This is a genomic window from Streptococcus sp. SCPM-O-B-15294 (M123) (assembly GCF_058200455.1).
Genome location: NZ_JBYQGU010000001.1, coordinates 230,686 through 346,028, shown reverse-complemented (window position 1 = coordinate 346,028; position 115,343 = coordinate 230,686). Strand labels below are relative to the sequence as shown.

Here is a 115,343-nt window from a genome sequence, read left to right as displayed (position 1 = left end):
CCAGCCTAGACCCTTGGGCGTAATAGCCAATTGATTCAACTGTCCATGGGTTGCAATCAAGAAGGTCCCCCCAATTGCTAACAGCATGGAAGCAATCTCTGAGACAGTAGGCCCTACGCGATCCTTGATGCAGGTATAGGCTAAAACACCAACTGGGCAAACGTATTGAAGCACTGTTGCAGTTCCAGCATTGGTTTCTGCAATAGCGATCAGATAGGTCAACTGAGTCAATAGCAAGCCCAAAAATGCGAAGAGAATCAAAGAGATATAAGAGCTTTTATCCTTAAAAAAGGCAACAAACTTCTCCTTATCGGACAGATAAGCAAAGAGAAGGAGGACGGCACCTGCAATCAGCAGGCGAATATTGGTCAAGATAATGGCCGAAAAACCATGTGCCATCAAATATTGCCCACTGACTCCAGAAAGCCCCCAGGCAATTCCAGCAATCACGGTCATCACGGTTCCTTTGAAAGATGTAGACATGTTGCCTCCCAAAACGAATTAATACAGTACTCGACTTCTTCTCTATTCTATCACAAAAACCAGCCCAAAAGGGCTGATTTTTATTGGATTTATAAACTATTTTAAACCCTAGATGAAGAAGAAACTACTCTTCTTTTCTTCCTTTTTTCATCATGCCAAATCCAAGACCTGTCAAGAGGGAGAGGCCAGCAAGGCTAGCAAGTCCAGACGATTGTTCTCCTGTAGCAGGCAACTCGTCTGTTTTCTCTGATGATGGTTTTTCTTTGACGATGAAATCTTTGATCGGTTGTTCTAGGTCCTGATGAGATAAGGCATCAACTTGAGGGGTCAGGTCTTGCTCTGTTAGGAGATATTCTGGTTTTTCCAAGACTGCAGGAGCTACAAAAGCACCTTGAACCGGAAGTCGCAGAACGGTAGCCGTTAATGCATCTAGTCGAAGTCCTGTTTCTGTCCAAGAGATTCCTTTCGGATCAGTTAGATTGCTAATACCTGCGCGTTCACCATCCACTAGAACATCCGCCTTTCTAAAGCGTTCGAAGTCCGTTCCTAATGCAAAGTCACGCGCCTTGGTATCCGCATTGACTAACACCAAGTATACTTCTCCATTACTTGCTGTGATTTGGTAGCCAATCACCTGATCCTCTTCTTCAACTCCATTCTCACCTGGAATCGTCAAGAGCTTGACGCGGTTCTTCACTTCTTCCATGTTATCCATGCGGAAGGCGTCTGTTGACTTACGAAGGGCAATCAATCCTTTGGTGAAGGCGCGAGAGCGCGTATTCTCTGGATAGAGGGCTTCATTGGTTGCTTTTTCCCAATCAAAGTGGTTGATGGCATCGCTTGAGTCATAAGAATCGTGGATGAAGTAAGGGTAGTCAAATGGTTTTCCATTTTCATCTACCAATAAATGAGATTTGTTTGGAACCTTGTCTTCGGTAACAGGCGTGCGGTAAGCTGGATCCTTGAATTGCTTGGTTCGACCATATTCCTGACCAGAATGAAGGAACGGTGTTCCTTGAGCTGTCAGAACGAGCAGGTTTCCGAGACGCAAGCGACGATGAATCTCTGCATTATTGGCTGGGATACTAGGGTCCTTCTTGATAGACTGAGATATAATATCAAAGAGGGTCAAGTTATCATGGGCCGCAATGTATTGGATGACATCACCTGGGCTATCTGCCTCAAAGTTGGTTGGTTGCGCGATGAGATTCTTAAAGATGGTCGCAATCTTCCGTTTTCCATTGGTGATAAAGGCTGGTTGTCCCTCATTTGGATAGCCAGATTTTAGATTGTTTCGAACATCATCTGAGAATACGGCAACGGTGTCTGTTTTCTTCATCCAGGATTGGTCTGCTGGTTGTACTGGACTGTTTTCATCACCTGCATAGGTCACCCAGCCTTCACCCAACATGATGAGATTTGGATTTAGAGCACGAGCTGCCTTGTAGGCTTCTTCGATAGAGGCTGCATCATGGTCTCCCATCATGTCAAATCGGAAACCATCCACCTTATATGTATCCACTAAATACTTGATCGAATCGACCAAGACCCGTTTGGACATGTAGTGGGTTGTTCCCAAGCGTCCACCACCAAAGCTTGTTCGAGGCGTACCGTCCGCATCCATGAAATGATAGTAATTCGGCTCGATATCCTCAAAGATGTCCACGTTAGCTGTGTGGTTATAGACAACGTCTAGTACCACTCCCATTCCACGTTTGTGGATTTCATTGACCAAATTCTTGAATTCTTCAATTCGTTTTTGAGGATTGCTTGGATCTGTTGAATACATCCCTGACAAGGCGAAGTAGTTCTGTGGATCATAGCCCCAGTTGTAGTTGCTATTGCTTGAGGCATACTCTAACAAGCGCTCGCTGTTTTTCAATTCATTAACGTGATAATAAGACAGAACTGGCAAGAGTTGAACGTGCGTTACACCAAGGTCTTTGAGATAATCTAATTTTTCAACAAAGGAAGCAAAGGTCCCAAATTGGCTCTTAAGCTCTGATGCCAAAGCCGGATCAGAAGTGAAGTCGCGGACATGGGCTTCATAGATGATAGCATCTTCTCGCTTCTTAAAGTTTGGAATGGACGCATAGGTTAAGTCGCTCGGACCTAATCTACTTGGATCCACAAAGGCTGCTTTTGCTACCTTATGAACCGCATCTGTCTTGGACAATTCACTATTCCAAGCTGCCAACGATTTGGCATACGGATCAAGGACCGTGAAGGTTTTTCCTTGGCGTTCGATTTCATACTGGTAGAAATAGCCCGTATAATCTTGGATATCCAGTCCTGAATCAGCAGAAAGGGTCTGCTTCCAAGTGCCTCGCTCCCCTTTTTCTAGAGCCACACGGCCAACTAGTTTTTCAGAATCGTTCTTGTCATAGATGACAACGGATACCTTGTCCGCACTTGGTGACCAGAGGGTGAGATCAACCTTCTTCCCTCCTTCATGAAGATGAGCTCCGAGAGTTCCATCATAGCTATAGGCTTCATCCTTGAGGCGCCAGTTCATTTTAGTTGTAAAGCGGTCATTGTCGTATTGAACCGTATAGGATTGATCAACCTGAGAGAAATCCCCTGTATAGGTCACTTTCTTTCCAGCTTCATCTAAAAGCAGGTCCGAGATGGTAACTGGATTACCCTGAGCATCCGTGATCTTGGTCCGCTTGAGCAATTCTTCTTTCTGTGCCCCTGCCAAGGTCGAGAAGCTGGCTTCAATCTTTTCCTTACCGACATGTTGGGCACCCGTCATACGGATATCGTTGACATAGTATGGGTTGGTGTAAACAGTCGGATCATCGTCCCGTAAGAAAATCTGGCTGTGGTTCTTCAAGTCAGCAAATTTATAATCTTCTTGTCGAATTTTCACATCGTCTCCAGACTTACTCTCATCCAATAATAAGAAACCAAATTCTTTTGCAGCTTCCTTTAGGGGGATATCAATGTAACGACCGTATTTCCCTGTCGCTGTAAAATCTGTCCCATCCGGCCAGGCAGCACTGCTCGGATTCTCTACATCTCCCCAATACCAGAGAGATTTTTTGTCATAATTTCCATCTGTCCGATAATAATTGACTCTGACCATTCCCTCTGCTTGAGGCTGATAAGAATAGACTTTAAATTTGTCATCTAACCAGGCTTCATTCATTTTTGGAGAGAGTAATTCAATGGACTTGTCCCCTGTGATATTGTCCCCTTTAACATTGTTGATGAGGAAGCTAATCTTCTTAGCCTGATCATTTTTAAGCTTGACATCTAGATAATAGCCGTAGTCATCTGTCTTTGCATCCTTAAAGGATTGAGCACCCGTCGGCCAGTTTTCCGAAGGTTTTTCAACATCATCCCAGGTCCAGAGCCCCTGAGTTTCCTTGTTTTCTTCTGGTAGCTTTTTCACATGAATCCGGATGGTCTGATCAGCAATCGGCTCCTCTGCCTTCTCAGACTGAGGAGAAGCAACCTCTTCAGTGAGGGCGCTTACATTTTCAGGCGCAGTGACACTTTCTTCCGCCACTTTTGGAGTTTCACTTGTCTCAGTGTTCGCAGCTGGCTTCACATCTGATGAAGAAGTGCTTGCTTCATTTGACGGGGTTGCCACCACTTCTGAAGCTGTTGCGGGGGGATTGACCACCTCATCCGCACTGACTGGACCAGCAAAGGCTGTTAAGAGGGCCAAACTCGTCGCAATCGCCACCGAACCAACGCCATTTTTCAATCGACGAATCGCATAGACGACTTGTTTATCGCCTGTTACAGAAGAATTCTGTTTCATATTTGTCTCCTTAAAATGATTAGTGTTCAACCAGTATAGCATGTAAAAATTATTTATGCAAGCGTTTTCTCAATTTATACTATCTTTTTATATTGTCCTCCCTATTTTTAAAAAAACCAGCCCAAATGGACTGGTTTTATTCTGTAAGGATGTAGTACATTATGGCTCAACCAAAATCTTGATTTGCGATTTATCTTGCGTTAATTCGATAAAGCCATCTTGAACAATGTTTTCCAATTTGATTTTCTTGGTAACCAATTTTTCAGCAGAGAAATAGCCTTGTTCCATCAATTCCAATACTTTAGGGAAGATGTGGCGATAAGCGATAATCCCTTTGAGGGTCTTTTCTTGAATGGCGAATTCGTTTGGATTGATGCTGGCTTCGCGTTCCCAAATGGATACGACCATACACTCACCTGCCTTATGGACAGCTGCCAAAGCTTGTCCAAGAACAACAGGAACCCCTGTTACTTCATAAGACACATCCGCTCCCCCATCCGTCAAACGATGGATGGCTTCTACGACTGTTTCACCTTCTTCTGGACGAACCACAATGGCACCTAGCTCTTCTGCTTTGGCTTGACGTTCAGGGGACAATTCAACCGCATAGATTTTTGAAGCACCAGCTGCACGAAGGGCTTCCACGATTAAGAGACCGATAGGCCCCAAACCAAAGATAACAGCTGTATCTCCTGCCTTGATAGCAGATTGACGAACTGCATAAACGGCTACAGCAGCAGGTTCTGTAAGCGCTGCTTGCTCATAGCTCAAGCTATCTGGAATCACATGGACCAAATCTCCATCTAGGACACAGTATTTAGCAAACCCACCATCTGCCGCAAGACCGACGAAGTTCAAATTTGGATCAAGGTTATAATCACCAATTAAGTTGTGTTTTGCTAAAATTGGCTCGATCGTCACACGATCACCGACTTTAACACGAGTCACATCGCTTCCAACTTCAACAATTTCTCCAGCAAACTCGTGACCGAGGGTAACGGGTGCTTTTTGACCAGAATAGACATGCTCTTCTGTTGGAATGAAGATTGGTCCATCCAAGTATTCATGCAAGTCTGTCCCACAGATTCCCGTGAATTTGACCGCAACCTTTACTTGATGAGGTTGTACTTTAGGGACTTCTACTTCTTCGATACGAACGTCCTTCTTGCCATGCTAGCGAGCAGCTTTCATTGTTTCCATATGATTCTCCTATTTTTCCATGAATTGCAATTCCCTTTCAGGAAACCCGACAAGCATATTGTAAACCCTTTCACAAACTTTGTCAAGAAGAAACAGACGGTTAATATCTTAATTATCGGTCCGAGATGACTCTAATTTCCAACCGACAATCCAGCCCAGAACAAGAAGATAATTTTCAAAAGCTCCAATAGCATTTACTGGCAAATGATAGTTGAGATAAGCAAATAAATGATTGGTCCCAATCCCAAGCCCACCAATGATCAAGGCCAATAAAACCGTACGAAGATAAAACCAATCATATTTGAGATTGACAGCAATCAGGATCACAAGGACCGCCACATTCCAAATCCCAATCTCCCGTTGCCAACCGACAGAAATACCATATCCCGAATGACTTCCCATATAAGTTGGAAAGAAGAGCTGAAAGATAATCGCTCCAGACATGGCGATGATAACCAGGACAAATAAGACTCTTAAAAATTTGTTCATGTAACTCCTCCTAATGCCAGTTGATATGTAATGATCTTTCCTATTCTAACACAATTTTATGGATAGTAAAAACCAACCTTTCGGCTGGTCTTTCTCTATTACTCTTCTTTCAACTTCGCTAATTCTTGGGCAAGTAACTTGAGGGCTACCTGTGGGTTGGCTTGACCTTTGGTTGCTTTCATGAGGAAACCTGTGAAGGCCTTGTCCGCATTCCGCTTCCCTGACTTGAAGTCAGCTACGGCTGCTTCATTGTCTGCAAAGACTTGGTGGATGATTGGGATCAAGACTTCAGGGTCTGAAATTTGTACCAATCCAGCTTTTTCGACGTATTCACGCGCACCACCACCGTTTTTCGCCAAGTGAACAAAGACTTTCTTGGCAATCTTAGAAGAAATGGTTCCATCTTCGATGATGGCAATCATTTCGACCAAATTTTCCGGTGTCAATTGGATTTCTTCCAGCGTTTTGCCTTCTGCGTTCAAGAATTGTGCGACTTCACCTTGGAGCCAGTTAGACACTTGTTTGGCATCGCCACCAAGGGCTACAGCTGCTTCAAAGAAGTCAGAAGTGACTTTCGTCGCTGTCAATTGGTTGGCATCATAGTCAGACAAGCCAAGCTCTGCCACATAGCGAGCACGACGGTCTTTTGGAAACTCTGGCAACTCTGTACGCATTTCCTCGATCCACTCATCTGAGATTTCAAACAAGGGAAGGTCTGGTTCTGGGAAGTAACGGTAATCCGCTGCTCCTTCTTTGACCCGCATAAGAATCGTGCTCTTATTGGCTTCATCGTAACGGCGTGTTTCTTGACGAATAATCCCACCTGAACGCAAGATTTTCGCTTGACGCTCCACTTCGTATTCAAGACCTTTACGGACGTTTGAGAAGGAGTTCAAGTTTTTCAACTCAGTCTTGGTACCAAATTCCTCTTGACCGTACGGGCGAAGGGAAATGTTGGCATCTACACGCATCGATCCTTCTTCCATCTTGACGTCAGAAATACCAGTGTACTGGATGACTTCTTTCAAAGCTGTCAAATAGGCGTAGGCTTCTTCAGGAGAACGCATATCTGCTTCAGATACGATTTCGATCAATGGAACCCCTTGACGGTTGAGGTCTACATAAGAGAAACCGTCTGTTCCGTGGGTGTTCTTACCGGCATCTTCCTCCAAGTGGGCACGTTCAATCCCGATTTTCTTAGTTGAGCCGTCTTCCAATTGCACTTCAATCCATCCGTTGTATCCGATTGGCTCGTCAAATTGCGAAATTTGGTAGGCCTTTGGATTATCAGGGTAGAAATAGTTCTTACGGTCAAAGTGCATGTGCTGATGAATATCCATATTCAGCGCCAAAGCAGCCTTGATACCAGCGTCTACAACACCCTTGTTCAAGACAGGAAGCACCCCTGGGAAAGACCAGTCAATCACATTAGTGTTAGCATTTTGCTCGTTCCCAAAGTGAGCAGAGGTTGGTGAGAAAATTTTTGAGTTTGTATTCAATTCAACGTGGACTTCAAGTCCGATGACTGTTTCAAAGTTCATTAATTGTCACCTCCGAAAATAAGGGGTTGTTGCTTGTGGTAATCCGTCGTTGCTTCAAAGGCAGCTGCAGCTTGGTAGATGGTTTCTTCAGAATACTTGGGACCAATCAACTGCAAACCAACTGGAAGACCTTGCGCAAAACCTGCAGGAATCGAAATCCCTGGAAGACCTGCCAAATTGACTGGAATAGTCAAGAGGTCAGCCAAGTACATGGCAACCGGGTCGTGGTTGAGCGAATCCAAATCAAAGGCCACGCTTGGAGCTGTTGGCCCAAGGATAAGGTCATAATCTGCAAAGACTTTTTCGAAGTCTTGGATAATGAGGGTACGAACTTGGCCAGCTTTCTTATAGTAGGCATCGTAGTAACCAGATGACAAACTAAAGGTACCCAGCATGATCCGACGTTTAACCTCATCACCAAAGCCTTGGCTACGAGTATTCACGTAGATGTCATCTAAGTTCTTGGCATCTTCCGCACGGAAACCATAGCGAATCCCGTCGAAACGTTGCAAGTTTGAAGAAGCTTCAGATGAAGCGATGATGTAGTAAACGGCAACCCCGTATTTAGAGTGTGGAAGGCTAACTTCTTCGACAGTTGCTCCCAATTTTTCAAAGTGTTTGGCTGCATTAAGGATGGTTTCTTTGACTTCTGGATCGATCCCTTCACCAAGGTACTCCTTAGGAAGGGCAATCTTCATGCCTTTAATGTCTTGACCAATCTTAGAAGTAAAGTCTGCTACACGAACAGGTGCAGAAGTTGAATCCTTGGCATCTTCGCTGGCAATGACATTAAGCAATTGGGCATTTTCCTTAACCGTTGGTGAGAAAGTACCAATTTGGTCAAGTGAGCTACCAAAGGCAATGAGACCAAAACGTGAAACTGTTCCATAAGTAGGTTTGAGACCGACGATTCCGTTGAAGGCGGCCGGTTGACGGATGGAACCACCTGTATCTGAACCAAGAGACAAACGGACTTGCCCTGAAGCTACAGCTGCAGCAGAACCACTTGACGAACCACCAGGCACCTTGCTGTGATCCCAAGCATTCTTGGTTGGTCCATAATATGAAGTTTCACCAGATCCACCCATGGCAAATTCATCCATGTTGGTCTTCCCGATGACAATCATATCTTTTGCTTTGGCATTGGCAACAGCTGTCGCATCAAAGATGGGCTCGTAGTTATAGAGCATTTTTGATGCTGCAGTGGTCAAGATGCCATCTGTTGAGATATTGTCTTTAACTGCGAGCGGAATCCCTGACAGAAGGTTATCTGCATCGATTCCTTTTTCATCAATGGCCTTAGCTTGCGCAAGAGCAGCTTCTTCGGCCACCGTTACAAAGGCATTGACTGCTTCTTCACGCTCCTTGATATCATCAAGCGTCGCTTGTGTCAATTCAGTTGCCGAAATTTCCTTAGAGACAAGGAGGTCGTGCAACTCTTCAATGGTTTTATGGTTGAATGACATTAGGCATCTCCTCCATCTTCTAGGATAGCTGGTACCTTGATGTAGTAGTTATCTTTTTCAGGTACATTTTTAAACAAGCGGTCACGGTCCGTCCCTTTTTCAGCAACATCCGGACGCAATACGGTCTTACGATCCGCCATGGTTGTTGTTGGGGCAACACCGGTTGTGTCCACTTCTTCCAACAATTCCACCATGTCGACAATTTTCGATAAGGTTGTCGCAAACTCAGCTGTCTCTTCTGGAGAGAATTTCAATTTTGAAAGATTGGCAACGTGGGTTACCTCTTCTTGCGTAATTTTCATCTTGCTTCCTTTCGTGAAATGATGATTTTTCAATACCCTCTATTTTACCATATTTTTAGTATTTATGCGGTAGTTTGGCAAGAAAATAGAGTCCGAGGAAGGCTAGGCATTAGGCCATTCTCCTCGAACTCTAATCTTACAATTCTTCTAATTGTTCATTCACCACTTTTGCTCCCAAAACATGTTTGAAATGATTTAAAGCAAACTGGTGATTTTCAGGAGTGAGCGACGCCACTGCAGGCGCGACCACTTCGATCCGATAGCCCAGATTATAGGCATCTACTGCTGTATGGAGGACACAAATGTCCGTTAAGACTCCCGTCAAAATAACCGTATCTACGCCACGTTCCCGGAGGCGAATATCCAAATCAGTTCCTGAAAAAGCAGAATAATGACGCTTGTCCATCCAAAAGACGCGTAGATCCGCTTTGTGCTCCCGATAAAAATCAGCTAAGGGACCATACAAATCCCGTCCACTAGTCCCAATGATATTATGAGGTGGGAAGAGCTTGCTTTCTGGATGAAAGGGGTCGTCTACATCATGAGCATCAATCGCAAAAAAGACATAGGCCCCTTGGTCAAAGGCTAGCTGGGTCACCTGGGCAATGCTCTCGGAAATAGCTTGTGCAGGAGCTCCTGCCGTTAGCTTACCTTCATCCGCTACAAAATCAACGGTGTAGTCAATCGAAATTAACGCTTTAGTCATTAGTAGTCTCTTTTCTTAATTTCTTCAAAAATATCTGGGATCAAGACTTTGAGGTAGGTTCCCTTCATCCCAAGAGAACGGCTTTCAATAATACCGGCTGACTCCAATTTCCGCAGCGCATTGACAATCACAGAGCGGGTAATACCAATCCGATCCGCAATCACAGAAGCGGTCAACTGCCCTTCATTTCCCTTCAATTCACCGAGGATGGCAGATACCGCCCGCAATTCTGAATAAGACAAAGTATTCACAGCCATATTGACCGCTGTCCGGCGACGAATGTTTTTCTCGTCTTCCTCTCGTTGGAAGTTCAACATTTGAATCCCAACTACGGTACTGGCAATCTCAACCAAGATCAAATCATCATCGTCAAACTCTTTGTCATTGCGCCAGATAATCAAAGATCCCAAACGAATCCCAGATACATGGATAGGGGCAATGGTCGTCAAGCCTTCTGGAAAATCAGATTTGGTCTCTACTGGAAAGACTGTCAAATCATGTTCGATAGGAAGGTTGGCTTCTGTTTCATAGACTAAACTAGCTGCTTTAGCATAATCTTCAGGTAATTTTTTATTTTCAAAGAAGGCTTCTACCCGGTCATTGTTGGTTTTGTAGCGCATAAAATAACCAAGAAGAGTTCCCTTGCTATTAATAATACAAGCATTACAATGAATGATATCAGCCAGTTGACGGGCAATTGCATTATAAGGCATTTCATCTTGCAACTGTTCTTCAGAACGTTTCAAGATAGATGTAATTTTTCTCGTTTTTTCTAATAATTTAGCCATAATAAACCTCGCATATAGTCAGCTAAAGTATATCATATAAGTGAGGGAATTTCAATCAAATTATCTGAAAATTATTTATTTTTTCTACAATTCTATTCAATTCAGAAAAATTAGTCTTATGTAACAAAATATTCGCTGGATTCATTCAAAAAAAGAAACCGCCTATTAGCGATTTCTCTTACACTTATCGTTTGTATTGTTTTAAGAAACGAGTCATCTTCTCTTGAATTTGAGCCAATTCTTCTACTCGAGGAAGGTAAACAATCCGAAAATGATCCGGCTCTTTCCAGTTGAATCCACGTCCGTGAACCAAGAGAACCTTTTCTTGTTTTAAGAAATTCAAGACAAACTGCTCATCATCATCTACCCGGTACATTTCACGATCAATCTTAGGGAAGATATAAAGACCAGCTTTTGGTTTGACAGCTGAAAGCCCTGGGATATCGTTGATGGCCTTGTAGATAAAGTTCCGTTGCTCGTAGATTCGACCACCTGGGAGCAAGAGTTCGTCCACTGACTGGTAGCCTCCCAAAGAAGTCTGAACCACTTGTTGGGCCAAGACGTTTGAACACAGACGCATATTGGAGAGCATATTGAGCCCTTCGATATAGCCCTTCACATGGTGTTTTGGTCCAGACAAGACCATCCAACCCACACGGAAGCCCGCGATGCGGTGTGATTTGGACAAACCGTTCATGCTGACACAGAACAAATCTGGCGCGAGACTAGCAATGGCTGTGTGTTTGGCACCATCCATGACCAAGCGATCATAAATTTCATCTGCAAAGATAATCAAGCCATGTTGACGAGCAATTTCGACAATTTCCAAAAGAATCTCATCTGGATAGAGAGCTCCGGTCGGGTTATTTGGGTTAATCACGACGATAGCCTTGGTGTTTGAAGTGATTTTCGACTTGATATCATCAATATCAGGATACCACTCAGCCTCTTCATCACAAACATAGTGTACTGCATTTCCACCTGCTAGGCTGACCGCTGCTGTCCAAAGAGGATAGTCTGGCATTGGCACAAGTACTTCATCTCCATTATCCAGCAAGCCTTGCATGGACATCACAATCAACTCACTGACACCATTTCCGATATAGATATCATCAATCTCAACATTCGGAATCTTTTTCAATTGGCTATACTGCATAATGGCCTTACGGGCAGAAAAAATTCCTTTTGAATCCGAATACCCTTCACTATCCCGAGCATTCATAATCAAATCATGAATGACTTCGTCGGGAGCCGTGAACCCAAATTCAGCCGGATTTCCTGTATTTAAGCGAAGGATTTTCTCCCCGTTTGCCCGCATGCGCATCGCTTCTTCTAAGACTGGACCACGAATATCGTAAGCAACGTGCTCTAGCTTGACGGACTTATTGTATTCTTTCATGATTTTTTCCTCACTTTATCAAACTGCTTCCATTATACCACTAGTTAATCTGGAGTACAACTGAGCAACCTCTTTCATTCTCAATGAAATCCTATAGATATCTGATTTGACCTTTACTTTCTATGGTAAAAGGTTTAAAATATAATTATAGGTAACATAAATGGGTTCTTCCATTTCTTTTCACGTTTTCAAGCAGTAAAGGAGGACGGAACATGTCTCAAAAATACGAAAACATCATGGTTGCAGTTGATGGATCTCGCGAAGCTGAACTTGCTTTTGAGAAAGGGGTCAATGTTGCGTTGCGAAACGGATCTAAACTTACCCTTGCTCATGTCGTTGATACACGTGCCTTACAAAGTGTCTCTAGTTTTGATGCTGAGGTGTATGAAGGATTCCAAACAGAAGCTAATGAACTATTAGAAGGGTATATCAAGCGTGCTAAAGAAGCCGGTGTCCAAAACATTGCTTCGGTGATTGAAATGGGGAATCCAAAAGTCCTCTTAGCGACTGATATCCCAGAAGAAGAGGGAGTTGACCTCATCATGGTTGGGGCAACTGGTCTCAATGCTTTTGAACGTTTACTAGTCGGGTCTTCATCTGAATACATCCTCCGCCATGCCAAAGTCGATTTGTTAGTGGTTCGTGAGACAGAAAAGACCTTATAAACTTTATAAAAACCAAAAGGTGTGAAGGAAAACGAATTTCCTCACACCTTTTTATTTTCTTCAGATTCTGCTGTTTTTTCAGAGCAGTGTTTTTGATAAGCTTTGATTTGCCGTTCTAGCTCTTTTTGAATGTCTGGCTCAGGGGCATACTTTTCTTCCCAGTCGTCCGGTTTTAAAATTTTATGCGTGACTTCATCAAAGTGAGCCTGACCATCTGGGAAAATCTTCCCCATGTTTGCGCGGTGTACAATCTCAAAGACTTCTTCAGGATCGACCCCCATTAGAACAAAACTACCATAAGTCAGATACAAGGTATCAATCAAGGCATCGACCTGCCCCACCATGGAGATCTCAGCTGGATGCTTGCTACGAACCTTATTGGCTGCCTCATCTAGGGCTTGATGCAAGCTTTCGATTGAACGATCGAAGGTTGCTTCATCCTTGCTCGCTGCTCGAATAAATTCAACCAATTCTTCCTGCTTAAACATAGTTCGGTAAAGAGCCTCTTGATTATCCCAGGCCTTTGGTTCTTCCTGAGTTTGACCATCCATGAGTTGATGGAAGGCTTTGACCTTATTAAAGTGATCGTCGCGACTGACAAAAAGAGGCTGATCTGTAATAATTCCAAAATGTTCCAGCGCTTTTTGAATTCCGTCTTTGGTATTACTGGTCGTTGTGTGCTGAGCCACTTCTTTGACCCTGCTGGTTCCATTGCCCATCGCAATCGACAAGCCAACACCCGAGAGCATCTCTAAGTCATTATCCGAATCTCCAAAGGCCATCACCTGGTCCATTGAAAAGCCAAACTCCTCTCCTACAATCCGAATCCCTTCCATTTTTGAGTTATCTGGATTGATGACGTCCGCCGCGAAGGGGCTGGAACGCGTAAATTTTAATTCAGGAAAAGCTTGCTCAACTTTTTGAGTGTCTTTAGGACTAGCTAATAAGAGAACCTGATAAACCGGTCCTTGGGCAATTTGTTGCAGTTGCTTTTGGTCTTGAGGGACAACCTTGCTAACCACCTTGTTGAAGCCCTGACTAACTGCCTTTGAAAAGCCTTTTGGTACAAACCGTGCAGACCATAGAGAAATCGGACTCAGACCAAAACTCATAATGCGAGAGCCTTCAACTCCATCTTCTGTTCCTAAGGCGATTTCGATGCGATGTTTTTTTGCGTAGTCAATCAAGTCATGCAGATTCTTCTTATCAATTGGAGAAGCAGATAAGATCTTGTCCTTGGTAAAAATATACTGACCATTATAGGTGACCGCAAAATCAAAGTCATAGCGCTCGATAAAAGGACGGACAAAGAAGGGTCCTCGCCCTGTTGCCAAACCAACAAAAATTCCTTGTTCCTTTAAGGCGCGAATGGCTTTTTCAGTTGACTTCAAGACCATTCGACTATCATTGACCAAGGTTCCGTCAATGTCAAAAAAGACCGCTTTTATTTCCATGATGACTGCTTTCTTTCCGTTTTATGATACAATAAATTATAACACACATTCGAAGGAGACACACATGATTAAGAAAATTTTGGCCCTTCATACAGGAGGGACCATCTCCATGCAGGCGGATGCCTCTGGGGCTGTCGTGACCAATTCATCCAACCCCATGAACCATATTGATCTGTCACTGGCAGGGGTTGAGCTTACTTCAGAAGATTTTTTAAATTTACCCAGCCCTCATGTAACTCCTCAGCACATGTTGCAACTCTATCATAAGATTCAGAAAGAGGCTTCCCAGTATGATGGGATTGTCATTACCCATGGTACCGATACTCTTGAAGAAACAGCCTACTTCTTAGATACCATGGACTTGCCAACTATTTCGGTAGTCCTGACAGGAGCCATGAGAAGCTCCAATGAATTAGGAAGCGACGGCGTTTATAACTATCTGACTGCCATCCGAGTTGCAGCAGATCCCAAATCACAAGACAAGGGTGTCTTGGTCGTGATGAATGATGAAGTCCATGCAGCCAAGTATGTGACCAAAACACATACCACCAATGTCAGCACCTTCCAGACCCCCACACATGGCCCTCTAGGCTTGGTCATGAAAAAAGAAGTTCTTTTCTTCAAAACAGCTGAACCCCGTGTGCGTTTTGATTTGCGAGAAATCAAGGGAGTTGTCCCCATCATTTCAGCCTATGCGGGCATGAAAACAGAACTCCTTGACCTACTAGATGTCCAACAAATGGATGGTTTGATCATTGAAGCCTTTGGAGCTGGAAATCTTCCTAAGGAAGTAGCTGAGAAACTCTTTGAATTTCAAGAGGCTGGCCTTCCTATTGCCTTGGTGTCCCGTTGCTTCAATGGAATTGCAGAACCTGTCTATGCTTACGATGGGGGCGGAGTCAAACTTCACGAGCATGGCATCTTCTTTGTAAAAGAGCTCAATGCAGTCAAAGCCCGGTTGAAACTATTGATTGCTCTCAATGCTGGATTAAAAGGTGATGAATTAAGAGACTATATGAAAGGGTAGAATAAGGATAGAAGGTGTGATGCTAGATACGTCCGCCTTTTAGATTTAAAAATAGCTTTGATGGACTGAGATAATGATTGACAAGATGAATTTCAACATGGTTCGCATAGCTAGGACCTCTTTTCTATTTTTTACGATTATAGGTCCACAAACTTAAAATAAGATAAAAAGAGAGTGGGACAGAAATCGGTAATTCGTTAGAATTCGATTTCGTCGTCCCACCTCCGCACAGTTGAGTAGGACTGTAAAAGCTGATGAAATCAGCGTAGTAGAGTCCACTCAACCACTGCGTCTTGATCGACAATCCAAAAATAATTGAGAGGCTAGGACTTTTGTCCCAGTCTCTTTCTTATTCTTTCTTAGTCCAGGTGTTCTTTCTGTTCCAAATGTAGAGACAGACAGTGCCAATCTGGATGCTCTCGCCAATTAGGAGTCGTGACCACCTGAACAGCTACCTTTCGTGCTTCCTCTAAGATTGGATAATCTTCAATGAGGTTGGCCACTTGAAATTCTGGTATACCTGATTGACGCGTTCCAAAGATTTCCCCAGAGCCTCGTAGCTTGAGGTCTTCTTCTGCCAAGACAAACCCATTAGTGGTTTCGGTCATGATTTTCATCCGACGCTTACCAGATTCTGTTTTGGGATTGGCAACTAATACTGCGTAAGACTGCTTATCACCACGCCCTACCCGACCTCTCAACTGGTGCAATTGGCTCAAACCAAAGCGGTCTGCATCCATGATAATCATGACGGTAGCATTGGGAACATTGACGCCGACCTCGATTACAGTTGTAGAAACTAGTAAGTCAATTTCTCCCTGCTTAAAGGCCTGCATAATGGCCTCTTTTTCTTCCCCCTTCATCTTACCATGAAGGAGAGCAATACGGGCTCGGTCTCCGAAGTATGCAATCAATTCTTCCTCTAGAGCAATAGCATTTTTGAGGTCCAAGGCTTCAGATTCTTCAATCAAGGGAGAAATGACGTAGGCTTGGGAGCCTTTTTGAATTTCTTTGACCAGCCAATCCAAGACTAAATTTAACTGTTGATGCTTGACCCAGCGGGTGATAATCTCTTTTCGACCTGCTGGCATTTGGTCGATAATCGAAACATCCATATCCCCAAAAGCAGTGATTGCCAGGGTCCGGGGGATTGGGGTCGCTGTCATCATCAAGACATCCGGATTTTGGCCCTTTTCACGCAGTATCCGTCTTTGGGCTACACCGAAACGGTGCTGCTCATCAATAATGACCAAGCCAAGATCATGAAAATGAACCCCCTCCTGAATCAAGGCATGGGTTCCCACAATAAGGTCCACTTGCCCTGTCTGAATCAATTCCAAACGGTCTCGTCTCTCCGCAGCTTTTAGACTGCCTGTTAAAAGAAGGATTCTAAGACTAGGAAAGAGAGAGGTCAAACTTTGTAAATGTTGCTCAGCTAGGATTTCAGTTGGGACCATCAAGGCTGCTTGCTTGCCAGCTGTTACAGCAGCATACATGGACAGTCCAGCAACGACGGTCTTCCCGCTTCCGACATCTCCTTGCAAGAGACGATTCATGTGGTGAGGAGAACGCATATCTGCTAGAATTTCGTTCAGACTTCGCTCCTGGGCTTCTGTCAACGTAAATGGAAGTTTAGCTTGAAGAGCTTTTAACTTCTTCTCATCCCAATCCAGCACAATTCCCTGTCCGACGGAACGATTTTCTTCCTTCAAGACCTGCAGTTGCAATTGGAAAAAGAGCAGTTCTTCAAATTTTACGCGTCTCAGGGCCTGCTTGTATTCTTCAAGATCCTTAGGAAAATGCATGGCCCTGACTGCTTGTCTGCGAGAAAGCAAGTGGTACTTGTCCATTAAGATTTGGGGGAGATTTTCTTCCAATAGCTGATCTAAGCCAGCTTCAAAAGCCGTTTTGATGACCTTTACTAGAGCAGACTGGCTCACCCCCTGAGACAAGCGGTAGACCGGTTGCAAGTCATCTTCGACTTGGGCTAACAGCTTCATCCCTGTCAAGGCTCCTTTGGCCTTATCCCACTTACCAAAGACAGCCACCGTTTGCCCTAGTTCAATCTTGTCCGCCAGATAGGGCTGGTTAAAGAAACTCACCGCTAGGACCAGCTCTCCTTGTTTAATGGTAAAGCGAAGACGGTTACGCTTGTAACCATAATACTGGACACTGGCTGGAGTGGCAACAATTCCAGAAACAACTGCTTTTTCTCCATCTTCCAGGTCCAGAACATTTTTTGATTTAAAATCTTCATACCGAAATGGGAAGTAGAGCAAGAGATCCTCAACCGTTTCGATTCCCAATTTCTTGTATTTCTCTGCTGATTTCGGTCCAATTCCTGGCAGGACAGAAAGTGGTTGGTGTAAGTTCATTCTTTCCTCCTAGATAAGAAAGGAGGCTGGGACCTTCGTCATCAACCTCTTTCATCTCGAACTTTTTATAAAAGGAAGCTGGGAAAAGACAAACAACTTACTTCCCACTGTCTTCCTTTGTTGGACGATAAACTCTTGGTACGCGATCGCTCAAGACACAAACAACCTCATAGTTGATAGTACCACGATAGACTGCTACATCTGTTGTCGTTATAGCTAGATCACCATCCCTTCCGATCAATACCACCTTAGTCCCAATCGGGTAGGCCTTCGGTAGGCGAATGGTGATCTGGTCCATGGATACGCGACCAACAATCGGGCAGAATTGCCCATCGACAAGGACATGAAAACCTTGCATATCTCTGGTCCAGCCATCTGCATAGCCAATCGGAATGGTTCCAATCCACTCTTCCTCACTAGTCTGATAGGTCGCTCCATAGCCAACAGTCTGACCCACTTCTAGTGGTTTGATATGGACCAATTCTGTTTCCAGACTCAAAGCAGGACGGATGCTATAGGGAAGCTCTAACTCTCTTCCACTTGGATTGAGACCATACATGACATCGCCTAGTCGGACAGCATTAAAAATGGTATCAGAATGCCATAAAGTTGTTGCTGAATTGCTGGCATGAACGATTTTAGGAGTATAGGGCAAGAGCTCCAATAAGTTCTTAAATCGTTGCAATTGGCCTTGGAAATGCCGGTCATCTTTCTCATCAGCTGTTGCAAAATGAGTAAAGATCCCTTCCACTTCTGCTCCATGGTCTCTTAATAGGATCATGGCTTCCTGCAAGTCTTCTGCCGAACGAAAACCAATTCGTCCCATTCCTGAATCCACTTTAATATGAACCTTCAACCCAGTCAAATCAGACTTTTCAGCCAACAATGCTTTCAACCACTCGAGACTAGCCACTGTATAACGAATTTCCTCTTTGATGGCGATCGCAACGTGTTCGACTGGTGCAACTCCCAAAATTAAAATCGGTTTTTCATCTGCTACTTGGCGAACTTCCAAGGCTTCATCTAAGTTGGAGACACAAAAAGCATCTACTAGTGGCAATAAGCGTTCTACCACTGGCACAACCCCATGGCCGTATGCATTTGCCTTGACAACTGCAAAGGTCAAGGTCTCTTTCGGAATATGGGCTTGTATTTGTTGAACATTATAGGCAATAGCCTCTACATCCACATATGCTCGCGTTGGTCTATGTATACTAGCTTTCATTTCTTTCCTCCAAAATGACACTGGTCGAAACTAAATCGCCTGAGTGACTAATCGATACCCAAATCTTTCCACTAAAAGGAGCTTTTGAAAAATAGGGAGCCCCTTTTTGATTGGTTAGAATTTCCAGATCCTGAAATCCTACTGGACCAATTCCTGTTCCCCAAGCCTTGGAAAAAGCTTCTTTGGCAGACCATCGACCTGCCAGGTATTCCATTTTCCTTTTCCCAGATAATTGGTCGAACCGTTCTCGTTCCGTCTCTGTCAACACCTTGGAAGCAAATCTCGGATGTCTCTGGTAGGCTTGTTCAATGGATTGGATCGATTCGATATCTATCCCATGTCCAACAATCATATCTTTTCCTCTTTAATGATTTTCTATCAGCAACTCTATTTAAGAAGGAAAGGGCTGAGAATATTTTCTCCAGCCCTCTCCTCTTATTCAGCTACATACTGATAAATTTCTCGTACTAAGCTTTCTGTCTTTTCCCAACCCAAGCATGGGTCTGTGATCGATTGACCAAATACTTCTGGTTGATCTTGACGACCGTCCTCTAGATAAGATTCAATCATAAATCCACGGACGACATCATGGATAATTGGATTCCAGCTACGATTTGTAAGGGTTTCTCTGACAATGCGAATCTGCTCAGCAAATTTTTTCCCAGAATTATCATGATTGGTATCAACCAGGATAAATGGATGTTGCAAGCCCAAGGCTTGGTAGCGATGCGCAGCTTCTAGCAAATCTTCATAGTGGTAGTTTGGAATGTTTTTCCCATTCGCGTCTAAGGCTCCACGCAGAATAGCATGCCCGAATGGATTTCCACTTGTCTCCACAGAACGACCATTATAGAAGAAATGGTGCCCATGTTGTGCAGCATAAATTGCATTAAACATGACCGACAGATTTCCAGACGTTGGATTTTTCAATCCAGTTGGGACTGAGATGCCACTCGCCACAAATCTATGGCCTTGATCTTCTACAGAACGTGCCCCAATGGCAACATAAGAAAGGAGATCTTCAACAAATGGGTAGGTCTCTGGATACAACAGTTCATCTGCTGTTGTCAAACCAGTTTCGGTAATCACTCGATGATGTAGGCGACGAACAGCCTTTAAACCAGCTACAAAGCTAGGTTCTGAAGCGGTATCTGGCTGATGCATCAAGCCTTTGTAGCCATCTCCATTGGTCCGAGGTTTGGCAGTATAGACCCGCATCACAATGAAGACCCGATCTTTAACTTCTTCTTGAAGGGTTGCAAGGCGACGAGCATATTCCATCACTGCTTCCTCATTATCTGATGAACATGGTCCCATCACAAGCAAAATCCGCTTATCTTCCCCTTTCAAAATAGAGGCTAATTCACGGTCACGCGCTTCTTTGCGAGCCAGATGTTCACCTTCTAAGCGATAAAGAGAGGTTACTGCTGTTTCATCAATGATTGGGCTAGTAGCTGTAAAAGACATAGGCCGATCCTTTCATACGATTAGAGTTTTTTACCGTGGCAGTTTTTAAATTTCTTACCAGATCCACATGGACAGATGTCATTGCGTTTGATTTGACTCAAGTCAAGATTTTCTGGTAAATCAGTTTTTTGAGCGGCAATATTACGAGTCGCTGTCGTTGAAATACTGTGTTCTGTACGTGGACGCTCTTGTTCGTGGATTTGAGCTTTCATCATCAAACGAGTCACATCAAACTCGATAGAGCCAATCATATCGTTGAACATACGGAATCCTTCTGATTGGTATTCAACCACAGGATTGTTTTGTGCATAACCACGGAGACCGACAGCATTACGCAATTGATCCAAGGCATCGATGTGATCAGTCCATTTGCTATCCACAACGCGAAGAATCAAGACTTTTTGGAATTCTCTGACTGCTTCTTCATCACGTAATTTCGCTACTTGGTTTTCATAAACCTCTTCAGCGCGTTTGTACAAGTAATCAATCACATCTTTATCAGATTTACCTTCAATATCGCTCTCTGAAATCGTATCTTCAGGGACCAAATTGTATTTGGCAAAGTTCAAGATAGCTTCGATTCGTTCTTCCTTGCTTGAATGGCTTGCTCCTTCAACGATCCGTTTAATCGTCCGCTTGATCATAGCCTTGATTTCTGGCGCCAAATCACGATCTGCTGTAATGACATCATAGCGTTGAGAGTAGATAATCTCGCGTTGTTCCCGCATAACATCATCATACTGAAGGACTTGCTTACGAGTGTCATAGTTGTTCCCTTCCACTCGTTTTTGAGCTGCTTCGACTTGGCGTGTAAACATGTTAGATCTGATGACAGATTCTTCTTCGCTTAATTTGAAGCGGTCCAGCAAGGCTTTGATACGCTCTGAACCGAAACGACGCATCAACTCATCTTCAAGAGAAAGGTAGAATTGAGATTCACCTGGGTCCCCTTGACGTCCAGAACGTCCACGCAACTGGTTATCAATACGACGGCTTTCATGACGCTCGGTACCAATCACACAAAGTCCACCGAGTTCACGAACCCCTTCACCGAGCTTGATATCGGTACCACGTCCGGCCATGTTGGTCGCGATGGTAACGGCACCACGTTGACCAGCGTTCATGATGATTTGCGCTTCTTTGTAGTGGTTTTTCGCATTCAAGACTTCGTGAGGAACGCCCGCTTCAACCAAGAGGCGAGATAGGTAGTCACTGGTTTCAACAGCAACGGTACCCACCAAGACTGGTTGGCCTTTTTCATAGCGAGCTTTTACATCTTCTACTACAGCTTTAAACTTAGATTTCAAGCTTGGGTAGAGAAGGTCTGGATGGTCGATACGAGCAATCGGACGGTTGGTTGGAATTGGAATAACGCGAATGTTGTAGATTTCACGGAATTCTTCTTCTTCTGTTTTACCAGTACCTGTCATCCCTGAAAGTTTCTTGTACATCCGGAACAAGTTTTGGTAAGTAATAGAAGCTGATGTTTTGGTTTCTTCTTGGACTGGTACACCTTCTTTAGCTTCAATCGCTTGGTGCAAGCCGTCTGAATAACGACGACCTTCCATGGTACGACCTGTAAATTGGTCGACGATCAAGATTTCTTGATCCTCACTGACTACATAGTCGATATCCAAAATCATGATGTAGTTTGCACGGAGGGCATTGTCAATGTAGTGCGTCAAAGCAACATTTTCAATGTCATACAAGTTTTCAAGCTTAAAGTAGCTTTCAGCCTTATCAATCCCAGAATCTGACAAACCAATGGTTTTTGAAGGGACATCAATAATGTAGTCTTCTTCCTCCAAAGATTTCACAAAGGCATCCGCCATGTGATAAAGTTGGCTAGTTTCTGTAGAAGTCTGACCTGAGACAATCAATGGCGTACGGGCTTCATCGATTAAGATAGAGTCTACCTCATCGACCAAGGCGTAGTTCAAAGGACGTTGTACCATGTTTTCGGCACGAACAACCATGTTATCACGCAAGTAGTCAAAACCAATTTCCGCGTTGGTTGAATAGGTGATATCACAAGCATAAGCTTCTTGTTTTTCAGACGGTGATTTTGCAGCTAGGTTGATCCCAACTGAAAGACCTAGCCATGAGTACAATTCTCCCATCTCTGTCGCGTCACGTTCTGTCAGGTATTCGTTGACAGTGACAACGTGAACCCCTTTACCAGATAGGGCATTCAAATACACCGGCATGGTCGCAGTCAAGGTTTTCCCTTCCCCTGTACGCATTTCTGGAACGTCACCATGGTGAAGAACAATCCCACCCATGACCTGTACTTTATAAGGGAACAAGCCCAAGACACGCTTGGCACCTTCACGAACTACCGCAAAAGCTTCATACAGAAGGTCATCCAATGATTCGCCATCTTGGTAGCGTTGCTTGAACTCTTCTGTTTTCGCTTTCAGTTCATCATCTGACAAGGCAGCCATTTGATCTTCGTATGAGAAGACCTTGTCTGCCATCTTTTCCAATCGTCTTAATTCACCTTTATCATTTTCGATAATTGTTTTTAATAAATTAGCCATTAGTTTCCTTACTTTTCAAATTTCTTAAATTTTAAACGTTCTTTTTATTATAGCATTTTTTAAACATTTTTTCAAGATAAAGGCTGTATCTTACAAGACTTTCGAGTGGTTTTTTCGTGTGAGAAAATCCAAAAAGATGCCTGCTCAAGCAGACATCTGAAAGTGAAGACAAACTGTTCATTGATACAAATCTAATAAATTCTATAAAAATTATACTCGTTAGAATTATTCAATCATCTACTAAAACTTTGTTTTTAATCCGAATCACCTCTATAGTAGACATCTCTTCTTTATGCGATAGTTATTCAGACAAATGGTAAGAATAGCTTGCCACAACCACTTCTTCATGCCAACGAAGTGCATACTTCAATTTCAAACTCATTTGGTTGTGGAGAATATTTTGCCAATGTTTTTTAGGGATAAATTGAGGAACTAAGACTGTGACGGTGTTTCCTTTTTCCTTGGCCTCCTCAGCTACTTTTGAGACAAATTCAACTGTTGGTTGGATAATATCCCGGTAACTTGTCATAACATTTTCAAAGCGAATATGAGGGAAATAATGCTTAAATTCTTCTGCTACCTCAGCATCTTTGACCTTGGTTTCTTCCGTTGACACGTGCATCGCTACAACATCGTTTCCTAGGCTATTTGCATAACTCATAGCTCCCACGCTTACCTGAGTGACATTCCCAACAAGGACAATGACAGTATTGCCCGCGTAATTTGTCTTTTCGATCTTCCTTCCCAAACGCAATTGAGCCGCAACTTTATCATAGTGATTGCGAATACTTAAGAACATCCAAAGTAAAAGACCGATTATAGGGAAGAAAGGCCAGATCTCACTCAGACGGAACAACAAGAGGATCAAGACAATCCCATAACAGATAGCAGCCCCGAGGATATTAGCCAGCGAATACTTGAGAAATCCTTTTTGATATTGGCGTTTCCAATGAATGACCATCCCTGTTTGAGAAAGGGCAAAAGGAATGAAGACCCCAATGGTATAAAGCGGAATCAAGCTTTCTGTTTGTCCATCAAAGATCAAGAGTAAGACGATGGCACCAATCGCCAAGGTCAAAATCCCATTGGAATAGCCCAGACGATCTCCTTTTTCCATATACATGTGTGGCATGTATTTGTTTTTAGCCATGTTAAAGGCCAACATTGGAAAGGCTGAGAAACCAGTATTCGCAGCTACTGCCAGGATCAAAGCTGTTGATAATTGAAAGACGTAAAAGAAGGCTTGACCGACTGGGGAATTCCCTAAGATGGCTTGGGCCATTTGGGCTAGAGTTGTTACCCCTTTTGCCGGAACAACACCCACCCAGTAATTAAGGAAGGTAATCCCTGCAAACATGATCCCCAAAATCAAAGCCATAATGGTCAAAGTAGAGGCAGCATTCTTTGCTTTTGGTTTCTTAAAGAAGGGAACCGAATTGGAGATGGCTTCAACACCTGTTAGGGAAGCCGATCCACTCGTAAAGGCCCGCAACAAGAGAATAATGCTAACCCCTGAAATAGTTTGGCCAACATGCGCAGTCGCGTTATAGGCCAAATGCCCTGTCAAAATTTGGATCACGCCATAGCCGATTAAGGCAATGGTACTGACGATGAACAGGTAGACCGGAATCATCAAGGATGTGGCCGATTCGCGCAGTCCCCGAAGGTTCATCAGCATCAAAAGCAAGACCAACAAAATGGAAATGTGAAGATTATAAGGATGAAGAGAGGGAATCGCTGACGTGATGGCATCTGCACCGGAAGAAACAGATACCGCTACTGTCAGCATATAGTCAACCAAGAGACTTCCACCAGCAATCAAACCCGCTTTGGGAGACAGGTTCTCCGAAGTCACCATATAGGCTCCTCCCCCTTGAGGGTAGGCATGAATGACCTGACGATAAGAAATCGTTAAACTGGCTAGGAGAACCAAGACCACAATCCCAATTGGAATGGACCACCAAATGGCTCCTGCTGATACGGTCATCAAGACCAGGATAACTTGCTCTGGACCATAGGCAATAGAAGAAAGTGCGTCACTAGAGAGCATAGCCAAGGCCTGCATTTTCCCTAGCAATCCTCCTTCACCTTCTGCACCAGATTTCAACGGACGGCCAATAAACCATTTTTTCAATGTTGAAAACATAAAAAACTCCTTGAAAAAAGATCATGAGGCCGGGAATTCCCTGCCTCTTTTCATAAAACAGGGGTTATTCTACTCCTTTTTTTCAAGACTGTCAACTTAAATTATGAAATTTTCATAAAGTTTTCATCGTCTTCATTCATTCGAGCTCTCTTAGATCGGTCCGCTTCTTTCAAATTGATCCAAGCAAAAAACGAGGCTGGGACAAAAATCCTAGCCTCTCAATTATTTTTGGATTGTCGAGCAAGACGCAGTGGTTGAGTGGGCTCTACTACGCTGATTTCATCAGCTTTTACAGCCCTACTCAACTGTGCGGAGGTGGGACGACGAAATCGAATTCTAACGAATTACCGATTTCTGTCCCACTCTCTCTTTTTTATTTTGCTTGATTTTCGACATAAAAGGCAATGACATCCGAAGTGTACTGGGCTGTGCCAGCTCCAAACTTGTCGATGTTTTCCTTGAATTCTGGATTATAGACATAGCCTTTGCCGATATGGCCAAAAACCTCTATAGAGCAGTCAAATCCATACGTTCGAATCGCGTCTAAAAGTTTGGCGGCTTCTTCTTGGTTTTCCGATGCTGTTACTGGCAAACCAGCCTGGAGGTTTTTCGCCAAGGCTTGAAAGACTTGATTAAAGGCTCTTGTCGCCTCCTCTTCTCGACCTTTTTGGCGTTCAAGCGCTTGATCCATGACTTCTTGACCGTACTTCTCTACCGCCTCTTGCTGGTATTTTTTAGTATCTTGGTAGCTAAATCCAGTAAATTTTTCCTCAATGGTCATTTTTCTTTCTCCTTTTTGTTCCTGAATGGTTTTTTGCAAGGTGGAAATCAAGGTATCCAGGCGTTGCCTTTCTTGAGTCAAATAGTCCAACTGTTTGGTCAAATGGGGCAATAAGTTAGATTTTTCCTCGGCTAAGAGTTCTGCTATTTGGTCTAAGGAAAACCCTAGATACTTATAGTAGAGAATCACCTGTAATCGTTCTAAATCTTCTTGACTATATACCCGATAGCCATTTTCAGATTTGACAGGAACGAGAAGTCCTATCTTGTCATAGTGGTGCAAGGTCTTGACAGAGACACCTGACAGCTCTGCAGCTTCTTTGATATGGTACATGATTTCCTCCTTACAAAGATAGTATAATCCCTCCCCTTAGGTCAGAGTCAAGACTTAACATAAAAATAGTTTTCAGATAAAAAAGGCTTGAGTTGTTCCACAGCTTTTAACTCAAACCCTTTCTTTTTTATGGATGACTTACGATCAATTCTATACCTTGCCCTTCCAAAGTCCAGGATTCAACATCGCTCGGTAAGATAAAGTGACTTCCTTTTTGAATAGGATAATCCTTTCCAGCTACCGTCAATTTCCCTTCTCCGGCTAAGACGCTCAATAAGCTGTAATCATGGGTCTTTTCAAATCGAACTTCCCCATTGACTACCCATTTATGAACACCAAAGAAGTCATTGGCCACTAACAAAGTAGACGACAAGTGATCCACTTTTTCCTCAACTGGTCGGCTATTCGCTGGAGCCCCTAGGTTCAGCACATCAATGGACTGTTCAATGTGCAACTCACGTAAATTTCCTTGATCATCTTTGCGATCAAAGTCGTAAACTCGATAGGTCGTGTCGCTTGATTGCTGGGTTTCCAAGATTAAGATACCTGAACCGATGGCATGCATGGTTCCACTTGGCACATAGAAGAAATCTCCCGCTTTCACAGGAACCCGCGCTAACAGATCATCCCATTCTTTGGCTTCAATCATTTGACGCAATTCTTCCTTAGACTGAGCGTGGTGACCATAGATAATCTCTGCCCCTTCATCAGCGGCAATAATGTACCAGCATTCAGTTTTCCCAAGTTCTCCTTCATGCTCCATTCCATAGGCATCATCTGGGTGAACCTGAACACTGAGCCAGTCATTAGCATCTAGAATCTTTGTCAACAAAGGAAAGACCGGTTCTGGTCGATTCCCAAACAATTCGCGATGCTCTGCATATAGTTGGTCTAAGCCCATTCCAGCATAAGGTCCATTCTTAACAACAGAAACACCATGTGGATGGGCCGAAATAGCCCAGTATTCACCAACATGATCGCTCGGGATTTCATAGCCAAACTCATCTCGTAATCTAGTTCCACCCCAAATTTTTTCCTGCATAACTGATTGTAAAAATAGCGGTTGTGACATACCTGCCTCCATATATCCTTGTATTCAATACCTTATTATACCAAATTCCACTTGTTTTTGAAAGCCCTGCCAAGCTCTTTAGCCTCTTTTTAATTTTTTGCACGTTTTTCGCATTTTTACCGGCTTTCCGCTATAATAGGAATATGAACCTCAAAGAATCCATTATCGAATTGGCTCACTCCATTGGTATTTCAAAAATTGGCTTTACCACTGCGGATGATTTTTCCTATTTAGAAAAATCCCTCCGCCTAGCTGTGGAAGAAGGCCGAAATTCTGGTTTTGAGCACAAAAATATTGAAGAACGAATCCAACCACGCTTAAGTTTAGCTTCTGCTAAAACGATTATTTCCATTGCCGTTGCCTATCCCCACAAGTTAAAACAACAACCTCAGAAGACGGCCTATAAACGCGGAAAATTCACCCCCAATAGCTGGGGCCTTGATTATCACTATGTCTTGCAGGATAAATTAGACCGCCTAGCACGAGGGATTGAAGAATTAACCGCCAACTTCGAATACAAGGGCATGGTGGATACCGGTGCCTTAGTGGATACCGCGGTTGCTCAACGAGCAGGGGTTGGCTTTATCGGAAAGAACGGCCTCGTCATCTCAAAAGAATACGGTTCTTATATGTTTTTAGGGGAGCTTATCACCAACCTAGAGATTGAACCCGATCAAGCCGTTGACTATGGTTGCGGAGATTGTAACCGCTGTGTAGAAGCCTGCCCGACTTCTTGTTTAATCGGAGATGGCTCTATGAATGCCCGACGTTGCCTATCCTTTCAGACCCAAGACAAGGGGATGATGGATCTGGAATTCCGTAAAAAGATTAAAACGGTCATCTACGGTTGTGATATCTGTCAAATCTGCTGTCCCTACAACCGTGGTCTGGACAATCCGCTAGCCACTGATATCGATCCTGAACTAGCTCATCCGGAATTAATCCCCTTTATTGAGTTATCCAATGGACAATTCAAGGAAAAATTTGGAATGGTCGCTGGTAGTTGGCGGGGAAAGAATATTCTCCAGCGTAATGCTATCATTGCTTTGGCCAATGCTAATGACCGGTCTGCTATTCCTAAACTGTTAGAAATCATCGAAACCTCGCAAAACCAGATTCATATTGCAACAGCCATTTGGTCACTGGGAGAGCTGATTCGAGAAGTCACACCTGACTTGGTTGATTTGTTAACTTCCCTCAAAAACCCAAGTCCAGCTATTATAGAAGAACGCGAACGCTTCTTCCAAAAATTCCAACACCAAATCTCACATAATTAAAAACTGCCTAACTGAGTTAGGCAGTTTCAGATTGAAGACAAAGTAATTTTAAAAACTTTCCTTAGGTGAGTACGGACGTCATGGAACTTCTAGGAAGTTCCATGACTTAGTTTTGGATCTAAGGGTTCCAAAACTCCCGAGTGCCTGAAACAACTCTGTTTCAGGCACTTTTCTCAGGACGGAAAGTTTTTTTCAAATTCTTTAATGAATAAAAATAAAAGTCATTTTTTTAAAAATCATCTAGCTGTTTTATGTAAAACAATAGTTTTTCTACATTCAAAAACTTCTTCCATCCAACCTCTATCAGAAAATTCCTAATAGAGAAAAACTGACGATCCCCCATAGGAGTGCAACGACAAATCCGACTACGACATCACGGACAAAATGGAGTCCTGCCAGAACACGAACTCCTGCCAATAGAAGAGCCAGGAGGAGGCCAAAGCTAGATAAAAGAGGATTCACTCCCCAGGCTACTGTCGAAATGATGGCCGCCGAAAAGACATGCCGACTTGGCATGGAACTCCCCTTGCCTTCTCTCTCTAAAAGAGGGGGAAACGCGCCAATCTCATAGGGACGGGGCCAATTGATTGCTTTTCGAATGACACTCAGTAACATAAAGCCAGATGCCGGAACCAACAAATAGGCAAGAACAACCCAAATCTCGGAAGCTTTCAGATAAGCTGCCCAAAGAACATAAACATAAAGGAGTGGCATCAGCAGGGTGACGAGGCGGTTGACCCACTTTAATAAAGAAAGATAATAGGAATGGGAGACTAAAAATGGTCTAACCCGTTCATAGAACAAATATTCTTTTTTCATCAATAATTTCTCTTCGATCGATTCCTTAACAAGCAGCAACTAGACCTAGATCAAAATCCCTTCCAGGTGATCTAGCTCATGCTGGCAAATCTGGGCCGCAAAACCTTCTAAGCTTATGAGCTGAGGCTTCCAATTCATGTCGCGATAGGAGACCTGAATCTTTTCAAAGCGGCTCGTTTTTCGGCTCCCTGCCAAAGAAAGGCACCCCTCTTCTGTCTCATAAACTCCTTCTTTCTTGACTAGAACAGGGTTAAAGAGAACCAAAGGCATCAAACCAAATTGGATAATGATCACTCGCTTGCGTACACCAATCATATTAGCCGCCATGCCAACACAGGAATCCTGGTGAGCTCGTAAGGTATCTTGTAAGTCTTGCGCCAGATACAAATCCTCTTTTGTCGCTTCTTCAGATACTTGACTCAAAAAGAAGGGATCCTTCATAATGGCTTTTTCCATCATTTCTCCTCTCTTGCTTAAAAAAGAGAAGGTCATTCATCCATCTTCCCGACGAAGAACTCCCTCCCCTAGCATTTCATGCTTTTTGTTGTTTCAGCCTTACCTGATTAGTCTTTTTTGCTGACTTGTTTTGCTAAGACAAAGTTACCCAAGGTTGCTGAACCATTTCCAGCTACCGCAGGAGTCACGATGTAGTCACGAACATCTGGAACTGGTAAGTAGCCGTTCAATAATACTGTGAATTTTTCACGAACGCGATCCAACATGTGCTGTTGTGCCATCACTCCTCCACCAAATACAATCACATCTGGGCGGAAGGTTACAGTCGCATTAACAGCAGCTTGAGCAATATAGTAGGCTTGGATATCCCATACAGAGCTATTGAGCTCGATATTTTCCCCACGAATACCAGTACGAGCTTCCAGGCTTGGACCAGCCGCAAGACCTTCTAAACAGTCTCTGTGGAATGGACACACACCGTTAAATTCTTTTTCAACATCCATTGGGTGTTTGTCAACATAGTAATGGCCCATCTCAGGATGTCCTACTCCACCAATGAATTCACCACGCTGGATGACACCTGCACCAATTCCTGTACCGATTGTGTAGTAGACTAAGTTTTCAATCCGTGCACCCGCATTATTACGAGCGACAACTTCACCATATGCTGAGCTATTTACGTCCGTTGTAAAGTAAATCGGTACATTTAATGCACGACGGAAAGCACCTACTACATCAACATTCGCCCAATGGGGTTTGGGAGTTGTTGTAATAAAACCATATGTTTTTGAATTTTTATCAATGTCAATCGGTCCAAATGAGCCAATCGCTAAACCAGCAAGAGTTTCAAATTTAGAGAAAAATTCAATACATTTATCAAGGGTTTCAATAGGAGTTGTTGTTGGAAACTGTGTCTTTTCAATGACGTTATTATTTTCGTCACCTACAGCACAAACAAACTTTGTTCCACCAGCTTCAAGACTTCCATATAATTTAGTCATATCAATCCTCTTCTTCAATTCTCTTTTTTTCTATTATATCATAAAGGAAAACGGTTCACTTCTATTCCTTAAAGAAAAAACTACTCTTATTTATGTTTCAACATTAGGTGAGCAACTTTTTCATTCCAAACCTCATCTCCAAACAAAATTCAAGGACTGGAGGATACCCTAACCAGTCCTTGAGCAATCATATTTTAGATTATGCTTTTACTTCAATAATCGCATCGCCTTTAGCAACTGCACCAGTAGCTACTGGAGTTACTGAAGCATAGTCAGCTGTGTTTGTGACGATGACCATTGTTGTATCATCAAGACCAGCTGCTGCAATTTTAGCAGAATCAAATGTTCCAAGAACATCTCCAGCTTTGACCTTGTCACCTTGAGCAACTTTTTTCTCAAAACCGTCACCATTCATTGAAACAGTGTCGATCCCAACGTGGATCAAGATTTCAGCACCATTCGCTGTCTTCAAACCGAAGGCATGTCCAGTTGCAAAAGCAATCGTTACTTCAGCATCTGCAGGAGCATAAACGACACCTTCAGATGGCTTCACTGCAATCCCTTGACCCATAGCACCGCTTGAGAATACAGGGTCATTCACATTTTCTAAAGCAACAGCTTGCCCAACGATTGGAGAGATGATGGTTTCATCTTGAAGAGATGCTGGAACAGTTCCAGTTGTTTCTTCTTCAATAATTGCACCAGCTTCTTCGTCCTCTGCACGAACTGATGAAGCTTCATCTTCATAACCAAACATATATGTCAAACCGAAACTTAGTGCAGTTGTAAATACAACCATAAATACATATTTCAATAATTGACCATTTAGATAGAGAAGTGTTCCTGGAATAATTGTAATACCAAATCCTGTACCAGCAAGGTTTAACATAGATGCAATCCAACCACCTACAGCACCTGCTCCCAAAGCAATAACGAATGGTTTCACATAACGCAAGTTCACACCAAAGATTGCTGGCTCAGTAATACCTAATAAGGCAGAAATAGTTGCAGGAAATGCTAAAGCTTTCACTTTTTGAGATTTTGATTTCACTGCCACAGCTAAAGTCGCACCAGCTTGTGCAGTCATAGCAGCTGTAATAATTGCATTAAATGGATCTTTTTTATCCGAAGTAATTAATTGCGATTCAAGAAGATTAAAAATATGATGGACACCAGTAACAACAATCAACTGATGAACCCCACCGATAAGAAGACCTGCAAGACCGAATGGTAAATTTAAAATAAACTTAGTTGCATTCAGTACATGTTCCTCGATGCTGTGGAAGAATGGTCCAATAATAAACAAGGCGAGGAATGACATGATTGTTAATGTAAATAATGGAACCAATAACAAATCTAAGACATCTGGAATTTTCTTATGGAGCCATTTTTCAAGTTTCGCACCAATTAGACCAACGAAGAAAGCGGGAAGAACTGAGTTCTGGAATCCAACTACATGATGGAAGATACCAAAGAACGTTGCTGCTTTAGAAGGATCTTCCGCTACAACCCACGCATTTGGAAGTGTCGGACTAACCATCATCAAACCAATTACAATCCCAAGAACAGGATTTCCACCAAATACTCGGAATGCAGACCATGAAATCAAGGCTGGGAAGAAGGCAAACGCAGTATCGGTTAAAATTGTTGAATAGGTATAGAAATCTGTAGATTTAAATGCGTCTGCTGTAGTACCAAACAAAGCCAACACTTGGTCTTGAGCAATAGCACCACGAATTCCCATAAACAAACCAGTTGCAACGATTGCTGGTAAAATTGGGACAAAAACATCCCCGAAGGTACGAATAGCTCGTTGGAACCAATTTCCTTGTTTAGCGGCTTCAGCTTTCATTTCATCTTTTGATGAAGTTGGCAAGCCTAGAGCTACTACTTCATCGTAGATCTTGTTTACAGTACCAGTACCAAAGATGATTTGGTATTGACCTGAGTTAAAGAAAGCTCCCTGTACTTTTTCAATGTTCTCAACAACATCTTTGTTGATTTTTGCTTCATCTTTGACCATCACGCGAAGACGAGTCGCACAGTGAGCAACACTGCTAACGTTCTCAACTCCACCGATTGCATCGATGACTTTTTTTGCAATTTCTGTATTTGACATTTGCAAAAATCTCCTTATTTTTTATTGTTTTGAAAACGGTTCACCCGTCTCTACGCATTTAATTGTACCACGTATTAAGAATATGTCAACCGTTTTGCAGAAAGTTTTTGGTATTTATTTGCAATTTTTGATGGTTTGAAAATAGTACTTTTGATTTTCATTCAGCCAAACGCCTGTCTAATGTAGAATATGGACTTTATCAGGTTTTTAAATTTTCAAAAACTTTCATTCTTTCATTTGTTTTCATAAATCAAATCTAGCCTCCACCTCGATATTTTATGATAAACGTTTGACATTTTTTCTCAATTCTTTGGCCAAAGTCTTGCTTTTTTTTATAGAAATCGGTACTATGGAAGTAAGAAAAATTTTGGAGGAGTCAAATGGAATGGACAACAGAACTTCGGTACAAACGGTATGAAGACTGGACCGAAGAAGAAAAGAAACAAATAAAAGAAAACATGGCTAATTCTCCTTGGCATACTCATTACCATGTCGAACCCAAAACCGGCCTTTTAAATGACCCGAATGGTTTCTCCTATTTTAATGGTAAATGGATTCTCTTTTACCAGAATTTTCCCTTTGGAGCCGCTCACGGATTGAAGTCTTGGGTACAACTGGAAAGTGATGATTTAGTTCATTTTAAAGAAACTGGTCTTAAGGTTTTACCAGACACACCTTTGGATAGCCATGGAGCCTATTCTGGTTCAGCTATGCAATTCGATGACAAACTATTTTTATTCTATACAGGAAATGTACGAGACGAGAACTGGATCCGTCATCCCTACCAAATCGGGGCCCTCTTAGACCAGGATGGAAACCTCGAAAAAATCGACCAAATTCTCATTAATCAACCAGAGGATGCTACCGATCATTTCCGCGACCCACAAATTTTTAAATTCAAAGATCAATACTATGCCATAGTCGGTGGTCAAGACCTTGAGAAAAAAGGATTCGTTCGCCTTTACAAAGCGGTGAATAACGATTATACCAACTGGGTTGAAGTAGGCAATCTTGATTTCAACAATGATTGTACAGCTTATATGATGGAGTGTCCAAACTTGGTCTTCGTCGGAGAGCAACCTGTCCTTCTGTATTGCCCTCAAGGTTTGGACAAAGCAGTCCTCGACTACGATAATATCTACCCAAATATGTATAAGATTGGGGCTTCCTTTGATCCTGAACAAGCTCGTCTCGTTGACGTATCTGAATTACACAACTTGGACTACGGCTTCGAAGCCTATGCAACTCAAGGCTTCAACACTCCTGATGGAAGAGCCTTAACGGTTAGCTGGTTAGGTCTACCAGATGTCGCATACCCATCCGATCGCTATGACCACCAAGGAGCCTTCTCTTTAGTCAAAGAGTTAACTATTCAGAACGGTAAACTTTATCAATATCCGGTCGAAGCAGTAAAAGAGCTCCGCTCCACTTCTTACGAGTTTACAAACAAGGAAAAAACCAATAATTGCTACGAGTTAGAATTAGCCTTTGAAGCCAATAGCAAAAGTGAGATTGTTCTCCTAGCCGATAAAGAAGGCAAAGGACTTTCTATTACTTTTGATATTGCAAATGGTCAAGTCATTGTCGACCGTAGCCAAGCTGGCGAACAATATGCCCAAAAATTTGGGACTACTCGTACTTGCCCGATAGAAAACCAAGCGACAACTGCTACAATTTTCATCGATAACTCGATTTTTGAAATCTTTATCAACAAAGGAGAAAAGGTATTCTCTGGTCGCGTCTTCCCGCATGCTGATCAAACTGGTATCTTGATCAAATCCGGAACACCTACTGGAACATACTACGAACTAGACTATGGTCGCAAAGCTCACTGATGTCGCCAAATTAGCTGGCGTCAGCCCCACGACAGTTTCACGAGTCATTAACAAAAAGGGCTATTTATCTGAAAAAACTGTCTCAAAAGTTAAAGAGGCCATGAGAGAATTGGGCTACAAGCCCAATACGATTGCTCGGAGCCTACAAGGAAAATCAGCCAAGTTAATCGGCTTAATCTTCCCCAAAATCAGCCATGTCTTCTATGCAGAATTAATCGATAAACTGGAAGAAGAACTGTTTAAACATGGGTACAAAACTATTATTTGTAATAGCGAGCATGATTCGGAAAAAGAACGTGAATACATCGAAATGCTAGAAGCCAATCAAGTAGATGGGATTATTTCTGGTAGTCATAATCTAGGAATTGAAGACTATAACCGGGTCACAGCTCCTATTATCGCCTTTGACCGGAACCTCTCCCCTGAGATTCCGGTCGTCTCGTCGGATAACTACGCTGGGGGCGTTCTCGCTGCGGAAACCCTTGCCAAGACAGGGGCAAAAAAGATTATCATGCTCACAGGGAATGATAACTCCAATTCCCCTACTGGCCTCCGGCATGCTGGCTTTGCTTCCGTCCTACCAGAAGCACAAATTATCAATGTTTCCAGTGATTATTCACCCATTCGCAAAGAAATGGAAATCAAGTCCATCTTGACCCAGCAAAAACCGGATGCCATCTTTGCGTCTGACGATCTAACGGCTATTTTGGTGATGAAAATCGCTGACGAACTCGGCATTGCCATTCCAGAAGACCTGAAGATCATTGGCTATGACGGGACCTACTTTATCGAAAATTATTTCCCCCGTCTCACCACCATCAAGCAACCCTTACAGGAAATTGCTCGCCTGACGGTCGACCTTCTTCTTCAAAAAATCGAAGGAAAAGACGTAAAAACAACAGGCTATTTTCTCCCAGTGAGTGTTTTACCTGGCAAAAGTGTTTAAAAGAGAGTGGGACAGAAATCGGTAATTCGTTAGAATTCGATTTCGTCGTCCCACCTCCGCACAGTTGAGTAGGGCTGTAAAAGCTGATAAAATCAGCGCAGTAGAGCCCACTCAACCACTGCGTCTTGTTCGACAATCCAAAGTCAATTGAGAGGCCGGACTTTTGTACCAGTCTTTTTCCTTATCATGATCAAGCGAAGCTCTATACTCAAAAAGAAACCACCCGTGAAGGTGGTTTCTTTTCTATCTTATTCTGCTTCCGTTACGAATTGGCTTAAGACACCATTCACAAACCGAGCAGATTTTTCATCTGAAAATGTTTTAGCTAATTCAATTGCTTCATTCACTGCAACCAGCTGAGGGGTATCAAAGGAAGTGATTTCGAACACACCCAAACGAAGAATGTTTTTCTCCACTAGAGTCAAGCGTTCGACGGTCCATCCAGTTTTCAAGTGTTTGGCAATCTGTTGATCCAATTCATCCTTTGATTGACGAACACCAGATACCAAATTGAGTAGAAAAGCTGGAATTTCCACTTCCTGGTCTGTTTCCTCTTTGTCATGAGTAAAAGCAAATCGACACGCTTCTACAACATCCCCTTCATACTCTAAACTCATTAGAGCTTGAAAGGCACGCTCCCGTAGATCACGACGTGATTCAAATAAAATATCAGTCATTGAGGAAATCCTCATTAAACAAATCTTTCAAATCAGGTTTCGCTGCTTTTTCAGTCACGATTCCAACCACATGGATATTGACATCATCCAAGGTCACATCTGCCATATTGTAGACAGCTGTTTTTACTGCTTTTTGGATCGCAACCGCTACTTTAGGGACTGCTACACCATACTCTAGATAGAGGTAAATATCAACAGAGATTTGACCATCTTCTTGTGTACGAAGGTAAACCCCACGTCCAAGAGCACGTTTTGAAAGGCTATCCGATACACTCTTGTTTTCAAGAGAATGAACACCATCTACTTTTGCAGTCGCAATCGCAATAATTTTTTCTAGCACACGAGGTGCAATGACGATTTCGCCGTATTGTTCAGTTGCCATAGAAGTTCCTTTCTATCAGACCTATTTTAGAGCTGATTAGGCACGAGAAACGTAAGTTCCTTCAGCTGTATTGATAATCAATTTTTGTCCTGCTTCGATGAAGTCTGGAACGTTTACCACAAGACCTGTTTCCATTGTAGCTGGTTTACCAGAACCTGTCACTGTAGCACCTTTAATAGATGGTTGAGTTTCAGCAACTGTCAATTCAACAGTTGTAGGAACAGTCACCCCAATCACTTCGCTTCCGTAGAATTGGATTTTCACTTCTGAGTTTTCAAGGATGTAAAGCAATTCGTTCTCAACATTGACAACAGGAATTTCATATTGGTCATATGTTTCAGTATTCATGAAGTAAGCTGTATCATCCATTTTATACAAGTATTGAGCTGGTACAGTTTCAATAATAGCTTGCTCAAATTTTTCTTCTGGACGGTAGCTTGTATCAAAAGTTGAACCAGTACGAACATCACGCAATTTCATACGCATGATGGTGTTTCCTTTACCTGGTTTGTGGTGGCTAGCTTCCAAAACGCGGATCAATTTTCCATCAGCTGTTTCAAAGGTCATACCAGCTTTCAACTTACTTGCTTCAATCATGTTTTCATACCTCTTTTTAAAAATATATTACTCTTTATTTTATCACAAATGCTCAGATTTCTCAAATCTGTCTCTGCAAATTTCCTTAGATCACAATCAATTCTTTCGGTGCCAAGGTCAAGACTTCACAGCCAGTTTCCGTAATCAAGAGATCATCTTCAATCCGGACACCAGATAGGCCTTCAATGTAGATCCCTGGCTCATCTGTCAAGACCATGCCGGCCTTGATAACTTCTTTGGAAGTTTGACTGAAATAAGGCTCTTCATGGATGTCCAAGCCAATTCCGTGGCCAATTCCATGAGTAAAGTACTGGCCGTATCCTGCAGCTTCAATAATATCTCGAGGAATTTTATCAAACTCACGGAAACCGAGTCCATCCTTAGCTTCAGCAATGAGAGCTTGGTTGGCTTTCAAGACCGTTTCGTAGATTTCTCTTTCCTTATCGCTGACATGACCTGCATAAATGGTCCGGGTCATATCACTGACGTAATGGTTGTAAAGACAGCCAAAGTCCAAGGTCAAGGCATCCCCAGCAGAGATGATGCGATCACTTGGAGTCGCATGGGGCATAGCAGAGCGCTCTCCCGCAGCGGAGATGATATCAAAGGATACACCTGACGCTCCCAATTCCCGCATTCTGAAATCGAGGAAGGTCGCCGCTTCTAATTCTGTTGTTTGGCCAACCTTGATAAACTCTAGCACATCTAGGAAGGCTTGATCTGAAATACTGCAGGCCTTGCGGATGGTTGCTACTTCTGTCTCATCTTTAATCAAACGAAACTCCATTACAAAATCAGACAAGGCTCTTAGAGCGACTCCTGAGAAAGCGGTCGCTAGACGGGTATGGTAGGCAACTGTGATCTCATCCTCAAAGCCAAGTTCTTGGATCGCTGCGTCTTTGACAATTTTTGCTGCTTCTTCCAATTCATTGCGGGTTTCCACAATCTCAACAAAGGGGAAGCAAGTCGCATGGGCATGAATGGTGTAGCGAGAATCTGTAAAGAGGACCACGCGCTCTTCTGTCACCAAGACAGTCCCATTTGATCCCCAGAAACCTGTCAAATAGTAGACATTTTTCAAGTTGTTAATGAGGACAGCTTTTAGATCCTGTCCCTTCATTTTAGTTCGTAGATTTGTAATTCGTTGGTTCATTGTAATTTCCCTTTCAAATACTGTCCTGTAAAGCTAGCTGGGTTGCTGGCTACTTCTTCTGGTGTTCCTGTCGCAATAATGGTACCACCACCGACTCCACCTTCTGGTCCTAAGTCGATGATATGGTCCGCTGTCTTAATGACATCCAAGTTGTGCTCAATAACCAAAACAGTATTGCCATCATCCACAAAGCGTTCCAAAACCTTGAGCAGACGGGAGATATCCTCTGTATGAAGACCTGTTGTCGGCTCATCCAAGATATAGAAGGACTTGCCAGTTGAGCGCTTATGAAGCTCTGAAGCTAGCTTCATCCGCTGGGCTTCTCCACCAGAAAGTGTCGTTGCCGGCTGTCCCAGGGTCACATAGCCCAAGCCGACGTCCTTGATGGTCTGTAATTTGCGATTAATCTTTGGAATATGTTTAAAGAAATCCACCGCGTCATTGACGGTCATGTCCAAAATCTGGGAGATGTTCTTTTCTTTATAGTGAACTTCTAGGGTTTCACTGTTGTAGCGTCGCCCATGGCAGACTTCACACGGTACATAGACATCCGGTAGGAAATGCATCTCAATCTTGATGATCCCATCTCCCGAACAAGCCTCACACCGACCTCCTTTAACGTTGAAACTAAAGCGGCCTTTTTTGTAGCCTCTAATCTTGGCTTCATTGGTTTGGGCAAAAAGATCGCGAATGTCGTCAAATACACCTGTATAGGTAGCCGGATTGGAGCGTGGAGTGCGGCCAATCGGACTTTGATCAATATCAATCAGTCGATCAATGTGCTCAACTCCTGAAATAGTCTTGTATTTCCCTGGTTTCTCTGAATTACGATTCAATTTTTGCGCCAGCGTTTTTTTCAAAATACTGTTGACCAAGGTGGACTTCCCTGAGCCAGAAACGCCTGTTACAGCAATGAACTTGCCCAGCGGGAAGCGTGCTGTCACATCTTTTAAGTTATTTTCAGCAGCCCCTGTCAATTCGATAAAGCGACCGTTGCCTACCCGCCGTTCCGTTGGTACAGGAATAGCACGTTTTCCAGAGAGGTACTGACCAGTGATGGATTTGCTATTGCGTGCTACCTGCTTAGGTGTTCCAGCCGCAACAATCTCGCCTCCAAAGATACCGGCTCCTGGACCGACGTCGATCAGATAATCAGCCTCTCTCATGGTATCCTCATCGTGTTCGACCACGATCAAGGTATTGCCCAAATCACGCATCTTCTTGAGACTGGCAATCAAGCGGTCATTGTCCCGCTGATGAAGACCGATCGAAGGCTCATCCAGAATATAGAGGACACCTGAGAGGTTTGATCCAATCTGAGTAGCCAAGCGAATCCGTTGACTCTCTCCCCCAGATAAAGTCCCGGCCGAGCGAGACAGGGTCAGATAGCTCAAGCCAACATTATTCAAGAAGGTCAAACGATCCTTGACTTCTTTGAGAATCGGTCGAGCAATGGTCTCCTCATTCTTGGTTAATTTGAGATCAGCTACCACCTTAAGATGGTCCTCAATGGACAAGTCAGAGATTTGCCCAATATGTAGCCCCTTCTCTCCTCCTACTCGGACAGACAAGGCCTGGTCATTCAAGCGATAACCATGGCAGGTGACACAAGTCAATTCATTCATGTAGGACAACATCTGATTGCGAGTAAAGTCGCTAGACGTTTCGTGGTAACGGCGATTAATATTGGTAACGACCCCTTCAAAAGGAATGTCAATATCGCGAACCCCACCAAATTCATTCTCATAATGGAAATGGAATTCCTTGCCCTCAGAACCATAGAAAACCAAGTGTCGCTCTTTTGGAGACAAGTCTTCAAATGGCTTGCCCATATCAATCCCAAACTGGATCATGGCCTGCTCCAACATCTGAGGATAGTAGTTAGAAGAAATCGGATTCCAGGGTGCAAGTGCTCCTTCACGGAGAGTCTTACTAGCATCTGGAACAACCAAATCCAAGTCCACCTCTAGCTTGATCCCTAGTCCATCACAATCTGGACAAGAGCCAAAGGGGGCATTAAATGAAAAGAGACGAGGTTCCAACTCAGGGACGGTAAAGCCACAAACCGGGCAAGCATAATGCTCTGAAAAGAGCAGTTCATTTTCGTCCATGGTATCGATGACCACGTAGCCATCTGCGATCCGAAGGGCTGCTTCGACTGAATCAAAGAGACGGGACCGAATGCCATCTTTGATGACAATCCGGTCTACGACAACCTCAATTGTGTGCTGTTGGCTTTTGGATAATTCTGGAACCTCTGTCACATCAAAGATCTCGCCATCCACACGCACCCGGACATAGCCGTCTTTTTGCACCTTTTCGATGATATTCTTATGCTGGCCTTTTTTCTTACGAACAATAGGCGCTAAGATTTGCAGGCGTTGGCGCTCTGGTAATTCCAAAACTTGGTCAACAATTTGCTCAACTGAAGAAGCAGTAATCGCTCCATGCCCATTGATACAGTAGGGAGTCCCCACACGAGCATAGAGAAGACGTAAGTAATCGTTGATTTCAGTTGTCGTTCCAACCGTTGACCGCGGATTTTTGCTGGTTGTTTTTTGGTCAATGGAAATGGCTGGACTTAGGCCATCAATCGAGTCCACATCGGGTTTTTCCATATTTCCTAAAAACTGACGAGCATAGGCTGACAGGCTCTCTACATAACGTCTTTGTCCTTCCGCATAGAGAGTGTCAAAGGCTAAGCTCGATTTCCCAGAACCTGATAGACCAGTGACCACGACCAGCTTATCTCGAGGGATTTCAACATCAATATTTTTTAAATTATGAGCACGCGCTCCATGAATGACAATTTTATCGAGCATTTCTTCCACTTTTCATCATTTTATTTATCCTTCATTATATCAAATTTTTCAGCATTCTTTTATCCAAAAGCGTGCTTTTTCTGTTATAATGTTAAGGTGTAAAAAAACAAGGGGAGGCACCATGAAACAGGTCTTTTTATCAACAACGACTGAATTTAAAGAAATAGAGACACTGGAACCCGGTAGCTGGATCAACCTTGTCAACCCTTCCCAAAGTGAGTCGATGGAAATCGCCTCTGCTTTTAACATCGATATTGCCGACTTACGGGCACCGCTCGATGCGGAAGAAATGTCTCGTATGACCATCGAAGATGAGTATACCTTGATCATCGTAGACGTTCCCATCAAGGAAGAGCGGAACAATCAGACCTACTATGTCACCATCCCTTTGGGAATCATCCTAACAGAAGAGGCCATCATCACCACTTGCTTGGAAGAATTGCCTCTCCTAGACACCTTTATCAATCGTCGCTTGCGGAATTTCTATACTTTCATGCGGTCGCGCTTCATCTTTCAGATCCTTTATCGAAATGCAGAGCTCTACTTGACCGCGCTTCGTACTTTAGATCGCAAGAGTGAACAGATTGAAAGTCAACTGCACAAGTCGACTCGAAACGAAGAACTGATTGAACTGATGGAATTAGAAAAGACCATCGTCTACTTCAAGGCCTCTCTGAAAACCAATGAGCGCGTGATCAAGAAATTGACCAGTGCCACTAGTAACATCAAGAAATACCTGGAAGACGAGGATCTCTTGGAAGATACCTTGATCGAGACCCAACAGGCCATTGAGATGGCGGATATTTATGGAAACATCCTCCACTCTATGACCGATACCTTCGCATCGATCATCTCCAACAACCAGAACAATATCATGAAAACTTTGGCCATGGTGACCATCGTCATGTCCATCCCAACCATGATCTTCTCAGCCTATGGCATGAACTTTAAAAACAATGATCTCCCCCTCAACGGAGAACCTAATGCTTTCTGGCTCATTATCTTTATTGCCTTTGCCATGACCGGATCGCTCGTTGTCTACCTCATCCATAAAAAATGGTTCTAACACCTACTAATAACACTAAGGAGTATTTATGTCTCAATTTGATTTGACCCAATTAAGTAAAAAAAATCAAGAATTCGTTCGCATCGCTAAACACCAATTGATTGAAAACGGCAAAACAGAAGAAGAGGCTAGTAGCCTGATTGAAGAAATTCTTCCAGCTATCTTTGAAAACCAACCAAAAGGAGTAACGGCGCGAACTCTCTTTGGAGCGCCAACTGTTTGGGCCAATGCTTTTAGTGATCAGGAACGCTACGAAAAAGAGCATCCAAAAGAGAATGATGCTCCTCATCTCATGATTACAGATTCTTTCCTTCTCGTCTTTGGTCTCTTTGCTGCCATTTCAGCCTTCATGAACCTTTTTGCACCTCAGGGAACTACTTATGGACTCCTCACTTTGACTCTTGGTAGCTTGGCTGGTGGGGTTGTGCTCTATTTGATGTATTACTACTTCTACCAATACTACGAAGTTTCTAAACGTGGAATGAAACGGCCTGCTTTAACCAAGTCACTTCCTATCCTAATGTTAGCCATGATCCTTTGGGTTGTGATTCTCATGGTCACTGCTTTGCTCCCACAATTCCTCAATCCGCGTGTACCAAACTGGTTCATGCTCTTACTCGGTGGTGGTGCTCTTCTCCTCCGCTACTATTTGAAGAAAAAATACAATATCAAGAGCGCCAATACAGCACCCCAACGACGCTAAAAAGAAACGGATGAAGTTTTCATCCGTTTTTGTTTTACTGTATTTCCCTGTTCAACCTTTTTGAAAAATAGAGGACTAAGTCATCATTATTTTCACAAGAACTGTAAGGGGCCAAGGGCTGATCCCTAAACCAAACTCCAGATCCATCTGGGATATAGCCCCGTTTGACATACAGTCTTTGAGCTGGGCCATAACCCGAGTGTAAACCAACCCCTAAAGTAACAATCTCTGATAGTAGCCGGACTCTTTTTTCTGCCTCCTCTAAGAGTTGATTCCCAATCCCTCGATTTCTAAATGGTTAAAAAACATTAAAATCAGATAGTTCAGGATAGACTCCCACGAAAGGGCCGTGCTTGGCAGCAGGCAATATAGTGATATAGCCTGCCACAAATCCATCTGACTCAGCTACTAATACGTCCCTCTCTCTATTCTCCTGCTCTTGAAAATAGCTAGTCAAGATATCCTCTCTACCTGGCCACCCTTGGTGGATAAAGGCTTGAGAGATGTGCTCAATATCTGCCTTTATCATCCTCCTGATGATTACACCTTCCTTCATGTTGCGCTCCTTGATACCTTTCTCCCCTCATTATAGCATGATTAGAGCTAGGGAAAGGTCAAAGAGGGCCACTGGACCTCAACTCGCTACCCAATTTCCTGGCTCGTGAAAAAAAGACCCGTAAGGGTCTTTTCTTTAATCTTCGTTTACGAAAGGCATCAAAGCCATTACGCGAGCGCGTTTGATAGCTGTTGTTACTTTACGTTGGTTCTTCGCTGAAGTTCCAGTTACACGACGAGGAAGGATTTTCCCACGTTCTGAAACGAAACGGCTAAGAAGCTCAGTATCTTTGTAATCAACATATTCAATTTTGTTTGCTGCGATGTAATCAACTTTTTTACGGCGTTTGAATCCGCCACGACGTTGTTGAGCCATGTTTATTTCTCCTTTATAGTTTTAATTCGTTAAACCCATTCTTAGAATGGTAGATCGTCATCCGAGATGTCCATTGGATTAGCTCCGAATGGATTGTCATCACGTCCAAAGTTTGGTGTTGCGTTTGATGGTTCAGATCCTCCAAAGCTTGGAGCTGCATTTCCTGCAAATCCTCCAGCTGAAGCATAACCACCACCTGCTTGTCCTTCACGATTCGCGCGGCTTTCCAACAATTGGAAGCTGTCCGCTACGACTTCAGTGACATAAACACGTTGACCTTGCTGATTCTCATAATTACGAGTCTGGATACGACCTGTAATCCCAACTAAGGCACCCTTTTTAGCCCAATTTGCTAAATTTTCAGCTTGTTGACGCCAAATCACACAGTTGATAAAGTCCGCATCTCGTTCACCATTTTGGTTTTTAAAATTACGGTTAACCGCGAGTGAGAATGTCGCAACAGCCTGATTTTGAGGGGTATAACGAAGTTCAGCATCTCGAGTCATACGACCTACAAGTACAACATTGTTAATCATTAGTCACCTTCTTTATTCGTTAGGGCTTACGCGTCAACTTTTACGATCATGTGACGAAGAATGTCACCGTTGATTTTTGAAAGACGGTCGAACTCGTTAAGAGCTGCATCGTCGTTCGCTTCAACGTTTACGATGTGGTAAAGTCCTTCACGGAAATCTTGGATTTCGTATGCAAGACGACGTTTTTCCCAATCTTTTGATTCAACAACAGTTGCACCGTTGTCAGTCAAGATAGAGTCAAAGCGTGCTACCAAAGCGTTTTTAGCTTCTTCTTCAATGTTTGGACGAATAATATAAAGAATTTCGTATTTAGCCATTGATATGTTCCTCCTTTTGGTCTAATGACCCCAAGTCTTTGCAAGGGGTAAGTGAGGTTTGCTCACAAGAAACTATTATACCAGACTTCGAGATAGAAGGCAAGTATTATCTATATGATTTAAAAAATAACAAGAAGATCAAATATTGGTTTTCTGTTTTAAGATACAACGTCGAAGATTTCGATAATAATATACGATGAACAAGGCCGTCATGGCTTCCATCAAATAAAATGATACTCCTGCATCCACACCATAGTTTAGTATTAATAGTGTTTCTTTTAAGTAAAATACAATTACCAGATTAACGATTGATAAGACAAAAGGAAATAGATTGGACGCAAAGGTTCTTTCTATTGTTAGAAAATATCTTCTGCTTAGTATCACAAAAAACAAGGTTCCTAAAATAAGATCAGAAAAGACGCGAAGCATTAACTGATGGTTTATTAATTCATTCATTTTCGAGACATCGTTTATGAGAATTCCATTCGGAAAAGATCCATATCGATCATCTAAGGTCATAAACGGAACCCAGTAAAGCAAAATTAAATAAATAATAAGTAAAAACCATTCCCAGCTTTTCCAGATGGCAAACTTATTTTGATTTTTTTCTTGCACAATTAATAACGCTCCTCTATTATTTCTCCATTTTTCAATATAAGACCATTAAAATTACCATTTATTCGGTATAAACCATCTGGTAAGGGGGTCTTTTCATTGAGCATAATTAGCTCTTCTTTCATTTTCTCAATATCCAAAGAAGGATTCTCTTTTTCTGGAAATGAAATATCCACGTATAGAAGGTTCTCTTTTATTGCCTCCTCTACCTTAAGGGCTCCTGCTCCTCCAAAAGCGGTTTGCCCTTTTTGGATATTATTTTTCATTTCTGTTCCTAACCATACAAAAACCTTTGTAGGATATAATCGCGAATCAAAAATAAGTTTTAACTTTACTTTCGCCTGCTTAAATGTAGGATCCTTCTCGAAAGCTATTTGGTATTTTTTCTCAATAGGTTTGAAATCTTTTTGACTTTCTAATGCTTGATACACAATCGGTCCATAATTCTTTTCTATATTCTCCTCCGTAAAAATAGAAAAATCAGCAAATATCGATACAGTATCTTTTCTTCCCAGATACCATTCATCACCAGGTACAAAAGGAAAAAGTAGTTCGCTAGGTTGATGTTCCCTTACAATTGGGATTTGATATTGTCTTCCATTAACTGTTTCTGAGTAAATATAGTTAACTTTCACTCTATAGAAATTCCAATTAGCTGAAAAGGGATTGATTCCAGTCACTTTTAGCTTACCTTTAAAGTCCCTTGCTTGGAGATAGGCATTTGCTCGACTTTCAATATTTTTTATCCCTACATAACAAAAAATACCAAATACGAGTATAAACACAGCAAGCTTTTGAAGCACTTGGTATCTTTTACAATACAAAAGAGCCTTTTTTAGATGATCTTTTTGATGATTTAATCTTTCCACTATTAAAACTCCTCTTTGCTAAGATTATCAAAAACCTTCATAGCTAAAGCAGATGCTCCCTGTAAATAACGACCATCACTCATTTCAAAATGTTTATGGACTGACTCCTCATTAGTCCTTTTATTTTCCTGTTCTTTAATTATACGATAAACAAACATGCAGACAAAAAGGGTTAGCACGACTGTAATCGCTACAAGAGCATGAATATGCCACATTTGCCATTTCCAATGTTTTTTTAATTTCACTCTTTTTCTCCTAAAAACTATTTATTAACATTATACAATAATTAATTTTCCCAAAAAAGTCCTTTTAAACTTTCAATTATCACTAGATTTAGTATGTTCTCTCTCCCTTTCCTTAAAGAAAACTGATATCAGTTAGCTTTAAGAAAGGGCCGTTATACTAACTTCATCACAAACAAGAAACGAGGAACGGTTATGAATTATTTAGTCATCCCCGCTTATCAACCCGATCAAAAACTTCTCAAACTGGTTAAAAAACTGAGAGAAAAATGTGACTTCTCCATTATCGTTGTGGACGATGGTAGTTCTGAGGACTGCCAAGCGATTTTTGAAAAGTTAGACGGGCTAGCTACAGTCCTTCACCACGAAACCAACCTTGGAAAAGGAGGGGCTCTCAAAACAGCCTACACTTACATTCAAGAGCAAGGGCAATACGGAACAGTCATCACTGCCGATGCCGATGGCCAACATAAGGTTTGGGATATCTTCCGCGTAGCCACTCAATCACAAGAAAATCCCAACCAATTGGTTCTAGGGGCACGCGCCTTTTCAGGCAAGCTTCCTTTGCGTTCTGCTTTTGGAAATAAATTGACCCGCTTCTTGTTCAAGCAACAAACAGGGGTCGCTGTGACAGATACGCAGACTGGCCTTCGAGCCTTTACGACGAACATGATCCCCTTTATGTTAGATATCGAGGGTCAACGGTATGAGTACGAAATGAATGTGCTTCTTGCAGCTAGCAAGGCCTTCCCCATCTTGGAAGTCCCGATTGAAACAGTTTATATCAATGACAATGAAGGGTCCCACTTCCGTCCTATTCGCGACGGTCTCATGATCTACAAGGACATGTTCAAGTTTGCCCTCTCTTCCCTGAGTAGCTTTATCGTTGACTATCTAGTCTACGCCTTCTTCCTTTTCGTGATGATGGCTGTGCCCATTAGTCTTCGCATCCTCCTTGCAAACGGGATCGCTCGTGTGGCCAGCTCCATCTTTAACTACTCGACCAACAAACGTCTAGTCTTTAAGAACAAAGACAGCGTGGCTCGAACCGGAAGTGGTTACTTGGGACTTGCGATTGGACTCTTTATTCTCGATACCCTCTTGATTCGACTCTTCTATACAAGCTTTGGTCTCCATTTGCTCCTCAGCAAAGTGATCGTCGGACTCTTGCTCTTCGTCGTCTCATGGTTGATTCAGAAAAAAATCATTTTCAAGGAAAGGACTGCACCTACTCATGAAATTCTTTAAAAAATCTTATACCTATGCTGCTTGTTTCGGCATCCTGCTTACAAGCTCCTTCAGCTATTCTATGCTCAAAACCTTTGTCTTATCGGATGCTATCCAAACAGTCAAAGCTACGACCACTGATACCAAGGCGGCTGAGGAGGCAGCGGCCTCTGCTACTACAACAGATACCAGTTACTCCGATGACAATATCCAGGTGAGCCTGACAGAAAAAACAGTTGAAAACACTCAAGTTTACATTGCAGATATTACGGTTAGCTCTTCTGACTATCTAAAAACTGTTTTTGCTCAAAATACCTATGGAACAAACGTGACGGCTAAAACTTCCGTCACTGCAGCTGAGAACAATGCCATTCTAGCCGTCAATGGAGACTACTATGGAGCTAATAGCACCGGCTATGTCATCCGAAATGGAGTGGTCTACCGTGATACGGTTCGTGAAGACTCTAGCAATGGCGACCTGGCGATTTATAAAGATGGTTCCTTCAAGGTTATCTACGAAGATGAAATCTCTGCGAATCAGTTGGTCAAAGACGGGGTTGTTAATCTCCTTGCCTTCGGACCTTCCTTGGTTGAAGATGGAGAAATTACAGTCGATACGAACTCAGAGGTGGGACAATCCATGGCGTCTAATCCACGTACTGCCATTGGGATCATCGATGAAAACCACTACATCATTGTCGTCTCGGACGGCCGGACTTCAGAGAGTGAAGGCCTGTCTCTCTACCAATTAGCGGAAGTGATGAAATCGTATGGCGTCAAAACAGCCTACAACCTGGATGGTGGTGGATCTTCTACACTTTACTTCAATGGCCAAGTTATTAACAAACCAACTACAAATGGTACTATCTCAGAAAGGGCGGTGAGTGACATTGTCTACATCGGTTACTAATCCTATCAAACAACGGTTGAAAAAGACCATCCTCTGGTACAGTCTGATTTCAGCTTTCTTCTTCGTCGGAAGTCGCATCTACGAACACTTTAGTTTTGGCGAAACCTCTGCCTTCATGCACTACCTCTTCTTGATTCCTTTGATTGGTGGCGCCTTGCTAGTGGCTCTGCAACTAGTGGTAAAAGGCCTCTCTCGAATCACTCTTAATCTTTGGAACTCAGCTGTTGCCACGGCAACTGCTGGAGCCCTCTACCGAGGTATTGTTAACCTCTCTGGTCGTTCAACAACTCTCGATCAACCCTACTATTATGTTGCAGGGATCTTCCTAGCCCTTGCCCTCATCAGCATCTTCTTTGTCCGCAGTGTCTGGGTGGAGAAAGTAGCTTAAGATCAAAAACGTCCGTTTCTTTATAGAACGGACGTTTTAGTTTGAAGTCAAAGTCTTCTGAGAAACTTTCCTTAGGTGAGAACGGACGTCAGCGAACTTCTTCAAAGTTCCATGACTTAGTTTTGAACCTAAGGTTTCAAAACTCCCGAGTGAGGCTGGGACAAAAGTCCTAGCCTCTCAATTATTTTTGGATTGTCGAGCATGACGCAGTGGTTGAGTGGTCTCTACTACGCTGATTTCATCAGCTTTTACAGCCCTACTCAACTGTGCGGAGGTGGGACGACGAAATCGAATTCTAACGAATTACCGATTTATGTCCCACTCTCACTTTTCTCACGGCGGAAAGTCCCTGTAAGGAGTAAATGATATCTATTGCAGAATCATTTAATTTTTATGCAAAAACAGTTTGTTTACTTGCTATCCCCAGTTAGCCTTCTCGTTTTTTGCTAACTACAAATCCTGCTAAAGCTAGTGAGGTCATGCCAAAGAGGCTAAGGACTGTTGAAGCCAAGGCTTCTTGTCCTGTTTTTGGAAGGCTAGTTGTTGGCATTGAAGTAGCCACCTCTGCTTGGCCACCGGTATGATAGTGAACAGCGACTGGTTTACTTTCAGATAATGCTGGTTTGACAGGCGTCACTGGAGTTTCCGGTATCTCTAGCGTCGGATTTTCTGGTTGAATCCATGGCGCCACAATCGCTCCACCGTACTCTTCTGGGCTAGCTTTGACCAATGAAAGAAGGTGGAAATTGATTTGATTGCTCACTTCATAAAGGAAATCATTTTCCGATGCACGATAACCTGCTGGGAGATCTACATGGACACGATAGGAGCCGTTCATCAGCATGGTCTCAAAGCGCTGCAAATCATAGATACTTTGTGGGAGAAGACGACTGATACCATCATTCCCCACCACTTTTACGACTGTTCCTGTCGGAACCGGCTGATCAAATCCAATAGTGAGTTTGTTTTCATCTAAATAATGGAAGGCAAAGGTCACTTTTGGATGTGGATTTTCGGCTGAAACCGTCACCTTCTTCACTATCTCTGTTCCCCAATCATAATGGTAATCAGACAAGGTGATTTTCACTGTATAAGTGCCAAAAGGTAAGTCTGGGAAGGTGCCAGCATTGTAGGAAGCATTGAACTCTCCTTCCACTACACGACCTTGGTCATCCACTACCTGGTAACGTACAACGGATGGATAATACGAAATGACTTCGCCACTGCTATCTGTGAAGACCACCTCCAAAGTGCCCTTTTCAGCCTTTGGTTTTTCAGTCTCTGTCTCTCCTGGTTGTTCATCTGAACCGGCTTCATTCGTTGGAGTCGTTGCCTCTACTTTCTTTCCTTCAATGTCCATCTCAGTGGTATTGTAGACCTTATCCCAGATGGTATAGCGAACAGTAGAAGGGTCCACCCCTTCCGGAAGCAGATAGCTACCGTCCTCTTGGGGTTCCAAGGCCACTGTTTCCCCATCTTTGACGTAGGACAGATAAGTCCCTGCTAAGCCACTACCAGTTTCAATCACTTTACCTGGTCGGAAAATCCGTGTTGCTGGATCGTACTGAGCACTTCCAGACTCGATGCTTGGAGCCGTATTGTCAATCTTAACCTTGAAGTTAAGCTCTTGTTGCTTAGCCCCTGAAGCAGTCGGACGGTAGGTAATCACAAATTGGTATTCCCCATCTGGTAATTGCTTGCCGTCTTTGTCCAAACCTTCCCAAGAGATTTCATAAAACTCTTCGCTACGATTCCCAATCCGGTAACTCCAGTCTGTCTTACGATGCACTTCGTTTCCGACCTCGTAAATCGGGTTAGTACGAGCTGTGTCCTCCTTCTTGTAAACTGATAGGTGGACATTTTCAACATTGCGAAGCATGACGGCTTTGACCTTAATGCTATCAAAGCTGGAATCATTGTTTGGAGAGAAGTAGAGTTGGTCCCCGTCAAAGCGATCCCCATCCTGACCAAGAGTTTTGGCTACGGATTCTCCATTTTCATAGACATAACTGATCAAAGATGTAAAGTGATTGTCTGGATGACGCTCTGGCGTTTCTGGGACCTTTTCATCTGGATAATCGGTCTTGTCCTTGTAGTAGTAAAACGGCTTGTCGCTACCTGTGTATTCGTAGATTGGCTTTTCAATGCCCCGCAGATTTTGGTAATCTCCATGGAAGCCAACATAAGGGAGGCTGACCAGATGTTTTTGGGTGCCGGCATCTTTAACCAGTACATAACCTTCTAAGAAATAACCATTTGGCATTTGCTTGCCGAGCTCTTCCTTGTACTTGCCCGCATCAACCGTTACATGGATGGTCCGCTGACCATTGGCTGGAACAGTGATGGTTTCCTTGCCATCTATGGTTTCTAATAGCCGAGGATGAAGGGTGAATTTACCATCTTGAACTTGGTCTGTCTGAAGGGTCGTTTCATAACGAAGAGACTTCTCTTGATTGGAAAGATTGTGGATGGTCACGTCAAACTCAAAAGTATCTGTGACATTGCCTAGTGTCAGACTACTTTTAGCATCTTTGGCTGTTACATAGAGATCTCCTAGAGCTGCAGCTGTGACATCCATGACCCCTGCTCCTTGCTGACGAACAGAGGAATAGGCATGTGTTTCCTCATCTACATGAGGGATTGCTGTACTCATAGTCATCTGTTTGACAAGAACTTGTAACTGTTCTGGACTGAGATGAGGGAAGCGCTCCTTCAGGGCTTGTTTCACCAGCGCAGTGGCACCCGCTGCATGAGGAGAGGCCATACTGGTCCCCCTATCCATATAGTACTCTCCATTATTAACAGATGAGTAGATCATCCCTCCTGGAAGAGTGACATCCGGTTTGAGGTCGCCATCAGCTGACAGCCCCCAAGAGGAGAAGTCGGATAATTGATTGGCTGCGTCGTACGGAGCCCGTTTGAATTTGTTGGCAATATGGAGCTGGTAGTCCTTGGCATGTTGAGCTAAGACACTTCCAGCATCGTGGCCAATAACCCCAACTGGGAATCGTTCCCCCAGTCCTTCTAAGTCAAAGCCTACAGGATTATTGCCCTGCTCCTTAGTCTGGTAGAATATCACCCCTGTAGCACCTGCTCTTTTCAGCTCTTTGACCTTATCCACATCCGAAACTTCCCCACCTCGCTCCGTAAGGACTAAGTGCCCATTGATACTATCAGCTTGGTAGTGGTCGATTCCTCCCTTTTCCACATGGAGATAGCTTTGAGGGATGGTTGTCCGAAAAGCGTCACGTTCTACAAAGGAGTGCATCGGAATCTTGCCATCAGGAAAGTCCACGGAACCTTTTAAGGCTTCTACGGTCAGGCTTGCTTCTGTCGACTCATGCTTGGTGAGACTATTAATAGACGCGACTGAGATGACATTTGGGTTGACGGATGGGGTTCCTGTCATCCCATAATCCGGTGTGCTTGCAAGAGGTTTGCTGTGCCAGAAGCCATTGGTCGCCATATTGGTAGAGGCAACTGTAATGCTCACTCCCGCCTTTCTCGCTGCCTCAAAAGCCTGGCGCGTGATTTCTCCCACATCATAAATCGAGCCTGATGCGGTTCCCAAACTCATGTTGATAGAATCCGCCCCTAATTTGACGGCATCTTCCACTGCCTTGGTATAGATGAAATTTTGCACCTGACCGCCCTTGGTGTCTGAGAAAACACGCAAAAACATAAGCTGGGCTTCGGGAGCGACACCTCGGATAATCTCACCATTTGGAGATGGTTGGGAGGCATTTCCCACAGCGGTTCCAGCTACGTGGGCACCGTGAGAGATTGGATCATCTTCTTTAACATTGTCATCCATATCACTATAGTTGTGAACGTAGACGACTTTATTGTTGTACCATTTACCGTAAGTGATGCCGGCCTTCTTCTTAGCCTCTTCAATTTCCGCTTCACTCTTGTACTTGGCCTTGCTGATATCTGTTAGACGGAAAATATCGTGGGCAGGGTCGACCCCCGAATCGATGACCGCTACAACCTGACCTTGACCCTTAATCCCCTTATCCCAGAGTGGCTGTAAATTGATCAGACTATTTTCTTCACTGACCTTGGTCGTAGTTGAAGTCGGTGATGTAGGAGCAGGTTGTGTTTCTTCCACTCTAGTCCGACTTAGTGGAGCATAATCTAGGGCATCTACACGCGCTAGTCCCCGAATCTTTTTAGCATCTCCATAAGTCGTCTCTAGAGCCAGTCCATTAAAGAGCAAGTTAACGTCATACAATTTTTTGAACTGAATGGATTGTCTTTCGAGCTCTTTTAAAAATTGTTCGTGGTCTTGGTTGGTTTGTTCGATACGCGCTTCTTTTGAGACTGGTGATGATTCTCCAACCCCATCAGAAACTTTTTCTTTCAGACGAACTAGGACCTCGACTGGACTTGAATCCTCTAGAGTTTCTTTCGTTCCTTCCTTGGGAGTGTCCTTCGTAGCAAGCTCAGGATTAGCTGTTGGACTTGCCATAACAGAAGCTGACAAGGTCTTCTCTTCTTTTGGTTTCTCATTTGAAGAATCGCTAGTAGCTGAAGAGGTAATTTGTGGTTGCTTGGTTTGGTCCTTACCATCAGGCTTGGCTTGCTCTTGTGAAGAAGACTCCTCCTTAACTGCATCAGTTGCATGAGCTCCGTCCGAGCCATCGCCCTGTCCGACTGTCGAATTCACCTCCTGACTTTCTTCCTTGACTACAAGAGCGGGTACATCTGCCTGCCCTTCCTGCTCCTGGGCTGAAACAGTCACCCCACAAAAAAAGCATCCGACAAGTACTGATACTAAGCCGACTGCATATTTTCGTAAAGAAAAACGTTGTTGTCTGTCTCTTCCCATAACCAGACCTCCTTTGTATTTTGTAAACGGTTTCCGCACCTATATTTTAGTCCTTATCTTATGCAAAGTCAATGCAATCTAGCAAAATCTAAAAAAATATACTATTTTATTAATTTTTACAGATTTCTCTATCATTATCGAAGAATCTTTTCTTGCCAAGGCGAATTCTTTAACTAAAGTTCCCTTCTTTAAAAAGGTACAAAAAAAGAAATCAGAATAACTTCTGATTTCTTTTGGAATAAACTTATTTATTTACGTTTTCCCATTTCCAGTTGTGTACTTCTGGAATATCATCACCATGTTCACGGATGTAAGCGTTGTGGAAGGCAATTGTTTCGTCCATTTGAGCTGCGAATTCAGCTGCTTCTGCTCCAAGAGCTGCATTGGCTGCATCTTGTGCCAAGTGGAAGCGATCCAATTCAGACATCACACGCATATCGAATGGTGTTGTGATATCTCCGTTTTCACGGTAACCATGTACACGAAGGTTATGGTTGTGACGGTTAAAGAAGATGTCACGGATCATACCTTCGTAACCGTGGAAGGCAAAGATCACTGGTTTATCAGTTGTGAAGACTTTGTCGAACTCTTCATCTGAAAGTCCACGCGGATCAACTGATGGGTGACGTAATTTCAAGATATCTACCACATTGACAAAGCGAATCTTCAATTCTGGGAAGGCCTTGTGCAAGATTGTGATGGCTGCAAGAGCTTCTAAGTTTGGCTCAGTACCTGCAGCTGCAATGACAAGATCTGGCTCTTCATCTGCTGAAACAGTTGATGCCCAATCAATCGCCTTGTATCCTTCACGAACCAATTCTTCTGCTTCATCAGCTGAGTAGAATTGAGGACGTGGGTGTTTTGAAGTAACGATCAAGTTTACCTTGTCTTCTGCCTTGAAGGCTTTATCCATCACTGCAAGCAAGCTATTGGTATCTGCTGGCAAATATTCACGGATGTATTCAGGAGTTTTTTCAGCCAAGTGAGTCAAGATACCTGGATCTTGGTGAGTGTAGCCATTGTGGTCTTGTTGGAAAACAGTTGAAGTCGCAATCAAGTTCAAGGCAGGGTAGTTTTTACGCCATGTCGTGTGAGTCTTAGATTTACGCAACCATTTGAAGTGTTGAGTAATCATAGAGTCTACGACACGAAGGAATGATTCGTAAGAAGCAAAGAATCCATGACGACCTGTCAAGACATATCCTTCCAGCATTCCTTCTGCTTGGTGCTCTGACAATTGAGAGTCAATGACACGTCCAGCAGGGCTCAAAGCTTCATCGTAGTCTGGTTTCGTACGTCCTAACCATTGACGGCTTGTCCGAGTGAAGACTTCTTGAAGACGGTTTGATTTGGTTTCATCTGGTCCAAAGATACGGAAGTTATCTGGGTTCGCATCCACAAGATCTGCTGCATACTTACCAAACTCAATCATATCTTGCGCCATGATGGCACCTGGTGTTTCAATCTTGAAGGCATGTTTCTTCCAATCAGCAGTGTCCATTGGTTTAATGACACCTGCGTTTGTGATTGGGTTCATAGCCATACGACGGTCACCTTTTGGTGCAATTTCAGCAATCTCAGGAAGTAATTTACCAGTTTCGTCGAACAATTCAGCTGGACGATATGATTCCAACCAAGAAAGAAGAGCATCCACATGCTCCATATGGTGAGCATCTACTGGGATTGGCACTTGGTGAGCACGGAATCCACCCTCGATTGGTGTACCTTCCCAAGCTTTTGGTCCAGTCCAACCTTTAGGAATACGAGCAATCAAGACAGGATATACTGGTTGAGTTGCTTCTTCTGCAGAACCTTTACGAGCTTCTGCTTGGACTTTCTTGATTTCTTCAATCGCTTCGTCCAATTTTTCTGCAAACAAAGCGTGAGCTGCTTCGTGGTCGTCAGAAATAGCTGTTACGTCTGCAAAAATTGGTTTCCAACCAAGACCTTCAAAGAAGAGGCCCAATTCTTCGTCTGTTTTGCGTTCGAAGATCGTTGGGTTGTGGATCTTCCCACCATTGAGGTAGAAGATTGGAAGAACAGCACCGTCGTTAACTGGGTTCAAGAAGGTATTGGCCAACCAACCAGCCATCAATGGACCAGTTTCCCCTTCACCATCACCGATTACGGTTGCAACAATCACATCTGGATTATCCAAAACAGCTCCAGCTGCGTGAGAAAGAGCATAACCAAGTTCTCCACCTTCGTGGATAGATCCTGGTGTTTCAGGCGCCGCGTGAGAGGCAATCCCTCCTGGGAATGAGAAGATTTTACATAGGTGTTTAAATCCTTCTTCATTTTGTGGGATATTTGGATTCAATTCTGTGTAAGAACCATCTAAGTAAGAGTTGGACACCATAACTTGTCCACCATGACCTGGTCCTTCAATGTAGAACATATCCAAGTCGTATTTGTTGATGGCACGGTTCAAGTGAGCATAGATAAAGTTTTGTCCTGGTACAGTTCCCCAGTGTCCGATTGGGTGAGCCTTCAAGTCGTTTTCAACCACTTCACGTTTCAATAATGGGTTGTCTTTCAAGTACATTTGAGCAGCCGAAATGTAGTTGGCTGCACGCCACCACGCATCCACTTTATCCAAGTAAGCTTTGCTGTTAAAATCAACAGTCATATTGTCTCCTCTCAAATTCTAGCTATGATTCTGATGAATTAGAATCCAGTGCAAGTATTTAGGTTATAAACATCCTGTTTCATTCATATGAAGACAGAACGAACGCGAACCAAATTTTAATTCAATTCTTTTCTATTCTATCAATAATTTAGCTTTTTGTATATAGAAAAAATTAAAAAAAATATAGTTTTTTATAAAAAGTTGCAAATCTCTTCTAAAATCAAAGCATTTTTCAATCATTTTACAAACAGCTTTCTGCTTAGACCACTTAAAAAGCCTTTGAAATCAGCTATCTATAAATCCCCTTGTCACATAAAATCTTTCATGATATACTTTAGATGTCAAACTAAAGGAGATCATTATGATGACGGAAAAACGCAATAAAGGATTTGTGTCAGGTCTAGTGCTTGCCCTTGTCTTTCTTGCATTCGCAGGATTAGTATTTTCATTATGGATGGGCCGCCAGAACCCTTCTACTAGCTTTGCGAAGGCAGAAAAGTCTGGGGACCCTGTAACGATGAAGGTCTATGATATTACACGAGAACCTGTCGGAACTGTGGACAACGGCCACGTCCTCTATATCGTCCAGTACGATAACCAAAACGATGGTAGGTTTGCAGGGATCGAAGCCAAAAAAGACGATGCGACGATTAAAGAGGTCATTGATAAGGCAAAAAATGGGGAACTGCAGACCGATCCTTATCAACTAAAGGGAACGCAATTAGCCCCTTTGGCAAAGGATAGCAAAAATACGTCTCGTAACGGTCGCCTTGTCGGTTATAGTGACTACATCCATTCCCTTCTCGACCCGACTTCTGTCGTGTCACTTAATATGACGACCAGCTATTACTTAAGCCTCACAGAGTACAACAAAGACTCCTTATTCCTCTTAATTGGTTCAGCTGCTCTTGCTGGACTTTCTATCATAATGGTCGTAGCCAGCTTCTCCGTTCGGAAACGGACCATTGCTTCCTATCAGGAACTCCACCAAAACTATCCCGAACTCCAAGGAGATCTGTCTCGCCTGTCTGATGAAGCCAGCTACTACAATCAAGACTTAAAAGTTATCTTGTACAAGAATCATTTGATCACTTATTTTAAAGGAACGCAAACGATTGATTTACGAGAGGTTCAACAACTATACTTACATGTCACTCGAGTTCGTCAATCAGGGATTGCTCGCTCGATCTTTCAATTGTGCTACATCCGCAAGGACAAACCAAAGAAACAGCACCGCCTAGCCATTAAAAATAAGAAGAACGCTGAAGAACAACTTTACACTCTTTTTGCACAGGTGTCTGAGAGATTCCCAGATGTCAAGGTTGGAATTTAAAGCTTTCCAACTCCCTTTGGAAATACTTTTCTCAGCACTAAAATCCCCTCATCAGAATCAATTGATGAGGGGATTTTTTCTATTTAGGTCACATTTGAAACGCGAAGATCAAATCACTTTTTTACCATTTTTATAGACATCTGTCACTAGGTTGGTCGCAAAGAAATAGAAGAGATAATCTAGATTTGGTGCATCGTAAATCGTGATATCGGCCTGTTTTCCAGTATCAAAAGATCCAATAGTTTTGGCACGATCGACTGAATAAGCTGCATTAATAGTTACCGCATTGAGAATCTCAACTGGCGTCAAACGCATCATGAAGCAACCCAGGTGCATGGCAAACTGGAGATTGGCTGTCGGACAGGATCCTGGATTGCTGTCCGTTGTTAGGGTAATGGCCATGCCAGCATCCAACATCTTACGAGCTGGTGCATAGGTATCTTCCATGAGGCTGAAGGTTGTAGCTGGCAAAAGATTTCCGATAACTTTTGCTGCGGCTAGTTTTTGAATACCTTCATCGGTAATCACCATCAGGTGTTCTGCGCTAGTAGATTCCAATTCAGCTGCAACATCCACACCACCGATAGACTCGATTTCATCCGCATGGATCCGCAGTTTGAAGCCCATTTCCTTGGCTTTTGACAGAAGATAGCGGGACTCATCTGCTGTAAAGACACCCTTTTCACAGAAGATATCACAGAATTCAGCTAACTTTTCTTCCTTCACTTTTGGAAGCATTTGCTCAATGATGAGATCTAAGTACTCTTTTGAACGGCCCTTGTACTCCGTCGGGATCGCATGGGCTGCCATAAAGGTCGAAACCAGATCAATTTCATGGTCACGGTCCAAGGCTGCTACTACATCTAATTGGCGTTTTTCAGTTTCCCAATCCAAACCATAGCCACTCTTAGCCTCAACGGTGGTCACTCCATGACGCAACATATAGTCCAACAATCGTTTGGACTTGTTATAGAGATTGTCAAAAGATGCTTCACGTGTTGCCCGAACAGTGCTCAGAATTCCACCGCCTTGAGCGAGGATGTCTAAGTAAGAAACACCCGCTAACTTTTTCGCAAATTCATGTTCACGACTGCCTCCATAGACCAAGTGAGTGTGGCAGTCGATCAAACCAGGAGTTGCAACTTTTCCTTCACAAGATTTTACTTCCGTATGGTCATCGACCAGTTCTGGATCTGGTTGACCTGTCCCAACTGCGAGGATTTTTCCATCCTTAATAGCGATATAAGCATCGGAAAGGATTTGCGCTTCTGCCATCTCTTTTCCATAGAGAGGATGGCCTAAATCATTTGGACAAAACAACTGGTTAAAGTGGGTTAAGATTACATCAGCAGACATATGAAAACATTCCTTTCTATTTCCATTGTTATTCATTTTACAATTCTAAAGAAAAAGCGTCAAAAAAAAGTCAAAAAGTTTCTCCCTCATTTTTTTTTGCTTTATTAAAAATTAAATTTATTTTTGACTCTTTATTGACGTTTCTTGGATACAATAAAGAAAATATAAATTCATAGTCTACACATAAGGAGGTTCCTACTATGTCATTTATAGACGATAAAGAAATTGCAGCTGCTATGTCTGTCAAACTTGACTTTGATGTCCTTCCTGAAAAGGCAACTTTTCAAGAAGGCATCCGTCGTGCACCTGATAGAGGCTTCCGCTTAACGCAAGCTCAGACTGAGATTGCTCTTAAAAATGCTCTGCGTTACATCCCTAAAAAATTCCACCAAGAGTTGATCCCAGAATTTCTGGAAGAACTAAAAACTCGCGGTCGGATCTATGGCTATCGCTTCCGTCCAAAAGATCGCATCTATGGAAAACCAATTGATGAGTACAAAGGAAAATGCACCGCTGCTAAGGCTATGCAGGTCATGATTGACAACAACTTGAGCTTTGAAATTGCCCTTTATCCTTATGAATTGGTCACTTACGGAGAAACAGGTTCTGTCTGTGCCAACTGGATGCAGTACAACTTGATCAAGAAATACTTAGAAGTCATGACAGAGGACCAAACCTTGGTGGTTGAATCTGGGCACCCTCTCGGCCTCTTCAAGTCTAAACCAGAAGCTCCTCGTGTCATCATTACCAACGGTCTCTTGATCGGTGAGTATGACAACATGCGTGACTGGGAAATTGCTGAAGAGATGGGCGTTACCAACTACGGTCAGATGACGGCTGGTGGCTGGATGTACATCGGTCCTCAAGGGATCGTTCACGGTACCTTCAACACTCTTCTTAATGCTGGACGTCTTAAACTCGGTGTGCCTGATGATGGCGACTTAACTGGTAAACTCTTCATTTCATCTGGTCTCGGTGGTATGAGTGGAGCTCAAGGGAAAGCAGCTGAAATTGCAAAAGCTGTTGCCATCGTTGCAGAAGTGGACCGCTCTCGGATTGAAACCCGTCACTCTCAAGGCTGGATTAGTCAAGTAACCGACAGTGCCGAAGAAGCTGTGAAATTGGCTCAAGCAGCACTGGAAGCTGGTGAATCAACTTCTATTGCCTACCATGGTAATATCGTAGACTTGCTCGAATATGTCAACGAACACCAAGTCCACGTTCACCTCTTGTCTGACCAAACCTCTTGCCACAACGTCTATGATGGTGGCTATTGCCCAGTTGGGATCAGCTTTGAAGAACGGACACGTTTGTTGGCAGAAGACAAAGAAACCTTCCATCGCTTGGTCGATGAAACCTTGGCTCGTCACTTTGCAGTGATTAAAGCTTTGACGGCTAAAGGTACCTACTTCTTCGACTACGGTAATGCCTTCATGAAATCTGTTTACGACTCTGGCATCAAGGAAATTTCTAAGAATGGATTGGATGACAAAGACGGCTTCATTTGGCCATCTTATGTAGAAGATATCATGGGACCTATGCTCTTTGACTATGGTTATGGTCCATTCCGTTGGGTCTGCCTCAGCGGTAAACATGAAGACTTGATCGCAACTGACCATGCAGCCATGGAAGCGATCGATCCAACTCGTCGCTACCAAGACCGCGACAACTACAACTGGATTCGCGATGCTGAAAAGAACCAATTAGTCGTTGGTACGCAAGCTCGTATCCTCTATCAAGATTGTATGGGACGTGTCAATATCGCTTTGAAATTTAATGAACTTATTCGCCAAGGCAAGATCGGACCGGTCATGATTGGACGTGACCACCATGACGTATCTGGTACAGATGCTCCATTCCGTGAAACATCCAATATCAAAGATGGTTCAAACGTTACTTGCGATATGGCGGTTCAATGTTACGCCGGTAACGCCGCTCGCGGTATGAGTCTCGTGGCTCTCCACAATGGTGGTGGTACTGGTATCGGTAAGGCCATCAACGGAGGATTTGGTCTCGTTCTAGACGGTAGCCACCGGATCGATGAAATCATCAAATCCGCGATTGCATGGGATACCATGGGTGGGGTTGCTCGTCGGAACTGGGCAAGAAATAACCATGCGATTGAAACAGCAATCGAATACAACCGTCTCCATGCAGGAACAGACCACATCACCATTCCTTATCTTGCAGACGAAGATTTGGTTAAAGATGCGGTTCAAAAATTGTTTTAACATCAAAAAATAAAAACTGAGAAAGGGGAGGAAATACAAAGACTCCTCCTCCCCAACTTCTCCTATAAAAAGAGGTAATCATATGGCAAAAATTGTTGAGTGTATTCCAAACTTCTCTGAAGGACGCAATCAAGCTGTGATCGACGGATTAGCAGCTACAGCAAAAAGTATTCCAGGTGTTACACTGCTGGACTACTCGTCTGACGCCAGTCACAACCGTAGCGTCTTTACACTCGTTGGGGATGAAGAAAGCATTCAAGAAGTGGCTTTCCAATTGGTAAAATACGCATCTGAAAACATCGATATGACCAAACACGAAGGCGAACATCCTCGGATGGGGGCAACAGACGTTTGTCCATTCGTTCCAGTCAAAGATATCACAACAGAAGAATGTGTCGAAATCGCTAATAAAGTAGCGGAACGCATCAATCGTGAATTGGGTATTCCAATCTTCCTTTATGAAGATGCTGCAACTCGCCCAGAACGGAAAAACTTGGCTAAAGTGCGTAAAGGACAATTTGAAGGAATGCCAGAAAAATTGTTGGAAGAGGACTGGAAGCCAGACTACGGTGAACGCAAGATTCACCCAACTGCAGGGGTTACAGCTGTTGGTGTCCGTATGCCACTCGTTGCCTTCAATATCAACCTTGACACAGATGATCTAGAAATTGCCAACAACATTTCTAAAGTCATTCGTGGATCTAGCGGAGGATACAAATACTGTAAAGCAATCGGTGTCATGCTAGAAGATCGCAACATCGCCCAAGTCTCTATCAACATGGTCAACTTGGAAAAATTCCCATTGTATCGCGTCGTTGAAACCGTTCGTTTCGAAGCACAACGCTACGGGGTTCGCATCACTGGAACAGAACTCATTGGTCTGGCTCCTGCTAAGGCTCTGATTGACTCTGCTGAATACTACTTGCAATTAGAGGACTTTGACTACAGCAAACAAGTCTTGGAAAATCACTTGTTGGGTTAGAAAGGGAGTTCTATGAAACTAGTTGACTTAAGTATTACAGAGTTTGCCAAGGTTCTTGGTTCAGATGCCCCAGCTCCAGGTGGCGGTTCTGCTGCTGCCCTATCTGCTGCAAACGGGATTTCCCTTACAAAAATGGTCTGTGAACTGACCATTGGTAAGAAAAAATACGCTGAATTTGAAGACCACATCAAAGGGGTTCACGAAAAAAGTGCTCACCTACAAGACCAATTACTAGAAGCCATTGACAAAGATACAGAAGCTTTCAACGTTGTATCAGCAGTCTTTGATCTTCCAAAAGAAACCGAAGAAGAGAAAGCCGCTCGTCGCGAAGCCATGCAAAAAGCTTTGAAACATGCGACAGTATCTCCTTTCTCTATGATGGAGCTCATCGTTGAGGCGCTTGAAACAACAAAAGAAGCTGTTGGTAAGTCCAACACCAATGCGGCGAGTGACTTAGGTGTGGCTGCTCTCAACCTTAAAGCTGGACTTCAGGGGGCTTGGCTCAATGTCCTGATCAACATTTCAGGAATCAAGGACCAAGACTTCGTTCAAGAATACCACGGTAAAGGACTCGAACTCCTCCAAACAGGTTCTGACCTTGCAGATAACATTTACCAAAGCATTTTAGAAAGCCTATCATAAACCTATCAATCAACTTTATAACTTCAATACTTACAAAGAAAGAAGGGATTCTATGGTTTTATCGGATATTGAAATTGCCAATTCTGTCCAAATGAAGCCCATCACGGAAATCGCTGCTGAACTTGGATTGACTGAAGACGACATTTCGCTCTACGGAAAATACAAGGCAAAAATCGATAGCAATCAACTGGAACAACTAAAGGACAAGGAAGATGGGAAGCTGATCCTCGTGACAGCTATCTCTCCCACTCCTGCCGGAGAAGGAAAGACAACCACCTCTGTTGGACTAGTGGATGCCCTCTCAGCTATTGGTGAGAAAGCAGTCATTGCCCTCCGCGAACCTTCACTCGGCCCTGTCTTTGGGATCAAGGGTGGAGCTGCCGGTGGCGGGTACGCTCAAGTGGTTCCAATGGAAGATATTAACCTTCACTTTACCGGAGACTTCCATGCCATTGGGATTGCCAACAACTTGCTTGCAGCCTTGATTGACAACCACATCCATCATGGCAATGAGTTGGGCATCGATTCTCGTCGCATCACCTGGAAACGGGTGGTCGACATGAACGACCGTCAACTCCGCCATATTGTCGACGGCCTTCAAGGAAAGACAAACGGGGTTCCTCGTGAAGATGGCTTTGACATCACGGTGGCGTCTGAAATCATGGCTATTCTCTGTCTCTCAGAAAATATCCTTGACCTCAAAGAACGCCTCGATCGCATCATTATCGGATACAACTACCAAGGACAACCAGTGACAGCCAAAGACCTAAAAGCTGGTGGTGCTATGGCAGCCGTCCTTAAAGATGCCATCCATCCGAACTTGGTCCAAACCTTGGAGCATACTCCTGCCATCATCCACGGTGGCCCATTTGCCAATATTGCTCATGGCTGTAACAGTGTGCTAGCTACTAAACTAGCCCTCAAATATGCAGACTATGTCGTGACAGAAGCCGGTTTCGGAGCAGACCTAGGTGCTGAAAAATTCATCGATATCAAGTGCCGTATGGCCGGACTCAAACCTGCTGCCGTTGTCCTCGTAGCAACCATTCGCGCTCTCAAGATGCATGGTGGTGTTGCAAAGGCAGACCTGGCTACTGAAAATGTCCAAGCCGTTATCGATGGTCTGCCAAACCTAGACAAACACTTGGCCAACATCCAAAAAGTCTACGGCCTACCAGTGGTTGTTGCCATCAACAAATTCCCACTGGATACAGAGGCAGAGCTAGAAGCTGTCTATGAATCTTGTAAGAAACGCAATGTAGATGTGGTCATCTCAGATGTCTGGGCACATGGTGGAGCTGGCGGCCGTGACTTGGCTGAAAAAGTCATTCAACTGGCTCAAGAAGAAAACCACTTCTCTTATGTCTATGACGAAGAAGACAGCATTGAAACAAAATTGACCAAGATCGTTACAAAAGTCTATGGTGGAAAGGGTATTAGCTTAACACCAGCTGCCAAACGCGAACTCAAAGAATTGGAAGCACTTGGTTTCTCCAACTACCCAATCTGTATGGCCAAAACACAATATTCCTTCTCCGATGATGCCAAGAAGATTGGAGCACCGACAGATTTCACTGTAAAAATCAGTAACCTTAAGGTAGCAGCCGGAGCTGGCTTTATCGTAGCTCTCACCGGAACGATCATGACCATGCCTGGCCTACCTAAAGTTCCTGCCAGTGAAAAGATTGATATCGACGCCCAAGGCAATATCACTGGTCTCTTTTAAGAAAGAGGACGTCCTATGGTGACTATCCTTCATCTTACCCCCGCAGATTATCAGATTTCTACTTGGTCTGGTGGCCAAACCACCCAACTCTTCCTGTCCCCAAAAGAAGGAAGTTATCCAGATCGGACCTTCGACTTTCGCCTCTCCACCGCAACGGTAGAGGTTGAAACAAGTGACTTTTCCGATCTCACTGGCTACCACCGAATCTTGATGCCTCTGACTTCATCGATTACACTCACCCATCAACATCAAGAAGTGGTTTTGAAGCCATTTCAAAGCTACTTCTTTGACGGGGGAGATCCCGTATCTAGCCAAGGGACCTGTCAAGATTTTAATCTAATCTATAAACCTTCCTATCAGGGGCATATGAGTGCTATATCCCCAAAAGAAAGTGTCACGAGTCAGAGTCGCTATCAATGGATCTATGCTCTCTGTCCACTAACACTTGAATGGAAAAAGGGACAATCCTACTCCCTCCAAACTCACGAGCTCCTGTTTATCGAACAAGCATCTCCTCTTCAAGAGATGACAATCACGTTTTCACCCCATCAGTCTGGGGAGCAACCGATTGCTATCTGGACTGCGCTAAAATAATGTTTAAAAGGAGAGACATTATGAACGGAGCACATAAACAGTCGATTGAGGAACAAGAAAAAGCGAAATTCAGCTTTAGCGGTGCCACTCTATACGGTATCAATGCCGTAATCGGATCTGGTATCTTCCTCTTACCTCAAAAAATTTATGCCGGTTTAGGACCAGCTTCTCTAGCTGTCATGTTCGGGGTAGCTGTTCTCGTCATGCTACTATCAGCCTGTCTGGCTGAAACGGCTGGCTACTTCGACAAAAACGGTGGAGCTATGCAATACTCAAAAGCAGCTTTCGGAGACTTCGTCGGCTTTAACGTCGGAATTCTCGGTTGGGCCGTTACCGTTATTGCTTGGGCTGCCATGTTGGCCGGTTTTGCCAAAATCTTCATCATTACTTTCCCAGCATTCGAAGGCTATAACCTACCGATTAGTATCGTTATGTTGGTTCTCTTAAGTCTGATGAACATTGCCGGTCTGAAAACATCTAAGATGTTCACTCTGACAGCTACTGTTGCAAAATTAATCCCTATTGTCCTCTTCTCGCTCTTTGCCATCTTCTTCATTTCTGGTGGCGTGAGCAAGGGCAACTTCACACCTTTCCTCCAATTGGAAAGCGGATCAAATCTCTTTAGTGCTGTTTCGAGTACTGCCGTCTACATCTTCTACGGATTTATCGGATTCGAAACCATGTCCATCGTTGCAGGGGAAATGCGTAACCCTGAAAAGAACGTTCCCCGTGCTATCTTGGGATCTATCAGTATCGTATCTGTCCTCTACATGTTAATCATTGCTGGAACAATCGCCATGCTTGGTGGTCATATCATGCAAACAAATGCACCAGTACAAGACGCATTTGTTGAAATGATTGGCCCTATCGGAGCTCCTCTCGTTTCTTACGGTGCCCTCATTTCAATCGCCGGTCTAAACATTGGTGAATCCATCATGGTTCCTCGTTTCGGTGCAGCCCTAGCAGACGAAAAACTCTTGCCAGCCGGTCTTGGAAAAACAAACTCTAAGAATGCTCCAGTCGTAGCCATTATCATTTCCGGTGCCTTTGCATTCTTACTCTTGTTATCTGGATCTTTCGAATCATTAGCAACCTTCAGTGTTGTCTTCCGTTTCTTCCAATATATTCCAACTGCTTTGGCAGCCATCAAACTTAGAAAAATGTACCCAGATAAAAAGGTTACCTTCCGAGTACCATTTGGTCCTGTTATCCCAGTTCTAGCTGTTGTGATCAGTATCTTGATGATTGCAGGGGACAACATGATGAACTTTGTTTGGGGGGCTATCGGTCTAGTAATTGCTAGTGGTCTTTACTATGTCTTCCACGGTGACAAACTACCTAAAAAACAAAGTAATCCTCACTAATTCTATTTACACACTAGATGGGAACTTTAGCGGGAGTAAAGCATTCCTTTGCTCCCTAGCCCATCTAAGAATCCACGAATATCAAACCTGAGCTCTTTTCTCTAAGACTTCTTTCAATCTTCCTAAGAGCAATAGACAATGGGCTCACGTTTGGTATTCAAACTGAAGTAAACACATCTACTTCTACAGAACAATTCATAATCGGAGGTTTTATATGACTCAATTGATTCATTTAGATGGTAACAGCTTAACACTCGAAGAAGTCATCGCCGTTGCTCGGCACGGTGCCCAATGTGAGTTAGATGAAGCGGCAAAAGAAGCTGTCATTGCATCTCGTAAAATTGTTGATGATATCGTCCGTGAAAAACGTGTTGTCTATGGTGTGACCACTGGATTTGGCTCCCTCTGTAATGTCAGCATTTCTCCAGAAGATACTGTCCAACTGCAAGAAAACTTGATCCGTACTCACGCATCTGGTTTTGGTGATCCACTTCCAGAAGATGCTGTTCGTGCCATCATGCTCATCCGGATCAACTCTCTCTTGAAAGGTTATTCTGGCATTCGTCTGTCAACCGTTGAAAAACTGTTAGAATTGCTTAACAAAGGAGTGACTCCTTATATCCCTGAAAAAGGCTCTCTTGGAGCTTCTGGAGACTTAGCACCACTTGCCCATATGGTTTTACCAATGCTAGGTCTTGGACATGCCTACTACAAAGGTCAACTCTTGAGTGGTCAAGAAGCCCTCGACCAAGCTGGTATTGAAAAGATCCAATTGGCTGCTAAAGAAGGGCTTGCCTTGATTAATGGTACGACTGTCCTAACCGGTATCGGTGCTCTTGCAACCTATGATGGTATCCAATTGCTCAAACTGTCTGACATTGCCGGTGCTCTTTCAATGGAAGTCCACAATGGTATTACAAGCCCATTTGAAGAAGACCTTCATACCATCCGTCCTCAAAGTGGACAATTGGCAACTGCTCGCAATATCCGTAATCTCCTTGAAGGAAGCAAGAACACAACGGTAGCAACCCAACAACGGGTACAAGACCCTTATACACTCCGTTGTATCCCTCAAATCCATGGAGCCAGCAAGGACTCTATTGCTTATGTGAAAACAAAAGTTGAAATCGAAATCAACTCTGTAACAGATAACCCAATCATCACCAAGGAAGGACACGTCATCTCCGGAGGAAACTTCCACGGTGAACCAATGGCTCAACCATTCGATTTCTTAGGTATCGCCCTTTCTGAAATCGGTAACGTATCTGAACGTCGGGTGGAACGCTTGGTCAACAGCCAACTCAGTAAATTGCCATCCTTCTTAGTTAAACACCCTGGCCTCAACTCAGGCTTCATGATCACGCAGTATGCTTGTGCCTCCCTTGCATCTGAAAACAAAATCTTGTCTCACCCAGCCAGCGTAGACTCAATCCCATCTTGTGAAAACCAAGAAGACTTCGTCAGCATGGGAACTACTGCCGCTCGTAAAGCAGCTGAAATCCTCAAGAATTCACGTCGCATCGTTGCGACTGAAATTATGGCAGCCTGCCAAGCTTTGGATCTCAAACCAGAAAATCATGAACTTGGTAAAGGTACAAAACCAGCCTATGACATGATTCGCAGCAAGGTGGCCTTCATTGAATTTGACAAGGACATCGAAATCTTCGAAGAACTCAATAAAGCATCTGCCGTTGTCGAAAGTGAAGAATTCTTAGCAACCATCGAAAAAGCAGTTGACTTAAGCATTCAATACTGATACAGTAAGGATACAGCAGAAAAAGGCTGAGAAAATTTCTCAGCCTTTCCCTTTCTAGCCAAATACAAACAAACGGAGGCATGTAACGTGCTTAGAGATTATTACCCAATGACTTACAGTTATTACCAAGGCAGTATTGAGGACAATCCCTATACAGCCAAATGGGGAATGCTGACGAAGTTTTTGGATTTGAATGATGAAACCTTGACTCCTTTTGAAGAAGTCACCTTTGGAATCCTTGGTTTTAAAAGCGATAAAGGAGTCTATATCAATAACGGTCGCGTCGGTGCTGTCGAAAGCCCTAATGCTATTCGCACCCAGCTCGCCAAACTTCCTTGGCACTGGGGCACCAACGTCACAGTTTTTGATGTCGGAAATATCGATGGCCCCAATCGTTCTCTTGAAGATTTGCAAGAGAGCCTCTCTCTAACTGTCAAACGGATGTTGGAGCTAAATATTCAACCAATCGTCCTCGGTGGAGGGCACGAAACGGCTTATGGTCACTACCTGGGCCTCAAATCCTCCTTGCAACCAGATGAACAATTGGCTGTCATCAACCTAGATGCTCACTTTGACCTGCGTCCTTACGACCAAACCGGTCCCAACTCTGGAACAGGATTTCGCCAAATGGCAGACCACGCAAAAGAAGAGAGCAAAGATTTCCCTTACTTGATCTTGGGCATCCAGGAACACAGCAACAACTTGTTCCTATTCAACTATGTGGCAAAAACACCAAGCATTGATTTCTTAACAGGACAAGATCTCTTCCGGATGAGCCACCAGGCCATTCTTGATCGGATTGATCAATTCTTAGAAAAACAGACAGCGATCTACCTCTCCATCGATATGGACTGCTTTGCCGTTGGTTCTGCCCCTGGCGTCAGTGCCATCCAGTCACTTGGTGTGGATCCAAAACTAGCCCTGATGCTACTCCAACACATTGCAGCTAGCGGCAAACTGATTGGATTTGATATTGTGGAGGTTTCCCCTCCTCATGATATTGACAACCATACTTCCAACCTTGCTGCAACCTTTATCTTTTACTTGACCCAAATCTTGTCTCAACAAAAATAAGATTCAAAACCTCTCTAACATACAAAAGGCTTATCAACATCCAGCCCTTGGGTGTTGATAAGCCTTTTTTTATTCTTCCTTCGTGACATTTGATGAGCTATACTAGATGACTTTTAATCTCTTGAGGAAGAGACGGTCTCTATACGGAGTCAGGTGTTGCTCTGCCAGTTTCTTGTAGTAATTCTTATCTTCTTTCAAGAAAGCACTCAAAGCAGGAACCAGTTGCTCTCCTTGCTCCTTCTGGGCCGCCAAGAAGGCCAAGAGATAATACACCATCCCCTTGTCTCGTGCATTCGTCGTTTGCTTCATGGCTCCTTCTTTACGAGATAGGTAAGTTGCCACCTTCTCTTGCTCTCCGAAATGACAGGCAATTAAGGATTGATAAAATCCGAGCAGTTCTTCCTTCCAAGGGAAGCGAACACTGGACAAAACCTTTTGAGCCCTGTCAAAATAGAATCGGGCTTGGACCAAATCCCCCTTCCAATAGTAGGCAATCCCAAGATCGATTTCAAACACCACTCGGACTGAATCAACAGATTGATCTCCCACCAAGCGTAGGACCTCTTCCAAATGGGTGACAGCTACTTGAAAATGCCCTCTCACTTGCTCTATTTCAGCCAGGTAGGCTAAAGATGCTGCAATTTGAATGGCATACTTGGCCTGCATGCTATTGGTCAGACTAAAGCAATCAATGGAGCGATAGAGGTGGCGGGTCGCCTGCTCCTCATCCCCTACCATCAAATGGTACAACCCCTTCAAGCGTAACTGAATCGCAATCGCTTCATGGTTGTTGGCCTGAATCGCATCTTCTAAAGCCAAATCTGTGTAATAGGCCATTTCAGAAATATTTTCTGTTTGAATGCAATAATAAATGATTTGCCGGTACCCTTCTAAAAGGAAGTCGAGCCGTTTGAGTTCCCGCGCATAGGAGATGACCTTTTGAATATCATGAATCCCCTTTTGGTACTCACCACTTCGAATGAAGTATCGCCCCTCTAGATACAAGTAGCGCAGTTGCAAATACTTGTAGTCTCTATCTTTTTGGTGTCGCGAAAAAAGCTGTTCCAGTTCTCGACGAAGACGAGAGAGTTCCCCAAAAATGTCCAAATGGCTATTTTCACCATCTGATACTACTCCCTCTTCTCCCTTGGAGTATATTGGGAATAGTTCATGTTCCAACTGGAGGATTTCTTCTAAGTAGGTCAGCTCAAAGGATAGGGAACGCAAGTGATTTTGGGACTGCTTGTATTGGTAAGCTATTTCCTTATAGAAGAGCAGGTCTGTCGAATCTTCTAAGGTTTCTTCCAGTTTTTGCGCGATTTGTTGATGGAAGAGACGCCGTCTGGCTGGTGACAGGAGTTGGTAGAAGTACATGGCTACCAATTGCTTGCAAAATTGGACCAAGAGATCCTCCCCTTCCTCCACTATTGAGATGATTCCTCTTTGAGCTAAAGGATCTAATAATGCAGTTAAAACTGAAAGATCTGTAGCTGTCAAATCGGCCAAGATAGACATGGATATCGGCTTATGAAAACAAGACAAATAATGAAGAAGGGACTCCTCTTCACTGCTCAAGTCACCCAGCTCTTGAGACAGATAGGCTTGAATGATATCAGGTAAGGGCTCTAAACTTTCCTTCTCTTTCCACTCTTCTATATAGCTGGACAACAAGAAGGGACTACCTTCACTCCACTCCATCATTTGCTCGATCAGGGCTGGTTCTATCTGCCCCAGTTGCCCTTGCAAGAGTAATCGACTTTCACTCGGATCAAAATTGGTCAACTCTAGCTGGGACAACCGTCTCTCGACTTTTAAACTCCCAAAGAAGGTGACCAAGAATTCCGGCAAAGGCCCCTCAGCTGTAACAATCAGTTGCCATCTTTCCCCGCTACTTTTCTCCTCCAATTGCTTTACTTTATTGAATGAGGCCGCATCCATCCACTGAGCATTTTCAAGCAGAATCAGGAGAGGTTTTTCTTGGCTGAGTCTTTGAAGGTGCTTCCGGACAGCAGGGAGATTGTCCGCTTTTCCTAGAGGAGGAGCTTCCAAGCCCCCACTCACTTTCTCTAGGGAAGCTTTGAGGTCGTCCCAGTTCCCTCCTTCTTCTTGGCGACTGCCGACTTTGCCTTCCAGCTTGACAAAGCTAAAACTACGATTGGACAGCAAGACCAATTGACGCAATAAACGTTTTTTGCCTGTTCCAGATTGCCCCATGACCAAGAGAGGGCCAACCGCTTCCCCCTTCTCTACTAAGGAGAGGTACTCTTCCAGTTGGGACAGTTCTTGTTTGCGACCAAAGAAAGGGAGTTCTCGGACATTCACACGATTGCTCTGTTTACGGGTGCGTTTAGCTTCCAAAACAGAATGATACAGTTCTTCTATCACTCGACTGGGACGAACATTCAGCTCACGATCCAATAAATCAACCAGCTTGTAATAGGTCTCAAAAAATTTCCCCAGCTGGTGATGGACTCTATAATACTCCATCAAGAGCTGGTAGTTCTTTTCTTCAAATTCATCCAGCTCTACTAAATGGTGGAGTAAGGACTCTATACCAGGATCCCCCAGCCCCTCCTTGTCAATCTTTTGATAACAGCTTTCAATATAGAGTTGCTTATAAGCGCTCCGTTTGCGCGAAGCCCACTGGTCAAAGTCCTCATCATCCTTGACATAGAAGCCTTCTAGAAAATCTCCCTGATAAAGATGTAAATTGCTTATCGGATCCCTTTCAAAAAGCTGGACATCCAAAGAAAGATTCAACTCAGGATTAAGGGCCAGGCTACTCCTACTTGGAGAAACAATGACATCTCCTTCAAAGATTTTATTGGCTTGGTAAACAGTATTCCGTAGATTTTTCCGAGCGACTTGGTTTTCCTTATCCCCCCAGAGAATACCCGCAATTTCATCACGGTTAACCTCACCCGATACAGCTAAGTAATAAAATAAAGCCTCCATCTTCGAGAAGGAGAAACGGATGTCTTTCTGTTGGAAAACAACCTTAGGGGGTCCAAATAACTTCAACGTGAGTTCTCTCTTCATTGCAAGCGCCTCCAAAATCTTCATATTAATACTATAAAAAAAAAGTTGCCATTTAGCAAGCGATTGGTCCAAGTAAAAAAGAGACTGAGAAAATTTTTTCTCAATCTCTACAATTCCTGCTTAGACTGTTGATTAAATCACTTCCAAGTTTGGTTGGTGTTCAAATAACGCTTTTGTTGCATGGTGGACATGATAGGCTACATCTTCATTGTTCATGGTGTAGAGATGGACACCGGCAACATCTTGTGTGACCAAATCAACGATTTGATCCACCGCATAGGCTAAACCAGCCGCACGAAGGGATTTTGGATCATGTTCATACTTATCCAGAATGGCTTTGAATTTCCGTGGGATATGAACATTTTCACAAGTCTTCAACAAGCGAAGGGCCTGGTTTCTGTTAAGAATTGGCATCACCCCTGCATGAATGGGAACATCAATTCCCGCCAAGGTACACTTATCTTGAAAATCGTAGAAACGCTCATTGTCAAAGAAAAGCTGAGTCACTAGGCTCGAACATCCAGCATCCACTTTCTTTTTCAGATTTTGAATATCTGAAATTTGGTTTGGCGAATCTGGGTGACCTTCTGGGTAACAAGCACCGATTACATCAAAGTGAGGAGCTTCTGTTTTAATAAATTCAATCAAGTCCGTTGCATAACGAAAGTCTTTTAAAGGCTCAATACCAGGAATAATATCACCACGAAGGGCCAAGATCCGATGAACCCCTACTTGATCTAATTCATGAAGGGTATCTGCTACTTTTTCCTTGCTTAGATAGATGGCAGGTAAGTGGGCAATGGTCGGAATAGACAATTCATTCTGAATATGATTGGCTAAAGCAACCGTCGTCTCTTTGATATTGTATTTATTATTGCTAGCTGTCACACTGATAAAGTGTGGAGCTAATTCCTGCATATTTTCCAAGGCACGTAAGAGCTTGGCATTGCCTACTTCAGGATTTGGAGGGAAAACCTCAAAGGAGAGCGACGGTGTTTGCTTAGTCATCAAATGTATTCCTTTCTTGATTGAGCAATTCTTTTTTTGCTATCGAGCAAGCTTAGGAATTTCTACTTGCTTTATAGCGCTTTACGAGCAGCTTTTGCCGCTTCTACAAGACGGATCAAGCTTTCTTTTGTTTCTTTAATTCCACGTGTTTTCAAACCACAGTCAGGGTTGATCCAAACTTTTCTGCTTGGTACTTTCGCAAGGATTGCTTCGATTGTGTGGTCGATTTCGCCTTCGTTAGGCACACGAGGTGAGTGGATATCGTAAACCCCAGGTCCAACTTCTGTTTGGAAGTTTTTCGCTTTGAGTTCGTCCAAGATTTCAAGGTTTGAACGGCTCGCTTCAAATGAGATAACGTCTGCATCCATGTTGTCGATAGCTGGGATGATATCTGTAAATTCTGAGTAACACATGTGCGTGTGGATTTGTGTGTCTGGTGCTACTGTTGAGTGTACCAAACGGAAGGCTGGAATCGCCCAGTCAAGGTAGTCTTCGTACCAGTCGCTACGACGGAGTGGCAATTTCTCACGAAGAGCAGCCTCGTCGATTTGGATGATCTTCACGCCTGCAGCTTCAAGGTCAAGAACTTCATCCTTGATAGCAAGAGCGATTTGAAGAGTAGAATCCTTGATAGAGATGTCTTCGCGTGGGAATGACCAGTTAAGGATGGTAACAGGTCCAGTCAACATACCTTTTACAGGTTTGTCCGTACGGCTTTGTGCGTAGCTAGACCATTTGACAGTGATTGGGTTGAGACGAGTCACATCCCCCCAGATGATTGGTGGTTTCACCCCACGCATACCGTATGATTGTACCCAACCATTCTTAGAGAAGAGGTAACCTGACAAGTTTTGACCGAAGTACTCAACCATGTCATTCCGCTCGAATTCACCGTGTACAAGCACGTCAAATCCAACTTCTTCTTGCCATTTGATCCATTCGTCGATGGTTTCAGCAAGGAAGGCATCGTATTCTTCTTGTGACAATTCACCCTTACGGAAGGCCAAACGTTTCGCACGAACTTCTTTCGTTTGAGGGAAGGATCCGATGGTTGTTGTTGGAAGGGCTGGAAGTTTGAAGGCATCTTCTTGGATAGCTTCACGTTCTGCAAAGACTGGCAAACGAGTGTAGTCTGCTTCTGTCAATCCAGCAATACGTGCACGAAGTTCCGCATTTGCTCCGACACGTTCAGTCGCAAAGAGTTCTTTGTTGGCTGCAAGAGCTTCTTCACCTTGACCATTGCGGATAGCATCCAAGTCACGAAGTTCTTCCAATTTTTCAACAGCAAAGGCAAAGTGATTCAAGATAGCTGGTTCAAAGTCTTCATTAGCTGTTGTAAATGGCACATGAAGCAGTGAGCAAGAAGTTGTCAAAACAATGTTTTCAGCTGGTACTTGTTTCAAGATTTCCAAGCTTGCTTCGTAGTTGTTGCGCCAGATGTTCTTACCATTGACAATACCTGCATAAAGAGTCTTGTCAGCTGGGAAGCCACCTTTAACGAGTTCAAGAGTTTTCTTCCCTTCAACAAAGTCCAAACCAATCGCATCTACTGGCAATTTCACAAGGTCAGTGTAAACGTCACGAACATCACCGAAGTAAGTTTGGATCAAGACCTCAAGACCTTTTTTGTCAGCCAAGAGTTTGTTGTAGAGGTTCAAGAAGAGAGCTTTTTCTTCAGCTGACAAATCTTTAACAAGAGCAGCTTCGTCCAATTGAATACGAGTTGCACCAAGCTCAGCCAATTTAGCAAAAACATCTTGGTAAGCAGCTACTAAGCTATCCACGAAGTCTTCTGCTTTTACGCCTTCTTCAAAGTCTGATAATTGAAGGAAAGTGAATGGTCCAACCACAACTGGACGAGTATCAAGACCCAATTCTTTGGCTTCTTGGTACTCATCAAAAATCTTGTGACCAGCCAATTTGACTTCTGTTGTTTTTTCAAATTTTGGAACGATGTAGTGGTAGTTGGTGTTAAACCATTTCTTCATTGGAAGAGCACGCACATCCCCTTTTTCTCCTTGGTAACCACGCGCCAAAGCGAAGTAGCGTTCAAGATCAGACAAGTCCAAGTTTTGAACCGATGCAGGAACCACATTGAAGAGGAAAGCAGCATCGAGGAAGTTGTCATAATGAGAAAAGTCATTTGATGGGATTTCAGTGATCCCTTTTTCTTTGACAATGTTCCAGTGTTTGGCACGCAATTCTTTTGCAGCGTCCAACAAATCTTCAGCTGTAATTTCGTTTCTAAAATATTTCTCAGTTGTAAATTTTAGTTCGCGGAATTCACCCAAACGAGGGAATCCGATAATTGTAGTTGACATGTTTTGTCCTCCAAAAATTCAAGTTGAGTCTATCTTATCAGAAGAAGCCCCTTCTGTATAATTGCTTTTCAATGGTTTATGATATAGCCAGAAGCTATAACCTTATAGATCAAGGGTTTCCGCCTCTTGTCATTGACCAGAACTAATAGTCCTTATAAAAAATAACTATAAGGCTTCTACCAGACAGACTGAGACCCCTCCCATAGGACAGTCCTCGTTCCCTCTAAAACAAAAAAGAAGCTATCCGCTTCTTTTTTTGTAGGAACTTATGCTCAAGTTAGTTGCACACAAAAAGCATCCCAAGGTTCCAATACTTTTGTTTGTTTGACCTGCTCTACATTGGTATTGCTAATGAGGACCTCCTGATAGTCTTGCTCCAGTTCAAAGCTCTGGACTTGACTAGACAAATTGACCACAATCAAATAGCGTTGATTCCCATCTACTCGTTGGTAGGCAAAGACCTGATCCGTTGTATCCACTAGCTCAAAGTCTGCCGAGATCAACCAGTCTTGCTCCTTACGGAGGGCAACTAATTGTTGGTAGGTATAAAAAATGGATGAGGGATCAGCCAAAGCTGCTTCTACATTGATTTCCTGATAGTTTGGATTGACAGCTAGCCATGGGCGACCGGTTGTAAAACCAGCCTGTGGCAGCTTGGACCACTGCATAGGGGTTCGAGCATTGTCCCGGCCAATATGTCGGATCTGGTCCATAATGGTGTCTAGCTCCACTCCCTTTTCTAGGCTTTCCTTGGCGTAGTTAATAGATTCAATATCTTCGATTTCGTCCAGGCTCTTAAAAGGATAGTTGGTCATGCCAATCTCTTCCCCCTGGTAGATATAAGGTGTCCCTCTCATCAAATGAAGAAGAATGGCTAGGGCCTTAGCGGACTTCACCCGGTAGACTTGGTCATCTCCCCAGGCAGAGACAATCCGAGGAAGGTCATGATTGTTCCAAAAGAGGGAGTTCCAGCCTTCATCCATGCCCAGTTCCGTCTGCCACTTGTAAAAGATTTCTTTCAACTTAGGAACATTGAGCTTCTTCGCATAGTGCCATTTGGGCTGACCCTCTTGGAAGAGAAGCCCAATGTGTTCAAATTGAAAGACCATCGATAATTCTTCATTGTCAGGACCAGAGTATTGCTTAGCAATCTCAGGTGTCGCTCCCCAGGTCTCCCCGACCGTTAACAAATCCTTATCCCCGAAAGTCGCTCGATTCATTTCTTTCAGATAAGGGTGGAGCATGGGACCATTGGCTACGATCTTCTGATCAGGAATTTTTCCAATCATGTCGATGACATCCATCCGAAAACCACCGATCCCCTTGTCGATCCAAAAGTTCATCATGTCATAAATCTTCTGCCGAAGGGTCTCATTTTCCCAATTCAGGTCTGGTTGCTTCTTACTAAAGAAGTGCAAATAATACTGCTGGGAAGCTGGATCAAATTCCCAAGCTGAACCACTGAAGGTAGATACAAGATCATTGGGTTGGTCCCGCCAAATATAGTAATCCCGCTCTGGACTGTTTGGATTTTCCTTGGCCTCGATGAACCAAGCATGTTCATCAGATGTATGGTTGACCACCAAATCCATGATCATCTTAATACCGCGCTTTTGCCCCTCCGCAATCAATGTTTCCATATCTTCCATGGTGCCAAAGATGGAAGCAATATCCTCATAATCAGATATATCGTAGCCATTATCATCCATAGGGCTTTGGTAGACAGGAGACAGCCAAATGGCCGTAATACCTAACTTTTCCAAATAATCCAGCTTACTGATGATCCCCTTGAGGTCACCGATTCCATCTCCATTGCTATCTAAAAAACTCTTGGGATAGATTTGATAAATCACGGCATCATGCCACCATTTTTTCTTCATGCGATTCTCCTTTTTGGTTTCACTTGTAATCCCTTACATCATAACCAAACTGGAAAAGAATTGCAACCCTCAGCTGACCTATCTGTCTCCCTTAAAATAAAAAAAGAAGTCTCTCTAGAGAACTTCCTTTTCAAGCCTTCTATTCTTCTTTTCTTTTTGCCAAGAGTGATAAGAGAGCATGGCCAATCCAAAGAGATGACTTCCCAACAAGGCCGTCACAAAAATCAACTTGCCCCTGTCTGGATAAGAAAGCGGGACATTGCTAAAGCCATAGCGAGCCCATTCGATAAAGATCGGATGCGAAAAATAAAGCGCCATGCTCATCTGCTTTAAGTACTGCAAATCATAGCTTTTCAAAAAGGACGATCACAGACAAGCATTAACCAAATAGACCGTCACAAAGGGAAGGAGCAAGTAAAAGTTCTTATCGATTCCTTCATGTTGAAAAATGATGAGGCCTTCTAAACAGAACAGTCCAAAGGCAAGGGCCACTTTTTGCCAACGGTGAACCTTAAAGGTTTGTGCATAAAAATGATCATACAGATAGTAACCCATATAGATAAAAACAGGCGTGTAAAAGAGACCATTTCGCGCTGTAAAAAATAAATTGCTGTAGAGCTGGTAACCCTTAAGAAGACTCGTAGTGTCCAGATAAGCCGAATAGGTCTCGATCAAGCCCCAGCAGTAAAGAAGAAAAGTGATCACCCCCGTCCAAACCATGCCTAGGCGTTTGACCAATTGATTGACCAAAAACAAGCCCAGCAAAAAGGCTGGGATATACCAGAGTTGGTAGCACATTCCCAGATAGAGAAGAGCAATCAGAACGCCTGCTGGAAAGAGATAGACAGGGAGATGGAGACTAGAAAAAAAGACCCAGGCATAGGGAAGATAGACACAACTCCAAAATAAATAGGTTTTTACGATTTTGACTAGATAGGCCTTTATATTCCTTGCATCTCTTAGTGATGGCTTGAGGAAAAAGCTGGCACAGACGATAAAAAATGGCACCGCTAGCCGTCCAAGGATACTCTTGAGACCAAAATGCACCGGCTCATAGGAAGTTAAGCGACCACTATGCACCAAAATCACTGCAATCGCAAAGAGGTATTGAAAAAGACTAATACTGGAAGTGTTATAGAGGGAATTCTTTTTCATGGTCCTACTCCTTCGCCAAATGCAGATTCTATGGTTATTTTAGCATGAAAGAGAGGACCAAGCAAGGAATCCTTGCCTCCTTATCTACCTTTTTTCCTCTATTTTTGATATACTCAAAGCATGCATAAACAAACAATTATTGATTTTAAAGAGCTTGGATTGCGACACATTTTCACCAAGCCCCTAAAGGAATTAAAAACAAGAGACCTCGGCCAAGTAGAGACTCTTCTGAGAGAGGTGGAAGCCTATCAGGAGGCTGGTTTTTATGCCGTAGGCTATGTCAGCTATGAAGCCGCTCCTGCTTTTGAGAAAAAATTAGCCGTTCACCCAGCACTTCTCATGGGAGAGTATCTCCTCTATTTCACCATCCACGAGAAAGTCGAGACCCTTCCTTTCCCAGAGGACTATGAAGCAGTGGATCTTCCAGCTAATTGGCAGGAAGAGGTAGAGGCGCCTGCTTATCAAAAAGCCATCGAGACCATCCATCACCATATCCGCCAAGGGGATACCTACCAGGTCAACTACACCGTCCAGCTTTCTCAAGAGCTAAAAGCTGACCCTTTGGCCATCTACAATCGCTTGGTGGTAGAACAGAGGGCCCATTACAATGCCTTCATCCAGCACGATGATGTGGCCATCCTCTCTATTAGTCCTGAGCTCTTTTTTGAACAAGATGACAGGCTACTGACCACGCGCCCTATGAAGGGGACGACTCGTCGTGGGCTTACCAACCAAGCCGACCTCAAGGAAGCCGCTTGGCTAGAAGCCGATCCCAAAAATCGAGCAGAAAACATGATGATTGTGGATCTCCTCCGCAATGACATGAACCGGATTTCGGAAATTGGAAGTGAGCAGGTGACCCATCTCTGCCAGGTTGAGCAATACTCTACTGTTTGGCAGATGACGTCGACCATTGAAAGTCGCTTACGCCCCGAAGTCGACCTTGTCCAAACCTTCCAGGCCCTCTTTCCTTGCGGTTCCATCACAGGGGCACCGAAGATTTCCACTATGGAAATTATTCAACAGACAGAGGTTGCTCCTCGTGGCGTCTACTGTGGAACAATCGGTATCCTTCTTCCAAAAGGCAAACAAATTTTTAATGTGGCCATTCGAACCCTTCAAATGCAAGGGCATCAAGCCATCTATGGCGTAGGTGGAGGCATCACTTGGGACAGCAAATGGGAAAGTGAATACCAGGAGACCAAGCAAAAGTCTGCTGTCCTCTACCGACAAGAGCCTCGTTTTGACCTCTTGACAACTGGTCGTATCCACCAAGGAGAACTGACCTTCCTGGAGCAACACCTGACCCGTTTGAGAGAGGCCAGCCGCTACTTTGCCTATCCTTATGATGAGCCAAAACTCCTGAAAGAACTTCAAGAAGAGCTTGCTCGTTTGGATTCCAACCTTGACTATCGTTGTCGGATTGCCTTGCAAAAAAACGGGTCCTTCCAGCTGGCTATCACCGAGCTGAAGGACTTGCCAGCTAGCTATCTACAGGCTCAACTAAGAAAACAAACTGCTCCATTAGACCGACCTTTTACCTATTTCAAAACGAGTCAGAGAGACCATCTCAGCCAGTCAGATCACGAGCAGATCTACTATTTAGAAGACGGGACCTTGCTAGAGACAACCATCGGAAATCTCATCCTAGAAATTGACGGCCAGCGCTACACGCCTCCAGCTCACCTTCCTCTACTCGACGGGATTTACCGCCGCCATCTCTTAGAAACTGGACAAGTAGAGGAAAAACTGTTAACGCTGAAGGATTTAGAAGTTGCTGACCAAGTCTATGCCTGCAATGCCCTGCGTGGCCTCTATCCACTCGATTTCACTAGAGAGGAGTCAGAATGAAACTTATTTTTTTACATGGCCTAGGCCAGGATGCCCACTCTTGGAAAGGGGTCCAAGATGCACTTTCCCCCTTGCAATCTGAATCTTTCGCTATTTTCTCACATACAAGCGAAAGCTACCAGGAGGCTAAAGAAAGATTGACGGAGTACCTCCAACAAGAAAGCGAACCCTTTATTCTGGTCGGACTCTCACTGGGAGGCGTTCTCGCTCTCGAACTCTCCAGCCAAGACTTGCCACAACTCAAGGGCTTGGTGCTTTCAGGGACGCAATACAAACTCAGCACCAATCTCCTCTATCGGCTCCAAATTCTCCTATTTCGTATGATTCCCAAGCGTGTCTTTGAAAAGCAGGGTGCCAATAAACAGCACATGCTACAAATCTTTACCGAATTAAAAAGTCTCAATCTAACCGATACTGCTAAAACCTGCCCCCTTCCTAGCTTAGTGATCTGTGGCAGCAAAGATGGGGCCAATCAGGCTTCTTCTAAAAAGTTGGCAAATCTTCTGCCAAAAGGTCGCTATCTAGAAATCGCAGACGGAGGCCATCTACTCAATACTCAGAAACCCCATGAACTGGCACAAACTATCAAAGAGTTTGTTGGTGATTTTTAATAGGAACAGAGGCTGGGCATAAAGTGTCCAGTCTCTTATATATGATAGTTATAACTGCAAGGCGCAGTAGCTGATTGCTCAAAGCACTGCTTTGAGGTGGTGGATAGAACTTGCGAGCAAGTTTCCTAAGTCTTTGTTCGCCTTTTAAGCTCCAAAGATGACCTAATCAGCCTTGCGGGGGTGGGGCAACGAACGATTTTTAGTCAAAATTCGTTCTGTCCCACTCCCGCTTTTTTAGAAATATTTTAGAATTGCTTGATAGTTATTTGAAAAGCAAGCTGTATACTAAGAGTGTAAAGAAAATAACTAGTCATTTGGACGAAGGAGAAAACCATGGAAAAAGTATTAGAAATTTCCCATTTGAGTAAAAAATTTGGTCATCAATACGCCTTAAACGATGTGAATCTCACCATTCGCAAAGGCGACGTCTACGGCCTCATCGGTAAGAACGGGGCAGGGAAAACCACCCTCATCAAGGTCATCACCCAGCTAATTCAAGAAACTGACGGAAGCGTCTCTCTCTTTTCTTCTACAAATCGTTCCCAGTGGACCCAAGCGCTGAAACGGGTCGGATCCGTCATTGAAAGTCCCGTGGCCCACAAGCATATGACCGCCTATCAAAACCTAATCTACTATTGCAAGGCACGCCATATCCCCAATCCCGACCAGGTCATCAAAGAAACCTTGAACTATGTCGGCCTGAATAATACGGGTAAGAAGAAATTCCGCGATTTTTCACTCGGGATGAAACAACGGTTGGGAATTGCGATTGCGCTCATTGCCAAGCCCGACTTTCTCATTTTGGACGAACCCATCAATGGTCTCGATCCTGTCGGAATCAAGGAATTCCGTCAGATGATCAAGCGCCTCAACGATGAACTCGGCATGACCATCCTCATTTCCAGTCACATCCTCTCCGAACTTTATCTGGTTGCCAATCGCTTTGGCATTGTCGACCAAGGACGCCTGATCAAAGAAATTAGCAAGGCTGAATTCGAAGAACAAGGAGAAGATTACATCATCCTCAAAACTAGCCAACTAGCTCTTGCCAGTCAACTGATCCAGGATCAGCTCCATCACCGTATCAAGGTCATCGATAAGGATGGAGAAATCCATATCTTTGGACAGACTCACGATATTAAAGTCATTGTCAAAGCGCTCGTTCAAGAGGATATTGACGTGGATGAAATCTACTATGCCCGCCAAGATCTGGAAAAATTCTTTACGGACTTGGTAGACTAGAAGCTACCAAACCACCATCTTCCTGTTTTACTTATCCCACACATTTCATTTAGGAGATTTATCATGTTGCATACCATTCAAGCAGATTTTTATAGACTTTTTCGCTCCAAAGGTTTTTGGATTACAGAAGCCATTCTCGTTCTCAACATCCTGTCTGGAGTCATTTTTGGTGCTACCGGTCACGTCGGCGTCAATACGGAATCCAAATTACCCCAAGCGACAGAAGTTTGGACGGGCTTTAAAGCCTTGACCAACTACTCCGCCAGCATCAGTGTGACCATCCTCTTTACCATTATTGTCATCACCTTGGTTCTAGGAACAGACTTAACGCAAAACTTATACAAGAATAGTCTGGCCTACGGCGTTTCGCGCACCAGCTACTACTTTGCCAAAAGTGCAGTTGTCCTGACCATTGCTCTCTTCCAATTCCTTGTTTCTTATGGTCTCGTCTTCTTGATCGCGACCCTCTACAATGGACTTGGAACCATGCCAGAGCACTTCCTTGCTCATTTTGGACTGACCGTGCTGATTCAGTTCCTTTCCACCCTGGCTTGGGTCAGCATCATTTCCTTCCTTCTTTACGCTAGCCAATCCATCACCCTAGCCTTCGTTGGCTACTTCATTGGAAATATCCTCTTAAGCCTTCCTGCGCTCTTCTTTAAAGATATTGATATTCTCCACTATCTAAACTTGGAATTCCAATATTCCATGGTCCAAAGCACCACAGCAACGAACAACACTCTCTCGATTGCTCTTGGATTCATCCTTGTTTTCGGCTTCCTAGGACTCGCTACTTTCAAACACAAAGATTTATAACAAAAAGGCTTGACGAGTGGTCAAGCCTTTTTTCTCAGTGTAATGGTCAAGATAAACCAATGTGCCTCTGTTGCCAGTTGCAAGTCGCCCCCTAAGATCTCTACAAAATTTTGAATGATATAGAGACCCAAGCCAGATGATTCTTCTGTATCCGATAGATTTTCTGAGTAGAAGCGACTAGCCAACTGGTCTAAGTGCTGGATCGGTTGTTGCACAATATTGCGCAGCTCGACCCGAATCGTGTCCTCATCCGACATCAAGGTCAAGCGGGCCTGATCCTTCCCATGCTTGAGGACATTGCTGAGCATATTTTGCAAGAGGCGCTCCCAGAGCTCCGGATCCGTAGCATAATGAAGATGCTCCTCCATCTCCACCTCTAAGGCAATCCCCGCCTCAGACAAGCTATCATAATACTGGAACAACTGCTGGGTTAAGACTTGGCTGAGATTAACGTCTGTAAGCCGAGGCTGAATGGCTCCCTCCATCAAGCGTCTGTATTCCAAGAGAGATTCCAGGCGTTTTGAGACGATTTGAAGATTGGAAGCAATTTTCTTCAGCTTTTCCTCTTCCTGCGTCCCACCCTTGATGATTTGTTGGGTATAGCCCGATGCAATGGTCAAAGGCGTCCGGATATCATGAGCAATATTACTGATGGCCATATCCAAGGTCTTTTTCTCTTGAAAGGCAATCCGATTGGTCCGCTCGATCTGTTCAAAGAGATCACTGACCTGCTTGGTCAAGGCGACCATTTCTTTTTTTGAAACACGTGACGTTAACCGCACCCCACTCCCATTTTGGAGCTTATTTTGAATCTGCTCCTGCAAATCTTTGAGAGCAGAGAGTAGGCGAAGGTAGCCCAGTCCCAAGAGAAGGACAAGGACGACTAGAATTAGAACCAATCCCCACATTACTTGTCTCCTTTCAAGCGAACACCCAAGCCCCAGACGGTTTCAATGTAATCCTCGTTAGGATCAAGCTGGGCAATTTTCTTCCGGAGATTACTCAATTGGGCATTAAGGGTATTGTCTCCAGGCAGATAAACTTCTTCCCAGACCGCCTCATACAATTCTTCCTTGGTGAAAATCTTCTTTGGATGTGCTAGCAAGGTCTCAAAAATTTGAAATTCTTTTTTGCCCAAGCGAAGCGTCTGTTCGCCAGACTCCAGTTCAAAGGTTTCTGGATTCAGGATCAGATTTTTAAAGGAGAGCTTTTGCGACGCTTGAGCTTCCTGTGCTACCGTCGGTTGATTTCGCAGCTGCACCGTCACCCGAGCCGCCACTTCGTCCAGATTAAAGGGCTTGACAATATAATCATTGGCACCGGCAAGGAGGTACTGGCTAATGAGGTGTTTATCCCCAAGAGCGGTCATCATGATGACCGGCGCTTGACTCTGCAAACGGATCTCCTCCAGGACCTGATCGCCATTTTTCCCAGGAAGCATGATATCCAGAAGGACCAAATCAATAGCTTCTTGCTGGAAGAGCCGCAGCCCTTCTGTACCTGAAAAAGCCTGAAGGACCTCATAGTCTTCACTTAAGAGACTGCATAAAATTTCTTGGATATCATTATTATCCTCGATTAATAAAATCCGTGCCACTTGCCTCGCTCCTTTTTCCTTTGAACTCCAAATCATTTCTATTCCCCTAGCCTATCAAATAAAAGCTCCTTCGTCAATGAAAATATGAGAAAATTCTATAGTACCCAGGTAGATCTGCATGTTAGGTCATCACAGGATGAACTTGACTATCCTTTCTTTCAAAGGGTATAATAGGACCAATGACAGAATAGGGAGAATCATCTATGAAAAAAATGCCAAAACTAAAATCAGCCTTGTATCCATTCTCGTTATCCTGGGCGTTGCTGGAAAAATGATGCGAGTCATCCACCGACACCAAATTAGAGAGCAACAAAAGCAAACCATCCAAACGACTAAAAAGGTTGCAGAGTTTCAGAAAACACTAGACGAGGAAGAAACGAAGAAACGCAACGAAACCTTCAACAAGGTTTTTAATGAATCCCTAGTTCAGAAAAATTTTGAAAATTGGCAAAAGGTCGACGAACTTCATGGTTTGGGACAAAGAACTGGACAATTTTATATCTATAACTTTGAAAAAAAAGAAGAGATTCTCTTAGAAAATACAGATCAAGCATTTGTTCTACCCATTCGAGACAAGAGTGATAACGTCACATTTCAGGCTATTTTTGCCCACAAGGACGGCCAGTGGCACATCATGAAGCCAGATGGAAGTTCGCAGTTGCAACTAGGAGAAGCCAACATTTCCGCTGAATCTAAGTTTGTCATCGAGAACAATGTCTTAGACTACGACCAGTAAATCCATAATGACTTGGTTTAACTACATACAAAAAGCTTAGGACCCCAGCTTGTGGTTGGGATTCTAAGCTTTTTAGTTTATAGGAGAGAGTCGGCCAGCAAGGACCGAAAACTTTTATTCAACAGAAGCTCCATTGGACGCAATGACTTCTTTGTACCAATAGAAGGATTTCTTACGTGAGCGGGCCAAGCTTCCCTTACCTTCGTTGTCCCGATCGACATAGATAAAGCCGTAGCGTTTCTTCATTTCTCCAGTCCCGGCAGAGACCAGGTCAATACATCCCCAAGTCGTATAGCCCCAAAGGACAACACCATCTTCGTTAATGGCATCTCGCATGGCCTTGATGTGGGCAGCTAGGTAGTCAATCCGGTAAGCATCCTCGATTTCCCCCGCTTCATTTGGTGTATCCACTGCTCCTAATCCATTTTCCACGATAAATAGAGAGTGATAGTAAATTCAAAGTAAGACAAAAGCAAGAGAATTTATTATTTAACTATATTCTATTTTTCACTCATTTTTAATTTATCTTCATAAAAATTGTTCAGGTCATCTTTAGTTGATAACTCATCCAACAGTTGTTTTTTAAAGCTAGCTCGACTATTCAATATCTTACTCAACTCTATTTTTATCAATGACGAAATATCATAAGAACCATGATTAGTATATGATATGAATGCTAATTGAATTAGAGTTTTCCACACAGTACTCAATAGCACTTCATCCGCTCCTGGTTCTTCAATTAATTGATAGAGGCAACTCACTATGAAATTAGCCTCCTCATCAAATCTAGGTAAACCTTGAACCAAATCACAATAATAAATCAAATAGTCCTCAAATTCCTTTGAAAAATTAGTCAAAAAATGATTCACAATTTGTGGTGACGATAAGATTTTTTTAAATTCAATTTCAAATTCTCTATCCTCAGCCTTTTGTATAGTTGGGCGAATAATGTTATTGAATAAATTGTCAAATAATTCTGGACTAACATCTATATGTTCGGTTAAATAACTTATTACTATATCAATCGTTGCTTTATGACTGTGAATCATCTCAACTTGAAAGAATATGTTTTTCAATTCAATGACAGAAGAATATCTCATTCCAGGTCTATATTCAGTTGATTTCTCAACAACTTGCTTAATTTCTTGTGGACAATCAATTTGTAATTTTTGAATAGTGAAGTCAAGAATTTTTCCTAGACTATATATATCTACTCTAAAATCTATTCCTCCCTTACCCATGAGTAATTCTGGGGCCGAATAATTGGCTGATCCCATCCCTAAACCAATCTGTGTTAAATTTGATTTTTCTTTCATTGACTTCCCAAGCCCAAAATCAGCAACAACAACTTCAAAAGGGTCTACATTAATCAAAATATTACTAGGTTTTAAATCTCTGTGTATAATTCCTTCCTCATGTAAATATACTATTGCATCAAAAATATTTTCAAGTACCTCTAATGGAAAACCGTCTGAATCATTAACTAGAGAAAGATATTGCTCATAATTGTATGAATATCGCTTCATAGTGTAAGAATATCTTCTGTTTCCGTTATCTATCCTTTTATCTATGATATTTATAATATTTGGATGATTGACTCTTTCTATATAACTTATTTCTCTTTTGAATCTTTCAATATTTTCTTCGCCTGATCCCATTAAGACTTTCTCTACTATATCGTTTGAGATTTGATATACTTCACAGAAACCTCCCTTACCGATTAGCTGTCTTGTTTTTACTTCTGGAATATTATCCAAGCGCTTAAAAACTTTATTCTTTTCACGTAACATATTCATCCCTCACCTATTCAAAAAGATTATTAAATGTAGGGATACTGCCATATTTACCTGACAAATAGTCTTTCATAATATCTTTATCAAATCTAACTTTATAATCTTCCAATGAATATAATCGAGATTCGTTTTTAAGCTTATCTACAAACCATATCTCATCCCTTCTTAAAAGTTTTAAATCCAGCAATCTGTCTTCATGTGTTGTAATAATTAATTGTATTTTACTATTACTTAGTGCTCTTTTTATAAATTCATAAGTTAAATTCGGATGAAAACTCCTGTCAATCTCATCTATAATATATACTTTATCTTTTACGGTATTCAAAACGCCATACATTTCGATTAATCGTCTTGTTCCATCAGATTCCGCTCTAAGGGGAAATTTTAAACTTGTTCCTTCGTGGATAAAATAAATACGTTCTATCACTAATTCATCATTATCATCAATAGAGAAAAAATATATATTTTCATTTGTCTGAATCATACCAGCAGCAATTTCAGACTCATCTTGCTTATTAATATCAATTAACCGATCTGCTAAAGAATCTATTGATTTTCTATTTATATCATCAATATCTTGTTTACTTATTACCTGTCTTTCAATTCTTTCAATTCCAGTCCCAAAATCTTTTAAAAATTCCGCCAATTTTTCTGTATCTTCTTCATTTAAAAAGGCATCCTCACTTCCTTTTGCACCATCGTATGTTGAAATAACTTCCATAGAATTTGAGAACCATTCATAGACCCTATATAGCTCTATACTATAATCAACTTTTCTCTCAACTGCATTAATATATTGTAAAAATAATGAGCTTGATTTATTTGCATCAGATATATAAACTTTAAATCTTTCTCTATCATTTTCGTTTATTTCCAAATTTTCTAAACATATATCATCGATTTTTATTTCTTTACTGTGATCTATTTCATATAGTTTTATATCTTCATTATTAACTCTCTTATATAACCACTCATTTTTTATCTCAAAATTAAATAAATTTATCGAAAAACCATATGTAAAAATTTCTTCTCCAATTATGAGATCAAATTCGAAATCAGAATTTTTTTCTTTAAATAAAATTTCTCCTTTATAATAACTTTCCTTAACTACACTTTTTCTGATCCTTTCTTCCGAACTAACAATTAAAGTTTGAGAAAATTGAAGTGCTTTAATAAAATTAGACTTACCTGCAGCATTCGCCCCATATATAGATGCAAAATTCAAAACTGATATTTCTTCATTTACTTTTTTTAAATGGTGTTTTAAACTTCTTACCTGACTTGGAATCATAGAAAACTCAGTTAATTCTCTAAATGACAAAAAGTTTTTAAATCGAAAATTCAATAACATTTGCAAACCTCGCGTGATTTTTTCACCTGATTATAACAAAAAAATATTTTTTTGTACAACAAAACCACATATAACGCCTTTGTTTGTTTTTTTATGTGAAATTACCACTTATTCGTTTCGATCAATACCAGTAAATTTATAGTTTCAAAAGAACACAGTTAAAAATAATTTCTATAAAACAATTAAATTAAAAGAAAATCCAATTAATTTAATGCCTACTCAACAGAAGCCCCATTGGTCGCAATGACTTCTTTGTACCAATAGAAGGATTTCTTACGTGAGCGGGCTAGGGTTCCCTTGCCTTCGTTGTCCCGATCGACATAGATAAAGCCATAGCGCTTCTTCATTTCTCCAGTCCCGGCAGAGACCAGGTCAATACAGCCCCAAGTCGTATAGCCCCAAAGGACGACGCCGTCTTCGTTGATAGCATCTCGCATGGCCTTGACATGGACAGCCAGGTAGTCAATCCGGTAATCATCCTCAATCTCCCCTGCTTCATTAGGCGTATCGACTGCCCCTAATCCATTTTCCACGATAAACATGGGCTTTTGATAACGATCCCAGATGGTATTTAGGGTAATGCGGAGACCAAGAGGGTCAATCTGCCAACCCCATTCCGAGCTTTCTAGGTAGGGGTTCTTCAGAGAGGCAAAGATATTGCCCGCTGTTTTCTCCCTTTCAGCTGGATCCCCTGAAGCGACCCGACTAGCATAGTAGGAGAAGGAAATAAAGTCCACCGTATGCTCTTTCAATAATTGAAGGTCCTGCTCAGTCATCTCAACCGTAATTCCCTGACGCTCCCACTCTTTCTTAGCATAGTTTGGGTATTCCCCACGCGCCTGCACATCGATAAAGAAATAGTTCTTGCGGTCTTCTTCTAGACCAGCCCAGACATCTCGCGGAGCACAGGTATGCGGATAGTTTTGCCCAGCTGCCAGCATACAGCCGACCTTATTGTTAGGATCAATCTCATGGGCTAGCTTGGTGGCAATGGCTGAAGCGACCAACTCATGGTGAGCCGCCTGGTATTTGACTTGCTCCTCATTCTCCCCTTCTTCAAAGCAGAGACCCGCTCCCATAAAAGGCGCATGGAGGATCATATTGATCTCATTGAAGGTCAGCCAGTATTTGACCAAGCCCTTGTAGCGAGTGAAGAGGGTCCGGCAGAGACGTTCGTAATATTCTAACATCTTGCGACTACGCCAACCTCCATACTCGGTAATCAAATGCATGGGACAGTCAAAGTGAGTAATGGTCACCAAAGGTTCAATGCCATACTTGTGACATTCCTTAAAGAGGTCTTCATAGAACTGTAGACCTGCTTCGTTTGCCTCCAGTTCATCTCCTTGCGGGAAAATCCGAGACCAGGCAATGGACAAGCGATAGGTTTTAAAGCCCATTTCCCCAAAGAGCGCAATGTCTTCCTTGTAGCGATGGTACATATCAATGCCATCTTTAGCCGGATAAAAATAGCCCTCTTCAAAGTCAAACATCTTTTTCTGACCCGTAATAATGGCGTGACGATCAGGACCAATCGGTACCACATCCACATTGGCCAAGCCACGGCCATCTTCATTATAAGCTCCCTCACACTGGTTAGCAGCCGTCGCCCCACCCCAAAGAAAACCATCTGGAAATTGAAGTTTATCGGTCATCTCTCTACCTCACTTGATTTGATAGTTCTATTATACCCTTCTCTAACTCAAAAATCTTACAGCATCCTAGGAAAAACTGATACTATTCTAAGGTATCTACCACACTCATACAAGAAAACAGATCGGACGAATCCGATCTGTTAAAATGCATACTCTTTTGCCAAATATAATATTTGGATTTCTTAAATCTAATAAATTCTGTTAAATATAGAAAAATTTTATTCGTTAGAATTATTCAATCATCTACTGAAACTTTCCGCCGTGAGAAAAGTGCTTGAAACACGATTGTTTCTAGCACGCGGGAGTTTTGAAACTTTAGGTTCAAAACTAATTGAACACGGGCTGCGGATTGTGTCAAAAAGATAAGCTTTCCTAGAATCAAAAGATTCTGCGTCAAACTTCCTATTTTGACTTTATCCGAAGACGCCCTTAGTATCTTGATTTAGTCATGGAACTTCCTGGATTGCTGAAATCATCCACTGGATAATTTCACCTAACGTCCGTACTCACCTAAGGAAAGTTTCAAAGAAGATTTTGTCTTTAATAGAAAAGACCGGATGGCTCCGATCTTTTCTATAGTTCATTTTCTCAAATTCTATTTTAAGAATAGCTAAGGTTGACGTTAAATGACCACGCCTCCTATTTCATACGATAAAAATCAATCACTAGACTAGCAGGGCCTTCAACTAGCAAGCTTTCGGTTCCCCAATCGGTTACAACTGGGCCGTTTAAAACCTGGATACCAAGTTCTTTCAACCGTTTGTAGTTCTGGTCTACATCCTCAACCTCGACATGAAGAATGATTCCTGACTGAAAATGTTCCAAAGGAATCAAATGATTTTGGGACAACATGAGACAGTGACTGCCAATCGTAAACTGAGCAAAACTGTCGTCAACATAATCGGCTTTTTTATCAAAAATACGCTCCAAGTCAGCACATACTTGAAGAACATTTGAAACGATGATATCTAATTGATTTAAATTCATTTACTATCCTCCAGAAAAAGACCGGATGACTCCGATCTTTTAAGTTTCTCTCTAAGAAAATCAAAGCATAAAATCTACAATGTTTACTTTTGATTTTCCACAAGAGGAATTATTTGATTGCGCGTGATTGCAAACCTTCTTCTTCCAAGAAGAGGCGGAATGGTACAAGCTCTTCAGCTTCGTATTTTTCTTTGAAGGCTTTAATAGCTTCTTCTGAGTGTTGTTTTGGATCCAACTCAAGTACTTCTACTGGAAGTGGACGATGTGGAGTGATGTGAGCATCGATAACAACAGTTTTACCTTCTTTGTTCAATTTAACAGCTTCAGCAACGACTGCGTCGATGTCTTCGATACGGTCAACTGTAAATCCAATAGCTCCTTGAGCTTCAGCGATTTTCGCATAGTCAGCATTAGGGAAGTCACAACCAAACAAGTGTTTGTTTGTGTCTTCGTATTTGTCCTTGATGAAGGCATATTTACCATTTGAGAAGACAACGTTGATAACTGGAAGGTCGTATTGAACGTTTGTGATAACGTCTGGGTAGCACATGTTGAATGCACCGTCACCCATGATGTTCCATACTTGGCGATCTGGATTGTCTTTCTTAGCAGCGATACCACCAGGAAGGGCAATACCCATTGTCGCAAAGAGTGGAGATGTACGCCACATGTTCTTAGGTGTCATGTGAAGGTGACGAGTAGATGTTTGAGTAGTGTCACCTACGTCGATTGAATAGATAGCGTCTTGATCAGCATGTTTGTTGATTGCATTGTAAACTTGATACAATTGCAATTCACCCTCAGTTTTACCTTCGAGTTTGTTCATGTAATCACGCCAGTTTTGGTTATTCTTAACGTTTGCACGCCACCATGGAGTAGATTCAACTGGATTCACTTTGTCAAGGATTGCTTTCGCTGCTTGACCTGCATCACCAAGGATTGAAGCGTCTAGGGCATGACGTTTACCAAGTTTGTAAGGATCGATATCGACTTGGATGAATTTTTCAGTATTCTTGAATGCTTCGTAAACTTCAGCAAATGGGAAGTTTGAACCAAGGAAAAGAACTGTGTCTGCTTCGAAGACTACTTCGTTGGCTGGTTTCCAACCAACACGGTAAGCAGAACCTGTCAAACCTTCGTAGTTCCATTCGAAAGCTTCAAAGTTTTTACCAGTTGTGATGATTGGTGCTTTGATTTTACGTGACAATTCAGTGATCACTTCACCAGCTTTCACACCACCGTAACCAGCGTAGATCACTGGACGTTCCGCATTGTTCAAGATTTCAACAGCTTTGTCAATTTCAACTTCGTTCAAAGCAGGAGCGATGAATGAACGCTCGTATGAACCTGATCCGTAGTATGAGTTTTCGTCGATTTCTTGGAAACCAAAGTTTACTGGAATTTCAACAACGGCTGGACCTTTTTTAGAAACGGCAGCACGGCAAGCTTCGTCAATCACTTTTGGTAATTGTTCTGCATAAGCTACACGTTTGTTGTAAACAGCGATACCGTTGTACATTGGGTTTTGGTTCAATTCTTGGAAGGCATCCATGTTCAATTCGTTAACTGGACGTGATCCAAGGATAGCAAGGAATGGAGTGTTATCCATAGCTGCATCGTAAACACCGTTGATCAAGTGAGTCGCACCTGGACCACCTGAACCAACTGCAACACCGATAGATCCGCCAAATTTAGCTTGCATAACCGCTGCAAGAGCACCAGTTTCTTCGTGGCGAACTTGCAAGAAACGGATATCTTTGTCTTCAGCCAAAGCGTCCATGAGTGAGCTGAGTGTTCCTGATGGGATACCGTAGATCGTGTCTACGCCCCATGTTTTCAATACGTTGAGCATTGCTGCAGATGCAGTAATTTTCCCTTGAGTCATAATGATAACTCTCCTTCAATAAAAATAATTGTCAGTCTTTGAACTGAATTCGACAAAGAGTGAAAACGTTTCAAATAACTTTACTATATCAATTTATCACGTTTTATTGTCCTTGTATAAGAATATGCTCACTGAATGCCTGGAACTATTACATAACACAAAGCAAAAATCTGTTCTGTTTCCGCGAACTATTTTATAACAGAAGTCATAAACCGCATAAGGATAAGGTTTTTGCTCGTTGTAGAATTAGTACAAAATAGAGTGTTTTCCCAAACTGTTTTATAGAAGGCATAAAAAATCCTAGCTGGAAAATCATTTTCCTTGCTAGGATGGGTTATATTTCTCTTTGAAGAGCCTTACTCAAGACCCTGTATCCTTCAATTGTTAAATGAAGTCCATCTGTTGTATAAGCCGGTTTGAGCTGACCATCTTCTCCAAGCAAATGATCAAAAACATTGATAAATTCAACATTTATCATCCCTTGGGCCAATTCGTGGTAGGCCTGGTTCAAGGTCTGAATCTTCTGATTGGTCCGAATATAGACTGTCCCCTTGTAAGGCTCTCCCTCATTCACAGGAAGAACCGAAACGAGTTTGATTTGCGCCAAGGGCAAGAGTCGCACCATCTCCTGCAGGATAATGCTCATGTTATCAATGGTTTCCGACAGGGGCATTTCCTTGCCAATGTCATTAGTTCCGATCAGTAAAAAGACCTTGTCCACTGCTTGACCGAAAATATGGGCATCTAGATACTCTCTTAAGAGGTCTGTCTTGTAGCCTCTAATCCCCCGATTCACCATATACTGATTCGTCAACAGCAACTCTTGAAGGGGATAGTATTCGACGATAGAGTCTCCTATAAAAAGAATATCGGGTTCCCTCAAAGGATTTTGATTCAGTTCTCGGTAATTCTTCTGTATTTTTGCCTGTTCTTTCAACAGCCAGGTTTCTAATAATTGTACAGCCATAAAGGCTCCTTTCGATTCGTATAGTAGAAACTGTGCAAGGTAGGATAAGATCCTAGTCGAAGCTGATCCTTCCATCCAAGTAAGCTTCGATGACTTCGTAGACTCCATGATTCTGATGAGAAGGCGCCGTATAGCGGGCTGCTTGTCGCGCATGGGGATCCGCATTTTCCATTGCATAGGAATAGGTCGCTAACTCAAGCATCTCGAGATCGTTTTGGCTATCGCCAAATGCCATCAGATGCCCACCATCCACGCCCCAGCGTTCTTCTAAGAATTGAATGGCCGTAGCCTTATTGACACCCGGTTGCAGAATATCAATGGCTCCATAGCCACTAGCTGCTGGAAGCAGGCGCTCTCCAAACTTTTCTCGCAGCTCTTGCACAAAATCTTCGACTTTTTTAGTCTCCGTGACGACACTTAACTTCAAAACTTGCTCGCCATGTTCATGGGTCAAATCATCCACAAAGCGCATCCGTTTGTAAAAAGCAGCTGCTAACTCAGGCGTCATCAATTGCTCTAAAAGAGGAAACTCTGTTCCTTTCTTGGCATAGCCTCCCGATAAGCTACTAACGACCAGATGAAGTTCTTCTTCTCGGCCTTCTAGATACTGCAAGACCTCCTGCACCAGCTCTTCCGGCCAGCTGCACTCTCGGATGAGCTTTCCCTTCTCTAATATCCGTGCCCCATTGGCCAGCACCAAGGTGACGCGATCTTTCAAGTCTCCCAATACATGAGCCATACGGCTATAGCCATTCCCTGTCGCAATGACAAAAGGAATCCCTCTTTGGTCTAGCTGATCCAGAATGCAACTCAAGCGCTCATGGTCCACTTCTCCTTGCTCGTCCATCAGAGTGCCATCCATATCTGTCGCAATCATTTGTAGCATACCGCCACCTCTTTCCATCTTTCCCCTATTATACACCATTCCCTCATCATTTTGGAGCCTTCTCTCCCATAAATCACCCTCTCCTCCTTCCTTAAAATTTAAGAAATTCCACTGAATCCTCTTTAATTTTTGGTCCAATTTTATTATAATATAGATAGTAGATTTTCCCTGTATGAGTAACTAGCAGACCCTTTCACACACCTGGTAAAAACGTCTGCTACTCCCGAAAAAGATCTAAGAGGTAGGCATGAACACAAAGACCTTATACCGCCAAACATCCTTTCCCAATAGCGATTTCCCTTTTTCAATCAGACAGATTAGAACACAAAATGGCCAGCCAGATATCTTATTTCACTGGCACACCGATATTGAGATTATTTATGTCAATGAAGGGACTGCTCAGTTCCATATCGACTATGAATATTTTAATAGTCAGCCTGGTGATATTATTTTGATCCGCCCCAATGCCCTCCACTCCATCCACCCCATCCAGAGTTCTTCTCATACTATGGATGTCCTGCATTTTAATCTGGACCTGATTGGGATTACCCATAAAAATATCGCCACTCTAAAATATTTACAACCCCTCTACAATGGGGATTTTGAATTCGTCCGACGCATTCAAGCCCAATCACCTGGTTACGAAGAAATCAAACAGAGCCTCTTAACCTGTATGGCAAACGGAAGAGAACAAGGACCCTACTATGAACTCCGACTTAAATCCCAGCTCAATGAACTCCTCTATCTCCTCTTCTCTCACAACTATATCGTCGAGAAGAAGTTCTCAACGGACGCTTACCGGAGAGAAGAAAAAATCCGTTTGGTCCTCGATCATATTTCGAACCATTACCAAGAGGAGCTCATGATCGAGCATTTGGCAGAGCTGTGCCATTTTAGCCCGACCCACTTCATGAATTTCTTTAAGAAACAATTAGGACTCTCTTGTATGGAGTACATCATTCAATATCGACTGAAAAAAGCAGCCCATCTCCTCCAGCATTCCGATCAGGCAATCATTGATATCGCGAGCCAATCCGGCTTCAACAACCTCTCAAACTTTAATCGCCAGTTTAAGAAATACTATCAGGTTACTCCAAGCCAATACCGAAAAGCTTGTCTATAACCAATAGATCAAACAATAAAAGCACATAAAACACAAGTGAAGTTTGCGTTTTATGTGCTTTTAATTTTTTACAACAGAAGGTCTGATAAAGCCTAGCAACCTTCCTCTTTATCACTCAACATTCTATTCAAAGACCATTTCCCTGTCTTTTCATATTGTCCAATTAATTCTTGGGAAGTTTGAGTGATTTCTGAAGGAAAATGAAGGCTTTTTAATGTATTGACCGCATTCTTCGTTACTGCAGCTCCCTGCTTTATCTGATAATCAAAGACGATTTTCCCGTCAACATAGCGACTGTCAAAATGATAATTATCATTGACTGCACCAGATGCCGCAACTAGCTCAATATCATGGCTTGAAATCATATACAGGCAATTGTGTCTCGATAGCCAGCGGACAATCCCTAAGCCAGAGCCAATTCGCTCAATGGTATTGGTTCCCTTAAAGAGTTCATCAATAAAGAAATAATGAAAACCTGACTTTTCCAGACTCTCAATCATTCGGAGGATCGTTTTGCTCTCTGTAATAAAATAACTATCTCCAACCTCGATATCATCGCTGACATCCATAGAGGTCATGACATGTCCATAAGAAAGCTCCAAACTGTCACCATAAGCGAAGCCCAAGCCCTGCGCTAAAATACAGTTAATGGCTACCATTTTCAAATAAGTGGATTTTCCGGAGGCATTATCCCCACTAATCACCATATTTTTTTCAAAAGTGACGTCATTAGCAACCGGATCCGCTAGTAAAGGATGGTAGATCCCCTTTCCTTTAATCCCAGCTTCTTCCTTAAAATTGGGATGACAAACCAAATTACCATCACGCTTATGGCGTAGAAGGCTGATGGCTACTTCCAATTCCCCCAAAAGATTGATTGTTTCCTGAGCTTCTTTCTGATGAGTCCTCACTTGCTGATAGATATAGATTTGAGCAATCTGCGGAATTAAGAAAAGAAAATTAAGGTAAATCAGGATAATTTCCATCTCGGAGCTTCCTGTTGGACTTTGTAAGATACTGGAAATGACTTTCGTCTTCTTAAATGGTTGGATAGCCTGTTTGAGGGCTTCTTGTTTTGGTAGCGCTAGACGGCTCAACTTTTCCGCTGAAGCAAAGATGCGAACCAGGTAACTAACTTGATCCAAGCGCATTTTATTCGACCAATTCCGAATGCTCGAAAAAATGATATTAAACGTCACACTCGCTATCAAGACTGACATGGCTTGAATTTGAAAAAACGGAAGAAAGAAAAGAGAGAGGACTGGCAAACACGCTAAAAAAATATAGAGAGAAAGATAAATCCTCGAATCTTGCTTCCCTGGATTCGCCACAATACTTCTAGCCATATTGTGGTTCTTTTTTCCTAACTGGTTCATAACAACCTGAACCTTCAGACGAAGATCCGGATGATGTTCAAAGAAATCTTCTAACTCCTGCAAAGATGCATCTGGTTGAAAGTTTATCAAACGCATCTTCTGGTACAAGGCCTCTGCCCCAATACTAGACTGTGTATGGTTCAGCTGATCAAAGACTCTATGCATGTCTAAATCATGCCAAGTTTGACCATCTACTTGACTATCCGTTGGCTGGAATGTAGATGCCAAAAGCATCGTTTCCACTAAACTCTCTTCACTATCATTTTTTATAAAAAAAGGTTTCCCCTCCCAAGCCTTGGCTAAATTTTTTCTCAGACGAATCGTTGATATCCGATTTGTTAGAACCATAATGATAATCAGTCCAACAAATCCAATTGGTAACCACTCCAGTTTGTCCATTCCTTAATCCTCCCTTCCTATTGCCAATTCAGATTCACATGTTCCTTCACTTCCTGGTAGGCTGTATCAACACGCGCCTTTGTTTCATCATCCAATTGATCCCGGTACTTGCCGCCTTCAATCCAGTCCTCCAAGATATAGGTCTGGAAATGATAGAGTTCATAACCTTCAGGAGAATAACTGTCCTTTGGCGTCCGGTTGACCCAAGTAGGATGAGCTGTGGCCGTTTTGATCCGTGTCTTGCGCCCTACCTTCTCAATGGTGATATCCATCAGGACACCCCGTTCGGTCCATTGCGCATTGTCTATCCCTTCCATGGTTTCCATCCGCTGATTGGAAAGGAAATTCCCCATAGAATAAACAATCAATTTCTGTTGCCCATCCTTATCCACAATCTCAGCAGGCTGGACAACATGAGGATGACCACCCAAGACGATATCCGCCCCCCAAGAAATCATCTTATGGTATAGCTCCTTTTGTTCCTCTGATGGCTCTAACTCATATTCATTTCCCATCTGAGGCATGACAATGGTCATGTCCGCTTCCATCTCCGCTTTTTGGATTTCTTGACGCATCCGCTCCTCATTGAGGTCCGATAGACGGTTGTCATAGTCCTCTTGTTCTAGATTATATTCCATCCCATTAAACCCGTAGGAATAGGCCAAAATCGCAATCTTGATCCCATTTACCTCCTTGATCAGGATAGGGGCTTGATCCCGCGTCTCATGTGGGTAGACACCAACCGTTTGGATCCCCGCGTCTTCAAAAGCCTTGGCAGTCGAAAACAGCCCTTCCAAGCCAGAATCGAGGATATGGTTATGTCCCAGATCCATCACCTGATAGCCTGCCTCCTTAATCGAAGCAACTACCTCCCCAGGGGCATTGAAAATCGGATAGCCCGAAAGCCCATAATCCGGATTAATGGTCCCTTCAAAATCCCCCAAGACCAGATTCCCTTGCTTTAACCATTCCTGAGCATAGTGATAATTCTCAGAAAAATCATAGCTTCCATCTTCCTTGGCGGCGCTCATATAAATCAAGTCATGATAGAGTTGATCTCCATTTGCCATGATCCGAGCCGTATGCGGTAACTGATCTGGATGAATTTCTTCTTGCTTTTCAACGACTTCCGGCATTTCTAGCGCTGTAATGGGAAAACCATTCCATTTTTGAACCCACAAGACCAGATTTGCTGCCGCAAATACTGTAATCAGCAAACCATAGACAAACTGTTCGTTGGTCAGGCGAAAAGCGGTCACCTTTCCCAAGCCAATATCAAGCCAGTCGTTGAGCATCCTGAGGATATCTTTCCCAAGCTCGCTCCATCTCTTTAAGAGATCCTTCCAATTCTTCATCATCTTCTCTTCCTATTTCTCTTGCACTTCTCAAAGGCCTCTCCCTAGCATCTTGATGGTACCTTTTACATTCTCACACTTCTCTAATCATCTCAGGTTTATACAATGAGCCACTAAAACCACATCAAACCTAGTATTCATTGAAATGCTTTCCCTTCATTGTATCACAAATTTTAAGAAGAGAAAAAAGAGAGCAGGACAGAAGCGCCATTGTTTAGAACTGCTTCTTTGTTCTGCTCCTACACAGTTGATTGATCCATGTATATGATCGATCATCACTTCTTATCGTTTGATTTGGACAAGCTAATCGCAACCATGACAAGACTTAGGAAAAAGGCCGAAATCAACCCTTTTGTCGTCCGATTCATAAAAGGTTGATGGAATACAAAATGATTATAGGCAGTAAATCCTAATCCAATCAGAGTTACCATAGCCGAAAGTGAAAAAATTGTTAACCACAAATTTCTATTTTTCATCATAAACTCCGTTTTTCGATCTACTAGAAAGGCCCTCTTATTTCAAAGCCTTTAACAAATAACCATAACCTTCTTGCTCCATTTCCTCTTTTGGAATAAAGCGCAGAGAGGCTGAATTGATACAATAGCGTAGGCCACCTTGGTCTTTTGGTCCATCGGTGAAGACATGTCCTAGATGGGCATTGCCTGAGCGGGAACGAACTTCGATCCGCTCCATTCCGTGGCTATGATCCTGATAATAGTGGACGACATCTTTGGCAATGGGACGGGAGAAACTTGGCCATCCACAGCCAGACGCAAACTTATCCTTGGCAAAGAAGAGAGGCTCCCCAGTCGTAATATCCACATAGATGCCCTCTTCAAAGGTCTGATCATAGACATTGTGGAACGGGCGTTCCGTCGCACTCTCCTGAGTGACTTGGTACTGCTCTGCTGTCAGTTTCGCCTTTAAGGTTTCTTGATCCGGCTTCTGGTAGGCTGCTGGATCAATCAAGGGCTGCTCAGCATCCGTCACATCGATATGGCAATACCCCCCAGGATTCTTCTTGAGATAGTCTTGGTGGTAGTCCTCAGCCAAGATATAGTGACGCAAGGGCTCTAGCTCCACCGCGATCTTGTGCCCCAGTTGCTCTTCTTGCTCCGCAAACAGGTGGGCGATCACCTGACGATCCGCCTCGTCTAGGTAATAGACACCTGTCCGATATTGGCGGCCTCGATCATTTCCCTGCTTGTTAACGGACAAGAGATCGATCACCCGGAAATAGTAGAGCAGAATTGCGCGTAAAGTAATCTTGTCTGGATCGTAGATAACTTGTACAGTCTCTGCATGATCCGTTTCCTTGATTAGTTGGTAATTGGTCGTTTCTACCTGGCCATTGGCATAGCCCACCGTCGTCTTTTCTACACCGAGGATCCGAGAAAAATACTCCTCTAAGCCCCAAAAACAGCCACCTGCTAGATAAATCTCTGCCATCTTTTTTCCTCGCTTCCTGCATTCCCTAAGAGGAACGCTTAACATCTATTAGCTCCATCATAATCCAAGAGCCTCAGATTTTCAAGGATTCTGCATCAAAAATCCCTTCTACTATACTAGTAAAAGGGATAAAGGCACTCCCACTTATTTTTCAAATAAGAAAAAGAGCGAATAACCAAGATTTCGTAGAGACACTAAAAACTGATGGAAAAAATCATGCATGAGAGACATGTCCCACACCTCCTTTGAATATCTGTGGATAAACACAAAGCTAGCATCAACTACAAAACCACCGTCGGTCCGTAGACCTGTAACTGAGGCTTCACAACCTCGTAATGCCAGTGATCATAAGCTCGCCAAGATTGAAAGGTTTCTTCATTTAAACGCAACCCGCTCAGACCAATCAATAAACTAGCGGTCTGATAAAACTTCTCCAACTCGATCAACAGGTGATTGTCTATCCTTTGAGCCTTCAATAAAACTTTCAACATCTGATCTAGATTTTCTTTAAATCGAAAGGCATCATGACTGGCTTTGCATTCCCTAGAAAAGGCTGTTTGGAGAGTTTCGATCTTCGTCCTCGCCTCTTGAATCACATCCCTTTCTCCCATCGAAATCACCTTCCTTTTCACCTCCATTGTACACCTTTTTCTCTCTATAAAAATGGAAAATCTCTAAAACTAGGAACAGAATGTTGTCTCTGGATAAGAAACCATAAAAACTTCCCCAAGTTTCCACTCGAGGAAGTTCTTTTCAAAAAATTAGTCAATGTAGTGCAGTTTCCCACGGAAATCTTCCAGGCTTTGGTAGCCTTTTTCTTCCATGATGGCTTTGAGTTCCGCAGTGATGCGTTCAAAAGCCCCCACTCCTTCTTTATGAAGCGTGGTTCCGATTTGTACCATACTCGCGCCACAAAGGATATGTTCAAAGGCATCACGACCAGTCAAGACGCCTCCTGTCCCCACAATCTGAATTTCTGGATTCAACCGTTGGTAAAAAGCATGGACATTAGCCAGAGCAGTTGGTTTGATGTATTCGCCACCAATCCCACCAAAGCCGTTCTTCGGACGGATCACAACGGATTCATCCTCGATGTAAAGGCCATTTCCGATTGAGTTGACGCAATTAACAAACTTGAGCGGGTATTTGTTAAAGATCGCTGCTGCTTGATCAAAATGAACGATATCAAAATAAGGTGGCAACTTGATCCCAAGAGGTTTGGTAAAGTAGGCAAAGACCTCTGACAGGATTCGGTCCGTCGTCTCAAAATCATAAGCGATCTGGGGTTTTCCTGGGACATTGGGGCAGGAAAGGTTCAATTCAGTCAAACCTTTAAAATCACTTTCTTGCACCTTTTTCAAGATGGTATGGGTCTCCTCAGGAGACATGCCGACAAGAGATAGGAAGAAAGTCCGGTCGGGATCCGTTTCTTGCAACTCCAATAGGTAATTCAAATAATAGTCCAAGCCTTGGTTAGGTAGCCCCATCGAATTGATTGAGCCAAGTGGCACATCTTGGTAGCGTGGCTCTGGATTTCCAGAACGGAACTCCAAGGTGGCTGTCTTGGTCACAAAGGTCCCAGCAGCCGAATTCTTCACTTCTTCTAATTCCTCAGTGGTCATACAGGCCACACCTGCCGCATTCATCAGGCAGTTATCAAATTCAAAACCAGCAATTTGCGTCTTTGTCGATACCATCTTCTTCTCCTTGAAATGAATTCTTACAGCCATTATAGCACGAAAAGGAGGATTCATGACTAGAAAACCAGAAAAGAGCAAGAAACGTACGGAAATAGAAAAAATCACCTTAAACGTTATCCTTTTATTTTCTATATAGAGGGGAAAAATCAGACATTTTTCCAATCCTATCGTCCTTTCACATCCATTTTTTCCCACTTCATAGGCAGTTGTGAAAATTTTCAGAAAATTCAACTTTTTTCTTTACAAGTCAAAAAAAGTCTGCTATAATTATCGACGTAATAAAACATGACATTGCTCTCAGCAGTGCCTCCATATACCAGTAAGTTCGCTAACCTGCTGGAATTCGTTTCAATGAAAAAAGGAGAAACATGATGACAACTGCAAAAGAATATATCCAAAGCACTTTCGAAACCGTAAAAGCTCGCAACGGCCATGAAGCGGAATTCCTTCAAGCTGTTGAAGAGTTCCTTAGCACTTTGGAACCTGTATTTGAAAAACATCCAGAATACATCGAAGAAAACATCTTGGCACGTATCACTGAGCCTGAGCGCGTGATTAGCTTCCGTGTTCCTTGGGTTGACCGTGACGGAAAAGTTCAAGTTAACCGTGGTTACCGTGTTCAATTCAACTCTGCTGTCGGTCCTTACAAAGGCGGACTTCGTTTCCACCCAACAGTTAACCAAGGGATTTTGAAATTCCTCGGCTTCGAACAAATCTTTAAAAACGTTTTGACTGGCCTTCCAATCGGTGGAGGTAAAGGTGGATCTGACTTCGATCCTAAAGGAAAAACAGACGCTGAAGTAATGCGTTTCTGCCAAAGCTTCATGACTGAATTGCAAAAACACATCGGTCCTTCTCTTGATGTCCCAGCTGGTGATATCGGGGTTGGTGGACGTGAGATTGGTTACCTTTACGGACAATACAAACGCCTTCGCCAATTTGATGCTGGTGTCTTGACTGGTAAACCTCTTGGTTTCGGTGGTAGCTTGATCCGTCCAGAAGCAACTGGTTACGGTTTGGTATACTACACTGAAGAAATGCTCAAAGCCAACGGCGACAGCTTTGCTGGTAAGAAAGTCGTGATCTCAGGTTCTGGTAACGTTGCTCAATACGCTCTTCAAAAAGCAACTGAACTTGGTGCAACTGTTATCTCTGTATCTGACTCAAACGGTTACGTGATCGACGAAAACGGCATTGACTTCGACCTTCTTACAGACGTCAAAGAAAAACGTCGTGCTCGTTTGACTGAGTATGCTGCTGAAAAACCAACTGCTACTTACTACGAAGGATCTGTATGGACTTACGCTGGTAACTATGATATCGCTCTTCCATGTGCAACTCAAAACGAGATCAACGGTGAAGCAGCGAAACGCTTGGTTGCTCAAGGGGTAAAAGTTGTTTCTGAAGGAGCCAACATGCCTAGCGACCTTGATGCGATCAAAGTCTACAAAGAAAACGGCATCCTTTACGGACCTGCTAAAGCTGCCAATGCTGGTGGGGTTGCTGTATCTGCTCTTGAAATGAGCCAAAACAGCCTCCGTCTTTCATGGACACGTGAAGAAGTGGATGGACGTTTGAAAGACATCATGACCAACATCTTCAACACTGCTAAAACAACTGCAGAAACCTACGGTCTTGGTAAAGATTACCTTGCGGGTGCCAATATCGCAGCCTTTGAAAATGTCGCAAATGCGATGATTGCCCAAGGTCTTGTTTAATTTGATTCTTTTGCCACACCTCTGAAGCCCTTGGTTTCGGAGGTGTTATTCTTGATAAAAAAAGAAGATTGGAAAAACCAAATCTTCTTTTATTTTATAAATCATCCAAGGCATCTTTAACCTTATCAAAGAAGCCTTTTTTCTTTGGGTTGACCTTGATATCACCAGCTTCCGCAAATGCACGAAGGGCTTCTTTTTGCTTGTCATTTAGACCTATTGGTGTCACCACATTAACAGATACATATTGATCTCCTACTGAGCCACCACGCAAGCTTGGTGCTCCTTTACCGCGGAGACGGAATTTCTTACCGGTTTGGGTCCCTTCAGGGATGACCAAATCAACATCGCCGTGAACCGTTGGAACATGGACCGTATCCCCAAGAGCAGCCTGAACAACGTTCAAGTTCAATTTATAGTAAATGGTTGATCCATCACGCTCAAATTTGTCGCTCGGCTCAACATTGACCACCACATAGAGATCTCCGTACGGCCCTCCATTAAAGCCAGCTTCTCCTTGACCAGAGAGGCGGATTTGTTGACCTGTTTCAACCCCAGCAGGGATTTTCACATTGACACTGTGCGCTTGTTTCTCGTGACCAGTCCCATGACAGGTTGTACAAGGATCTTTAATTTCTTTACCGCGTCCATGACAGACATCGCAGGTGATTTGACGACGCATCATCCCAAGTGGGGTTTGCGTATCCACATTGATAACCCCAGAACCATGACAGCGTCCACAAGTTACTGGACTTGTTCCTGGCTTAGCACCAGTCCCATCACATGTCCGACAGCTGGCTTCCCGATGGTACTTGACTTCCTTCTCAGTTCCAAAGATGGCTTCTTCAAACTTGAGATTGACGCGGTACTGAAGATCATCTCCCTGACGTGGAGCATTTGGATTGCGGCTTGCACCACCACCAAAGAAGCTAGAGAAGATATCTTCAAAGCCACCAAATCCAGCACCATCAAAACCACCAAAACCACCTGCTCCGCCACCGAAGCCGCCGAAACTACCATTGGCCCCTGCAGCACCGTATTGGTCATAAGCTGCCCGTTTTTGTTCGTCGCTCAAAGTCTCATAAGCTTCTTGAACTTCCTTGTACTTTTCCTCAGCACCAGGCTCCTTGTTGATATCTGGGTGATATTTTTTAGATAATTTCCGATAGGCTTTCTTAATCTCATCCTGAGACGCATTCTTTGAAACGCCCAAACGGTCATAAAATTCAGTATTGTTCATACAAGATACTAAGAGCGAACAGAAAGCGACTGAAATTTAGGAAACCGACAAGAAATCCTGATTTCTTAGGAGGTTTATCTAATTTCCAAGCTTTCCGCTCGAGTTCAATTCCCCGAACGCTCTTTGTTCCTTTCTATAATTTTCATGTAATCTTTAGAGGATGTTTTCTATACTTTGCTTCACTTGTTCAAATTCTTGGTTTGATAGAGTAAATATCAAATCCTCTTCAGCGTACTCGTTCTGTTCTTTAAAATAGTTATCCGTATTCTCTGCCAACCCTAAACTTAGAATCACTTTCCTTGCAAACTCTTGATGAGCAAAACCGATAGCCGTAATGATCTGTTTATCTTGCACAAGAACTTTCGGTTGGAAATTTTCACGTGGAAGAAATTCAAAATAGTCAAAGAAGTTTTGCCAAATGCCACCTGTAAATTTCGTATCCTTCAACAAGCCTGCTTTCGCCAATAAAAGAGGCGCTGAAGAAATGGCTGCAATGAGGATATCTTGCTTACCAAGGTCTCTCAAGAACGAAATCAATTTCTCATCGCGTAGAGCAGGACCTATATTCACCATTCCTGGCAAAATCACACAAGAATACTCTTCTAGGTTTATTTGATCCAGTGTTTTCGTCGGTTGACAGGGCAAACCATCCTCAGAGACCACTATCGAATGATCTGAAGCGACATAATCAATCGTGACGTCAAAAGACAGAGCTAAAGTACTCGTTAAAGCGGTTATTTCATAAAGAGAAAAATTAGGATAAATGATACAAAGTACTTTTTTCATACGCAACATCCTCTATTTTACCGAAAAACAGAGGCTGGGTTGCAACCTCTGGATTTCCAATCTGTATTAACTAAGCCATTTAAAACTGAAACAAGAATCTCATTTTTTATGTTTTAATTTATACTTTCTTTTTACTTCATTATAGCTAGCAATCGCAATCATAATAATATCTTCACTATTACAATCCTCCGATCTCACTTGTCGTGTTATAGAATTGTCGTCATCTCCCGAATTTTCATCTATACCTTCTAAAGATGTTGGTAATAAAGTATCTCTATGAAATTTTACGATTGTCACTTCATTATCTTTACTATAATGGATTTCTAAAAATTTATTACCGATAATATCATCAAAATAATAAAGCGCTGTTTGTTCTTTATTATTTTTACGATATATTTCCAAACCGTTTTTTTCAAGGTTTGCAATTAATTCATCAACCTTCATAAAATTCTCCTGACTTGTAGTTACTTCTCAGTAAACTCTCCGTCTACGACGTCATCGCCTGCGTTTCCTGTTGCTTGTGCGCCTTCTGCTCCTGCTTGAGCTTGTTGCGCTGCTGCAGCTTGTTCGTAGAGTTTAACAGCAAGTCCTTGAGCTTTTTCGTTCAAGGCTTCAAGTTTTGCTTTCATTTCTTCCAAGTTGTTGTCTTCTTGGGCTTTCTTAAGATCGTCAAGAGCGGCTTGTGCAGCATCACGTTCTGCATCGAAGCCTTTGCCTTCAGTTTCCTTGATTGTCTTTTCAGTCGCAAAGATAGCTTGGTCTACTTCGTTACGAAGGTCTACTTCTTCCTTACGTTTCTTATCTGCTTCAGCGTTTGCTTCTGCATCTTTCATCATGCGGTCGATTTCTTCGTCTGTCAAACCTGAGTTAGATTGGATCACAATAGTTTGTTCTTTTTGAGTTCCAAGGTCTTTGGCTTTAACAGATACGATACCGTTCTTGTCGATGTCAAATGTTACTTCGATTTGTGGGATACCACGAGGTGCAGCTGGGATATCTGTCAATTGGAAGCGTCCAAGAGTCTTGTTATCTGCTGCCATTGGGCGTTCCCCTTGAAGAACGTGGATATCAACGGCTGGTTGGTTGTCTGCTGCAGTTGAGAAGACTTGTGATTTAGAAGTTGGAATTGTAGTGTTGCGATCGATAAGTTTTGTAAAGACTCCACCCATTGTTTCGATACCAAGTGACAATGGTGTTACGTCAAGAAGGACAACGTCTTTCACATCACCAGTGATGACACCACCTTGGATGGCAGCTCCCATAGCCACTACTTCATCAGGGTTCACTGATTTGTTTGGTTCTTTACCAGTTTCAGCTTTAACAGCTTCAACAACCGCAGGGATACGAGTTGAACCACCGACAAGGATGACTTCGTCGATTTCTGACAAGCTCAAACCTGCATCTGAAAGGGCTTGACGAACTGGAACTTTTGTACGTTCTACAAGGTCGCGAGTCAAATCATCGAATTTAGCACGAGTCAAGGTCATTTCCAAGTGAAGAGGTCCAGCCTCACCAGCAGTGATGAACGGCAAGCTGATTTGTGTTGAAGTCACACCAGAAAGGTCTTTCTTCGCTTTTTCAGCTGCGTCTTTCAAACGTTGAAGAGCCATCTTGTCAGCTGACAAGTCAATGCCATTTTCTTTCTTGAATTCTGCAACCAAGTGGTCGATGATTTTTTGGTCAAAGTCGTCACCACCGAGTTTGTTATCCCCTGCAGTTGCCAATACATCAAAGACACCATCACCCAATTCAAGGATAGATACGTCGAATGTACCACCACCAAGGTCGAATACCAAGATTTTTTCTTCTTTGTCAGTCTTATCCAAACCGTAAGCAAGAGCTGCTGCAGTTGGTTCGTTGACGATACGTTCTACTTCAAGGCCAGCGATTTTACCAGCGTCTTTAGTTGCTTGACGTTGAGCATCGTTAAAGTAAGCTGGAACTGTGATAACAGCCTTGGTTACTTTTTCACCAAGGTATTCTTCAGCATAACCTTTCAAGTATTGAAGAATCATAGCTGAGATTTCTTGTGGAGTGTATTCTTTCCCGTTAGCAGAAACTTTTTCAGAAGTTCCCATCTTAGATTTGATAGAGATAACTGTATCTGGGTTTGTTACTGCTTGACGTTTTGCAGCGTCACCAACGATGATTTCACCGTTTTTGAAAGAAACTACAGATGGAGTTGTACGGTTTCCTTCTGGGTTTGCGATGATTTTGCTTTCAGTTCCTTCAAGAACTGCTACTGCTGAGTTTGTTGTACCTAAGTCAATACCGATAATTTTAGACATATGTTTTTCTCCTTGTTGATTTTTTCTTCTTTTTTGATATTTCCCTTAAGTGGTGGGGACGTGAGCAACTCCCTTCGGGATTTCATCACTTATTTTTGAGCCTACTGTCTCAAAAATCCCCTGTTTCAGTAGCACAAGCTACTGAAACCTTCACCACGGCGGGAAATATCTTCCTTGCAAGCCTCCGGCTTGCATCTTATCTTTCTTTCATAGTTTAGTGTCGTTTCGGACAAGGTAGCCTAGTTGTAGACAACTACCATAGCCGGTCTTAGGATACGGTCATGGAGTTTGTAGCCTTTTTGGAAGACTTGTGCGATGGTGTCTGCTGGATGTTCGTCATCCGCTGGGAGGGTTTGGATGGCCATGTGGTAGTTATGGTCAAATTCTCCGTCCGCTGGAATTTCTTCAATTCCTTCTTCTTTCAGAGCATGAATCAAGCTTTCTTGTACCATTTCCAAGCCCTTCTTCACATCATCCGTCAACCCTTCAACGGCAAGGGCACGTTCGAGGTTGTCCAGTGATGGTAAGATCGCTTTTGCCAAATCTTGGCTACGGTATTTTTGTAATTGTTGACGTTCTTCGTTAGCACGGCGCTGAATGTTTTGCATCTCTGCATGAGCACGAAGGTATTTGTTTTCAAATTCTTCGGCACGCGCTTGTGCTTCTTCTAATTCAGAAGGTTGCTTGCTTTCCTCTACAACTTCTTCAGTTGGTTGGGCAACTTCCTCTTCTTTCACGTCTTCTTTTTTGATATCTTCTGTCAAGGCATACACCCCTTTCATTTGGTCTTAATTTACTTCATAATGGTTGCTGTTGAGGTAACGGTAGTAATCCGTCAACTTCATGACCAGCACTCGGCCGATAACATTGACCAGACTAATCACACGCCTGTAATCCATCTCTACGGGACCAATCACATGCATGAGGGCCATCCCACGATAAGGAACTAGGAACTTGTGGCTAATGACCGTCACATTTTTCAAAGCCTTCTCTTGGGATTCCGCAACCAGGATCTGGGTCATCTGATCTTCTGGCATTCCTCCTCGCAACTCCAAGGCTACGTGTTGGGGATTATCTAAGAACTGATAGGTCTGAAGATCGGCATAACTCAAAGATGAAACCTTTCCTTCTACAAAGACCAGTTCTTGAAACAGTTGCGAGAAGACGTAATCGAATAGATCCAAGACATTGTCTGTCGTCTTGAAATAGCGCTGTACAATCTGTGGAATCTCCGTCCGCAAGCGGTAGTGGATATCCAAGACCGTATTTCCAATGAAACGTTCTTGAACCAGCTGATGGAAGATTTCCAAATCACTGGTTAAGAAATTCTTTGGAATGGCAAACTGGACGGTGACAGGCTTTGATTCATCCAAGGTCAACACCGCTAAGGCATCGTGATTGGATAATGGAACAATCTCGAACCCAGTCAAGCGCTGCCGTGTCGGTTCAACATCCTGAATCACTGCGGTGTAACCCGTCATCTGGGCTAGTAACTTAGCCGTAGCATCCAAGATATCGTCTAACTTAAAGGCTTCGAAATCAAAGGCCTTCACTACCTGGTAGACATCTTGCTCATCAATCAACTCTAGATCGAGCGAGTTCTGAACAAAATATTGGAAACCAGCTCGGCTAGGCATTCGACCACTCGAAGTATGGGCCTTTTCTAATAAGCCTTGCTTTTCGAGGGCAGCCATGTCGTTTCGAATGGTCGCACTACTGGATTGAATGACATCTTGTAGGGCTTTTGAACCGACTGGTTCGTGGGTCTTGGTAAAGATATCAACGACAAGATTTAGAATCTCATTTTGACGTTCTGTAACCATGACCTCACCTCTCTTTCGTTTTTAGCACTCTAATCACTCAAGTGCTAAACCATGATTCTATTATACACCCTCTCAAAAGAAAGTCAAGAGAAAAATCCAAAAAATTAGCACTCTTTTTTCAAGAGTGCTAAAAATCATTCTTAAGACCGATACTAGGCTGAAAAAACTACAAACCTGCTTCTTTCAGCTTTTGAATATATTCTTCTAAGACCAGCTGGTGCTTGACCATATACTGGGCATTTTCTACACCGACGTAGCGGAAGTGCCAGTTTTCATAGTCCACACCCGTGATCGCATTTTTCCTTTCTGGATAACGGAGAACAAACCCATATTGTGGTGCCAAGGCAATAATTTGTTGCACTACCTCTTCGGACAGCCCATTTGGGGCACTCATATCAATCGCAAGACCTGTCTGGTGCTCACTAGCTCCTGGAACTTGTACCTGAGCTTGTGCCTGACGTTCTGCTTCCTCATGAGAAAGCCCAGTAGCTTCCAACTGTGCTACCCGCTCATTGTAAAGCTCTGTTTGCTCCTCCACACTTCGATAACCGGAAATCAAGGACTCCTCAGGAGCAACTGCCCTTGCCGCCGCTAAAAATTGCTTAGTTTGTTCTGCGATCCGACTGTCCACCTTGATTTCTTCGACATCTGCTAACTGAGGATTCAGCTCGGCTAACTTGTTGTCCCGGTTGACCAGGACTAGGTTCCAATCCTTGCTAGAAACTTGAGGAAGGTCTGTCTTAGGTTTTTCTTCCTTTTTCTCAACCTTTTTCGGAGTAGTCGTTTCTACTTTTTGATCTTCAGCAAAGTCCAGAGGAAGCCATTGAGGTTTCAAATAGAAAATACCCACTCCTGCTCCAATTAGACAGAGGCCTAAACAGCAGAGCACGATCCAGCTAACTTTCTTTTCTCTTTTCTTGGCAAGTTTATATTTAGTCATGATCTTCCTCTAACCATTTCGCTCCAACCTGGCGGTATGACAGATCTCCAACTGCTTCTAGTTTAAATTTACCATCTTCATACTCAATAACAGTCACACTACCATTGTCCAAGACCAATTCTTTAAAAGCTTTTGGATCAATCAGGTAAATCAAGGTACTGATGGTCATCCCATGACTGACCACGATGGCATTACCTCCACCCTTAGACTCGACATCTTTTGCAATTGCCGTAAAGCCATCCAAGATGCGGTCGCGAAGAGTTTCCCAAGACTCTGCCCAGCCGGCTGTGTCCACTTCGACAATCCCTTCAGCCAACTCCATCAAGCTCAAATGATGGAAGTCATCAACTCGAAAGACACGTGGCAAAACGCCCAAAAAGAGTTCCCCATCGTAGGCGCCATCAAAACTTCCAAAGCACCATTCGCGGATGCGCTTATCATAACGGTAAGGAATCTTACCCGTTAACCCTAGTTCTTCTAGCACAATCCCCATGGTTTGAATAGTTCGACCAGAGTCGCTGGACACGGCTTGTTGGAACTGAATCCCGGCTTCACGTAGACCAATCCCCAATTCATGAATCCCTCGTTCGCCAGCTTCTGTCAAGGGACTATCAGACCAACCTTGGGCGCGACCAATGGTATTAAACATGGTTTTTCCATGACGGGCAATATACAATTTTGTCTTTGCCATTTTTATCCTCCTGCAATTGTTTTCTTCTTATATAAGGTATCTTATTTTTTTACATCAAGTTCTTCTGAGTGGGCTGCTAACCAGTTAGCACCCAGCTTACGGTATGACTCATCTCCGATGGTCTGGATTGAGAAGTGTCCATTTTCGTATTCTACCAAGGTGACACTACCATTTTCAACCCTTGGATCCAGCTCAATCTCTGGATTCAAAATACACACAAAGGAACCGATGGTCATGCTGTGACTAACAACCAAGGCATTTCCACCACCCCTGGCTTCAACTTCCTTGGCAATCTCCTCAAAGCCATCTACAATCCGTTTTTTCAACACATCCCATGGTTCAGCCCAACCGGCTGTATCTACTTGGTAGATTCCATTCGCCAGCTCTTCCAGACTGAGTTTCTTATAGTCTTCAATATCTAGAACCCGAGGAACAACTCCACGGAAAAGTTCCCCTCCGTAGGCACCATCAAAACTTCCAAAACACCATTCCCGGATCTTTTTGTTGAAAGTATAAGGAATCTGATCTGTGAGCCCAAGCTCGTCTAAAACAATTCCCATGGTTTGAATAGCACGACCTGAATCGCTGGAAACAGCACGGACAAAGTCCAAACCAGATTCTCTCAAACCAACCCCCAATTCACGGATGCCTTCTTCTCCTTGAACAGTTAAAGGCGTATCCGACCAACCTTGGGCACGACCTATCGTATTAAACATGGTTTTTCCATGCCGAATAATAAACAATCTTGTTTTCACCATGTGATCTCCTTTTATGTCCTTCTATTATATCATTTTTTATAAGGAAACTGGCAGCGATGACCTCTCGATTCACTTTCACTTCCTCAGCCAACATTAAAAGCCCTGAGCAAAAATCCTGCTCCAGGGCCATTTTTTAATTTTTAAAACTATGAACTGGGGCCGGAATTTGACCACCACGGGCAATAAAGTCAGCTGACGAAGCTTTGTTGACCTTCATCACCGGAGCAGACCCAAGAAGTCCTCCAAGCTCTAACATATCGCCTTCTTTTCCATAAGGAATGATCCGAACTGCTGTGGTCTTTTGGTTGATCACCCCGATAGCTGCTTCGTCGGCAATCATGGCCGCAATGGTTGTATCTGGAGTATCAGCTGGGATGGCAATCATATCCAAACCGACGGAACAGATAGCTGTCATGGCTTCCAATTTTTCCAAGTTGATATGACCTGATTGGACCGCCGCAATCATCCCTTCATCTTCTGAAACCGGAATGAAGGCACCTGACAAACCACCGACTTGGTTACAAGCCATAATGCCACCTTTTTTCACTTGGTCATTAAGCAGAGCCAGCGCTGCTGTTGTCCCGTGGGTTCCAACTACTTCAAGCCCCATGGCCTCAAGGACACGGGCAACCGAATCCCCAACTGCTGGTGTTGGAGCAAGAGACAAGTCGACAATTCCAAACTCAACACCGAGACGTTCACTAGCCATTTGACCTACCAATTGGCCGACACGGGTAATCTTGAAGGCTGTCTTCTTGACTGTTTCAGCCAATACATCAAAGCTTGCTCCGGGAACTTTTTCGATGGCCCGTTGGACGACACCAGGTCCTGAAACCCCAACGTTGATGACGACATCTGCTTCACCGACACCGTGGAAGGCTCCCGCCATAAAGGGATTATCTTCTACCGCATTAGCAAAGACAACGAGTTTACCTGGTCCCATTGGATCTGCTTGGGAAGCTTCTTTAATGATGCGCCCCATGTCTCGGACAGCGGTCATATTGATCCCTGTCTTAGTCGATCCAATATTGACTGAAGAGCAGACAAAATCTGTCTCCGCAAGGGCACGAGGAATGGAATTAATGAGGATCTCATCCCCTTTTTGGTAGCCTTTTTGAACAAGAGCTGAGAAGCCACCGATAAAGTTAACCCCAACTTCCTTCGCCGCACGATCCAGCGCCTTGGCAAAGGGTACATAGTCTGTCGCGCTGGTTGCTGCTCCGATAATGGAAATCGGAGTGACCGAAACCCGCTTATTCACAATTGGAATGCCAAGTTCTGCCGCAATCTCGTCCCCCACAGCCACCAAATCTTTGGCCTTGGTCACAATCTTATTGTAGACTTTTTCTGCCGCCTTATCGATATCCGGATCAATACAATCTAGGAGGGAGATCCCCATGGTGATGGTCCGAACATCGAAGTTCTGCTCCTCAATCATGGCAATGGTTTCTGTTACCTGTCTAATGTCCATAAATTCTCAACCCCTATCTTACAAATTGTGCATGGCATCAAAAATCGCTGCGCTTTGGATATTGATTTTCACATGAAGAGACTGACCGAATTCTTCTAACTCTGAACGAAGCTGGGTGAAATCTTTTTTCTCATCGGATGATACGACCGCCATCATGGTAAAGTATTCATCCAATACCGTTTGAGAGATATCATCGATATTGAGTCCTAATTCTGCCACTTTCGTTGCAACACCCGCTACGATTCCTTTTTGGTCTTTACCAACGACTGTAATAATTGCTTTCATTTCACTGCTCCATTCTATCTATTTGCTTCCATTGTAGCACATTCCCCTTAAAATCGCCGTTCTCAACTGGGGATGTTCGGATATTTTCCGTGTGTATAAAAAAATAAAGAGGCTGTGACAAAAGTCCTAGCCTCTTAATTGTTTTTGGATTGTCGAGCAAGACGCAGTGGTTGAGCTGGGCTCTACTACGCTGATTTCATCAGCTTTTACAGCCCTACTCAACTGTGCGGAGGTGAGACGACGAAATCGAATTCTAACGAATTACCGATTTCTGTCCCACTCTCTCTATTTTGACGATTCGGTTTCATCTTTTAGGATACCTTCCTTCACGCGCACGGTACTCTCATACTCGGCTCCAGCTAGACGGTCAAAGGGAAAGCGAGCACTGAGCAAGATGATGGCAAGGGTGAGGATCAGGTACAATAAGAGCACAAAGAAGAGCAATAAAATCATAGATAGAGTCAAAAGGGAATTGTCCGTCAAATCCTGATTCAAAAGCGAGATCAAATAGAACAACCCTTGGGGAA

Annotated in this window: 96 protein-coding genes and 2 pseudogenes (2 of these 98 only partly in view); 26 read left to right on the top strand and 72 right to left on the bottom strand. The window is 43.1% G+C overall.

The window, feature by feature from the left end; all coding sequences use genetic code 11:
* From AC3E8G_RS01485 to AC3E8G_RS01440, 10 genes are all read right to left on the bottom strand, one after another.
* Positions 1 to 483, bottom strand: the 5' portion of a protein-coding gene (locus tag AC3E8G_RS01485; protein WP_272080174.1) for a DMT family transporter. It extends 429 nt beyond the left edge of the window; only the first 483 of its 912 coding nucleotides appear in the window; the start codon lies at positions 481 to 483; its stop codon lies beyond the left edge, outside the window.
* Positions 484 to 607: 124 nt separating this feature from the next.
* Positions 608 to 4,255, bottom strand: coding sequence for a pullulanase (locus AC3E8G_RS01480; RefSeq protein WP_490676856.1), 3,648 nt, complete (start codon positions 4,253 to 4,255; stop codon positions 608 to 610).
* Positions 4,256 to 4,414: 159 nt separating this feature from the next.
* Positions 4,415 to 5,407 carry a 2,3-butanediol dehydrogenase gene (locus AC3E8G_RS01475; RefSeq protein ID WP_490676868.1) on the bottom strand — a complete coding sequence of 331 codons (993 nt, stop codon included), beginning with the start codon at positions 5,405 to 5,407 and terminating at the stop codon, positions 4,415 to 4,417.
* A gap of 156 nt (positions 5,408 to 5,563) precedes the next feature.
* Positions 5,564 to 5,944, bottom strand: a complete 381-nt coding sequence (locus AC3E8G_RS01470; RefSeq protein WP_490676855.1) for a hypothetical protein — start codon at positions 5,942 to 5,944, stop codon at positions 5,564 to 5,566.
* A gap of 98 nt (positions 5,945 to 6,042) precedes the next feature.
* Positions 6,043 to 7,485, bottom strand: coding sequence for an Asp-tRNA(Asn)/Glu-tRNA(Gln) amidotransferase subunit GatB (gene gatB, locus AC3E8G_RS01465; RefSeq protein ID WP_049474046.1), 1,443 nt, complete (start codon positions 7,483 to 7,485; stop codon positions 6,043 to 6,045).
* On the bottom strand, positions 7,485 to 8,951 hold the full coding sequence (gene gatA, locus AC3E8G_RS01460; RefSeq protein WP_490676854.1) for an Asp-tRNA(Asn)/Glu-tRNA(Gln) amidotransferase subunit GatA: 1,467 nt from the start codon (positions 8,949 to 8,951) through the stop codon (positions 7,485 to 7,487). Before gatA ends, gatB begins: the two co-directional genes overlap by 1 nt.
* On the bottom strand, positions 8,951 to 9,253 hold the full coding sequence (gatC, locus tag AC3E8G_RS01455) for an Asp-tRNA(Asn)/Glu-tRNA(Gln) amidotransferase subunit GatC (protein WP_002884769.1): 303 nt from the start codon (positions 9,251 to 9,253) through the stop codon (positions 8,951 to 8,953). Before gatC ends, gatA begins: the two co-directional genes overlap by 1 nt.
* A 136-nt stretch (positions 9,254 to 9,389) precedes the next feature.
* Positions 9,390 to 9,959 (bottom strand): cysteine hydrolase family protein, encoded by a 570-nt coding sequence (locus AC3E8G_RS01450; protein WP_490676853.1) that lies wholly within the window; start codon positions 9,957 to 9,959, stop codon positions 9,390 to 9,392.
* Positions 9,959 to 10,747 (bottom strand): GTP-sensing pleiotropic transcriptional regulator CodY, encoded by a 789-nt coding sequence (gene codY, locus AC3E8G_RS01445; RefSeq protein ID WP_154857454.1) that lies wholly within the window; start codon positions 10,745 to 10,747, stop codon positions 9,959 to 9,961. Before codY ends, AC3E8G_RS01450 begins: the two co-directional genes overlap by 1 nt.
* 184 nt (positions 10,748 to 10,931) lie before the next feature.
* Entirely contained in the window at positions 10,932 to 12,146 is a 1,215-nt protein-coding gene (locus tag AC3E8G_RS01440) for a pyridoxal phosphate-dependent aminotransferase (protein WP_023024219.1), read from the bottom strand.
* Between the two features lie 212 nt (positions 12,147 to 12,358).
* Between AC3E8G_RS01440 and AC3E8G_RS01435 the strand changes: the two genes are divergently transcribed.
* Positions 12,359 to 12,811: a universal stress protein gene (locus tag AC3E8G_RS01435; protein ID WP_048716469.1), complete on the top strand. Its 453-nt coding sequence runs from the start codon at positions 12,359 to 12,361 to the stop codon at positions 12,809 to 12,811.
* Between the two features lie 41 nt (positions 12,812 to 12,852).
* On the opposite strand, the gene AC3E8G_RS01430 is transcribed toward AC3E8G_RS01435, so the two are convergent.
* Complete coding sequence (locus AC3E8G_RS01430) at positions 12,853 to 14,265, bottom strand: Cof-type HAD-IIB family hydrolase (RefSeq protein ID WP_490676852.1); 1,413 nt, start codon at positions 14,263 to 14,265, stop codon at positions 12,853 to 12,855.
* 64 nt (positions 14,266 to 14,329) lie between these two features.
* Between AC3E8G_RS01430 and AC3E8G_RS01425 the strand changes: the two genes are divergently transcribed.
* Entirely contained in the window at positions 14,330 to 15,292 is a 963-nt protein-coding gene (locus tag AC3E8G_RS01425) for an asparaginase (RefSeq protein WP_490676851.1), read from the top strand.
* 359 nt (positions 15,293 to 15,651) lie between these two features.
* On the opposite strand, the gene recG is transcribed toward AC3E8G_RS01425, so the two are convergent.
* The 8 genes from recG to manA all read right to left on the bottom strand — a co-directional run bounded on the left by recG (position 15,652) and on the right by manA (position 27,231).
* Positions 15,652 to 17,667 (bottom strand): ATP-dependent DNA helicase RecG, encoded by a 2,016-nt coding sequence (recG, locus tag AC3E8G_RS01420; RefSeq protein ID WP_272080140.1) that lies wholly within the window; start codon positions 17,665 to 17,667, stop codon positions 15,652 to 15,654.
* Positions 17,668 to 17,764: 97 nt separating this feature from the next.
* Positions 17,765 to 18,892 (bottom strand): alanine racemase, encoded by a 1,128-nt coding sequence (gene alr / locus AC3E8G_RS01415; protein WP_272080138.1) that lies wholly within the window; start codon positions 18,890 to 18,892, stop codon positions 17,765 to 17,767.
* Positions 18,882 to 19,244, bottom strand: a complete 363-nt coding sequence (acpS, locus tag AC3E8G_RS01410; RefSeq protein WP_006595699.1) for a holo-ACP synthase — start codon at positions 19,242 to 19,244, stop codon at positions 18,882 to 18,884. Before acpS ends, alr begins: the two co-directional genes overlap by 11 nt.
* 83 nt (positions 19,245 to 19,327) lie before the next feature.
* Entirely contained in the window at positions 19,328 to 20,359 is a 1,032-nt protein-coding gene (locus AC3E8G_RS01405; RefSeq protein ID WP_154857442.1) for a 3-deoxy-7-phosphoheptulonate synthase, read from the bottom strand.
* 20 nt (positions 20,360 to 20,379) lie between these two features.
* A complete protein-coding gene (gene secA, locus AC3E8G_RS01400) occupies positions 20,380 to 22,899 on the bottom strand; it encodes a preprotein translocase subunit SecA (protein ID WP_490676850.1) in 2,520 nt (839 codons plus the stop codon).
* Between the two features lie 301 nt (positions 22,900 to 23,200).
* Positions 23,201 to 25,045 (bottom strand): APC family permease, encoded by a 1,845-nt coding sequence (locus tag AC3E8G_RS01395; protein WP_233331203.1) that lies wholly within the window; start codon positions 25,043 to 25,045, stop codon positions 23,201 to 23,203.
* Positions 25,046 to 25,418: 373 nt separating this feature from the next.
* Entirely contained in the window at positions 25,419 to 26,159 is a 741-nt protein-coding gene (locus AC3E8G_RS01390) for a MerR family transcriptional regulator (protein ID WP_490676848.1), read from the bottom strand.
* Between the two features lie 127 nt (positions 26,160 to 26,286).
* Positions 26,287 to 27,231 (bottom strand): mannose-6-phosphate isomerase, class I, encoded by a 945-nt coding sequence (gene manA / locus AC3E8G_RS01385; RefSeq protein ID WP_233331201.1) that lies wholly within the window; start codon positions 27,229 to 27,231, stop codon positions 26,287 to 26,289.
* Between the two features lie 143 nt (positions 27,232 to 27,374).
* Here manA and queG point away from each other — a divergent pair, with 143 nt between their 5' ends.
* Positions 27,375 to 28,508 carry a tRNA epoxyqueuosine(34) reductase QueG gene (gene queG / locus AC3E8G_RS01380; protein ID WP_490676846.1) on the top strand — a complete coding sequence of 378 codons (1,134 nt, stop codon included), beginning with the start codon at positions 27,375 to 27,377 and terminating at the stop codon, positions 28,506 to 28,508.
* 303 nt (positions 28,509 to 28,811) lie between these two features.
* Here the strand turns inward: queG and AC3E8G_RS01375 are convergent, their stop codons facing one another.
* The 4 genes from AC3E8G_RS01375 to AC3E8G_RS01360 form a co-directional block, all read right to left on the bottom strand.
* A complete protein-coding gene (locus AC3E8G_RS01375) occupies positions 28,812 to 29,327 on the bottom strand; it encodes a phosphatase PAP2 family protein (protein WP_414285609.1) in 516 nt (171 codons plus the stop codon).
* Positions 29,328 to 29,372: 45 nt separating this feature from the next.
* Entirely contained in the window at positions 29,373 to 29,783 is a 411-nt protein-coding gene (locus tag AC3E8G_RS01370) for a peptide deformylase (protein ID WP_048691122.1), read from the bottom strand.
* A 107-nt stretch (positions 29,784 to 29,890) separates the two neighbouring features.
* Positions 29,891 to 30,784: a fructokinase ScrK gene (scrK, locus tag AC3E8G_RS01365; RefSeq protein WP_490676845.1), complete on the bottom strand. Its 894-nt coding sequence runs from the start codon at positions 30,782 to 30,784 to the stop codon at positions 29,891 to 29,893.
* Between the two features lie 199 nt (positions 30,785 to 30,983).
* Entirely contained in the window at positions 30,984 to 32,903 is a 1,920-nt protein-coding gene (locus AC3E8G_RS01360) for a sucrose-specific PTS transporter subunit IIBC (protein WP_293886997.1), read from the bottom strand.
* Between the two features lie 380 nt (positions 32,904 to 33,283).
* On the opposite strand from AC3E8G_RS01360, the gene AC3E8G_RS01355 reads away from it, so the two are divergent.
* Together AC3E8G_RS01355 and AC3E8G_RS01350 are read left to right on the top strand one after the other, a co-directional pair.
* Entirely contained in the window at positions 33,284 to 34,738 is a 1,455-nt protein-coding gene (locus AC3E8G_RS01355; RefSeq protein WP_414285606.1) for a sucrose-6-phosphate hydrolase, read from the top strand.
* Positions 34,719 to 35,684 (top strand): LacI family DNA-binding transcriptional regulator, encoded by a 966-nt coding sequence (locus tag AC3E8G_RS01350; protein ID WP_048716431.1) that lies wholly within the window; start codon positions 34,719 to 34,721, stop codon positions 35,682 to 35,684. The genes AC3E8G_RS01355 and AC3E8G_RS01350 overlap by 20 nt, the downstream gene beginning before the upstream one ends.
* A gap of 248 nt (positions 35,685 to 35,932) precedes the next feature.
* Here the strand turns inward: AC3E8G_RS01350 and nusB are convergent, their stop codons facing one another.
* The 5 genes from nusB to uvrA all read right to left on the bottom strand — a co-directional run bounded on the left by nusB (position 35,933) and on the right by uvrA (position 41,315).
* The gene (gene nusB, locus AC3E8G_RS01345; RefSeq protein ID WP_414285604.1) at positions 35,933 to 36,361 is read right to left on the bottom strand and encodes a transcription antitermination factor NusB; all 429 of its coding nucleotides are present in this window, start codon (positions 36,359 to 36,361) and stop codon (positions 35,933 to 35,935) included.
* Positions 36,354 to 36,743 (bottom strand): Asp23/Gls24 family envelope stress response protein, encoded by a 390-nt coding sequence (locus AC3E8G_RS01340; RefSeq protein ID WP_006595687.1) that lies wholly within the window; start codon positions 36,741 to 36,743, stop codon positions 36,354 to 36,356. The genes nusB and AC3E8G_RS01340 overlap by 8 nt, the downstream gene beginning before the upstream one ends.
* A gap of 36 nt (positions 36,744 to 36,779) precedes the next feature.
* Positions 36,780 to 37,340: an elongation factor P gene (gene efp / locus AC3E8G_RS01335; protein WP_006595686.1), complete on the bottom strand. Its 561-nt coding sequence runs from the start codon at positions 37,338 to 37,340 to the stop codon at positions 36,780 to 36,782.
* An 85-nt stretch (positions 37,341 to 37,425) separates the two neighbouring features.
* The gene (locus tag AC3E8G_RS01330) at positions 37,426 to 38,493 is read right to left on the bottom strand and encodes a M24 family metallopeptidase (RefSeq protein WP_490676844.1); all 1,068 of its coding nucleotides are present in this window, start codon (positions 38,491 to 38,493) and stop codon (positions 37,426 to 37,428) included.
* Positions 38,490 to 41,315: an excinuclease ABC subunit UvrA gene (gene uvrA, locus AC3E8G_RS01325; RefSeq protein WP_154857422.1), complete on the bottom strand. Its 2,826-nt coding sequence runs from the start codon at positions 41,313 to 41,315 to the stop codon at positions 38,490 to 38,492. Before uvrA ends, AC3E8G_RS01330 begins: the two co-directional genes overlap by 4 nt.
* A gap of 121 nt (positions 41,316 to 41,436) precedes the next feature.
* Between uvrA and AC3E8G_RS01320 the strand changes: the two genes are divergently transcribed.
* Complete coding sequence (locus tag AC3E8G_RS01320; RefSeq protein ID WP_006597173.1) at positions 41,437 to 42,381, top strand: magnesium transporter CorA family protein; 945 nt, start codon at positions 41,437 to 41,439, stop codon at positions 42,379 to 42,381.
* 28 nt (positions 42,382 to 42,409) lie between these two features.
* Positions 42,410 to 43,084: a DUF1129 family protein gene (locus AC3E8G_RS01315; protein ID WP_154857421.1), complete on the top strand. Its 675-nt coding sequence runs from the start codon at positions 42,410 to 42,412 to the stop codon at positions 43,082 to 43,084.
* A 34-nt stretch (positions 43,085 to 43,118) separates the two neighbouring features.
* Here AC3E8G_RS01315 and AC3E8G_RS01310 read toward each other — a convergent pair.
* The 7 genes and pseudogenes from AC3E8G_RS01310 to AC3E8G_RS01280 all read right to left on the bottom strand — a co-directional run bounded on the left by AC3E8G_RS01310 (position 43,119) and on the right by AC3E8G_RS01280 (position 46,597).
* Positions 43,119 to 43,640, bottom strand: a pseudogene (locus tag AC3E8G_RS01310) (GNAT family N-acetyltransferase).
* A gap of 135 nt (positions 43,641 to 43,775) precedes the next feature.
* On the bottom strand, positions 43,776 to 44,015 hold the full coding sequence (rpsR, locus tag AC3E8G_RS01305; RefSeq protein ID WP_000068664.1) for a 30S ribosomal protein S18: 240 nt from the start codon (positions 44,013 to 44,015) through the stop codon (positions 43,776 to 43,778).
* Positions 44,016 to 44,056: 41 nt separating this feature from the next.
* Positions 44,057 to 44,551 carry a single-stranded DNA-binding protein gene (locus tag AC3E8G_RS01300; RefSeq protein ID WP_006595680.1) on the bottom strand — a complete coding sequence of 165 codons (495 nt, stop codon included), beginning with the start codon at positions 44,549 to 44,551 and terminating at the stop codon, positions 44,057 to 44,059.
* Between the two features lie 26 nt (positions 44,552 to 44,577).
* Positions 44,578 to 44,868 (bottom strand): 30S ribosomal protein S6, encoded by a 291-nt coding sequence (gene rpsF / locus AC3E8G_RS01295; RefSeq protein WP_006595679.1) that lies wholly within the window; start codon positions 44,866 to 44,868, stop codon positions 44,578 to 44,580.
* 138 nt (positions 44,869 to 45,006) lie between these two features.
* A complete protein-coding gene (locus AC3E8G_RS01290; protein ID WP_154857419.1) occupies positions 45,007 to 45,483 on the bottom strand; it encodes a hypothetical protein in 477 nt (158 codons plus the stop codon).
* Positions 45,484 to 45,485: 2 nt separating this feature from the next.
* Complete coding sequence (locus AC3E8G_RS01285) at positions 45,486 to 46,352, bottom strand: hypothetical protein (protein ID WP_490676843.1); 867 nt, start codon at positions 46,350 to 46,352, stop codon at positions 45,486 to 45,488.
* Positions 46,353 to 46,354: 2 nt separating this feature from the next.
* Positions 46,355 to 46,597: a hypothetical protein gene (locus AC3E8G_RS01280; RefSeq protein ID WP_490676842.1), complete on the bottom strand. Its 243-nt coding sequence runs from the start codon at positions 46,595 to 46,597 to the stop codon at positions 46,355 to 46,357.
* 192 nt (positions 46,598 to 46,789) lie between these two features.
* Between AC3E8G_RS01280 and AC3E8G_RS01275 the strand changes: the two genes are divergently transcribed.
* From AC3E8G_RS01275 to AC3E8G_RS01265, 3 genes are read left to right on the top strand one after another with little or no spacing between them, the layout of a single operon-like run.
* Entirely contained in the window at positions 46,790 to 47,842 is a 1,053-nt protein-coding gene (locus tag AC3E8G_RS01275; RefSeq protein ID WP_490676840.1) for a glycosyltransferase, read from the top strand.
* Positions 47,829 to 48,731, top strand: a complete 903-nt coding sequence (locus tag AC3E8G_RS01270; protein WP_414285592.1) for a phosphodiester glycosidase family protein — start codon at positions 47,829 to 47,831, stop codon at positions 48,729 to 48,731. Before AC3E8G_RS01275 ends, AC3E8G_RS01270 begins: the two co-directional genes overlap by 14 nt.
* Positions 48,712 to 49,119 carry a hypothetical protein gene (locus AC3E8G_RS01265; protein WP_414286229.1) on the top strand — a complete coding sequence of 136 codons (408 nt, stop codon included), beginning with the start codon at positions 48,712 to 48,714 and terminating at the stop codon, positions 49,117 to 49,119. Before AC3E8G_RS01270 ends, AC3E8G_RS01265 begins: the two co-directional genes overlap by 20 nt.
* 427 nt (positions 49,120 to 49,546) lie before the next feature.
* Here the strand turns inward: AC3E8G_RS01265 and AC3E8G_RS01260 are convergent, their stop codons facing one another.
* Together AC3E8G_RS01260 and AC3E8G_RS01255 are read right to left on the bottom strand one after the other, a co-directional pair.
* Positions 49,547 to 53,950 carry an SGO_0316/SGO_0317 family LPXTG-anchored serine peptidase gene (locus AC3E8G_RS01260; RefSeq protein ID WP_490676838.1) on the bottom strand — a complete coding sequence of 1,468 codons (4,404 nt, stop codon included), beginning with the start codon at positions 53,948 to 53,950 and terminating at the stop codon, positions 49,547 to 49,549.
* Positions 53,951 to 54,194: 244 nt separating this feature from the next.
* Positions 54,195 to 56,579 carry a phosphoketolase family protein gene (locus tag AC3E8G_RS01255; protein WP_490676837.1) on the bottom strand — a complete coding sequence of 795 codons (2,385 nt, stop codon included), beginning with the start codon at positions 56,577 to 56,579 and terminating at the stop codon, positions 54,195 to 54,197.
* Positions 56,580 to 56,940: 361 nt separating this feature from the next.
* On the opposite strand from AC3E8G_RS01255, the gene AC3E8G_RS01250 reads away from it, so the two are divergent.
* Positions 56,941 to 57,912, top strand: a complete 972-nt coding sequence (locus AC3E8G_RS01250; RefSeq protein WP_490676836.1) for a hypothetical protein — start codon at positions 56,941 to 56,943, stop codon at positions 57,910 to 57,912.
* Between the two features lie 108 nt (positions 57,913 to 58,020).
* On the opposite strand, the gene hutI is transcribed toward AC3E8G_RS01250, so the two are convergent.
* Complete coding sequence (gene hutI / locus AC3E8G_RS01245) at positions 58,021 to 59,268, bottom strand: imidazolonepropionase (RefSeq protein WP_272080101.1); 1,248 nt, start codon at positions 59,266 to 59,268, stop codon at positions 58,021 to 58,023.
* A gap of 200 nt (positions 59,269 to 59,468) precedes the next feature.
* Here hutI and hutU point away from each other — a divergent pair, with 200 nt between their 5' ends.
* The 8 genes from hutU (at position 59,469) to hutG (ending at position 69,637) form a co-directional block, all read left to right on the top strand.
* Positions 59,469 to 61,499: a urocanate hydratase gene (gene hutU / locus AC3E8G_RS01240; RefSeq protein WP_048716395.1), complete on the top strand. Its 2,031-nt coding sequence runs from the start codon at positions 59,469 to 59,471 to the stop codon at positions 61,497 to 61,499.
* An 82-nt stretch (positions 61,500 to 61,581) separates the two neighbouring features.
* Positions 61,582 to 62,481, top strand: coding sequence for a glutamate formimidoyltransferase (gene ftcD, locus AC3E8G_RS01235; protein WP_490676835.1), 900 nt, complete (start codon positions 61,582 to 61,584; stop codon positions 62,479 to 62,481).
* A gap of 12 nt (positions 62,482 to 62,493) precedes the next feature.
* Complete coding sequence (locus tag AC3E8G_RS01230; RefSeq protein WP_490676834.1) at positions 62,494 to 63,123, top strand: cyclodeaminase/cyclohydrolase family protein; 630 nt, start codon at positions 62,494 to 62,496, stop codon at positions 63,121 to 63,123.
* Between the two features lie 52 nt (positions 63,124 to 63,175).
* Entirely contained in the window at positions 63,176 to 64,849 is a 1,674-nt protein-coding gene (locus AC3E8G_RS01225; protein ID WP_490676833.1) for a formate--tetrahydrofolate ligase, read from the top strand.
* A gap of 15 nt (positions 64,850 to 64,864) precedes the next feature.
* Positions 64,865 to 65,443: a HutD/Ves family protein gene (locus AC3E8G_RS01220; protein WP_272080091.1), complete on the top strand. Its 579-nt coding sequence runs from the start codon at positions 64,865 to 64,867 to the stop codon at positions 65,441 to 65,443.
* Between the two features lie 20 nt (positions 65,444 to 65,463).
* Positions 65,464 to 66,807 carry an APC family permease gene (locus AC3E8G_RS01215; RefSeq protein ID WP_233331178.1) on the top strand — a complete coding sequence of 448 codons (1,344 nt, stop codon included), beginning with the start codon at positions 65,464 to 65,466 and terminating at the stop codon, positions 66,805 to 66,807.
* Between the two features lie 214 nt (positions 66,808 to 67,021).
* On the top strand, positions 67,022 to 68,563 hold the full coding sequence (gene hutH / locus AC3E8G_RS01210; protein WP_490676832.1) for a histidine ammonia-lyase: 1,542 nt from the start codon (positions 67,022 to 67,024) through the stop codon (positions 68,561 to 68,563).
* An 87-nt stretch (positions 68,564 to 68,650) separates the two neighbouring features.
* Positions 68,651 to 69,637, top strand: a complete 987-nt coding sequence (gene hutG / locus AC3E8G_RS01205) for a formimidoylglutamase (RefSeq protein ID WP_490676831.1) — start codon at positions 68,651 to 68,653, stop codon at positions 69,635 to 69,637.
* A gap of 102 nt (positions 69,638 to 69,739) precedes the next feature.
* Here hutG and AC3E8G_RS01200 read toward each other — a convergent pair whose 3' ends face one another.
* From AC3E8G_RS01200 to AC3E8G_RS01175, 6 genes are all read right to left on the bottom strand, one after another.
* Positions 69,740 to 72,676 carry an ATP-binding protein gene (locus AC3E8G_RS01200; protein WP_490676830.1) on the bottom strand — a complete coding sequence of 979 codons (2,937 nt, stop codon included), beginning with the start codon at positions 72,674 to 72,676 and terminating at the stop codon, positions 69,740 to 69,742.
* Between the two features lie 132 nt (positions 72,677 to 72,808).
* On the bottom strand, positions 72,809 to 73,684 hold the full coding sequence (gene metF, locus AC3E8G_RS01195; RefSeq protein ID WP_048716370.1) for a methylenetetrahydrofolate reductase [NAD(P)H]: 876 nt from the start codon (positions 73,682 to 73,684) through the stop codon (positions 72,809 to 72,811).
* Between the two features lie 71 nt (positions 73,685 to 73,755).
* The gene (gene metE, locus AC3E8G_RS01190; RefSeq protein ID WP_490676829.1) at positions 73,756 to 76,005 is read right to left on the bottom strand and encodes a 5-methyltetrahydropteroyltriglutamate--homocysteine S-methyltransferase; all 2,250 of its coding nucleotides are present in this window, start codon (positions 76,003 to 76,005) and stop codon (positions 73,756 to 73,758) included.
* Between the two features lie 272 nt (positions 76,006 to 76,277).
* Positions 76,278 to 77,885 carry a glycoside hydrolase family 13 protein gene (locus AC3E8G_RS01185; protein WP_490676828.1) on the bottom strand — a complete coding sequence of 536 codons (1,608 nt, stop codon included), beginning with the start codon at positions 77,883 to 77,885 and terminating at the stop codon, positions 76,278 to 76,280.
* Positions 77,886 to 77,999: 114 nt separating this feature from the next.
* Positions 78,000 to 78,203, bottom strand: a complete 204-nt coding sequence (locus AC3E8G_RS01180; protein ID WP_490676827.1) for a hypothetical protein — start codon at positions 78,201 to 78,203, stop codon at positions 78,000 to 78,002.
* Positions 78,204 to 78,251: 48 nt separating this feature from the next.
* Positions 78,252 to 79,040 carry an acyltransferase family protein gene (locus AC3E8G_RS01175; protein ID WP_490676826.1) on the bottom strand — a complete coding sequence of 263 codons (789 nt, stop codon included), beginning with the start codon at positions 79,038 to 79,040 and terminating at the stop codon, positions 78,252 to 78,254.
* A 120-nt stretch (positions 79,041 to 79,160) separates the two neighbouring features.
* Between AC3E8G_RS01175 and pabB the strand changes: the two genes are divergently transcribed.
* The 4 genes from pabB (at position 79,161) to AC3E8G_RS01155 (ending at position 83,560) form a co-directional block, all read left to right on the top strand.
* Positions 79,161 to 80,891 (top strand): aminodeoxychorismate synthase component I, encoded by a 1,731-nt coding sequence (pabB, locus tag AC3E8G_RS01170; RefSeq protein WP_490676825.1) that lies wholly within the window; start codon positions 79,161 to 79,163, stop codon positions 80,889 to 80,891.
* Positions 80,888 to 81,502: an alpha/beta fold hydrolase gene (locus tag AC3E8G_RS01165; RefSeq protein ID WP_490676823.1), complete on the top strand. Its 615-nt coding sequence runs from the start codon at positions 80,888 to 80,890 to the stop codon at positions 81,500 to 81,502. Before pabB ends, AC3E8G_RS01165 begins: the two co-directional genes overlap by 4 nt.
* Before the next feature lie 333 nt (positions 81,503 to 81,835).
* On the top strand, positions 81,836 to 82,744 hold the full coding sequence (locus AC3E8G_RS01160) for an ABC transporter ATP-binding protein (RefSeq protein ID WP_490676822.1): 909 nt from the start codon (positions 81,836 to 81,838) through the stop codon (positions 82,742 to 82,744).
* Between the two features lie 63 nt (positions 82,745 to 82,807).
* Positions 82,808 to 83,560: an ABC transporter permease gene (locus tag AC3E8G_RS01155; protein ID WP_490676820.1), complete on the top strand. Its 753-nt coding sequence runs from the start codon at positions 82,808 to 82,810 to the stop codon at positions 83,558 to 83,560.
* A gap of 20 nt (positions 83,561 to 83,580) precedes the next feature.
* On the opposite strand, the gene AC3E8G_RS01150 is transcribed toward AC3E8G_RS01155, so the two are convergent.
* The gene (locus AC3E8G_RS01150; protein WP_490676819.1) at positions 83,581 to 84,468 is read right to left on the bottom strand and encodes a sensor histidine kinase; all 888 of its coding nucleotides are present in this window, start codon (positions 84,466 to 84,468) and stop codon (positions 83,581 to 83,583) included.
* Positions 84,468 to 85,157, bottom strand: a complete 690-nt coding sequence (locus tag AC3E8G_RS01145) for a response regulator transcription factor (RefSeq protein ID WP_048716592.1) — start codon at positions 85,155 to 85,157, stop codon at positions 84,468 to 84,470. Before AC3E8G_RS01145 ends, AC3E8G_RS01150 begins: the two co-directional genes overlap by 1 nt.
* Before the next feature lie 271 nt (positions 85,158 to 85,428).
* Between AC3E8G_RS01145 and AC3E8G_RS01140 the strand changes: the two genes are divergently transcribed.
* Positions 85,429 to 85,893, top strand: coding sequence for a hypothetical protein (locus AC3E8G_RS01140; protein WP_490676818.1), 465 nt, complete (start codon positions 85,429 to 85,431; stop codon positions 85,891 to 85,893).
* A gap of 114 nt (positions 85,894 to 86,007) precedes the next feature.
* On the opposite strand, the pseudogene AC3E8G_RS01135 reads toward AC3E8G_RS01140, so the two are convergent.
* The 8 genes and pseudogenes from AC3E8G_RS01135 to AC3E8G_RS01100 form a co-directional block, all read right to left on the bottom strand.
* A pseudogene (locus AC3E8G_RS01135) lies at positions 86,008 to 86,346 on the bottom strand (family 1 glycosylhydrolase); the annotation flags it as partial.
* A 47-nt stretch (positions 86,347 to 86,393) separates the two neighbouring features.
* Complete coding sequence (locus AC3E8G_RS01130) at positions 86,394 to 87,689, bottom strand: serine/threonine-protein kinase (protein WP_082160980.1); 1,296 nt, start codon at positions 87,687 to 87,689, stop codon at positions 86,394 to 86,396.
* A gap of 7 nt (positions 87,690 to 87,696) precedes the next feature.
* Positions 87,697 to 88,977, bottom strand: coding sequence for an AAA family ATPase (locus AC3E8G_RS01125; protein ID WP_048716350.1), 1,281 nt, complete (start codon positions 88,975 to 88,977; stop codon positions 87,697 to 87,699).
* Positions 88,978 to 89,252: 275 nt separating this feature from the next.
* Entirely contained in the window at positions 89,253 to 90,692 is a 1,440-nt protein-coding gene (locus AC3E8G_RS01120; RefSeq protein ID WP_490676816.1) for a 6-phospho-beta-glucosidase, read from the bottom strand.
* A gap of 639 nt (positions 90,693 to 91,331) precedes the next feature.
* Positions 91,332 to 91,679: a VOC family protein gene (locus AC3E8G_RS01115; protein WP_048716347.1), complete on the bottom strand. Its 348-nt coding sequence runs from the start codon at positions 91,677 to 91,679 to the stop codon at positions 91,332 to 91,334.
* 109 nt (positions 91,680 to 91,788) lie between these two features.
* The gene (gene spxB, locus AC3E8G_RS01110) at positions 91,789 to 93,564 is read right to left on the bottom strand and encodes a pyruvate oxidase (RefSeq protein WP_048688661.1); all 1,776 of its coding nucleotides are present in this window, start codon (positions 93,562 to 93,564) and stop codon (positions 91,789 to 91,791) included.
* A gap of 334 nt (positions 93,565 to 93,898) precedes the next feature.
* Entirely contained in the window at positions 93,899 to 94,531 is a 633-nt protein-coding gene (locus AC3E8G_RS01105) for an SGNH/GDSL hydrolase family protein (protein WP_490676815.1), read from the bottom strand.
* A gap of 52 nt (positions 94,532 to 94,583) precedes the next feature.
* On the bottom strand, positions 94,584 to 95,417 hold the full coding sequence (locus tag AC3E8G_RS01100; RefSeq protein WP_490676814.1) for an HAD family hydrolase: 834 nt from the start codon (positions 95,415 to 95,417) through the stop codon (positions 94,584 to 94,586).
* Between the two features lie 247 nt (positions 95,418 to 95,664).
* Here AC3E8G_RS01100 and AC3E8G_RS01095 point away from each other — a divergent pair, with 247 nt between their 5' ends.
* Positions 95,665 to 96,540, top strand: a complete 876-nt coding sequence (locus AC3E8G_RS01095; RefSeq protein ID WP_125329169.1) for an AraC family transcriptional regulator — start codon at positions 95,665 to 95,667, stop codon at positions 96,538 to 96,540.
* Between the two features lie 92 nt (positions 96,541 to 96,632).
* Here the strand turns inward: AC3E8G_RS01095 and AC3E8G_RS01090 are convergent, their stop codons facing one another.
* The 6 genes from AC3E8G_RS01090 to AC3E8G_RS01065 all read right to left on the bottom strand — a co-directional run bounded on the left by AC3E8G_RS01090 (position 96,633) and on the right by AC3E8G_RS01065 (position 102,816).
* A complete protein-coding gene (locus AC3E8G_RS01090) occupies positions 96,633 to 98,315 on the bottom strand; it encodes a MutS-related protein (RefSeq protein ID WP_125334885.1) in 1,683 nt (560 codons plus the stop codon).
* 17 nt (positions 98,316 to 98,332) lie between these two features.
* Complete coding sequence (locus AC3E8G_RS01085) at positions 98,333 to 99,610, bottom strand: CapA family protein (protein ID WP_229100000.1); 1,278 nt, start codon at positions 99,608 to 99,610, stop codon at positions 98,333 to 98,335.
* Between the two features lie 335 nt (positions 99,611 to 99,945).
* Entirely contained in the window at positions 99,946 to 100,146 is a 201-nt protein-coding gene (locus tag AC3E8G_RS01080) for a hypothetical protein (RefSeq protein WP_373689711.1), read from the bottom strand.
* Positions 100,147 to 100,183: 37 nt separating this feature from the next.
* The gene (msrB, locus tag AC3E8G_RS01075) at positions 100,184 to 101,119 is read right to left on the bottom strand and encodes a peptide-methionine (R)-S-oxide reductase MsrB (protein ID WP_125334890.1); all 936 of its coding nucleotides are present in this window, start codon (positions 101,117 to 101,119) and stop codon (positions 100,184 to 100,186) included.
* A 281-nt stretch (positions 101,120 to 101,400) separates the two neighbouring features.
* A complete protein-coding gene (locus AC3E8G_RS01070; protein WP_125334892.1) occupies positions 101,401 to 101,757 on the bottom strand; it encodes a helicase BlpT in 357 nt (118 codons plus the stop codon).
* 123 nt (positions 101,758 to 101,880) lie between these two features.
* Entirely contained in the window at positions 101,881 to 102,816 is a 936-nt protein-coding gene (locus AC3E8G_RS01065) for a dihydroorotate oxidase (RefSeq protein WP_061564332.1), read from the bottom strand.
* Between the two features lie 374 nt (positions 102,817 to 103,190).
* Between AC3E8G_RS01065 and gdhA the strand changes: the two genes are divergently transcribed.
* Positions 103,191 to 104,537, top strand: a complete 1,347-nt coding sequence (gene gdhA / locus AC3E8G_RS01060; protein WP_048789780.1) for an NADP-specific glutamate dehydrogenase — start codon at positions 103,191 to 103,193, stop codon at positions 104,535 to 104,537.
* 94 nt (positions 104,538 to 104,631) lie between these two features.
* Here the strand turns inward: gdhA and dnaJ are convergent, their stop codons facing one another.
* From dnaJ to AC3E8G_RS01000, 12 genes are all read right to left on the bottom strand, one after another.
* Positions 104,632 to 105,774 carry a molecular chaperone DnaJ gene (gene dnaJ, locus AC3E8G_RS01055; protein ID WP_414285553.1) on the bottom strand — a complete coding sequence of 381 codons (1,143 nt, stop codon included), beginning with the start codon at positions 105,772 to 105,774 and terminating at the stop codon, positions 104,632 to 104,634.
* A gap of 153 nt (positions 105,775 to 105,927) precedes the next feature.
* A complete protein-coding gene (locus AC3E8G_RS01050) occupies positions 105,928 to 106,560 on the bottom strand; it encodes a DJ-1/PfpI family protein (protein WP_154857357.1) in 633 nt (210 codons plus the stop codon).
* Between the two features lie 99 nt (positions 106,561 to 106,659).
* On the bottom strand, positions 106,660 to 107,004 hold the full coding sequence (locus tag AC3E8G_RS01045; RefSeq protein WP_154857355.1) for a hypothetical protein: 345 nt from the start codon (positions 107,002 to 107,004) through the stop codon (positions 106,660 to 106,662).
* 20 nt (positions 107,005 to 107,024) lie between these two features.
* Positions 107,025 to 108,848 carry a molecular chaperone DnaK gene (gene dnaK, locus AC3E8G_RS01040; protein WP_009732219.1) on the bottom strand — a complete coding sequence of 608 codons (1,824 nt, stop codon included), beginning with the start codon at positions 108,846 to 108,848 and terminating at the stop codon, positions 107,025 to 107,027.
* Between the two features lie 239 nt (positions 108,849 to 109,087).
* On the bottom strand, positions 109,088 to 109,612 hold the full coding sequence (gene grpE / locus AC3E8G_RS01035; protein ID WP_490676811.1) for a nucleotide exchange factor GrpE: 525 nt from the start codon (positions 109,610 to 109,612) through the stop codon (positions 109,088 to 109,090).
* Between the two features lie 24 nt (positions 109,613 to 109,636).
* Positions 109,637 to 110,671, bottom strand: coding sequence for a heat-inducible transcriptional repressor HrcA (gene hrcA / locus AC3E8G_RS01030; RefSeq protein ID WP_045759110.1), 1,035 nt, complete (start codon positions 110,669 to 110,671; stop codon positions 109,637 to 109,639).
* A 166-nt stretch (positions 110,672 to 110,837) separates the two neighbouring features.
* Positions 110,838 to 111,611 carry a M15 family metallopeptidase gene (locus AC3E8G_RS01025; RefSeq protein ID WP_154857350.1) on the bottom strand — a complete coding sequence of 258 codons (774 nt, stop codon included), beginning with the start codon at positions 111,609 to 111,611 and terminating at the stop codon, positions 110,838 to 110,840.
* Entirely contained in the window at positions 111,604 to 112,302 is a 699-nt protein-coding gene (locus tag AC3E8G_RS01020) for a histidine phosphatase family protein (RefSeq protein ID WP_154857348.1), read from the bottom strand. The genes AC3E8G_RS01025 and AC3E8G_RS01020 overlap by 8 nt, the downstream gene beginning before the upstream one ends.
* A 41-nt stretch (positions 112,303 to 112,343) precedes the next feature.
* Positions 112,344 to 113,060, bottom strand: coding sequence for a histidine phosphatase family protein (locus tag AC3E8G_RS01015; RefSeq protein ID WP_154857346.1), 717 nt, complete (start codon positions 113,058 to 113,060; stop codon positions 112,344 to 112,346).
* Positions 113,061 to 113,193: 133 nt separating this feature from the next.
* The gene (locus tag AC3E8G_RS01010) at positions 113,194 to 114,531 is read right to left on the bottom strand and encodes a PFL family protein (protein WP_048789774.1); all 1,338 of its coding nucleotides are present in this window, start codon (positions 114,529 to 114,531) and stop codon (positions 113,194 to 113,196) included.
* Between the two features lie 18 nt (positions 114,532 to 114,549).
* Entirely contained in the window at positions 114,550 to 114,816 is a 267-nt protein-coding gene (locus tag AC3E8G_RS01005) for an ACT domain-containing protein (protein WP_003004214.1), read from the bottom strand.
* A 285-nt stretch (positions 114,817 to 115,101) separates the two neighbouring features.
* Positions 115,102 to 115,343 carry the 3' end of a VanZ family protein gene (locus AC3E8G_RS01000; protein ID WP_490676808.1) on the bottom strand. It continues 880 nt past the right edge of the window, so the window shows 242 of its 1,122 coding nt (coding positions 881–1,122); the start codon falls outside the window, past its right edge; the stop codon is at positions 115,102 to 115,104.

Excerpts from the sequence above, each read along its gene's own strand:
- AC3E8G_RS01480 (WP_490676856.1), bottom strand. The coding sequence starts at position 4,255 with ATGAAACAGAATTCTTCTGTAACAGGCGATAAACAAGTCGTCTATGCG.
- AC3E8G_RS01470 (WP_490676855.1), bottom strand. The coding sequence starts at position 5,944 with ATGAACAAATTTTTAAGAGTCTTATTTGTCCTGGTTATCATCGCCATG.
- gatB (WP_049474046.1), bottom strand. The coding sequence starts at position 7,485 with ATGAACTTTGAAACAGTCATCGGACTTGAAGTCCACGTTGAATTGAAT.
- gatA (WP_490676854.1), bottom strand. The coding sequence starts at position 8,951 with ATGTCATTCAACCATAAAACCATTGAAGAGTTGCACGACCTCCTTGTC.
- gatC (WP_002884769.1), bottom strand. The coding sequence starts at position 9,253 with ATGAAAATTACGCAAGAAGAGGTAACCCACGTTGCCAATCTTTCAAAA.
- AC3E8G_RS01450 (WP_490676853.1), bottom strand. The coding sequence starts at position 9,959 with ATGACTAAAGCGTTAATTTCGATTGACTACACCGTTGATTTTGTAGCG.
- codY (WP_154857454.1), bottom strand. The coding sequence starts at position 10,747 with ATGGCTAAATTATTAGAAAAAACGAGAAAAATTACATCTATCTTGAAA.
- AC3E8G_RS01440 (WP_023024219.1), bottom strand. The coding sequence starts at position 12,146 with ATGAAAGAATACAATAAGTCCGTCAAGCTAGAGCACGTTGCTTACGAT.
- AC3E8G_RS01435 (WP_048716469.1), top strand. The coding sequence starts at position 12,359 with ATGTCTCAAAAATACGAAAACATCATGGTTGCAGTTGATGGATCTCGC.
- AC3E8G_RS01430 (WP_490676852.1), bottom strand. The coding sequence starts at position 14,265 with ATGGAAATAAAAGCGGTCTTTTTTGACATTGACGGAACCTTGGTCAAT.
- AC3E8G_RS01425 (WP_490676851.1), top strand. The coding sequence starts at position 14,330 with ATGATTAAGAAAATTTTGGCCCTTCATACAGGAGGGACCATCTCCATG.
- recG (WP_272080140.1), bottom strand. The coding sequence starts at position 17,667 with ATGAACTTACACCAACCACTTTCTGTCCTGCCAGGAATTGGACCGAAA.
- alr (WP_272080138.1), bottom strand. The coding sequence starts at position 18,892 with ATGAAAGCTAGTATACATAGACCAACGCGAGCATATGTGGATGTAGAG.
- acpS (WP_006595699.1), bottom strand. The coding sequence starts at position 19,244 with ATGATTGTTGGACATGGGATAGATATCGAATCGATCCAATCCATTGAA.
- AC3E8G_RS01405 (WP_154857442.1), bottom strand. The coding sequence starts at position 20,359 with ATGTCTTTTACAGCTACTAGCCCAATCATTGATGAAACAGCAGTAACC.
- secA (WP_490676850.1), bottom strand. The coding sequence starts at position 22,899 with ATGGCTAATTTATTAAAAACAATTATCGAAAATGATAAAGGTGAATTA.
- AC3E8G_RS01395 (WP_233331203.1), bottom strand. The coding sequence starts at position 25,045 with ATGTTTTCAACATTGAAAAAATGGTTTATTGGCCGTCCGTTGAAATCT.
- AC3E8G_RS01390 (WP_490676848.1), bottom strand. The coding sequence starts at position 26,159 with ATGTACCATATCAAAGAAGCTGCAGAGCTGTCAGGTGTCTCTGTCAAG.
- manA (WP_233331201.1), bottom strand. The coding sequence starts at position 27,231 with ATGTCACAACCGCTATTTTTACAATCAGTTATGCAGGAAAAAATTTGG.
- queG (WP_490676846.1), top strand. The coding sequence starts at position 27,375 with ATGAACCTCAAAGAATCCATTATCGAATTGGCTCACTCCATTGGTATT.
- AC3E8G_RS01375 (WP_414285609.1), bottom strand. The coding sequence starts at position 29,327 with ATGAAAAAAGAATATTTGTTCTATGAACGGGTTAGACCATTTTTAGTC.
- AC3E8G_RS01370 (WP_048691122.1), bottom strand. The coding sequence starts at position 29,783 with ATGGAAAAAGCCATTATGAAGGATCCCTTCTTTTTGAGTCAAGTATCT.
- scrK (WP_490676845.1), bottom strand. The coding sequence starts at position 30,784 with ATGACTAAATTATATGGAAGTCTTGAAGCTGGTGGAACAAAGTTTGTT.
- AC3E8G_RS01360 (WP_293886997.1), bottom strand. The coding sequence starts at position 32,903 with ATGTCAAATACAGAAATTGCAAAAAAAGTCATCGATGCAATCGGTGGA.
- AC3E8G_RS01355 (WP_414285606.1), top strand. The coding sequence starts at position 33,284 with ATGGAATGGACAACAGAACTTCGGTACAAACGGTATGAAGACTGGACC.
- AC3E8G_RS01350 (WP_048716431.1), top strand. The coding sequence starts at position 34,719 with ATGGTCGCAAAGCTCACTGATGTCGCCAAATTAGCTGGCGTCAGCCCC.
- nusB (WP_414285604.1), bottom strand. The coding sequence starts at position 36,361 with ATGACTGATATTTTATTTGAATCACGTCGTGATCTACGGGAGCGTGCC.
- AC3E8G_RS01340 (WP_006595687.1), bottom strand. The coding sequence starts at position 36,743 with ATGGCAACTGAACAATACGGCGAAATCGTCATTGCACCTCGTGTGCTA.
- efp (WP_006595686.1), bottom strand. The coding sequence starts at position 37,340 with ATGATTGAAGCAAGTAAGTTGAAAGCTGGTATGACCTTTGAAACAGCT.
- AC3E8G_RS01330 (WP_490676844.1), bottom strand. The coding sequence starts at position 38,493 with ATGAACCAACGAATTACAAATCTACGAACTAAAATGAAGGGACAGGAT.
- uvrA (WP_154857422.1), bottom strand. The coding sequence starts at position 41,315 with ATGCTCGATAAAATTGTCATTCATGGAGCGCGTGCTCATAATTTAAAA.
- AC3E8G_RS01320 (WP_006597173.1), top strand. The coding sequence starts at position 41,437 with ATGAAACAGGTCTTTTTATCAACAACGACTGAATTTAAAGAAATAGAG.
- AC3E8G_RS01315 (WP_154857421.1), top strand. The coding sequence starts at position 42,410 with ATGTCTCAATTTGATTTGACCCAATTAAGTAAAAAAAATCAAGAATTC.
- rpsR (WP_000068664.1), bottom strand. The coding sequence starts at position 44,015 with ATGGCTCAACAACGTCGTGGCGGATTCAAACGCCGTAAAAAAGTTGAT.
- AC3E8G_RS01300 (WP_006595680.1), bottom strand. The coding sequence starts at position 44,551 with ATGATTAACAATGTTGTACTTGTAGGTCGTATGACTCGAGATGCTGAA.
- rpsF (WP_006595679.1), bottom strand. The coding sequence starts at position 44,868 with ATGGCTAAATACGAAATTCTTTATATTATTCGTCCAAACATTGAAGAA.
- AC3E8G_RS01275 (WP_490676840.1), top strand. The coding sequence starts at position 46,790 with ATGAATTATTTAGTCATCCCCGCTTATCAACCCGATCAAAAACTTCTC.
- AC3E8G_RS01270 (WP_414285592.1), top strand. The coding sequence starts at position 47,829 with ATGAAATTCTTTAAAAAATCTTATACCTATGCTGCTTGTTTCGGCATC.
- AC3E8G_RS01260 (WP_490676838.1), bottom strand. The coding sequence starts at position 53,950 with ATGGGAAGAGACAGACAACAACGTTTTTCTTTACGAAAATATGCAGTC.
- AC3E8G_RS01255 (WP_490676837.1), bottom strand. The coding sequence starts at position 56,579 with ATGACTGTTGATTTTAACAGCAAAGCTTACTTGGATAAAGTGGATGCG.
- AC3E8G_RS01250 (WP_490676836.1), top strand. The coding sequence starts at position 56,941 with ATGATGACGGAAAAACGCAATAAAGGATTTGTGTCAGGTCTAGTGCTT.
- hutI (WP_272080101.1), bottom strand. The coding sequence starts at position 59,268 with ATGTCTGCTGATGTAATCTTAACCCACTTTAACCAGTTGTTTTGTCCA.
- hutU (WP_048716395.1), top strand. The coding sequence starts at position 59,469 with ATGTCATTTATAGACGATAAAGAAATTGCAGCTGCTATGTCTGTCAAA.
- ftcD (WP_490676835.1), top strand. The coding sequence starts at position 61,582 with ATGGCAAAAATTGTTGAGTGTATTCCAAACTTCTCTGAAGGACGCAAT.
- AC3E8G_RS01230 (WP_490676834.1), top strand. The coding sequence starts at position 62,494 with ATGAAACTAGTTGACTTAAGTATTACAGAGTTTGCCAAGGTTCTTGGT.
- AC3E8G_RS01225 (WP_490676833.1), top strand. The coding sequence starts at position 63,176 with ATGGTTTTATCGGATATTGAAATTGCCAATTCTGTCCAAATGAAGCCC.
- AC3E8G_RS01220 (WP_272080091.1), top strand. The coding sequence starts at position 64,865 with ATGGTGACTATCCTTCATCTTACCCCCGCAGATTATCAGATTTCTACT.
- AC3E8G_RS01215 (WP_233331178.1), top strand. The coding sequence starts at position 65,464 with ATGAACGGAGCACATAAACAGTCGATTGAGGAACAAGAAAAAGCGAAA.
- hutH (WP_490676832.1), top strand. The coding sequence starts at position 67,022 with ATGACTCAATTGATTCATTTAGATGGTAACAGCTTAACACTCGAAGAA.
- AC3E8G_RS01200 (WP_490676830.1), bottom strand. The coding sequence starts at position 72,676 with ATGAAGAGAGAACTCACGTTGAAGTTATTTGGACCCCCTAAGGTTGTT.
- metF (WP_048716370.1), bottom strand. The coding sequence starts at position 73,684 with ATGACTAAGCAAACACCGTCGCTCTCCTTTGAGGTTTTCCCTCCAAAT.
- metE (WP_490676829.1), bottom strand. The coding sequence starts at position 76,005 with ATGTCAACTACAATTATCGGATTCCCTCGTTTGGGTGAATTCCGCGAA.
- AC3E8G_RS01185 (WP_490676828.1), bottom strand. The coding sequence starts at position 77,885 with ATGAAGAAAAAATGGTGGCATGATGCCGTGATTTATCAAATCTATCCC.
- AC3E8G_RS01180 (WP_490676827.1), bottom strand. The coding sequence starts at position 78,203 with ATGGCGCTTTATTTTTCGCATCCGATCTTTATCGAATGGGCTCGCTAT.
- AC3E8G_RS01175 (WP_490676826.1), bottom strand. The coding sequence starts at position 79,040 with ATGAAAAAGAATTCCCTCTATAACACTTCCAGTATTAGTCTTTTTCAA.
- pabB (WP_490676825.1), top strand. The coding sequence starts at position 79,161 with ATGCATAAACAAACAATTATTGATTTTAAAGAGCTTGGATTGCGACAC.
- AC3E8G_RS01165 (WP_490676823.1), top strand. The coding sequence starts at position 80,888 with ATGAAACTTATTTTTTTACATGGCCTAGGCCAGGATGCCCACTCTTGG.
- AC3E8G_RS01160 (WP_490676822.1), top strand. The coding sequence starts at position 81,836 with ATGGAAAAAGTATTAGAAATTTCCCATTTGAGTAAAAAATTTGGTCAT.
- AC3E8G_RS01155 (WP_490676820.1), top strand. The coding sequence starts at position 82,808 with ATGTTGCATACCATTCAAGCAGATTTTTATAGACTTTTTCGCTCCAAA.
- AC3E8G_RS01150 (WP_490676819.1), bottom strand. The coding sequence starts at position 84,468 with ATGTGGGGATTGGTTCTAATTCTAGTCGTCCTTGTCCTTCTCTTGGGA.
- AC3E8G_RS01140 (WP_490676818.1), top strand. The coding sequence starts at position 85,429 with ATGATGCGAGTCATCCACCGACACCAAATTAGAGAGCAACAAAAGCAA.
- AC3E8G_RS01130 (WP_082160980.1), bottom strand. The coding sequence starts at position 87,689 with ATGAATATGTTACGTGAAAAGAATAAAGTTTTTAAGCGCTTGGATAAT.
- AC3E8G_RS01125 (WP_048716350.1), bottom strand. The coding sequence starts at position 88,977 with ATGATTCCAAGTCAGGTAAGAAGTTTAAAACACCATTTAAAAAAAGTA.
- AC3E8G_RS01120 (WP_490676816.1), bottom strand. The coding sequence starts at position 90,692 with ATGACCGATAAACTTCAATTTCCAGATGGTTTTCTTTGGGGTGGGGCG.
- AC3E8G_RS01115 (WP_048716347.1), bottom strand. The coding sequence starts at position 91,679 with ATGAATTTAAATCAATTAGATATCATCGTTTCAAATGTTCTTCAAGTA.
- spxB (WP_048688661.1), bottom strand. The coding sequence starts at position 93,564 with ATGACTCAAGGGAAAATTACTGCATCTGCAGCAATGCTCAACGTATTG.
- AC3E8G_RS01105 (WP_490676815.1), bottom strand. The coding sequence starts at position 94,531 with ATGGCTGTACAATTATTAGAAACCTGGCTGTTGAAAGAACAGGCAAAA.
- AC3E8G_RS01100 (WP_490676814.1), bottom strand. The coding sequence starts at position 95,417 with ATGCTACAAATGATTGCGACAGATATGGATGGCACTCTGATGGACGAG.
- AC3E8G_RS01095 (WP_125329169.1), top strand. The coding sequence starts at position 95,665 with ATGAACACAAAGACCTTATACCGCCAAACATCCTTTCCCAATAGCGAT.
- AC3E8G_RS01090 (WP_125334885.1), bottom strand. The coding sequence starts at position 98,315 with ATGGACAAACTGGAGTGGTTACCAATTGGATTTGTTGGACTGATTATC.
- AC3E8G_RS01085 (WP_229100000.1), bottom strand. The coding sequence starts at position 99,610 with ATGCTCAACGACTGGCTTGATATTGGCTTGGGAAAGGTGACCGCTTTT.
- AC3E8G_RS01080 (WP_373689711.1), bottom strand. The coding sequence starts at position 100,146 with ATGAAAAATAGAAATTTGTGGTTAACAATTTTTTCACTTTCGGCTATG.
- msrB (WP_125334890.1), bottom strand. The coding sequence starts at position 101,119 with ATGGCAGAGATTTATCTAGCAGGTGGCTGTTTTTGGGGCTTAGAGGAG.
- AC3E8G_RS01070 (WP_125334892.1), bottom strand. The coding sequence starts at position 101,757 with ATGGAGGTGAAAAGGAAGGTGATTTCGATGGGAGAAAGGGATGTGATT.
- AC3E8G_RS01065 (WP_061564332.1), bottom strand. The coding sequence starts at position 102,816 with ATGGTATCGACAAAGACGCAAATTGCTGGTTTTGAATTTGATAACTGC.
- gdhA (WP_048789780.1), top strand. The coding sequence starts at position 103,191 with ATGACAACTGCAAAAGAATATATCCAAAGCACTTTCGAAACCGTAAAA.
- dnaJ (WP_414285553.1), bottom strand. The coding sequence starts at position 105,774 with ATGAACAATACTGAATTTTATGACCGTTTGGGCGTTTCAAAGAATGCG.
- AC3E8G_RS01050 (WP_154857357.1), bottom strand. The coding sequence starts at position 106,560 with ATGAAAAAAGTACTTTGTATCATTTATCCTAATTTTTCTCTTTATGAA.
- AC3E8G_RS01045 (WP_154857355.1), bottom strand. The coding sequence starts at position 107,004 with ATGAAGGTTGATGAATTAATTGCAAACCTTGAAAAAAACGGTTTGGAA.
- dnaK (WP_009732219.1), bottom strand. The coding sequence starts at position 108,848 with ATGTCTAAAATTATCGGTATTGACTTAGGTACAACAAACTCAGCAGTA.
- hrcA (WP_045759110.1), bottom strand. The coding sequence starts at position 110,671 with ATGGTTACAGAACGTCAAAATGAGATTCTAAATCTTGTCGTTGATATC.
- AC3E8G_RS01025 (WP_154857350.1), bottom strand. The coding sequence starts at position 111,611 with ATGACTAAATATAAACTTGCCAAGAAAAGAGAAAAGAAAGTTAGCTGG.
- AC3E8G_RS01020 (WP_154857348.1), bottom strand. The coding sequence starts at position 112,302 with ATGGCAAAGACAAAATTGTATATTGCCCGTCATGGAAAAACCATGTTT.
- AC3E8G_RS01015 (WP_154857346.1), bottom strand. The coding sequence starts at position 113,060 with ATGGTGAAAACAAGATTGTTTATTATTCGGCATGGAAAAACCATGTTT.
- AC3E8G_RS01010 (WP_048789774.1), bottom strand. The coding sequence starts at position 114,531 with ATGGACATTAGACAGGTAACAGAAACCATTGCCATGATTGAGGAGCAG.
- AC3E8G_RS01005 (WP_003004214.1), bottom strand. The coding sequence starts at position 114,816 with ATGAAAGCAATTATTACAGTCGTTGGTAAAGACCAAAAAGGAATCGTA.